Source organism: Marisediminicola sp. LYQ134, assembly GCF_046599635.1.
GTDB lineage: Bacteria > Actinomycetota > Actinomycetes > Actinomycetales > Microbacteriaceae > Marisediminicola.
Genome location: NZ_JBKIWP010000001.1, coordinates 1,530,461 through 1,645,803, shown reverse-complemented (window position 1 = coordinate 1,645,803; position 115,343 = coordinate 1,530,461). Strand labels below are relative to the sequence as shown.

Below are 115,343 nucleotides of genomic sequence, written 5' to 3'. Positions count from 1 at the left end.
CCGCAACTGCTGGGAGCTCGTCTACGCCGCCCTCGCCGAGATCAAGCGCCGTCACGGCGACGGGGTTCGCATCGTCGCTGCGGGCGCTCGGTACCTCCCCGACAGCGCCGACTTCATCGACCTCGGCCTCATCGACTATCGCGAGACCGGGCGGCTCTATCGCGACGCCGACATCGGTATCACGATGCAGATCTCGCGCCACCCCTCGTATCTCCCGCTCGAGCTCATGGCGAGCGGGGTCGCGATGGTCGTGCCCGACAGCCACTGGTTCACGTGGCTCTTCGACGACGGCGTCAACGCCGAGATGTCGATGCGCTCCTTCGACGACGTCGTCGCGAAACTCGACCGTCTCGTGACCGACCCCGAGTTGCGCGCGCGCATCGCGAGCGGTGGGCTCGAGACCATCGCCGAGAAGCACTCCGACTGGGATGCCGCCCTCGACCACATCTACGACTACCTGTGCGACCCGGAGAGAGACCGATGACCGTTTCGACCACACCCGCCCACTCGACTCCGAGGAGCCGCGCGTGCTGAACCGACTCAAGAACGTCGCGAAGGACCTCCTCGCGATCGCGTGGATCCGCCGCATCTACGAGAACGTCAACAGGGCGTTCCTCGAGACCTTCGGATCGAGCCGCATCCTCTCGCACCTGTTCTTCTTCGTGAGCTTCATCACGTTCAACCGCGAGCAAGCGGCGACGCTCCGCGGGCGCCGCAACTACTACCGCAACAAGAAGGCGCACCGCCGCTCGCACGTCGAGTTGCGCCGTAACATCCACCGCTTGGAGAAGGGCCTCATCATGCGGCCGCGGCGCGAGGTCTTCGCGCGCGACTACATCGGCGAGACGCTCGAGTTCTACCGGTTCGCCGCGCAGCAGGTCGCCGCATCGCCTTCGTCTATGGACCGGGGCGAGATGGACTGGGCGCACAACGTGCTCGAGGAGTTCTTCTCGGCGACGGGCACGACCGACCCGACCATCTCGGCCGCCCGTGCGGCGTTCGAGGCCGTCGGCTACCGTCCGAGCGAGACCGGGTTGGTGCCGTACCACAAGAAGCAGATCTCGTCGGTGACGTTCGAACAGCTCGAGGAACTCGCGATGCAGCGCCGCTCGGTGCGCTGGTTCGACGACCGGCCGGTGCCGCGCGAGTCGATCGACCGCGCGCTCGAAGTGGCGCGTCAGGCCCCGACCGCGTGCAACAGGCTCCCCTACGAGTTCCGGGTCTTCGACGACGAGAAGATGGTCCGCACCGTCTCGTCGATCCCCTTCGGAGCGGCGGGATACGCCCACAACATCCCCGCGATCGTCGTCGTCGTCGGCAAGCTCGACAGCTACTTCAGCCCGCGCGACCGCCACGCGATCTACGTCGACTCGTCTCTCGCGGCGATGTCGTTCATGTTCGGCCTCGAGACCCTCGGCCTGAGCTCGAGCGTCATCAACTGGCCCGATTTCGAGCCTCTCGAGGTCAAGATGCAGCGCACGCTCGGCCTCGAGGTCTCGGAGCGGGTCGTCATGCTCATCGCCGTCGGCTATGCGCACCCGGAAGGAATGGTCCCCTACTCGCAGAAGAAGGAGCTCGACTCCATCCGCCGCTTCAACGCGCTCGGCTGATCGTGCGGGTTCCGCAGTGGCTGCGCTCGAAGAAACTCTGGCGTCGGGTCGCGACCGTCGTGATCGTCGGGGTCGTGGGCGTGCTGTTCACGCTCGCCCTCGTCGAGAACTGGGCGCAGGTGCGGGAACAGGACCTCTCGTTCAGCTGGCTCTGGATCGCGGCGATCGTGCTGTTCGCGGCCGCGGTTCCCCTCTCGGGAGTGCTGTGGGCGGCGATCGTCAACAGGTTGAGCGAGCCGGGGCTCCACGTCTCCGTGCGCGACGGTGTCATGGTGCACTCCGCCTCGTGGTTGCTCAAATACATCCCCGGGCAAGTGGGCTCGCTCGTCAACAAGGTCATGTGGGGCGCGAAGCAGGGGTTCAGCCGCGCCCTCATCGTCATCACGTTCATCTACGAGAACGTCTTCCTCCAGGTCGCGTCGATCGTGCCGAGCGCGATCATCCTCCTCGTCGTCGCGGGGCCTGACGCCTTCGCCCTCGACGGCCTCACGATCGTGCTCGCGATCGCGGCGGCCGGTCTCCTCGTCGTCGTGCTCACACCGCCCCTGTTCCGTCGCGTGCTCGACGTCGTGAGCCGTCGCGCGATCAAGCGTGACCTCCCGCCCGCCTACTTCCTGCCCGTCACAGCGTCGGCGGGCTTCATCCTCGCCTTCACGCTCCCGCGCGTCGTCAACGCGTTCGGCTTCGTCGCCGTCGTCGCGTCGTTCCGGCCCATCGAGCCGTCGGACTGGGCGCTGCTCTCCGCGGCCTACGTGCTCGCCGGGGCGATCGGCATCCTCGCCGTCTTCGTGCCGAGCGGCCTCGGTGTGCGCGAGGGCGTGCTCGCGGTGTGTCTCGTCGCCGGCGGCTTCACGATCGCCGAATCCATCGTCGCGGCCATCCTCGCGCGCCTCCTGAGCACGGCGGCCGACGCGGTCGTGGCTATGCTCTATGGGTCCCTCCGTGCCCTCTCCAAGAAAGACTCCTGACTGTGCGCTCTCCCCACATCTCGATCATCGGCTCCGCATTCTCGGGCAACAAGGGGGCTTCGGCGATGCTCGAGAGCGCGATCACGACGCTCCGCGCGAGGATCCCCGGGGTCACCTTCACCCTGTTCAGCATGTATCCGTCGGAGGATGCCGCGCTCAACGACCACGCCGACGTCGAGATCATCGACGCGCGACCGCGCCAGCTCGGGGTCAACATCAACACCCTCGCTCTCGCCTACCGGGTGCTCCGGCCCGCGAGGTCCATCCTCAGGAGCCGCTCGCGCGCCGTCGCGGCCCTCGCGAAGTCCGACGTGCTGCTCGATCAGGGCGGCATCACCTTCGCCGACGGGCGTGAGAAGTTCCTGCTCTACAACGTCGCCTCGATACTCCCCGCGCTCAACATCGGCACGGCCGTGTTCAAGTGCGCTCAGGCCGTCGGGCCGTTCATGTCGCCCGTCAACAGGATCGCCGCCAAGACGTTCCTGCCCAAGGTCGCGACGATCGTCACGCGCGGGCGCATCACGCACGACTTCGCTCGCGGGCTCGGTCTCACCAACATCCACGCGGGGGCCGACTACGCTTTCTCGCTCGAGCTCGACGGCACCGAGCACGATGTCGCCTCGAGTGTGCTCGACACCGCGTTCTTCGACGAGGGGCGCGTCGTTGGCATCAGCCCGAGTGTCGTCGTTCAGAAGAAGGTCGATGCCGCCGGCGCCGCGGGCGACTACAGCGCGCATGTCGTCGCTCTCATCAACCATCTGACCGCGCGGGGCCTCAAAGTCTTCCTCGTGCCGCACAGCGTGCGCACGGGCACCGACGCGACGCACAATAACGACCTGCCGCTGTGCCGCGACCTCTTCGCCCGCATCGACCACCGCGATCGCGTTCTCTTCGCCGACACCGAGCTGCCGTCGCAGGTTCTGCGCTATCTCATCGGCCGCTGCGACTTCTTCATCGCGAGTCGGTTCCACGCGATGGTCTCGTCTCTCGCGATGAAGGTCCCGACCCTCGTGATCGGGTGGAGCCACAAGTACCGCGAGGTGCTCGAGATGTTCGACCTCGAGGAGTGGGCCATGGGGTTCGCGACAGCATCCGCCGACGCCATGATCGCGCGGTTCCGTGAGCTCGAGGCGGCGGAGGACAGCGTCAGGGCGAAGCTCGAAGAGCACTTGCCCGCCGTCAAGGCGCTCTCGGTGCAGCAGGCCGACCTCATCGCGGAGCTCGTGCTCTCGAAGCGCTAGTCCTCGAGCGCGCGCGGAGCCTCGGCGAGGGTCGCCCTGCGGGCGACGAGCACGGCGAGGAGGGCGAGGGTTCCCGCGACCGCGCCGACGATGCCGACGACGGGAGCCCACTCGGGAGCCCCGTTGCGGCCCGCGAGCACCATCGAGGTCGCCACGATGTCGCCGATTCCGGGCACGGTGTCTGCCCGGTAGGCGACGAAGGCCCACAGGTTCCATCCCCACAGCACCGTCATGGCCGCGGGGATGAGCACGATGCGCGCGCGCGGGAGGGCGGCGATACCGAGACCGAGGATGATCGCGATCGAGATCGTCGACGGGAGGAAGTACCTCCAGTTGTAGGCCCCGTAGCCGCTCGCGTGGCTGAGCTGCAGCACGTAGGAGCCCGCGAGGTGACCGAGGATGAGGGTCGTGAGCAGAGCCATCTCGATTCGGCCCGCGGGCGTCAGAGGATTCTGCTTGCGACGGACGATCCAGCGGATCACGACCGCGATCGTGATGGCGACGAGCACGGCGAAGAGGGCGACGGACGCCGATTCGGCGAGCGCGCGGTAGTCCGTGGTCCCGCGGTGCAGCAGCGCGCGCGGCACGATCGTGTAGAAGTCCGGGTCGACGAGGTTGTCGACGAGGCTCCGCTCCTGCCGCGTGCCCACGGGGGCTTTCGGGGTCGAGCGGTACCAGGCTCCGCTGAGCTCGGCGTTGCGCACGTAGAACCACCCGAAGACCGCGATCGGCACGGCGAGGAGCACTCCCGTCGCGACGAGCGGCCGCAGGTACCAGCGTCGACCGCCCGCCCTACGGTGCAGGATGCCCGCGACGACGACCGCGACGACCGCGACTCCCCACGAGAGCACGAACGTCGCTTTCGTTCCGAAGCCGAGCGTCGAGACGATGACGAGCGGAACGAACAGTCTCGCGGAGATGCCGCCCTGGATGAGCCGGCAGCTGATCGTCACGGCGAGCAGGGAGAGGAGCGTCACGAGGAGGTCGTTGTAGACCTCGGCGGAGAACCGCAGGTAGTAGAAGGTGAAGCCGCCGATCGCCGGGAGGGTGATGGCGAGGGCGACGCGTCGGGTGTAGCCGAGAGTCCATCCCGCCCAGGCGAGAACGGCGAGGCCGGCGAGACCGATCGCGGTGTTGACGAGCCGCAACACGAGAACGCCGTGGCGCCAGTCCGGGCCCGCGAGCGTGTCGCCCACGAGCGCGGCTCCGATCGCGTACCACAGCGGGGGGTGAGCCGACGAGAATTGCCGCGCGGCGATCTTCGCCTCGAACGACGGTTCGCCGTGCGTGGTCCACTCGTGGCCGACGGGCTGCGGAAGCTGTCCCTGTGAGACCTGGTAGACGTAGTCGAGGTGATCGAACGCGTCGGCGGTCCCGACCCACGGAAGGGTCAGGATGCCGACGATCGTGACCGAGAGGAAGGTCACCGCGATCGCGATCCACGCGAGCGCGACGGTGACGGCGCCGGGGTCGAGCCGCCTGAGGGACGTCGTGAGTGTTGTCATCGAGGCGCTGGGGCCCTTTCGGGCGTGGAGCCGCCGTCGGTGGTGGCGGGGATGGCCGCCGCTGTCGCTGGTGTCGGAGCTTTCAGGGCGCGCCACATCGCGACGAGGGTGACGGTGCACGTCGCGGCGACGAGAGTGCCGACGATCGCGAGACCGACGATGCCGAAGGTCGACGTCGCCGCCCAGTTGCCGAGCGAGCTCACGGGGGAGATGTTGTTCTCCCTGTTGTAGAAGCCGTCGAAGGCGAGGATGACGCCGTAGGCACTCACGGCGATCGCCGCGCACGTCGCGGCGAAGCCGAACCTCACCCGTGCGCGCTCGTCGCGGATCCCGCGCAGCGCACCGATGGCCGCGAGCAGGATGAGGGCGACGACGGCGGAGAAGAGGTAGCGACCCTGGATCGCGTAGGTCACCTGGGTGCGCTCGTAGACGCTCCACGTCGTGTAGCCGAGGAACAGCAGCGTCGCGATCGGGAACGACGCGAGGACCCAGGCGTCGCGCCGGAGCGGCCCGCGCCGGAAGGCGTAGATCGCGATCACCAGGAGGCTCACGACCGTGAGGAGGTCGGTGACGATCGACGACATCGGAATCTCGAGTCGACCGAAGTATCCCCAGAAGCTCGCGGAGAGACCGTTCCAGAACTGAGTGAGGTAGAAGTGGATGTCTGGCCCACTCCCCTCGGCCCACGGCACGCGGGGACGCGCCTCGGCGAGCCCACTCGGTTGCACTTCGCCGTAGAGCAGGATGTTGCGAATCCACCACCAGCCCCCGAGAGCTCCCGCGATGCCGAGGGGAACGAGTGCCGCGAGGATGCGGCGCCCCCACGGGATCGCGCGGCCCCGACCGAAGAGCATGACGACGGCGACGAACGGTACGGCGGGCAGACCCGTCCCCTTCGTGAAGATGAGGAGCCCGAGCACAACGCCCATCGCGACGAGGGTGCGCCATCGGGAGTCGCCCGTCATGACCTTCGAGGCGAGCCACGTGAGGGCCGCCGCGCCGAGGATGACCATCGAGTCGTTCGTGACCGACGACCCGATCTGGGCGACCTGCGGGATCAGGAGGATCGACACGGCGCCGACGAGGGCCGCGCGGGGCGACCCGGTCACGCGTCGCACGGCGCTCCAGATGAGCAGTGGGAGGGGGACGAGGAACAGCACGTTGAGCATGCGGAGCGTGAGCAACCCGATGTCCCACCGCTCGTCTTCGAAATCGGTGGCGGCGAGAACCGCGCCCGCGATGACGTAGTAGGTCGGCGGGTGCTGACTCATCTGGTCGATGCGGTCGCTGTCTCCGGGCGCTTCGGCCGTGAGCTCGTCGAACGTCTCACGCTCGTCGGCGCGGGTTCCCGGACCGAACTTGTCCATGAGGTGGACCGAGGCGAGGTACTCACCGTCGCCCGGGGCTGGCCACTCCGGATCTGTCGCCATGCGCACGGCACTGCTGTAGTGAGCACCCTCGTCGGGGGCGCGGAACGCCGGGGTCAGGAACGCCCACAGGGTCAGGATCGCGAAGAACGCCGCCGTGATGGCCACGAGGGCGTGACGTTCGCGGCGAGACGACCGCGGTCGCACCGGACGGGCGTCAGCTGCCATATCGCTGCATCTTGAGGTAGTCGAGCGTGTCTTCGCTCAACGTCCTGTTGATTCTCGTGAGGTCGGCGACGACGCCGATGACGAGGGAGAGCAGAGCGCCGATGAGCAGGAGCACACCGAGGAGCAGCGACTGCAAGTGGTCACCCGCGACCTCGAGCGTCGTGAGCACGAGGTACCTGATGAAGGGGATGAGGCCGAGGGCCGCGAGCAGGGCGCTGATCCACGCGAAGAGCGCGTAGGGGCGATACATGAGGTAGGCGCGCACGATCGCCGACCCCGACTGGAACATGTGCTCCCAGATGTTGCTGAACAAGCGCGACTCGCGCGTCTTCGCGTTGATCTCGATCGGCACGCTCGCGATCGCGAGTCGCTTGTAGCCCGCCTGGATGATCGTCTCCATGCAGTAGCTGAACCGCGTGACGATGTTGAGTCGGATGAGCGAGTACTTCGAGTAGGCGCGGAATCCGCTCGCCGCGTCGGGGAGGCTGAGCCCCGCGGCGCGACTGACGACCCAACTGCCGAACTGCTGCATCCGCTTCTTGAACGGGGAGAAGTGGGCGACCGTCGCGGTCTGGCGATCGCCGATGACGATCTCCGCCTCACCCCGGAGGATGGGCTGCACGAGGTCGGCGATGCGTGCCTGGGGGTACTGGTTGTCGCCGTCGGTGTTGACGACGATGTCGGCGCCGTGCAGGAGGGCGTAGTCGACGCCGTCGCTGAACGAGCGGGCGAGACCCATGTTGCGGGTGTGATGCACGAAGTGGGTGACCCCATAGGATTTCGCGACCTCGACGGTGCGGTCGCTCGATCCGTCATCGATGACGAGGATGTGGATCTCGTCGATGCCGTCGATCTGCCGGGGGATCGATTCGAGCACGAGCGGAAGAGTCGTTTCTTCGTTGAGGCACGGAATCTGGATAAAAAGCTTCACAAAAATTCCTCGAGCGATGTCGCAGTCGGGCGGCGTCGGAGCCGCGCTCCATATCCACGATGTGCAGACAGTCTAATCCCCGGTGGTACACCCGTCGGCCAGCCGCCGCGTCGTGCCGACCGGGTCTCCCGCACCGGCACCAGTAGGATCGTCCGAGTCAACGGAGTGGAAGTGGGTCCCCATGCCTGAGCTGCGCCCAGGCGTCGTGTCTGTCGTCCTCGTCAACTATCGGGGTGCCGACGACACCATCGAGGCGATCCGCACTCTCGGTGAACTCGAGTGGCCGAGCGAGCTGCTCGAGATCGTCGTCGTCGAGAATGCGTCGGGCGATGACAGCGCCGAGCGCATCCGTGCCGCCGCCCCGCACGTGACGCTCATCGTGTCGAAGACCAATACGGGGTTCGCCGGCGGGTGCAACCTCGGTGTCGCGTCGAGCTCGGGCGAGTTCATCGCGCTGCTCAACAACGATGCGAAGCCGGATGCCGCGTGGGTCAGCGCCGCGGTCGCGAAGTTCGGCGAATCGCCCCGCATCGGTGCCGTCGCGAGTCGCGTGCTCGACTGGGACGGCGAACTCGTGGACTACATCGGGTCGGCGATGACCTGGTACGGCATGGGGTTCAAGCCCTGGACCGCCCAGGCGATCCCGAAGAGGGTCGACGACCCTACCGACGTGCTGTTCGGCACCGGGTCGGCGATGTTCGTGCGCCGGTCGGTGTTCGACGAGCTCGGCGGTTTCGACGAGCGCTACTTCATGTTCTTCGAAGACGTCGACCTCGGGTGGCGACTCAACCTGCGCGGGTGGCGATACGCCTACGCGCCCGCTTCGCTCGCCTACCACAAGCACCACGCGTCGATGTCGTCGTTCGGTGCACACAAGGAGACCTACCTGCTCGAGCGCAACGCGCTCTTCACGCTCTACAAGAATCTCGGCGACGAGTCGCTCACCGAGATACTGCCCGCCGCCATGGCCCTGTCGGTGCGCCGCGGCATCTCGCAGGGGGCCGTCGACTCCGAGCAGTTCGAGTTGCGCTCGCCGGGCGCGAACGAGCCCGAGACGACGATCGCGTCGACCACGCTCGCGCCCCTCTTCGCGATCGACCGGTTCGTCGAGGAGCTGCCGTCGCTCCGCACGGACCGCGAGCGGATCCAAGCGACGAGGGTCGTTCCCGAGAACCGCATCTGGCGCCTCTTCGGGCACGCCGACGCGCCCGTCTATCAGGAGGAGAGCTATCTCCGGGGGTATGAGAATCTCGTGACGACCTTCAACGTGACCGAGCCCCCCGCGACGCGCAACGTGCTCATCATCACGGGCGACCCTCTCGGCGACAAGATGGCGGGCCCCGCCATCCGCGCGTGGAACATGGCCGTCGCTCTCGCCGACGACAACGCCGTGACGGTCGTGACGCTCTCGGGAGCGGAGCCGCTCGACGCGCCGTTCGACATCGCCCACGTGCGAGCGGGCGACGATCGCGCGTTCGCGCCCTACGAGAAGTGGGCGGACGTCATCATCTTCCAGGGGCACGCGATGGCGGTCTTCTCGGCCCTGCGGTCGACGTCGAAGATCGTCGTCGTCGACATCTACGACCCCATGCACCTCGAGCAGCTCGAGCAGGGCCGCGAACTCCCGGCGGCCACGTGGGCGAAGCAAGTGGACGACGCGACCGACGTTCTCAACGAGCAGCTCGCGCGCGGCGACTTCTTCTTGTGCGCCTCCGAGCGTCAGCGGCACTTCTACCTCGGTCAGCTCGCGGCCCTCGGCCGCATCAACCCGGCGAACTACGCCGACGACCCCGACCTCGACGGGCTCATCGCCGTCGCCCCCTTCGGCATGACGAGCACCCCGCCCCGTCACGAGAAGACGGTGCTCAAGGGAGTGAAGCCCGGCATCGGTGCCGACGACAAGGTGCTCCTGTGGGGTGGAGGGCTCTACAACTGGTTCGACCCGAAGACCCTCATCCGCGCGGTCGCGAAGGTCAGCGAGACCCACGGCGACGTGCGGTTGTTCTTCCAGGGAACCAAGCACCCGCACCCCGGCGTGCCCGAGATGGCGATCGTCGCCGAATCGCGTCGCCTCGCCGCCGAACTCGGAGCCCTCGACACCTCGGTGTTCTTCAACGACTCGTGGGTCGACTACACCGACCGCCAGAACTACCTCACCGAGGCCGACGCGGGGGTGAGCACGCACTTCTCGCACGTCGAGACGACGTTCTCGTTCCGCACGCGCATCCTCGACTACCTCTGGGCCGAACTGCCCATGGTCGTGACCGAGGGTGACAGCTTCGCCGAGCTCGTCGCGACCGAGAAGCTCGGCATCGTCGTGCCCTCGGGGGATGTCGACGCTCTCGCGGCGGCGCTCGACCGCATCCTCTTCGACGAGAAGTTCATCGCGACGAGCCGACGGAACATCCGCAGGGTGCGCACGCGGTTCTTCTGGGAGGAGACCCTGCGCCCCCTCACCGACTTCATGGCCCAGCCGGCGCACGCGGGTGACCGACAGGGTGTCGTCGGGGCGTCGGGCAGGGCGACCGATTCGGCGGCGATGCGGCGCAGGCAGCGGCCGCACGGCATCCGTCACGACGTGCAGCTCGCCGCGCACTACTTGAAGCACGGTGGCATCTCGACGGTCGCCCGCAAGGTCGGCAGCCGACTGAAGCGCTTGCGCGGGCGCTGAGCGGGCACTCGACAGCCGCGCTGCGCCGCCCTACCGGCGCCGGGCGACGCGGTCTACGCCTCGGGGAGTCGCGATCTCCAGCTCAGCTCGTGCGCCGAGCGCACGCAGCAGATCACGAGCAGGAGCCAGCCGAACTCGACGAGGATCGAGCTCTCGGCCGCCGAGGTGAGGATGAGTGCGACGAGCACGAGGGGGACCCACGCGAACACGACGCTCCGCTTGTTCGACGCGAGCAGCCACGATCGCACGAGCGTGAGCCCGAGGAGCGCGATGAACGCGAAGAGCCCGACGATGCCGGTCTGCAGGAGGACGTCGAGGTAGGCGTTGAGTGCCGACGAGTGCGCGGGCCCGAAGGGGTCGATGCCGATGTACGGGGGCAGGTCGCGCCGCCAGAGGCCGAGCCATCCGAAGCCCTCGACGGTTCTCGTGGCCGCGCGCTCGACGACGTCGAGCCAGAGGCTGTAGCGGAACTCGAACTCGCTGCCCGCGTCGAGCACGGCGATGAGTCGCGAGCGGAACACGAAGGCCGCGGTGAGCACGAAGACCGTCGTGCCGAGGAGCGCGAACTGCGCGACCCGTCGAGGGTCGGGATCGAGCCGGCGCAACCACACGAGCACGGCCGAGGTCACGGCGACGGCGGCGAGCACCCCGAGACTCACGGGCGACCCGGTGAACCACACCGAGAGGGCCGCGAGCACGATCGACCCCACCGCGAGCCCACGATCGGCGGACCGCGTGACGAGCTCGATCGAGAAGGTGATGAGCGCGATGACCGCGACGAGGCCGAGCTGGTTGCGCGTTCCGAGCAGGCCCTGGATGGGGCCGCCGTCGGCGAGGGACCCGTCGATCCTCAGGAACGGGGCCGAGGTGTCGAGGAGGATGCCGACGAGCACTTCGAGGGCGAGCGACGCGACGAGAACGGTGCGCAGCACATCACCGACCGCGCGGACGATCTGGATGAGATCGCGCCGCAGCGCCACGAAGACCCCGAGTGAGGCGAACGCGACCTGGTACGCGATCGAGCCGAGTGTCGCCCACTGGTAATCGCTCCAGAGGATCGTCGCTCCGCACCATCCGATGAAGAGGATGAGCGAGATCGGCAGCAACCCGCGCCACTCGATCTCCTCGCGCGACACAGCGAGGGAGGCGCCCGCGAGCACGACGAGGCACACGAGGGCGCCGATGAGCCCCTCCCACCCCATCGTCGCCTTGACCGTCGACGACAGGAAGGCGGTGCCGAGGATCGCGACGGTGAGCGCTTGGGTGAACCGTGCCGACGCGAGCACCGACACCCCGACCTCGATGAGGGTGCGGTGCGGCGGTGGGGTCACGATCGCACCTCGGCGTCGACCACTGAGGGGAGGGAGCGCGCCCTCGACGGGTGGCTCGCCTTCGTCGACGCGGCGAGGACGACGAGCAGGAGCCAGCCGCCCTCGATGAGCAACCGACTCTCGGCGAGCGACTGCACGAGGAGAGCCGTCATGAGCAGGGGGGCGGCGAGTGAGACGGACGAGAATCGTCCGCGCTCGGAGGCCGAGGTCACCACGCGATCGGTCGCGAGCAACCACGCGCGCAGTGTCGTCGAGAGAACGAGGGCGCCGAAGACCACGAGCCCGACGATCCCGAGTTGTAGCCACACGTCGAGCCACGCGTTGTGGGCGTGCAGCTGCACGACCCCGTTGCGGGTCACGAGGTCGGCGAACGGCTCGCGCCACGGCGCCCAGAAGCTGATCCATCCCCACCCGAGGGCGGGGCGCTGCTCGGCGAGTCCGATGACGGCCTCCCAGATCCCCGCCCGCCCGGTGAGGTCGGAGCTCTTGCCGAGGGTGCTCAGGATGCCCTCCCTCGCGACGAGGGCGATCGCGACGAGACCGACGCCCGCCACCGCGAGCGACCCGTAGACGATCGCGCGCGGCCGACCCGAGGGGGTGCGTCGCACGATCAGGATCATGGCGAGCACGACGGCGACGGCGACGAGGCCGAGGAGAACGGTCGCGGATCGGGTGATCGCGACCGTTGCGCCCGCGAGGGCGAGCCACGCGATCGCGCGTGATCGGCGGATCATGCCCGCCGCGAGTTGCACGCCGAGAACGATGATCGCGAGGAAAGCGACCATCGCGAGGAGGCTCGACGATCCGACGATGCCCTGCACGGGTTCGCCGTCGAGAAGCACGTTGCGCGACCAGAACAGCAGGAGGGGCGGGTCGACGCGATCGGCGCCCACGACCCACACGGGCAGCACGGGGGCACGCACGACGAAGGCCACGACGAGTTCGAAGACGAGCGACAGAGCGAGGATCGCCGTGAGCGCTCGACCGAGAGCCCGGAGGATCGCCGCGCGATCGACCGTGAGCGCGACAGCGAGCCCGATCGTCGTCGTGAGGAGCTGCAACAGGAGCCCGGCGGCGGACTCGAGCGGATAGCGCGACCACACGATCGACGCGGCGCACAGCGCGAGGAACGCGACGAGAGGCACGGGCACATCGCTCGCGCGGAGCACCAGGCGGTGCCTCACGAGCACGACGATCGCGAGCACGAGCGACGCGATCACGACGACGCCGTAGCCCCACCACGTGATCGAATTGCGCCACGCGTCGGCGGCGAAGCCCGTGAAGAACACGAAGGCCGCGAACCCCGTGAGAAACCCGCGGCTATCGAGCGTCGTCATGGGGCAAGGCTACCGCCCGCACCCCGGTGATCCCGCGGCGGGAGGGCGGCAGCGCGGGTGGGCGGCGCCGATCAGACGAACGCGGCCTTGCCCGTGATCGCGCGACCCACGATGAGCGTGTTCATCTCGCGCGTGCCCTCGTAGGAGTAGATCGCCTCGGCATCGGCGAAGTAGCGGATGACGTCGTAGTCGAGCACGATGCCGTTGCCACCCATGAGCTCGCGGCACCATGCCACGGTCTCCCGCATGCGCGCCGTCGTGTAGAACTTGGCGAGCGAGGCGTGCTCGTCTCGCTGGGTGCCCTCGTCGAGCATCGCCGACACGCGAGTGACCATGCCGATCGACGCGGTGATGTTGCCGAGACTCTTCGCGAGCAGGTCTTGCACGAGCTGGTGGCTGCCGATCGGCTTGCCGAACTGCACGCGCTCGTCGGCGTACTTCACGGCGGCGTCGTAGGCGCCGACCGAGTTTCCGACGGCGGCCCACGCGACCTCGGCGCGCGTGAGGCGCAGCACTGCCGCGGTCTCGCGGAACGACTTCGACTTCTGCAGGCGGTTGGCTTCGGGAACGACGACGTTCTCGAGGGTGATGTCGGCGTTCTGCACGATGCGCAGGGCCTGCTTGTTCTCGATGCGCGTCGCCGAGTACCCGGGCGTCGACGTCGGGACGATGAAGCCCTTCACCTGGCCGTCGGCGGTGTCCTTCGCCCAGATGATCGTCACGTCGCTGATCGAGCCGTTGCCGATCCACCGCTTGGCGCCGTTGAGCACCCACGAGTCCCCCTCGAGGGTCGCCGTCGTGCGCAGCCCCTGCGCCGCATCGGAGCCCGAGAGCGGTTCGGTGAGCCCGAATGCACCGAGCAGCTCTCCCGACGCGAACTTCGGGAGCCACTCGGCGCGCTGCTCGGGCGACCCCGCCACGGCGATGGACCCCATCACGAGACCGTTCTGCATTCCCACGAGGGTCGCGAGGCTCGCATCCACTCGCGCGAGTTCGAGAGCGACCCAGCCGCGGAAGACCGCGGAGTTGTCGAAGCGCTTGGTCTCCTCCCACGGTTGCCCGAAGAGTCCGAGGTCGGCGAGCCCTTGCACGATGTGGCGGGGGAAGAACTCCGCGTTCGACCACAGGTCGTTGACGAGGGGGCGGACCTCGGCTTCGAGGAACGCGCGCAACTCGATGATGAGGGCCTTCTCCTCGTCGCTGAGGGCGTTCTCGTATCCGTAGAAGTCGCTGCTGAGGGGCTCGAAGGTCATGACCTGCTCCATTGCTCGGTTTCGCTGCTGGTTTCGGCGGCACGGTGTCACGTCGTGCGGCTCTCGGAGCCTAGATCGGGGAGGGGCGAGGGGCGAACGGGTTGGTAGTTTGGTCTAACGCGGCGCCAGCCCGAGTCGGGCACCTTTGTAGGTCGCGCCCACTCGTCGGCCGATCCCGAGGCAGTCGCCTCACGAGCGAAAGCACCGGATGTTCGTCAGCATCACCAACACCCCCAGGCCGTACGCGTGGGGTTCCCGCTCGGCGATCGCCGAGCTCGTCGGTCGCGAGAGGTCGGTCGAGCCCGAAGCCGAGCTGTGGTTCGGGGCCCACTCGGGTTCGCCGAGCGTCATCGTCGACCCCGCAGCCGTGGGCGGAGCGCGGACCCTCGACGAGTGGATCTCGGCCGACCCCGTCGCGGCTCTCGGGTCGCCCGACGCCGAGCGACTCCCGTTTCTGCTCAAGCTCCTCGCCGCCGAGGCTCCACTCTCGCTGCAAGCGCATCCGACCCCGGGGCAAGCGCGAGAGGGCTTCGCGCGGGAGAATCGCGCCGGGGTGCCCCTCGACGCGCCGAACCGCAACTACAGCGACGAGTTCGCGAAGCCCGAGATCCTCGTCGCGCTGAGCGAGACATTCGAGGCGGTGTGCGGCTTCCGTGAGCTCGCGGAGTCACGGGCGGTCATCCGCGACCTCGCCGAGCGGGCGGAGGCGTCGTCTTCCCTCGAGCTCTGGGCGTCGAGGCTCGAGGGTCACGGGATCCCCGACGGCGCCGACCCCCTCGAGCACGCGGTCGCGTGGCTGAGCGCTGGCGGATCCGAGGTCGATGAGATCGTGCGCGTGCTCACGGGCGCGTCGGCGGCGGTGTCGGCGGAGGAATCCGCTCCGCCCGCGACGCTGCTCGCCGCGCGCACCGTGACCCTCCTCGCGGAGCACCACCCCGGTGACCCGGGGATCGCCGTCGCCCTCTTGCTCAACAGGGTGACCCTTCGGCGGGGTGAGGCGCTCTACCTGCCCGCGGGCAACATCCACGCCTATCTCCACGGCCTCGGCGTCGAGATCATGACGGCGTCGGACAACGTCTTGCGCGGGGGGCTCACGGTCAAGCACGTCGACGTCGGCGAGCTCACCTCGGTGCTCGACTTCTCGGCGACGCCGCCGCCCGTGATCGAGCCCGAGCGGCCGTCCGAGGGGATCGAGATCTTCCGGCCCGATGTGAGGGACTTCGTTCTCGCGCGAGTCGACGCCGCGTCGCGCGACGGGTCGGACCCCGTGCTCGTGGGCCTCACGGGCCCCGCGATCGCGCTCTGCACGGGAGGAGAGGTCGTGATCCGCGACGAGACGACGGGCGAGAACGCGACCCTGTCTCCCGGCCAGGCGAGCTACCTCACGCCCGAGGTCACCGCCGTGGCGGTCTCGGGGGGCGAACTGTTCGTCGCGATGCCCGGCTGAGCGGCGGGAGTCATCGGGGGCGCCTCCGGAACGAGAAGAACTTGTGCCCGAGGTAGCTCATGATCGTCGTGATCACGACGATCGTCGCTTGAGCGAGCCACGACGGCCACCCCGCGAGCTCGATGAACACGGGCAGGAGTGCCGCGTTGACGGCGAACATCACGACGTAGACGCTCTCGAAGCGCACGAAGTCGAGGATGACGTTCGACCGCCCCGTGAGGCCGAAGGTCACGCGCCGATGCAGCACGAAGGCGAGCACGGTCGCGAGAGCGTAGGAGAGCGCGAGGCTCACGAAGTACCTCCCGTCGAGGAGCGCTTCGAAGGCGAGGAAGAGCGCGTAGGCGACGACCGTGTTGACACCCCCGATGACAACGAACCGTGTGCGCTCGTCGGCGAGGAGGGTCCGGAGCCGAGGGTGCATCCCGCAAGCGTGCCACGGGGTGGTCCGCCGACGGTCATAGGCTTGCGGAATGACTTGGCTTGTGACCGGCGGTGCCGGCTATATCGGTTCTCACGTGGTGCGCGCTCTCGTCGACAACGGCCTCGCGGCCGTCGTCTACGACGACCTCTCGAGTGGTCGTGAGGAGTTCGTCCCCGCGAGCGTGCCCTTCGTGCGCGGGAGCATCCTCGACGGTGACGCTCTCGTGCGCAGTTTCGACGCGCACGGTGTCACGGGGGTCATCCACGTGGCCGGCTTCAAGTACGCGGGGGTGTCGGTGTCGCGCCCGCTCCACACCTACGCGCAGAACGTCACGGGCACGGCGACCCTCCTCGCGGCGATGGAGGATCGCGGGGTCGATCGCGCCGTGTTCTCGTCGAGCGCCGCGGTCTACGGAACGCCCGACACCGATCTCGTGACCGAGGACACCCCGAAGAACCCGCAGTCGCCCTACGGCGAATCGAAACTCATCGGCGAGTGGCTCCTGCGCGATCAGGAGGTCGCCGCCGGGTTGCGTCACACGTCACTGCGGTACTTCAACGTCGTCGGCTCCGGCAGTGACGGCGTCTTCGACGTGAGCCCGCACAATCTCTTTCCGATCGTCTTCGAGGCCCTGCTCGACGGCAGGACGCCGCGTATCAACGGAGCGGACTACGACACGCCCGACGGCACGAACGTGCGTGACTACATCCACGTCGTCGACCTCGCCCACTCGCACGTGCGCGCCGCCGAGCGCCTCGACGCGGGAGAGGGCCTCGAGGCGGCCTACAACCTCGGGAGCGGCGCGGGGGTCTCGGTCGGCGAGATCATGACGACGATCGCCGAGGTCACGGGCATCCCGTTCTCTCCCGAGGTGGGACCCCGCCGCCCCGGCGATCCCGCGCGCATCGTCGCGGCGGGGGACCTCGCCGCGCGCGACCTCGATTGGCGCATGCGGCACTCGCTCCACGACATGGTGTCGAGCGCCTGGAGCGCGAGACGGGGCACTGCCGCGTCGTGACGGTTGCGCATCGGCATCAAACCGTCGGCGCGTCGCCAACTCTCGATAGCCGGTTGAGGCTTTACGATTCGCGACTTGACGCGAGCTAACTACACGGGTGTAATTATCCCTAACGCGACAGGCGGACGCCGGAACGCCGCGCGGAGGGGAGATCGTGATATGGCTATGGCCAACGATGACAGGTCGAGCAGGCAACTGGACTCGGGGGAGTCGGGTTCCGTGAGGCGCGGGGTTCCCGACGACTGGTTCGTCGACCCGGTTCAGCTCGGAGTCCCCGGGGTCCGCAAGCCCCAGCTCGACGATGACAACCCGCTCGCGTGGCAGACCGACTCGCTGTGCGCGCAGACGGACCCCGAGGCCTTCTTTCCCGAGAAGGGCGGTTCGACTCGCGACGCGAAGAAGATCTGCCTCTCGTGCGAAGTGCGGTCGGATTGCCTCGAGTACGCCCTCCAGAACGACGAGAGATTCGGTATCTGGGGCGGACTCTCCGAGCGCGAGCGACGCAAACTGCGCAAGCGCGACAGCGCGTGACCTGAGTCGTCGAGCTCGGGGCTTTGCCCGCCCGCGTGTGTCACCCGTCTGATCTGCGCCACGCGGCTTTAGGCTCGGTCAGATGCGTCAGCGAGTAACCGCGATCGTCGTCGCCCACTCGGGCGCCGACCTCCTCGAGCGAACCCTCGAGGCCGTCGGACGCCAATCGAGGCTCCCCGACAACCTCGTCGGAGTGGATGTCGCGTCCGTCGACAGGTCGAGCGAGGTCTTCGCGCGCTCCTCGGCAGCGCACCTCGTCGCCGCGCCGTCCGGTTCGTCGTTCGGTGCGGCCGTATCGCACGCCCTCGACGTCGCCGTGCCCCCGGGGGAGCCGGGGGAGTGGCTCTGGCTCCTCGCGCACGACAACGTGCCCGAACCGGACGCGCTGGCCGCGCTCCTCGGCGCGGTCGAGATCGCACCCTCGGTCGCGATCGCCGGACCCAAGCTCATGCGCATCGACGACCCTGCCGTGATCGCGGAGTTCGGCGAATCGATGACGAAGCTCGGGGCGTCGGTCGGACTCGTCGCGAGCGAGCTCGATCAAGCACAGCACGACGTGCAGAACGACGTCCTGGGTGTCTCCGCCTCGGGAATGCTCGTTCGCCGGTCGCTCTGGGCCGAGCTCGGCGGGTTCGACCCCGCCCTCGGCTCGACCGACGCGTCGCTCGACTTCTCCGTCCGCGCGAGACTCGCGGGACACCGTGTCATCGGCGTTCCCGCGGCCAAGGTCGCGAGTGCCGGTGGTCCCTATCTGTTCGACGCACCGCGCGTGAGCTCCGCCAAGCGCACGACGATCGCCCGCGCAGCCCAACTGCACCGGCGGCTCACCTACGCCCCCCTCGCGGCGGTCCTGCTGCACTGGCTGTCGCTCCTGCCCCTCGCTATCGCCCGATCGATCGTGCACCTCCTCGCGAAACGGCCGGGGCTCGTCGGCGCTGAATTCGGTGCGGCCCTCACGGCGGCCGTCGGTATCGGCAGGGTCGCCGCCGCGCGCCGAACGCTGCGTCGCACGAAGACCCTCGGATGGTCGTCGATCGAGCCGCTGCGCATCACGGCGCGGGCTGCGCGGGAACAGCGCGCCCGCAAATCCGGCACTGCGCCGCGCGGTGCCGTGCCCGTCGCCCTCGTCGAACCGCTCGGGTTCATCTCGGGCGGGGGACTCTGGGCGGTCGTCATCACCGGTCTCCTGGGGCTCATCGCCTTCGGCACTCTCCTCGGCTCGACGACGGTCGTCGGTGGGTCACTCGTGCCGCTCGCGGACTCCGTGTCGCAACTGTGGAGCAACGTCGGGTGGGGTGCGAGGTCGATCGGCACCGGATTCGACGGTGCAGCCGACCCGTTCGCCGCCCTCCTCGCGGTGCTCGGGAGCATCACCTTCTGGCAACCGTCGCTCGCGATAGTGCTGCTCTACCTCGTCGCCCTCCCTCTCGCGTCACTGAGCGCGTGGTTCTGCGCGAGACGCTTGAGCGAGAGGCCGTGGCTCCCCGCCCTCGCCGCCATCCTGTGGGCGGTCGCCCCGCCGTTCCTCGGCTCCCTCCACACGGGCCACCTCGGCGCGGCGATCGTGCACATCGTGCTGCCGGTGTTCGTCGTGCTCCTGCTCGGCGCCTCGAGTTCGTGGGCGGCATCCGCGGGGGCGGCCCTCGTCTTCGCCGTGATCGCCGCCTCGGCTCCGTCGACCGTTCCGGTTCTCGTTCTCGCGTGGGTCGCGCTCATGGTGTTCCGCCCGTCGAACGCGCACCGTGTTCTCGCCATCCCGCTTCCGGCCGCGGTGCTCTTCGCGCCGCTCGTCGTCGACCAGATCACGCGGGGCACCCCGCTCGGTCTGCTCGCCGACCCTGGCGTGCCGTCGGGTGGCGGCACCCTGTCGGGACTCCAGCTCGCGCTCGGCTCGCTCACGGGAGGCTCCGACGGCTGGACGGAGTTGCTCGGCGAGCTCTCGCTCCCGTCGACGGCGGGACCGATCGTGGCGTCCGCACTCTTGCTCCCCCTCGCGGTGCTCGCGGTGCTCGCCCTCTTCGTGCGCGGGTCGCGCCGAGCGATCCCCGCGCTCGCCGTCGCCCTCGTCGGCTATGCGACCGCCGTGCTCGCGTCGCGGATCTCCGTGACCTCGATCGCCGACGCCCCCGTCGCCCTGTGGTCCGGTGCCGGCGCGAGTCTCTACTGGCTCGGTCTGCTCGGGTCGGCGATCGTCGCTCTCGACGCCATCGGGCGGGCGGCGACGAGCGCCGCTCTTCTCGTCGGGGTCGCCTCGGTTCTCGTCGCCGTGCCCCTCATCTCCGCCGTCTTCCTCGGGTCGACGACGATCGCGCCGTCGACCGATCGGATGCTCCCGGCCTTCGTCGACGCCGAGGCCCAGTCGCGCCCCGACGTGGGCACCCTCGTTCTCGACCCTGTCGCGGGCGACGAGATCTCGGCGACGCTCGAGCGCGGTCGGGGCACGCACCTCGACGACCAGTCGACCCTGTGGTGGACGACGACGGATGCGGGCGCCGAGGAGGTCGCCGTCGCGACTCTCGCGGGCAACCTCGTGTCGCGCAGCGGGTTCGATTCCGCGGCCGAACTCGACCGCCTCTCGATCGCGTTCGTACTGCTCGCCACTTCTGAGGGCGAGGAGACCGACGCGGTCACCACGCGCGCGAAGGAGGCGCTCGACGGCAACGCGCTGTTCGTCCCTGTCGGCGACACCGCCGCGGGATCACTGTGGCGCTATTCGGGTGACGAGACGGCCTCGGGCGAGCAAGCGGACGCGCAGCTCGATCGGGGCAGCCGCAACACCGAGTCGGTCTACGGAATCCTCGTGCTCGTCGTTCAGGGCCTCGTCGTCGGCCTCACCGTGCTGCTCGCTATCCCGACCGGATTGGGTCGGCGCGAGGTCGCCGATCGCGGCCGGGTGAGCGATCGACCCGCGACGACGTTCGAGAGGACCGACGATGACTGACCGCACGGGACGCGACGACGGCGCCGGCCCAACGGAGCCACCCGCTACCGGCCCCGACCCGGTCGAGCAGGGCGCCGCCGAGCCGGGCGCCGCCGAGCCGACCGCCGAGCCCACCGCCGCCGAGCCCACGGGGCTCGAGCCGGAGGAGGAGTCGTCTCTCGAGACCCCGCTCCCCGAACCGACGGGGGAGCAGAACCCGCGCGCTCGCCGCTTCCGCCGTGTCACCCGCAAGGGCGCGATCGTCGTGACCGCTCGCGGCCTCACGGGCGCCATCGCGGTCGCGGTCGCGGTCGTGGCCATCGGCGCCGCGACGGTCGTGACCGATCGCGCCTACACCGTCGATCCTCCCGTCTCGCTCGTCGAGCCCCTCGCGACCGCGCAGCAGCGGGTGTGCCCCGGTCCGCTCCTGCAATTCGGCGACGAGTCGGGAGGCGCGACGGTCGTCTCGTCGGTCGGCGAGGTCGACGAGGTCGTGCGGGCGACGGAGCCGGGCGCCGAGTCCGCGCCGCTCGACGACACCGACGACTCTCGCGACGTCGCTCCCACTCTCGTGACCCTCCCGCCGTCGAGCGCGTCTGGTCCGTCGAGCGACGATGTCGCTCTCGCGGGCGCCCAGTCCGCCGACGTGTCGGCGGGCGACCTCGTCGGTCTCACCGCGGCCGAGTGCTCCGAGGCCGCAGGCGACTCCTGGCTCGTCGGTGGGGCGACGGATGTCGGGCGCAACACCCTCGTGACCCTGAGCAACCCCTCGGCCGTCGCCGCGGTCGTCTCGCTCCGCATCTACGGCGACGAAGGCGAGATCATCGCGCCGGGCACCGAGGGCATCACGGTGGCGCCGAGCACGCAGCGCGTGTTCTCGCTCGCCGGGTTCGCCCCCGATCTCGTCTCGCCCGTCGTGCACGTGTCGAGCCAGGGCGGCCTCGTCGTCGCCAACCTCCAGCAGTCCACGGTGCGCACCCTCGCTCCCGGCGGGGTCGACATCGTCGGCACCACGGCCACGCCGTCGCGGTCGGCGGTCATCCCCGGATTCCGCGTCGTCGACGGCGAGGACGTCGTCGCGGCCCAGACCGAGACGGGGTTCGTCGACCTCGAGAGCATCGTGCGGATCTTCGCGCCCGGGAGTACCGACACGACCGCGACGGTCACCATCACTCCCGAGACCGACCTGTCGTCCTCGGGCTCCGGCGATGGCGACGACGGCGACGGCGTCGGGTCCGACGCGACCGCGGACGCCGCGTCGTTCGAGGTCGAGGTCACCGCGGGCGAGGTCACCGACATCCCTGTCGCGGGGCTCGAAGACGGTCGCTACACCGTGAGGGTCGACTCCGAGGAGCCCGTCGTCGCGGCCGCTCGCGTGAGTGTCGTGGCCGACGAGGTCGCGAGCGATTTCATGTGGCTCACGGCGCCGAGCCCGCTGCGGGAGACCGCGATCGCGACCGTCGCGCCGGGGCCCGCGGCCCGCATCCACCTCGCCAACGCGAGCGGCGAGCAACGCGACGTCGTCGTGACGATCCGTCGCGACGACGACGACGAGGTGACCGAACGACAGACCGCCGTGACACTCGACGCGTCGGGGAGCGTCTCGCTCGCCGTCAGGGCGGGTGACGAGGTCGACCTCGAGGGCGTCGAGGGTGTCACCGCCGCCGTGACCTACTCGGGCGAGGCGCAAGCGGCGTCGTACCGCATCAGCTCCCCCGGCGCCGGGTCGAGCGACATCGCCGTGTATCGCGGTCGCCCTGTCGCGCGCTGACCGCCGCGCGCCCGATCCCGTCGTGAGCTCGTCAGAGCGATCGATAGCGCTCGGGCGCAAGATCCCAGGGGTCTTTGCCGAGGTACTCCGCGACGGCGCGGAAGACGCAGCTCTCGACGAGGAGCTGCCGTTGCACGTCGTCCGAACGCTGCAGCTTCGAGAAGCGCTCGATGGGCACGCGGAAGAGCGTGATCCTCTTCTCGGAGGGAGCCACACGCCAGCGTTCCACACCGGCGGTGTCGGTCGGGTTGTCGGTCTCGACGCCGAGCCGCGACGGGAGGTCGGCGACCTCGACGCGCACGTCGTGCAGGTCGTCGGCCCAGAGATCCCGCAGGTAGTCGGCCGTCGATGCAACGGTCGACTCGAAGAGGTCGGCGCGCGTGCGCAATCGCGGAAGCGGCGGCACTGTGACCGACGAGCGGATGCCGCGACCGTGACGGTCGCGAGATACCCCTCGAGACACTCCGCGTCCGGTCGCGCGTCGCGCGGGCCCTGTCATCAGCTCAGTCTAGGCTGACGGCAAATGGATGGACGGCTCTGCAGCAAGGTCGCCTGCGTCAGTGACGCGGTGTCGACACTCACCTACGACTACGGCGACTCGATGGCGGTGCTCGGCCCCCTCAGCTACGCCCCCGAGCCGCACAGCTACGACCTGTGCCCCAAGCACTCCGAGCGCCTGTCTGTTCCGCAGGGGTGGCAGGTCGTGAGGCACGTCGTCATGCGTGACCTAGGATTTTCGGCATGACTGACGAGGGCACGGGCCCGATCGACCTCTCCCCGTTCATCAAGGCCTACGACGTGCGAGGCCTCGTGGGGTCGCAACTGACCGACGACGTCGTGCGGGCCCTCGGGGCGGCGTTCGCCGACGAGGTCGGCACCCCCGGGTCGTCGGTCGTCGTCGGCCACGACATGAGGGACTCGTCTCCCGGTTTCGTCGAGGCCTTCTCCCGCGGTGTCGTCGCTCGCGGTGTCGACGTCGTGTCGATCGGGCTGTGTTCGACCGACGAGACGTACTTCGCGTCTGGTCGACTCGACCTCCCGGCCGCGATGTTCACGGCGAGCCACAACCCGGCGACCTACAACGGCATCAAGTTCAGTCGTGCGGGCGCCCAGGGAATCAGTTTCGACACGGGGCTCGAGTCGATCCGGGATCGCGCGACGCGCTACCTCGAGAACGGGATCGACGCGGTGGAGACGCCCGGCGTCGTGGGCGAGCGCGACGTGCTCGCCGACTACGCGGGATACCTGCGCGAGCTCGTCGACCTGCGCGGCATCCGCCCTCTCAAGGTCGTCGTCGACGCGGGCAACGGCATGGGCGGGCTCACCGTGCCCGCCGTGCTCGGGGGCTCCGCCGGGCTCCCCGAGCTGCCTCTCGACATCGTGCCGCTGTACTTCGAGCTCGACGGCACGTTTCCGAACCACGAGGCCAACCCTCTCGACCCCGCGAACATCGTCGACCTGCAGCGCGCCGTCGTCGAACACGGCGCGGACCTCGGGCTCGCGTTCGACGGTGACGCCGATCGCTGCTTCGTCGTCGACGAGCGTGGAGAGGCCGTCACACCGTCGGCGATCGCCGCGATCGTCGCCCTCCGGTCGATCGCGCGGGCGAAGTCGCTCGGCGACGACGAGGTCGTCGTGCTGCACAACCTCATCACCTCGAGGTTCGTGCCCGAGACGATCGAGTCCGCGGGAGCGGTCGCCGTGCGCACCAGGGTCGGGCACTCGCTCATCAAAGACGAGATGGCGTCGACGGGAGCCGTGTTCGGCGGCGAGCACTCGGCGCACTACTACTTCAAAGAGTTCTGGGGCGCAGACAACGGGATGCTCGCGGCCATGCACACGCTCGCCGAGCTCGGGTCGAACGACGAAACGATGTCCGCCCTCTCGGCGAGGTTCACGCCCTATTCGGCGAGCGGCGAGATCAACTCGACGGTCACCGACGTCTCGGCGGCATACGCCCGCATCGTCGACGCCTTCGCCTCGACGGCGGAGTTCGACGAGCTCGACGGGCTCACGGTCACGGGAACGCGGCTCGCCGACGGTCCGTTCTGGTGGTTCAACGTGCGGCCGTCGAACACCGAGCCGCTCCTGCGCCTCAACGTCGAGGCGGAGACCTCGACCGAGATGACGCGCGTGCGCGACGCGGTGCTCGAGCTCATCCGGCGCTGACACCCCCGCGTCGGCGCGCAAACGCACAGCCCGTGAGCCCGCCGACCTGAGACAATGGCGCCATGACGCTCGCCACCACCACTCTCCCCTTCAGGGTCGCCGACCTCTCTCTCGCCACCGCGGGGCGCCACCAGTTGCGTCTCGCCGAGAACGAGATGCCCGGGCTCATGGCCCTCCGCGAGGAGTTCGGCGACAGCAAGCCCCTCGCCGGCGCGCGCATCGCCGGCAGCCTGCACATGACGGTGCAGACGGCCGTGCTCATCGAGACCCTCGTGGCGCTCGGTGCCCAGGTGCGATGGGCCAGCTGCAACATCTTCTCGACCCAGGACGAGGCTGCCGCGGCCGTCGCCGTCGGTCCGACGGGAACCCCGGAGGCTCCCGCGGGTGTGCCGGTGTTCGCGTGGAAGGGCGAGTCGCTCGAGGAGTACTGGTGGTGCACCTCGCAGATCTTCGACTGGAGTGCCGAGGCCGAGGCCGCCGGCGCCTCGTGGACCGGCCCCAACATGATCCTCGACGACGGTGGCGACGCGACGATCCTCGTGCACAAGGGTCGCGAGTTCGAGGCGACCGGGGCGGTGCCGGATGCCGCGCCCGGCGATTCGGCCGAGTACCGCGTCATCCTCGACACCCTCCGGACCTCGCTCGCGTCGAGCTCCGACCGCTGGACCCGCATCGGAGACGACATCCTCGGGGTCACCGAGGAGACCACGACGGGCGTGCACCGCCTCTACGAGCTCTCGAGGAACGACGATCTGCTGTTCGCGGCGATCAACGTCAACGACTCGGTCACGAAGTCGAAGTTCGACAACAAGTACGGCATCCGCCACTCGCTCCCCGACGGTCTGAACCGCGCGACCGACGTGCTCATCGGCGGCAAGGTCGTCTTCGTCGCGGGCTACGGCGACGTCGGCAAGGGGGCGGCGGAGGCCATGCGCGGCCAGGGTGCCCGCGTCATCGTCTCGGAGGTCGACCCGATCTGCGCGCTCCAGGCGGTCATGGACGGCTTCCAGGTCACGACGATCGAGAGCGTGCTCGACCAGATCGACATCGTCGTCACCGGAACGGGCAACGAGAACGTCATCACGGTCGAGCACCTCCTCGGCCTCAAGCACCTCGCGATCGTCGCGAACGTCGGTCACTTCGACAACGAGATCGACATGGCGTCACTCGAAGCCCTCGAGGGCGCCGAGCGCGTCGAGATCAAGCCCCAGGTGCACGAGTGGCGCCTTCCGAACGGTCGCGCGATCCTCGTGCTCTCCGAGGGCCGCCTCATGAACCTCGGCAACGCCACGGGCCACCCCTCGTTCGTCATGAGCACGTCGTTCACGAACCAGGTCCTCGCGCAGATCGAGCTCTACGCCCACGGCGAGAACTACGAGAAGAAGGTCTACGTGCTGCCGAAGCACCTCGACGAGAAGGTCGCGCGCTTGCACCTCGACGCCCTCGGGGTCACGCTCACGACCCTGACCCCTCGCCAGGCCGCCTACATCGGCGTCGACCAGGCCGGGCCGTACAAGGTCGACCACTACCGCTACTGAGGTGCCGCGGGCGGGCTCTCGCGCGCAGTCTCGAGTTCGACCACGAGGTCGTGTTCGTGAGCCGGTGTGAGTCCCGCGCCGCCGGGGAAGGGCGAGTCGCTCTCGTGTGCGAGCGCGGCGTCGCGGAGGGTGTCTTCGAGCGGGCGCACGGTCAGTCCCGCTGCGCGCGCGGCGGCGGAGGACCTCGCGTTCATGCCGTACCACGAGCGATCCGACACCCACAGGGGCAGCGATCGCGGACCGGCCCACTCGGAGACACCTCGGTCGAGGAGCCAGCGTTCCGCCGCGACGACGGTGGGAGCGGTGCTTCTCGTCACCGCTCTCGCCGCTGCTCTCGCCGCGTCGAGGTGAGCGGGAAACGGCACGGGGGTGCCCCCGGCGTTAAACACTCCCGCGGTGCCCGCCTCGGCGGCGCGCACGAGCCAGTCGGCGAGATCACGGACGTCGATGAGGGCGGTCGGGAGCTCGGGGGCGTCGGGAACGAGCACGGGACCGCCGGAGATCGAGTCTCCCGCCGTCTCCCGGGCGAAGCGTCGGGGCCAGTAGTCCGTGCGTCCTGTCGGGTCTCCCGGACCACCGATGAGCCCTGCTCGGGCGATGAGCGAGCGGCCCGACCCGAACGCCGCGAGCACCGCGTTCTCGCACGCGACCTTCGCCGGCCCGTAGTGGTCGGGGTCGGTGAAGCTGTCGGCGACGAGCGCCGGGAGGAGTTCGGCGGTCTCGTCCGCACCCTCGTCGCTCTGCGAGGCGTAGACGTTGCCCGTCGAGACGAAGACGTAGCGTCCGGACCGCGATCGGAGCTCGCGCACGGCGCGGCGCACGTGCCCCGGTTGCCTCGCGACATCGACGACGACATCCCAGCGCGCTCCCGCGGGGAGCGGGAGCTCGCGCGGGTCGTCGCGGTCCGCGACGACGAGCTCCGCGCCGTCGGGCACGGCTGAGCCGCGCGCGAGGCACGTGACGTCGTGCCCCCGCTCGAGCGCCGTCGCGGCGATCCGGTGACCGAGCCAGGCTGTACCGCCGAGGACGAGGAATCTCATGTCCGAATGGTGTCACGCCGGACGGGGCGGGGAGCCCGCGGGTGCCGGTCGCCTCGCCGCGGCCGAGAGGTCAGTCGCGATCGGGGAACCGGTGCGGCATCCCCGTGAGCACCGGATCGAGCTGATCGAGCCTTGCCCGCTCGAGCGCGAGAGCCGCGCTGTCACGATCGCGTCGGATGGCTGTGACGGCGAGGAGGAACGCTTCGGGGTGGATGTCGGGAACCGAGCTGACGAACGGAGTCGCCTCGACCGCGAGTTCGTCGGCGACCCTCATGCGAGCCGTCGCGGTCATGCCGGGGGCGCCCACGAGGAATTGCGCGATCCGCCTCGACAGCCGATCGGGGAGCCGCCGCACATCCGCCGTCTCGGCCCACGCCTCGAGCTCCGTCGGCACCGAGAACTCCGGCTCGACCGCGGAGCTCACGCGCTCGTGCTGGCTGTACGTGCCCGCGAGGATGTCGCCGATGCGCTTCGTGCGGGAGTTGAGAAGCCCGACGACGGCCGCGAGTCCACCGAGGGTCGTGATGATCTCGAGTGAACCCGTGAGAGCGCGGATGAACGCGTGCCGAAAGCCGATCGCTCCGCCGTCGTCGCGCACGATGCGGGCGCCGACAGCGAGTTTGCCGAGCGATTTGCCCCGCGTGAGCGTCTCGATCGCGGTCGGCACGACGATCGTGACGAAGACGAACAGCGCGACCGAGATGGCCGCGACGGCCGCATCGTCGAGTGACCCGGAGACGAGCGGGCTCGTGAGGAGCAGCACCCCGCCGATGCCGAGAACGACCACGAGGAGGAAATCGATCATCGCTCCGGCGGCACGCAACACGAAACTCGCGGGCCGCAGATCGAGGGCGACCGCCTCGCCCGTCACGAGTTCGTCGTCGGTCTCGTAGTCCGGTTCGAACTCGGGGAGCTGAGCCATGCCTAGTATTTAAGCAGATGGATCTTCACGCATACTCCGCCGCCCACCGCGATGAATGGGACAGGCTTGCCCAGCTCGGCAATCAACGCCGCCACACGGGGGCCGAAGCCGACGAGCTCATCGAGCGCTATCAGTCGGCGACGGCGCAGCTGTCGACGATGAAGACGACGACGGGCTCGTCGACGCACGCCGACCGGCTGTCGCTGCGTCTGAGCCGCGCGCGCTTGCGCTTCACGGGGGTCGGCGTCAACGTCGTCGACCAGATGCGGATGTTCTTCTTCCTGCAGTTGCCCGCCGCGCTCTATCGGATCCGATGGACGACCCTCGCCGTCGCCTTCGCGACGGGGCTCATCGGGTTCCTCACGGCGCTGTGGTTCATCGACAACCCCGCGCTCCTCACGGGTCTCGGCTCGGAGGCGACGAGGCGGGCCTACGCCGAGGAGGAGTTCGTGGGTTACTACTCGAACAACCCCGAGGCGTCGTTCGCCGGCCAGGTCTGGACGAACAACGCGCGGATCGCCGCGCAGTGCATCGCGTTCGGCATCACCGGGCTGTTCGTGCCCTACGTGATCATGCAGAACGCGATGGGCCTCGGGCAGTCCGCGGCGATCATGAATGAGTTCGGGCGTCTCGGCGACTTCTTCCTCTACATCTCCCCTCACGGCCAGCTCGAGCTCTACGCGGTCTTCGTCGCCGCGGCGGCCGGCCTCCTCATCTTCTGGTCGTGGGTCGCCCCCGGCGCTCGCACGCGAGGCGAGGCTCTCGCTCAAGACGGGCGAGCCCTCTTCACCGTCGCGATCGGCCTCATCATCGCCCTGCTCGTCTCCGGTGTCATCGAGGGCTGGGTCACCCGCCAGGAGAGTTGGCCGTGGCCCGTCAAGATCGGCATCGGCACGATCGCCCTCGCGGCGTTCCTCGCCTACCAGTGGGGCCTCGGCGGTCGTGCGTCACGGGCCGGTCAGACGGGTGACCTCGAGGAGTTCGAGGCCGGAGCCCGTCGCATCGTCGCGGGCTGACCGGATCGCGCGACCCGGTGGCTAGAGGCGGCCGGCGCGCTTGAGGGCGATGTAGCGGTCGGCGACCGCGGGGGGAAGGTCCGCGGGGGGAGCGGTCACGACATCCGCTCCGAGCCTCACGACGGCTTCGGTCACGCGCGCGGTGTCGAGGAGCGAGCGCTCGGCGGCGGCGGCACGATAGATCGACGACCGATCGCTGCGATCGGCCACAGCCTCGACGATGGCGGGGTCGCTCACCGACGACACCACGACGAGGTGCTTGCGCGTCAACTGGGGAAGCACCGAGAGCAGCCCGCGCGAGGCGCCCGGTGCGTCGATCGACGTCATGAGAACCACGAGTGCCCGTTGCGACGTGACAGAGTTCACGAGAGCGGGCACCGCGGACCAGTCCATCTCGATGAGCTCGGGATTCACGGGAGCCATCGTCGTGACCATGCGGTTGAGGAGCTCGGGACCGTTGACCCCCTGCACGCGACCGCGGATGCGCCGGTCGTAGATGACGGTGTCGACGCGATCACCCGCGGTGCTCGCGAGGGCCGCGAGGAGCAGGGCCGATTCGAAGGCCGTGTCGATGCGCGGCTCGTCGGCGATGCGCGCGGCCGAGGTGCGCGCGCTGTCGATGACGACGACCACGCGCCGGTCGCGCTCGGGGCGCCACGTGCGCACCATGAGGTCGTCGCGTCGCGCGGTCGCGCGCCAGTCGATCGACCGCACATCGTCTCCGCGCACGTATTCGCGCAGGCTGTCGAACTCGGTTCCCTGGCCGCGCACCTGCACGCTCGTGGCGCCGTCGAGTTCACGGAGGCGCGCGATGCGCGACGGGAGGTGCTTGCGCGAGTTGAACGGGGGGAGCACCCGCAGAACGCTCGATTCGGCGATTGTGGCTTGTCTCGCGGCGAGGCGCAGCGGCCCGAACGACCGGATGGTCACGTGCACGGCGCGACGCTCACCTCGACGGAACGGGGTGAGGATGGTCGTGACGATGCGCCTCTCGCCCGCCGGGATCGAGACGGCCGACCTCGTGCTCGCCGCTCCCGCCGACGGTTGCCAACCGTCGCGCACGATGCCGCGGATGCGCCGCACGCCGCGATTCGTGATCGTGAGAGTGCTCGTGACGCTCTCACCGAGTCGCACGCGCGACGGCACGTCGCGCGTGAGGGTCACCGCCCGGGGAGAACCCGCGAGCAGGATGTCAACGGCCCCGAGCACGATCGCGAGAGCGAGCCACACGGCCGCGGCGGCGGGTTCGCCCGAGAGCACGATCGGCACGATGCCGACCGCGACGAGGGCGACGAACCAGCCGGAGATGGCCACTAGATCGGCACCTGCACGTGCTGCATGATCGAGCGCAGGATCGTGTCCGACGTGACGCCCTCGAGTTCCGCCTCGGGGCGGAGCTGGATGCGGTGGCGCAGCACCGGGAGCGCCATCGCCTGCACGTGGTCGGGGGTCACGCCGTCGGACCCCGTGAGCCACGCCCACGCCTTCGACGCGGCGAGCAGTGCGGTCGACCCGCGCGGCGAGACCCCGAGTCTCACCGACGGGCTGCTCCGGGTGGCGCGCGCGAGGTCGACGGCGTACCCGATGACGTCGGCGTTGGTGTTCACGCGAGCCACGAGGGCTTGAGCTTCGGCGAGCTCGGCCGCCGTCAACACGGGAGTGACCCCCGCCGCGGTGAGGTCGCGCGGCGAGAACCCCGCGGCGTGGCGACGCAGAACCTCGACCTCGACGTCGCGATCGGGCAGATCGAGCACGAGCTTGAGCAGAAAGCGGTCGAGTTGCGCTTCGGGCAGGGTGTACGTGCCCTCGTACTCGACGGGGTTCTGCGTCGCCGCGACCATGAACGGCACGGGCAGCAAGCGGCTCTCGCCGTCGACCGAGACCTGGCGCTCCTCCATCGCCTCGAGAAGCGCGGACTGCGTCTTGGGGGGAGTGCGGTTGATCTCGTCCGCGAGCATGATGTTGGTGAAGACCGGACCGGCCCGGAACTCGAACTCGCCGACCTTCGCGTCGTAGACGAGCGATCCGGTGACATCGCCGGGCATGAGGTCGGGGGTGAACTGCACGCGCTTGGTGTCGAGGCTCAGTGCGTGGCTCAGCGAGCGCACGAGGAGGGTCTTCGCGACCCCCGGCACACCCTCGAGCAGCACGTGGCCGCCCGCGAGAAGGGCGATGAGCAGGCCCGTGACCGCGCCATCCTGGCCGACGACGGCCTTGCCGACCTCGGTTCGCACGTTGGCGAAAGCTGTTCTCAACTCGGTTGTCATGAGCGTGGTGTCTCCGGATCGATCGGTGGTCTCTGGTGGGGAAGGCGTGGGGTGGAAGGTGTGGGGTGGGTGGTCGTCACGGGGCCACCGCGCGGCGCACGGAGGCTTCGAGGGCGAGGAGGTCGTCGCTCGAGCGCACGAGGTCGACGTCGGTCTCGGGGGTCGAGTCGACGAGGGTCTCCCTCACGCTCCGCGGATCGGTGCCGAGCACGGAGGCGACCGCGAGGATCACCTCGTCGAGCGTCGCGGAGCTCGCGAGTCCGCACGCTCGCGCGAGGCGAGCGACACTGCCGATGCGCAGCGCGTCGAGGGCCCGGGAGCGTGCCGCCGCCTTCTGGTAGAGGCGCGCTCGACCCTCCATGGTCTCGCTCGACCGCGGTGTGACGGGGAGGTTCTCGACGATGAGCGGACCGAACCGGCGACCCCTCCAGACGGCGGCGACGACGACGAGAGCCACCGCGAGGGTGATCGCGGGCGTCACCCACGGCGGAGTGAAGTCCGCCGGGTTGACGATCTCCGACGAATCGGATGCCGACGGCAGGTACCAGACGAGGGTGTCCGTCTCGCCGAGCACCGTGAGCGCGAATGCGGCGTTGCCGAGCGACCGGATCTGCCCGTTGGTGAGGGCGTCGGTCGCCCCGAGGATGTCGAGGGTCGAACCGTCGCGATCGATGCTCACGAACGAGTAGGCGGGGTCGCTCCCCTCGCTCTCGCTCCGCAGGCACACGTCGGCCGTCGCGGCGGCATCGTCGTCGACGCGGTAGGACACCCCGCCGGGCGACACCGTCGCGTCTGCCGCGATCGCGGGGCGCGAGCATCCGGTCTCGAGGGCGTCGTCGTCGGGGGCTCCCGCGGCACTCACGCCGGGGGCGAGCTCGCGCAGCATCGTGAAACCCGGCTCGATGAGCACCGTGCGCTCGGAGAGCGCCGTGACCTCGGCGAGCTGGTCGGCGTCGAGGATGCCGTCGGGGTCGAAGAGGGCGATCGAGACCGACTCGGCCGACGCGCCCGAGAGAGCCTGCCGCGTCTCGTCGAGGCTCGAGGTCTCGACGACATCGACACCCTGCTGACGGAGCACCTCCGCGACGGCCATCGTGCCCTCGGGAGCGGGGTTCGCGGGGGAGAGTCTCCGGGCATCGTCCGACGCGCCCACGAGCAGAAGTGACCCGACCGCGAGCAACACGACACCGAGGAACGCCACGATCCAGAAGAGCGACCTGCGCCCCGATTGCCTCAGGGTCGGGGTGAGGACCGTCGCGCGGGAGTCCGACGCGGGCGCGAGGGCCGGAGCGGGCGCTGGCGCGGTCACGCGGGCACCGGTGCGTCGAAGAGGGGGCGAGCCGACCTCACGCGAGCCTCGAGGGCGACCACGCGCGACCACTGCTCCTCGCTTCCCGTGCGATCGAGGTAGCGCACCTCGTCGAAGTCGGATGCCGCGGCGGCGAGCCCCGCGGCGGAGTCGGGGAAGTGCGCTCCCGCGGCCGCGGCGAACGCGCTCGCCGTCATCCCGGGCGTCGGCGTCACGACGGCGCGTTCGGCGAGCCCGCGCGCGATGGCGCGGAACATCTCCTCGATCGCGAGATCCCAGCGGGCGTCGCGCGCCGCCGCTTCGGCCGCGCGGCGGATGGCCGCGGCGTCACGTTCGTCGTCATCGCCGAAGAGAGCCCCCGTGACCGCGCTCTTGCGGTTGATGCGCGGGGCTCCGTAGATCACGTAGAGGCCCACGAGACCGGCGATCACGACGACCGCGACGACGATCCAGGCGAGCGAGGGCGGGCCGCCCTCGATGCCGTCGAGGAGACCGAGGATCCAGTCCCACACGGCGGAGGCGAGCCTGTCGAAGAGGTTGGGTTGCGCCTCGGTGTAGACCGTCTTCGCGAGTTCGCGCTCGAGGAGATCGCGGGCCTCGTCGACGTCCGGCTCGATGGGGGCGAGCCTCATGCCGTCTCGCGCACCGTCTCGAACGGGTTGCGGGCTCCGGCGTCGCCCACTTGCCTCGCCTCGACGTAGCGGATGAGGTCGAGGTCGAGCCCCTCCTTGCGGATGCGCTGATCGAGGTACAGCAGGGCGGTCGTCGCCGACTGGATCACGAGAATGACCGCCGAGATGACGACCGTCGCGATGAGGCTCACGACGACGGTCACGACGAGCACGACGATGACGACGGTCTCGTCACCCGTGGGCGCGAGGATGGCGGGGAGGAACGAGGCCGCGATCTGCAGCGGGGCGCTCACGATGCTCGACGCGACGTTGAGGATGATCGCGACGAGGAGGAGGGTTCCGAACGTGCGCCAGAAAGCGTTGTTCGTGAGCCGCCACGAGCGCGAGATCGCCGCGCGGATGGACACGCGCTCGAGCACGATCGCGCTCGGCACGAAAGCGAGTTTCGTCGTGAGCCACGCGGTGAGCACGATCCCCCCGAGAACGAGCAGCACCGCGAGACCGATGCCGATCGCGATGCCCGCGTCGCCCGCGACGAAAGCCGCGACGACGACGGCGATCGCCGCGACGAGGGCGACGAGCACGATGACGGTCACGACGAGGGTGTACCCGACGACGGCGCCGATGCGCCCCTTCGCGAGGCGCCACAACTGGGGGAAGCAGAGCTTCTCACCGAGAGACTGCCTCGCGACCTCGAGCACGACGATCGCTTGCATGATGGCCGTCGCGACGAGCAGCAGGATCATGGGCACGAGGGTCGACAGCACGATGAGAGCGACCGCTCCCGCCGCGATGTCGTCGGCGTCGGAGGCGCTCGCCGCCGAGTCGATGCGGGAGAACGCGAAGAACGTCACGAGCCCCGTGACGAGAAAGGTCAGGAGGTAGGCGACGCCGACGAGGAGCAGGCTCACACCGAAGGTCGGCCGCGGGTTGCGGCGGAGCAAACGGTACGGCGCTCCGAGGATCGTGCCGAACTCGAGAGGCCGCAGCGGAATGAGCCCGGGCTTCGGCGGCGGCGTCCATCCGGCGTTCGCGCCGGGCCCCGCACCCGGAGGTGTCGCGGGGGTCGTCGCCGGGCTGTACGACGGCTCGCTCCCGCTCGGGCGCACGGGTCCCGCGGCCTCCGGCGACTGCCACGCGTGGTTGTCGGTCACTCGATCCCCCTCGAACCGCGCCCCAGGTCGTGGGCGCCACCCGACGATGCTTTCACACTCGACTACTGTTGTGCCAAAGCTCCACCCACGTCCGCGCGACGGGCGTGCGAATCCGAAGACGGAGACGATGACAGCACGCATCCTTGTGGTCGACGACGACACAGCGCTCGCCGAGATGATCGGCATCGTGCTGCGCACCGAGGGCTTCGACCCGGTCTTCTGCGCCGACGGTTCGGGGGCGTTCGACGCGTTCGTGGCATCCAAGCCCGACCTCGTCCTCCTCGACCTCATGCTCCCGGGCAAAGACGGCATCGAGGTGTGCGCCGAGATCCGCGCCGAGTCCGGGGTGCCGGTCATCATGCTCACGGCGAAGTCCGACACGGCGGATGTCGTGCGCGGCCTCGAGAGCGGAGCGGACGACTACGTCGTCAAACCGTTCAACCCCAAAGAGCTCGTCGCGCGCATCCGCACGCGGCTTCGACCGACCGCGTCCGATTCGACCGACGTGCTCACCGTCGGAGACATCGAGCTCGACGTCGCGGGCCACGAGGTGCGTCGCGGCGACAGCAGGATCAACCTCACCCCGCTCGAGTTCGAGCTCCTGCTCGCCCTCGCCTCCAAACCGCAACAGGTGTTCACGAGGGAGATGCTCCTCGAGCAGGTGTGGGGCTACCACTACAAGGCCGACACGAGGCTCGTCAACGTGCACGTGCAGCGTCTGCGCGCCAAAGTGGAGGTCGACCCCGACAACCCGCAGATCGTGATGACCGTGCGGGGCGTCGGCTACCGCGCGGGCTCCCACTGACGGGCTCCGCGTGACGTGGCGTTCGGCGCTCGCGCGACTGCTGCGGTTCTGGCGCACGTCGCTGCAGTTCCGCACGGTCGCGATCACCGTCATCCTCTCGAGCGCCGCGGTGACGATCATCGGGGCCTACATGTCCGTGAGCATCGGCGGCAACCTCTTCGCGTCGCGACAGGAACAGGTCAACTCCGAGGCGGTGCGCGCCAACCTCATCGCGCAGCAGATCTTCGACGCGACCGATGACGCCAACCCCGTCGAGCTCGCGACCCTCGGGGTGCAAGTGCAGACGGCCGTCGCGAGCTCGACGACGAGCCCGGGAGGCACGGGCATCGCGATCCTGCGCTCCGACCAACCGCCCACGCCGCAGATCCTGCAGCCGACGAGCAGCCGGGACTTTCCGGACGAGGTCGTGACGCCGCAGATGCGCGTCGCCGTCTCGGAGACGTCGGAGCGCGTGTTCCTGCAGTCGGTCGACCTGCCGAACGACGCACCGGGGCTCGTCGCGGGGTCGAGGTTGACCGTGCCCTCCGCGGGGCTCTACGAGCTCTACCTCGTCTACGACCTGAGCGACGCGGAGCGCACTCTGGGTTTCGTGCAGCAGACTCTCTTCGCCGGCGGTCTCGCGCTCGTCGCGCTCATCGGCGGGGTGACCTACATCGTCGTGCGGCTCGTGGTCGGCCCGGTGCGACTCGCCGCCGAAACGAGCGAGAGGCTCGCGGCGGGCGAGCTCGAGGTCCGGATACCGGAGAAGGGGGAGGATGTCATCGCGACCCTCGCTCGATCGTTCAACGGCATGGCCGACAGCCTGCAGCAGCAGATCACCAAACTCGCCGACCTCTCGCGAGTGCAACAGCGTTTCGTCTCCGACGTCTCGCACGAGTTGCGCACACCGCTCACGACCATCCGCCTCGCGGGCGATGTTCTCTACGACCAGCGCGAGAGCTTCCCGCCCGCGACCGAGCGCACGGCCGAACTGCTCCACACCCAGGTCGAGCGATTCGAGGTCCTCCTCGCCGACCTCCTCGAGATCAGTCGCTACGACGCGGGGGCCGTCGAACTCGACCTCGAGCCGACCAACCTCGTGCGTCTCGTCGACGACGCCGTCGACCAGATGGGTTCCCTCGCCCACGAGCGGGGGAGCGAGATGGTCGTCGTCGCGCCCGGAGGCTATTTCGAGGCCGAAGTGGATGCCCGGCGCATCCGCCGCATCCTGCGCAACCTCCTCGGCAACGCCGTCGAACACGGCGAGGGGCGACCGATCGTCGTCACGGTCGACAGCAATGCGACCGCGGTCGCCATCGCCGTGCGCGATCACGGCATCGGCATGAGCGAGAGTGACGTCGAGAAGGTCTTCGAGAGATTCTGGCGCGCCGACCCTTCTCGCCGGCGCACGATCGGCGGCACGGGTCTGGGGCTCGCGATCTCTCTCGAAGACGCCATCCAGCACGACGGCCACCTCGATGTCTGGTCGGAGGTCGGCACCGGCACGTGCTTCAGGCTCACCCTGCCGCGCGTGCGCGGCGTCGGAATCGCGAGGTCGCCACTCGAGCTGCCCCCGCAGGAGCTCGTCGACGCGCCGCCCGGTGAGGACGGCCCATCGTGACGCGCCACGCTCGCTCGCTCGCGGCCCGGTCGGTGCGGGCGGTGGCCGGGGCCGCCCTCGTCGCCGTCGCGCTCGCCGGGTGCGTCGGCATCCCGTCGTCGGGTTCGGTCATCGTCGGCGAAGACCTCGTCGAGCAAGACGCCGGATTCGAGTACTTTCCGCTCGGTCCCGTCGCGGGCGCCGAGCCCGCCGACATCGCGCGCGGATTCGTCGATGCCTTCACAGGATCGGCGAACGACTACGAGGTCGCGAGGCAGTTCTTGAGCGACGGGTTCGAGGCCGAGTGGAACCCGCGTCGCTCCGTCACGGTGCGCAACACCGAGGGGCGATTCACCGAGGTCGACGACGACACCGTCGAATACTCCCTCGCCTCCGTCGCAACCGTCGACTCGGCGGGGGCGTACCGCCGCAACTCCGAGCCCGCGGCGCTCGTGCTGCCGTTCGACTTCGTGCAGGAGAACGGGGAGTGGCGCATCAGCTCGGCCGACGACGGCATCGTGCTCTCCGACATCACCTTCCGCTCGCTCTTCGACACCCACACGCTCTACTTCCTCGACCCCGAGAACGACGAGCTCGTTCCCGACCTGCGGTGGTTCGCCACCGGCTCGGCGACTCAGCGCATCGTCACGACGCTCTTGAGCGGTCCGCCCCCGTGGTTGAGCGGGGCCGTGCGAACCGCGTTTCCCGAGGGCACCCAGCTCGACGGTCCGAGCATCGACGTGCAGGCCGGCGTCGCCGACCTCGGCCTCACGACCGAGGCGCTCTCGGCCGACGACGCCGAGCGGCAGCTCATGCAAGTGCAGTTGACCGAGAGCCTCGCGACCGTGCCGAACATCCGCCGCGTCAGCCTCACGGTCGGCGGGACACCGCTCATCTCGAGCGAGGTCTCCGACACCGTTCCCCAGCCCGAACCCTCCGTCGACTCGCGCGCGCTCGTCGAGCGCGAGGGGAGCGTCGGGTTCGTCTCGGGAGACGGGGTCGCCTCGATCGGGTCGCTCGGAGAGAAGATCGCCGACCTCGACGCCGTCGGCGCGACCGTCGCCCTCGAGCAGGGGGTCGCGGCCGTGCGCAGCTCGTCAGGCGTCTCGCTCGTGAGGGCGGGCGAGGGCGCGGCGACCCTCCTCGACACGCGGCAGTCCCTCGTGACCCCGTCTCTCGACGACGTCGGATTCGTCTGGGTCGCGTCGCAGACCGACGCCTCCGTAGTCTTGGCCTACAGCTTCGACGGGGCCGTCACGAGACTCGCGACCGGACTCCCCTCCGACGCGGATGTCGCTGCGATCGACATCTCCCGTGACGGCGCGCGCATCCTGATCTTCGTCGAGTCCGAGGAGGGGACGCGGCTCGTCGTCAAGGCGATCAGCCGCGACGCCAACGCCGACGGGGTGCCGCTCGCCCTGAGCGAGTCGGTGCTCGACTCCGTCGTCTCCGGGGCGGACGCCCTCGATGCGACGTGGGTCGACGAGCTCACCGTCGCGACGCTCTCGACGACGGGATCGGGCAGCGCCGTCGTGGCACACACCGTGGGTGGCGACCGCACCCCGCTCGGTGCAGCGCCCGGCGCCGTCGCCCTCGTGGGCGGGAACGGGGAATCCAACCTGCGGGCGATCGACGACTCGGGGATGATCCTCCTACGCAGCGGAAGCGGATGGACGGAGACGGGCGTCGAGGTGGGTTTCATCGCGACCCAGCGCTGACCCGGAGTGAGCCCCCTCCCCGGGGGTGACGCGGCACGGTCGCTCCACGGTGAGGTGCTGGCGACGTTCGAGAGCCGCCCCGGGCGCGAGGCTCGGCTCATGCCGCGCCGCCCGCCTGCCCCACACCCGCTCGCGCGCGAGGCGGTGCCGGGGCGCGCGCGAGAGGCGCTGCCGGCGCTCGTGCGCGAGGCGGTGCTCGACGCCGCGGCGGTCGTGCTGCCCGTGTCGTGCGCCGGGTGCGGCGCCGACGGGCGCAGCGTGTGCCGGGAGTGTCTCGCCGCCCTCGCCCCACAGCCTCTCGCTCCCCTGACTCTCGACGCCGCGAACCTCGCGGGGAGCACGGTGTCGGTGACCGCCTCCGCGCGCTACGAGCGGGTCATGCGCGCGGTCATCGTCGCGGTGAAGGAGAACGGCAGACGAGACGCGGCGACACCCGTCGCACTCGCGCTCGCGGCATCCGTGCACCGAGCCCTCGAGGGGGTGAGGGTGGATGCCGGGGCGCCCGCGATCGAGATCGCGATGGTGCCGTCGTCGGCATCCGCCTATCGCGCGCGCGGGTTCGATCCGGTCGCGCTCCTCGTGCGGCGGGGAGGGCTCCCGGGGCCCGCCCGAGTGCTCCGCCGCGCCCGCTCGACCGTCGCCCAGAAGTCGCTCGACAGCGCCGCGCGTGCCCGCAACGCGCACGGGTCGCTCGCCGCCCGATCGCGTCTCGACGGCCGCTTCTTCCTGCTCGTCGACGACGTCGTCACGACCGGTTCGACTCTCGCCGAGGCGACACGGGCGATCACGGCGGCGGGCGGTAACGTCGTGGCGGCCGCCGCCGCGGCGGCCACGCCGAGACGCTCGAGCAATACCCGGGCATCGGATGACATCACCGTTTCCGGAGACTAGGTTGGGCGAAAGAGGCGCGGAGCACCGCGTGGTTCACGAGGGTGCAGCACTACCGTGCCGAGCGAACTGGGAGGACGTCATGGAAATCTCCATCAACGGACTGGGCCTCGGAATCACCGATCGATTCCGCGACTACGCCACCGAAAAGGCCGAGAAGATCGCGCATCTCGCCGAGAAGGCCCAAGCCTTCGAAGTGAAAGTCTCCCGTCACAGCGGGAAGAACGGGTCGTCGGGGGATGACCGCGTCGAGCTGACGCTCATCGGCCCCGGGCCGCTCGTGCGGGCCGAGTCGAACGGATCCGACAAGTACGTCGCATTCGATCTGGCCTTCGACAAACTCGTGCAGAGACTCCGCAAGGCGAAGGACCGCTCGAAGGTCCATCGCGGTAAGCACCGACCGACCTCGCTGCGCGAGGCGAGCGCCGACGGTTTCAGCGTCGTCGACATCACCCCCGCCGATCCCGAGGTGCTCGATCGCGTGCGCACGGGCGGAATCGACATCGTGCCGTCGGCGACGGCCGACGAGACCGAAGACGACTGGAGCCCTGTCGTCATCCGCAAGAAGGTGTTCGCGTCGATGCCGATGACGGTCGACGACGCGCTCTACTACATGGAACTCGTCGGGCACGATTTCTACCTCTTCATCGACGCCGAGACCGACCGCCCGAGCGTCGTCTACCGACGCAAGGGCTGGGACTACGGCGTCATCGGTCTCGACGACGACGCCGCCGAGATCCAAGAGAGCGTGACGGCGTCGCGGAAGCGATCGAGCTGACCCGCTCGCAAGAGAGAACACGCTGAGGGGCGTCGATCCACGAGGATCGGCGCCCCTCAGCACGCTCCTAGTGGCGCATCGCTAGGATTGGTCAGCATCACGGATCGGTCACGGACCGGTTTCACGGCCCGGATCGATCTGGCGGCCTCACGAAAAGCATTGGGAGTTTCTGGTGGCAAATGTTCTCGAGCGCGTTCTCCGAGTCGGAGAAGGCCGCACCTTGCGCAGACTCAAGCGGTATGCGGAGGCGATCAACCACCTCGAAGACGACTTCACGGGTCTCACCGACGAGGAACTGAAGAACGAGACCGTCGAGCTGCGCGAGCGCTACTCGAACGGCGAATCCCTCGACGACCTCCTCCCGGAGGCGTTCGCGGCGGTGCGCGAAGCGTCCAAGCGCACGCTCGGGCTCCGGCACTTCGACGTTCAGCTCATGGGTGGCGCCGCCCTCCACCTCGGCAACATCGCCGAGATGAAGACCGGTGAGGGCAAGACCCTCGTCGCGACGACCGCGGCATACCTCAACGCCATCGCGTCGCGCGGCGTGCACGTCATCACGGTCAACGACTATCTCGCGAACTACCAGTCCGAGCTCATGGGGCGCGTGTTCCGCGCCCTCGGAATGACCACGGGCTGCATCGTCGCGGGGCAGACTCCCGCGGTGCGCCGCGAGCAGTACGCCGCCGACATCACCTACGGCACGAACAACGAGTTCGGCTTCGACTACTTGCGCGACAACATGGCGTGGCAAGCGCAGGACATGGTGCAGCGCGGTCACTTCTTCGCGGTCGTCGACGAGGTCGACTCGATCCTCATCGACGAGGCCCGGACCCCCCTCATCATCTCGGGGCCGTCGTCGGGCGAGGCCAACCGCTGGTTCACCGAGTTCGCGCGACTCGCGAAGAAGCTCGAGCCCGGCGTCGATTTCGAGGTCGACGAGAAGAAGCGCACCGTCGGCGTGCTCGAGCCCGGCATCGAGAAGGTCGAGGACTACCTCGGCATCGACAACCTCTACGAGTCGGCGAACACCCCGCTCATCTCCTTCCTCAACAACTCGATCAAAGCCGCGGCGCTGTTCAAGAAAGACAAGGACTACGTCGTCATGAACGGCGAAGTGCTCATCGTCGATGAGCACACGGGCCGCATCCTCATGGGGCGTCGCTACAACGAGGGCATCCACCAGGCGATCGAGGCCAAGGAGGGCGTCGCGGTCAAGGCCGAGAACCAGACCCTCGCGACCGTCACGCTGCAGAACTACTTCCGGCTCTACAAGAAGCTCTCGGGCATGACCGGTACGGCCGAAACCGAGGCCGCCGAATTCATGAGCACCTACAAGCTCGGCGTCGTCTCGATCCCCACCAACCGCAGCATGGTGCGCATCGACCAGTCCGACCTCGTCTACAAGAACGAGACGGCCAAGTTCGAGCAGGTCGTCGAAGACATCGCGGGGCGCCACGAGAACGGCCAGCCGGTCCTCGTCGGCACGACGAGCGTCGAGAAGAGCGAATACCTCTCGAAGATGCTCGCGAAACGGGGCATCAAGCACGAGGTGCTCAACGCCAAGAACCACGCGCGCGAGGCCGCGATCGTCGCCCAGGCCGGGCGGCTCGCCTCGGTCACCGTCGCGACGAACATGGCGGGTCGTGGAACCGACGTCATGCTCGGAGGTAACGCCGAGTTCCTCGCCGTCGCCGAGATGAACGCCAAGGGCTTGAGCCCCGTCGACACCCCCGACGAGTACGAGGCGGAGTGGGACGACGTCTTCTCCCGCGTGAAGGCGGAGGTCGAGGAGGAAGCGGCGAAGGTCCGGGAAGCCGGCGGCCTCTACGTTCTCGGCACCGAGCGTCACGAGTCCCGCCGTATCGACAATCAGCTGCGGGGGCGGTCTGGTCGACAGGGTGACCCCGGCGAGAGCCGGTTCTACCTCTCGCTCACCGACGACCTCATGCGCCTCTTCAACTCCGCCGCCGCGGAGTCGCTCATGGGTCGCGGAAACGTGCCCGACGATCTCGCGATCGAGTCGAAGGTCGTGAGCCGCGCCATCCGCAGCGCGCAGAGCCAGGTCGAGTCGCGCAACGCCGAGATCCGCAAGAACGTGCTCAAGTACGACGACGTCCTCAACCGGCAGCGCGAGGCGATCTACGGCGACCGCCGCCACATCCTCGAGGGCGACGATCTGCAAGACCGCACCCAGAAGTTCCTCGAGGAGGTCATCTCCGAGGTCGTCGACGAGCACGCCGCCGCAGGCAGCGCGGATGACTGGGATCTCGACGCCCTGTGGACCGAGCTGCGCACGCTCTACCCCGTGTCGATCACCGTCGACGAGGTGCTCACCGAAGCCGGATCGCGCGGTCGGCTGACGCGCGACTTCCTCGCCGACGAGATCCTCGCCGACGCGAAGCTCGCCTACGACAAGCGCACCGAGGCCCTCGGCGAGCCCGCGATGCGCGAACTCGAGCGTCGTGTCGTGCTCTCGGTCATCGACCGCCGCTGGCGCGACCACCTCTACGAGATGGACTACCTGAAAGACGGCATCGGCTTGCGCGCGATGGCTCAGCGTGACCCGCTCGTCGAGTATCAGCGCGAGGGTTTCACGCTCTATCAGAGCATGATGGGCCAGATCCGCGAGGAGACCGTCGGGTTCCTCTTCAACCTCGAGGTCGAGGTCTCGCCTGCCGGTGCCACCGCGGCGATGCCGACGGTCGCGGCGAAGGGACTCGGAGCGTCTGGCGCTCCCGTCGACAAGCTCACCTACTCGGCGCCCAACCCCGACGGCGAGGTCGAGGTGCGCAACCAGCGCGGGCAGATCGAGCAGGCCGCGACGGCACGGGCGCAGCGCGAGAGCGACGAGAAGTCGGGTGTCCCGCAGGCTCCCGCGTCGCAGCCGACTCAGGGCGGCCCCACGCGGTCACCAGGCGGACGAGGAGCCGGGGGAGCCTCGGCTCCCGCGTCGCGCGGAGCGTTCGGCGAGCAATCGTCGGGGGCCGCTGCCGCACCGGCGAACCGGGCTCAGCGACGCTCGCAGACCAAGGGCAAGTAGAGGCAGCAGAACGGCAGCCGACGGGTCTGTCTAGAGCACGTTGATCGCGGTCGCGCGCCATCGGTCGTCGAGACCTTCGAGCCTGATGGCGACGGCGCGGGTTCGCGCCCGACCGCGCACGATGACGACGGCTTCGACCGCGCCGTCCCGCGGCTCGCACATCGTCGTCGACCCGATCGCGAAGGTCGGGCGCACGACGGGCTGGTGTTTCGCGTGCCGGGCGCGGGCGGAGATCACGACGCGCTTGAGCAAGTGCCGATAGACGTCGTCGGTGACCCAGCGGGAGATCTGCTCGAGATCGCGGGCGCCCGCGAGGATCTCGATGACGCACCGCGTGAGATTCTCGAGGAGCGGCTCGGGGCTCGGGAGCGAGGAGGTGCTCGCGGGTTGGTGCCCGAAAAACTCCTCGGCCTCGATGCGGGACCGCGGTCTCGGGCGATCCGCTGGGGCGGGGGAGGGGCTCGCGGTGGCGAGCGCCCTCTCGGGCGCGGCGGCCCGGGCGGAACCGGCGGGCTGGACTGGCATCGCGTTGCTCATGGCATCTCCGAACCGAGGTCGTTGGTCGTCACGGCATGCCCCCCGAACAGGGGATGCGGCGCCGTGAGAAATCATCGTGACAGCTCGGTCTACCCGAGTCCACGCCCCACAACGGGGCTGTGGATAACCAGCATGGCGCCGGATGCCCGCCACTAGCTTTCGACGATGCGCTGGGACGACTTGTTCGACGACCTCGAGGGTCAACTCGAACACGAGCTCTTCGCCGAAGAACTCGACGTCCGTGCCGAGGAGGAGCGGCTGCGCATCGGGCGACTGTCGCTCCGCGACCGCGTGGCCGGCATCCGCAGCGCGGCGGGGAAGCACGGTTCGCGCATCGTCCGCCTGCTGCTGTGCGACGGCACCGCGATCGACGTCGCCCCCGCGACGATCGGAAGAGACTGGCTGTCGGCGGATGTCGCGGGCGACACGTCGAGGCGCGACCAGTGCATCGTGCCGTTCTCGTCGATCGCGGGCGTCGTGTTGTCTCGCGAGCGCGTCGTCGAGAGCATCTCCGCCCCCTCCACCGGGAGGGAGGGACCGCCCGATTCGCTCTCCGCGAGGCTCACCCTGAGTTTCGTCCTGCGCGATCTGTGTCGACGCCGATCGACCGTGGAGGTCCGGTTGCGCTCGGGGAGCGCGGTGGGCACGATCGACAGGGTCGGCCGCGACCATCTCGACCTCGCGATCCACGAGCGGGGCGTGCCCCGGCGCGAGTCGCTCGTGAGCGAGTACCGCATCGTGCCGTTCGATCAGGTCGTGCTCGTGCGCGTCTGACCGCCGCGGGGTCGGTCGGGGTCGAACGAGTACTCGGGCAGTGACGAGTATTCGGCTTGGTTCCAGAGTCCGATGCGGCGGGATTCCTCGTACTTGCCCTCGATGTATGCCTCGAGCACGGTGCGTTCGATGCGCCAGTGGCCGGCTCCGCCGACCTTGATCGCCGGCAGTTCGCCCGATCGGACGAGCGAGTAAGCCTGACTCGCGGAGATGTTGAGGATCTCGGCGGTGTCGGCGAGCGTGAGAAAACGGCCGAGGCCGTCTGCGCTCGCCAACTCGTCCATGCGTCGATTATCGAGGCCGCAGCGATACCCCGGCGGCCCTGTGGATAACTCGCTCTCGTCGGCGCCCGGGAGTTTTGGATAGGGCGACGGCGACGGCATCGCGAGGGATGGCCGCGAAAGGGTGGGGACGAGATGGCGAAACCGCGCACAGCGCTCGAGAGACCTCCGCGCTCCGCCTGGTTCGACCCGAGATTCGCGGTCGGCATCGGGCTCATCGTCGTCTCGGTCGCCGCGGTCACGACACTCGTGTCGTCGCTCGACCGCACGGTCGATGTCTGGGTGGCGAGCGCCGCTCTGAGCCCCGGCGACGTTCTCGAGAGCGACGACGTGACGGTGCGCTCCGTCTCCCTCGGTGACGCCCACGGTCTGTATCTGGCGGCCGACGAGAGGCCGATCGCCGATCTCGTCGTCACGAGGGTCGTGTCGAGGGGCGAACTCATTCCCGCGGCCGCGGTCGGCTCTCGCGAGGGGACGACGCGAGCGGCTGTCGTCGTGGGGGTGCCCGGGCGGCTCCCCGCGGGCGTCGGGCCGGGAGCGAGCGTCGACATCTGGAGCGCGCGCGAGAACGAACCCGGTGTCTTCGGCGCGCCCGCCGTGCTCGTCGGCGATGCGACGGTCGTGAGGATCATCGAGAGCGAGGGCATCATCGCGGGTGACGACGACCTCGCCGTCGAAGTGCTCGTGCCTCGGGAGAGCGTCGCGCGCGTGCTCGAGTCCCTCGCCAACGACGACGCCGTGTCGCTCGTGCCCACGAGCCTCCCGATCGGAGGCTGAGGTGGTCGCCGTCGCCCTGGCGCTCCCGCCCGGACTCGACGAGGCGGTCGCCCGGGACCTCGAGCGTCACGGGCACACCGTCGTCGCGCGGTGCGACGACGTCGCAGAGCTCACCGACGCGATCGGGAGTCGGATCGCCATCGCGACTGCCGGGCCCGTGTCGCGGATCGACGCGGCCATCGTGACGGCCGATCGACGGATGCTCACCGTCGACCTGCTCGCGGCGTGCGACGCGGCGGGAGTGCGGGTGGTCGCGATCGTCGCAACCGACGCGCACCGGAGGCACGCGGCATCCGTCGGACTGCTCGAGACCGTCGACGCCGATGCGCCGTTCTCGGTCGTCGAGCGGATGCTCACGGGGCTGCCCTCGGTGCCGCCGCGGGAATCGCGCCCCGCGCGCGGTCGCGTCGTGGCGGTGTGGGGGCCTGCAGGGTCGCCCGGGCGCACGGCTCTCGCGATCTCGATCGCCGCGGAGCTCGCGGCCGCGGGCTCGACGGTCGCTCTCGCCGACGTCGACACCCACAGCGCGTCGATCGCGCCGTCTCTCGGCCTGCTCGACGAGTCCCCGGGGTTCGCCGCCGCGTGCAGACTCGCGGGGGCCGGGAGTCTGACGGTGCCCGAGCTCGAGCGGATCGGCCAGCGATACCTCACCGGACACGGGAGTTTCTGGGTGCTCACGGGGCTCGGACGACCGAGTCGGTGGCCCGAGCTCTCCGGCGACCGCGTGACGGCGACCCTCGAGGCGTGTCGCGACTGGGTCGACGTGACCGTCGTCGACACCGCCTCGAGCCTCGAAGACGACGAGGAGATCAGCAGCGACCTCTTCGCCCCACGGCGCAACGCCGCGACGGTCTCGGCTCTGCGTTCGGCCGACCGCATCGTCGCCGTGGGGGCGGCCGACCCCGTCGGGCTCTCGCGTTTTCTGCGCTCGCACGCCGACCTGCTCGAGGTCGTCGACACCGCGCACATCGATGTCGTCGTGAACCGCGTGCGCATGAGCGCGGTCGGGCTCAACCCTGCGGCGCACGTCGAGCAGACCCTCCGACGGTTCGGGGGCATCGTGCCCACCGCTCTCGTGCCCGACGACCGCCACGCCTTCGACACCGCCGTGCTCGAGGGGCGCACCGTGCGAGACACCGCGCCGAAGTCATCCGCGCGCGTGGCGATCCAGCGCTTCGTCGAGGCCACCCTCGTGCCGGAGGGGCGACCCACGACGAGACGGGCTCGGCGGGCACAGCGGGCACGGCGCTGACATCGGATGTCGGATGTCGGATGTCGGGTGTCGACTCCGCGGAGCCGTCGTGCGGCGTGCTCACGCCCCGGGCCCCGCTCCTGCCAACATCCTGCGTCTCTCGAAGCGACGCACGAAAAGTGGTTCGCTTGAACCATGACCTCGACGCCGAATCCGACGCCGAACCCGACGCCGCCCGGCACCGTGGAGTTGCCGATGTTCCCGCTCGGGTCGGTGCTGTTTCCGCACATGCCCATCCAGTTGCGTCTCTTCGAGCCCCGCTACCTGCAGATGCTCGCGCACCTCATCGAGACGGAGGAGCCGCGATTCGGGGTGGTCCTCATCGAGCGGGGTCACGAGGTCGGCGGCCAGGCTCTCACCGGGGCGAACGCCGAGAAACGCTTCGAGGTCGGCACCGTCGCGGAGATCACGCAGCTCGAGTCGGGCGAGGGCTTCGTGGGGCTCGCCGCGACGGGCACGAACCGCATCGTCGTCGACGAGTGGTTGCCCGACGACCCCTACCCGCGCGCTCTCGTTCACGAATTGCCCGAGCTCGCCTGGAGCGACAATCTCGAGCGAGAGAAGGCCGAGGCGGACCAGGCGGTGCGTCGCGCCCTCGCGATCGCGAGCGAATTCGTCGAGCAACCGTGGGCGGCGAGTGTCGAGATCTCGAGCGATCCCGTCGAAGGCTCGTGGCAACTGGCGGGGGTCGCCCCCGTGTCGGAGCTCGACCAGTTGCGATTCCTCGGCAGCTCGTCGCTTCGCGACCTGCTCGTCGCGGTGGCGACCGAAGCCGTCGCCGCGTCGGAGACCCTCGTCGCGTCGTGGTCGGACGAGGAGTGAGCCGCACCCCCCGGCGGTTACGCTAGACGCGTGTCGACCCTCAGTGATCTCGTTCTCGCCCAGGGCCGCTCGAGCGAGGCCGACGTCGAATGGCTCCACCTTCTCGTCGGCGACTGGCAGCTCCTCGCCGACCTCGCGTTCGCCGACATCGTGCTGTGGGTCCCGACGACGACCGACTCCTTCGTCGCCGTCGCGCACGCGCGCCCCTCGAGCTCGGCGACCCTCTTCTACCGCGACTTCGTCGGGCAGAACATCAAGCCCGAGTGGCGCAAGCAAGTGACGGATGCGTTCGTCTCCGGCCACATCATCGACTCCGCAGCGCCGGACTGGTACGAGGAGACCCCCACTCGCGTGCGGGCCGTCCCGGTCTTGCGACGCCTCGCCGCGACGGGAGCCCAGACGACGGATGCTCCCGTCGCCATCATCACGCGACACACCAACCTGAGCGAGGCGCGCACCCCGAGCCGGCAGGAGCTCACCTTCAACGAGTGCGCCAACGACCTCTTCGCGATGATCGCGGGGGGAGACTTTCCGGATCTCGGGGCGCCGACGGGACCGCGCCGAGGTGCGCCACGGGCATCCGACGGTTTGCTGAGGCTCGACACCGACGGGATGGTGAACTTCGCGAGCCCCAACGGTCTCTCGGCGTTCAACCGCATGGGGTTCGCGGGCGAACTCGAGGGGGAGTCGCTCGCCGAGGTCACGACGATGCTCTTGAGCGGCCAGAGCGTCGTGGACGAGTCGCTTCCCCTCGTCGTGACGGGGCGCGCGCCGTGGCGAACCGACATCGAGGCTCGCGGGGTCACGGTGTCGCTCCGAGCCATCCCGATCCGCGACCGCGGTGAGCGAGTCGGCGCCATCGTGCTGTGCCGCGACGTCACGGAGCTGCGTCACCAGGAGCGCGAGCTCATCACGAAGGACGCGACCATCCGGGAGATCCACCACCGGGTGAAGAACAACCTGCAGACGGTCGCCTCGCTGTTGCGCATCCAAGCGCGACGATCGCACTCCGAGGAGGCGCGGGAGTCGCTCAACCAGGCGATGAGGCGCGTCGCGGCGATCGCCGTCGTGCACGACACACTGAGCGAGGGCCTGAGCCAGAACGTCGACTTCGACGCGGTCTTCGATCGGGTGCTCCTGCTCATCGCCGAGGTCGCCTCGACCCACAACACCAAGGTGCACCCGAAGTCGACGGGGAGTTTCGGGGTCCTCCCGAGCGAGTACGCGACGCCGCTCGCCCTCGCGCTCACCGAACTCGTGACGAACGCCGTCGAGCACGGCCTCGCGGGCCGCGAAGGCGACGTCGAGATCGACGCGACGCGATCCGAGGAGCGATTGAGCGTCAAGGTGCGCGACACCGGCGCGGGGATGCCCGAGGGCAAGGTCGGGTCGGGGCTCGGCACGCAGATCGTGCGCACGCTCATCCAGGGCGAACTGAGCGGCACGATCGACTGGCACACCATGGTCGGCAGCGGCACCGAGGTGACGATCGACATCCCGCTCGCGTGGATCACGACCGAACGCTGACCGACCCGCGGGCCCGGAGCACCCGACCCGTCGGAGGGGCGTTCCTCAACACACGCCCGAACGGAAAGACCCCGGTCGCACCGAGTGGTGCGACCGGGGTCGGGGTTCGACCGCCGGGATCGAGCGGGGGGCTAAACCGGCGGTGCGAGGGTCAGGATGCGCGGCGGGCGCGGGCGGCGCGACGCTTGAGGGCGCGACGCTCGTCTTCGCTCAGTCCGCCCCAGACGCCCGAATCCTGGCTCGTCTCGAGGGCGTACTGGAGGCACTGCTCGGAGACACTGCATCGGCCACAGACCGACTTGGCTTTCTCGATCTGGTCGACAGCGGGTCCCGTGTTTCCGACGGGGAAGAAGAGTTCGGGGTCGGCCGTGAGGCAGGCTGCGTTGTCGCGCCAATCCATGGGTGTACTCCTTAGTTGCATACGGAACGTGAGGTCGAGTCGACCGGTGATCTCGCGAGAAATCGCGCGCTCGCCGATTGGGTTGTCGACGATGAGGCTGCGCTCACGGCCCTGTAAGCATCAAAAACAGCCTCACATAGACTCTCATATCGACTTAACCAAATCAATAGTTTTGTATTGGATTCCGCTGTGAGCCACCCCGACACCGGCGCGCCTGAGGGCGCTCGATCACCCCGCCGACCCGTAGCCCTCCTCGTGCTCGCGGGCATCCTGTTCCTGCAGGGTGCGGCGCTCGCCGTGCTCACCGCGGTGCTCGTCGTCGAGCTCGTCATCGCCGTTCCGGTGTCGTACGGGAGCGCGGTCGTGCTGACCCTCCTGACCGGCGCGGCCGCCGCGTGGCTCGGGGCGATCGCCGTCAACCTGCTCCGCGGTCGGGCGTGGACGCGAGGTGCGGCCATCACGACGCAAGTGCTCCAGGTCGCGATCTCGATCGGGAGCTTTCAGGGTCTCTTCGCGCAACCGGCGGTCGGATGGGCCATCCTCGTTCCCGCCGTCATCGCCCTCGTGCTGCTGTTCACGCGCTCGGTCGTCGCGGCGACGGCGCGGCGAGACGAGATCTGAGCCGACCGTCGACCCGAGAGGACGACGGGCCGGGCCCGGTCTCCCCGGACGCGGTCGGCCCGTCCTCAGTCGACGCTGAGCTTCTTGCGCAGCGACGCGACGTGGCCCGTCGCCTTCACGTTGTAGAGCGCGAGCTGGATGACGCCGCTCTCGTCGATCACGAAGGTCGAGCGCAGCACGCCCGTGACGGTCTTCCCGTAGAGCGACTTCTCGCCGTACGCCCCGTAGCCGTGGTGCACCGCGAGGTCGTCGTCGCTCAGGAGCGGGAACGTGAGGCTCTGCTCCTCCACGAACTTCTGGAGCGCGTCGATCGGGTCCTTCGAGATGCCGAGGATGCGATACCCGGCACCCGCGAGCGAACCCATGCTGTCGCGGAAGTCGCACGCTTGAGTAGTGCACCCCGGCGTGGACGCGGCGGGGTAGAAGTAGATGATCACTTTCGAACCCGCGAGGTCGGCGAGCGAGACGCTCGCGCCCTCCGAGTCACTGAGGGTGAAGTCGGGAGCGGTGTCTCCGGCCGCCAGTCGCGTGGTCGTGTCACTCATGTCGTCTCCGAATCGTCGGTGCGCGGCACGTTGAAGAGCCGCCGCCGTCTCATGCTAACCTTGATCCTCGGCTCGGGTCTTCGCCCCGAAACCGCGCATCCCTAGCTCAATTGGCAGAGCAACTGACTCTTAATCAGTGGGTTCTGGGTTCAAGTCCCAGGGGGTGCACTCCAGACTCACCGCGCCAGCGCCGTCGGCACATCCGCCCGACTCACCTGGAGCACCATGCCCGAACTCATGCCCGCCGTCGTCGCGGCCGCGGGGGTCGTGATCGCGATCATCGTCGCCATCGTGATCACCGCCGTCATCGCCGCCGTCCTCCGCGTCGTGGGGCGCCACCGCTCGTGGCCCGCCGACCTCATCGCGCGAGCGCGCAAACCGTTCCGCATCACGCTCGTGCTCTCGCTCGTGTGGATCGCTCTCGAGGTCACCCTCCCCGGCGGCGACTGGCGCCCGGCCGTGACCCTCGCGTTCCGCATCGCGTTCATCGCGGCGTTCGCGTGGCTCGTGGCATCCATCGCGATCTTCTTCGAAGACCTCGGGCTCGGGCGCTACCGCGTCGACGTGCCGGACAACAGGGTCGCGAGGCGACTGCGCACCCAGGTGCTCATCATCCGCAGGCTCACGGTCGTGATCATCGTCGTGCTCGCGCTCGGCGCGATCCTGCTGAGCTTTCCCGGGGTCGAGGCGCTCGGTGCGAGCATCCTCGCATCGGCCGGTCTCATCTCGATCGTCGCGGGGCTCGCGGCACAATCGAGTCTCGCCAACCTCTTCGCGGGTATGCAGCTCGCGTTCAGTGACGCCATCCGCATGGACGACGTCGTCGTCGTCGAAGGCGAGTGGGGGCGCATCGAGGAGATCACGCTCACCTACGTGGTCGTGCACCTGTGGGACGACCGTCGCCTCGTGCTGCCCTCGACGTGGTTCACGACGACACCGTTCCAGAACTGGACCCGCCGCAGCTCCGAGCTGCTCGGCTCCGTCGAGCTCGACCTCGACTGGGACGTGCCGCTCGACGACATGCGCGCGGAACTCGACCGGCTGCTCGCGGACTCCGAACTGTGGGATGGCCGCGCTTCGGTGCTGCAGGTGACGGATGCCGTCGGCGGCTACGTGCGCGTGCGCGTGCTCGTGACGGCGGTCGACGCCCCGACGCTCTTCGACTTGCGCTGCGACGTGCGCGAGGGCCTCGTGACGTGGTTGCGGAGCATCGGCTCGGTGGGTGTGCCCCGGGGTCGCGTCGCTCTCGTCTCCGATACGGCCGAGTCGGATGCGCGCGGCGACCGTGCCGCGCAACCGGACGCGGGTCAGCGCCGCCCGCGCGAGAGCGTCGGCCTCTTCACGGGCGATGAGCGAGCGATCGAACGCGCGGGTCAGCTCACCGGCACGATTCCGATCCAGACCGCGCGCGACGACGAGTCGGCCGACGGCCCGTGGGACGCCGACCGCTAGAGCTACTGAGCCGGGCCGCGCGGGTCAGTCGGCGTCGGGCGTCGGCGCCGACGGGTCGACCGTCGGAGTGGTCTTCGCTCGCGTGCGCGGGGTCTTCGGCGCGGTCGCCGGTGCCTTAGCGGGTGCCTTCGCCGGTGCCTTCGCCGGGGTCTTGTTCGGCGCCGCGGGTGCGGGGGCCGGCGTCGTGGCAGGGGCGGACTCGGGCGATGGTGCAGGCGCAGGCGCAGGCGCAGGCGCGGGCTCGGGTGATGGTGCGGGCTCGGGCGCAGGAGTGGGCTCGGGCGACGGCGCTTCGGGCGCGCCCGCCGGCGTCGATCCCGCCTTCGGTGCTCGCGGAGCGTTGCGGTCGACGTAGAGCTGGGCCGCGCGCGTGCCCACGAGCAGGAAGCGCACGAACAGGAACAGCAGTCCGACGACGACGACGAACGCCACGAAGGCGATCGCGAGGTTGAGGATGGAGAACAGCACTCCGCCGAAACCGAAGTCGTTCCACGCGGGTGAGTAGCCCACCGCTAGTCGTCCAGCTCGCCGCGACGGTCTTCGTCGATGACGGTCCCGATCGCGATCGCGAGAGACACGCCCCAGCCGACCCACATGAGAAGGAGTCGCCAGTCGCGCGGTCCCTCCTTCGTCGCCTGCAGGGTGCTCCACCCGCTGAAAAGGGCGGCGATGACGCTGCTGCTGAAGATGTATTTGCGCACGGGTCCTCCAAGACGGTGTGGGTCAACGGTACCCCGGCGCCCGCGGACCTGCGAAGACACTGGGAGGCTGACCGAGCGGTCAGTAACTGTCCGATCGGTCAGTTAGGGTCGTTCGCGTGTCCAGCGCAACCGACCTCCGTGAGATAGCTCTCGCCGAATTCGCGACCGCCGGATACGCCGGGACCTCCATCCATCGCATCGCCGAGCTCGCGGGGCTGTCCAAGTCCGCCGTGCTCTACCACTACAGCTCGAAAGAGGCTCTCCTCGAAGCCGCGATCTCCCCCGCGATCACGACCATGGAGGCCCACATCGCGCGCTTCTCGAGCAGACCGTTCGGCCCGGAGACGCGGCAGGAGTTCCTCGAGGGCTTCGTCGACTTCCTTCTCGAACACCGTCGCGAAGTGAACCTCTTCATCAACCAGGGTCCCTCTCTCGTCGACGTGCCCGTCGTCGACAGGGCGACGGAGGTCATCCGTCGTCTCGCCGACTTCTTCGAATCGGCGTCACCGGCTCTCGAAGACCGCATGCGTTTCGCGGTCGCCCTCGGGGGCGCCGCCTACATGCTGTGCGCCGAGCAGTATCTCGAACGCGAAGCCCAGCCGATCGACGAGACCAGGGTCGCTCTCGTCACGATCATCACCGAACTCCTCGCGCCCGTGGGTGCGAACTCCACCACCTGACCCTCGGGAGACCCGCACAATGGCCACACTGCTCTACCGACTCGGTCGGTTCTCGTTCCGGCACGCGTGGACCGTCATCGCGGTGTGGCTCGTGCTCTTCGTCGCCGTGCTCGGCGGAGGCTTCGCCCTCGGGGGCCAGACCAACGAGTCGTTCGAGATCCCCGGCACCGAGTCTCAGGAGGCGCTCGATCGGCTCGAGGCGGTGTTCCCGCAGGTCGCGGGTGCGAGCGCGCAGGGGATCGTCGTCGCCCCCGACGGCGAATCGGTGACCGACGACGACGTCGTCGACACCATCGGCGAGCTCGTCGACGAGATCTCCGCCATCGACGGCATCGAATCGGCACTGAGCCCGTTCGACGAGTTCGCCGACGGCGCGATCTCCGACGACGATCAGTCCGCGCTCATCCAGATCCAGTTCGACGGCGTCGCGACGGACGTGACCGAGGAGACCCTCGACGAGCTCGTCGCGAGCGCCGAGATCGGGCGCGACGCGGGACTCGACGTCGAGTTCGGCGGCCAGGTCTTCCAGGAGAACGAGTTCGGCATCACCGTGACCGAGGTCTTCGGCGTGATCTTCGCTGGGATCGTGCTCTTCATCACCTTCGGATCGCTGCGCGCGGCGGGAATGCCGCTCGCGAGCGCGCTCGTGGGAGTCGGCATCGTCATCGGCGGCATCACGGGCATCTCGGCGTTCGCAACGGTGTCGAGCACGGCGCCCCTGCTCGCCCTCATGATCGGCCTCGCTGTCGGGATCGACTACTCCCTCTTCATCCTGTCGAGACATCGAAACCAGCTCGCCGTCGGAGAGGACCCCGAGGAGTCGACGGGGATCGCGGTCGGAACCGCGGGCAGCGCCGTCGTGTTCGCGGGGGTCACCGTCATCATCGCCCTCCTCGGGCTGCTCGTCGTCGGGATCCCCTTCTTGAGCGTCATGGGCGTCGGTGCCGCGTTCGCGGTACTCATCGCGATCTTCGTCGCCGTGACCCTCCTGCCCGCGTTCCTCGGGCTCGCCGGGTCGAAGCTCACCCCGAAGCCTGGCTCGCGCGCCTATCGTCGCGCGATCGCCCACGACGACGAGAACGCCAAGCCCACGATGGGTGCGCGCTGGGTCGGCATCGTCATGAAGGCGCCGATCCTCGCGGCACTCGGTGTCGTCGCGATCCTCGGCACCCTCGCGGTGCCCGCACTGAGTCTCGAGCTCAGCCTCCCCGACAACGGGTCGGAAGCCCCCGACACGACGCAGCGTCAGGCCTACGACCTCATCAGCGACGAGTTCGGCCCCGGATACAACGGCCCCCTCGTCGTCGCGATCGACATCACCCAGACCGTCGACATCCTCGACGACCTCGAGGCCATCGGCGACGAGATCGGCGAGCTCGACGACGTCGCCGCTGTGAGCCAGGGCATCCCCTCGCCCGGGCTCGACACCGCGATCATCCAGGTAACTCCGGAGAGCGGCCCGAGCACCGAGGAGACGAAAGCGCTCGTGCAGTCGATCCGCGACCTCGCGCCCTCGATCGAATCCGAGTACGACACGCCCATCAACGTCACGGGGGCCACCGCCGTCGGCATCGACATCTCGAATCGGCTGTCCGAAGCGCTCCTCCCCTTCGGGATCGTCGTCGTCGGTCTCTCGATCGTGTTGCTCATGATCGTGTTCCGCTCGGTGCTCGTCCCCGTCAAGGCCGCCCTCGGGTTCCTGCTCTCGGTCGTCGCCTCGTTCGGCGTCGTCGTCGCGATCTTCCAGTGGGGGTGGTTGAGCGACCTGCTCAACGTCGCGACGCCGGGCCCGATCCTGAGCTTCATGCCGATCCTCCTCATGGCCGTTCTCTTCGGGCTCGCGATGGACTACGAGGTGTTCCTCGTCTCGGGGATGCGCGAGGAGTTCGTCAAGACGAAGAACGCGAGACTCTCGGTGAGGAGAGGGTTCTCGAGTGGCGCGCGAGTCGTGACCGCGGCCGCGCTCATCATGTTCTTCGTGTTCTTCGCCTTCGTGCCGGAGGGGTCGGGAACGATCAAGCCCATCGCCCTCGGGCTCGCCGTCGGCATCGCCTTCGACGCGTTCCTCGTGAGGATGACGCTCGTGCCCGCGATCATGACCCTGCTCGGGCGGCACGCCTGGTGGCTCCCCGCGTGGCTCGATCGCATTCTCCCCAACCTCGACATCGAGGGTGAGCGACTCGGGCACCACCGCGACGCGGTCGACTGGGTCGCGACGCGCGAGCCCGGCGCGATCGTGACGGAGGACGTCGTGGTGGGAACAGGCCACTCCCGCACCGACCCCGTCACCGTGACGATCCCCGACGGCAGCCTCGTGCTCGTCACGGGTGACGCCGCGAAGCGCCGCGTGTTGCTCGCGGGGCTCGCCGGCAGGGTCGAGCTCGAGTCGGGGCGCGCGAGCGTCGCCGGGCGCGTGCTCCCGACCGAGTCGGGCGACGTCGCGCGCCTCGTCGCCCTCACCGATCTCGACGGCCGCACCGCCGACGACGGCGGCGCGACGCTCGGGAGCATGCTCGCCGAGCGACTCCGGTTCACGCGCACCGCGGCGGCCGGGCGGTCGCGCGGCGGGGGAGTCGACGACTGGATCTCGCGAGCCGCCGACGCGACCTCGCGCGGCGAGACGCGGGTGCGAGCGACCGACACCGTCTCGGCTCTCGAGCCCGCAGACCGGGCCTTCGCCCTCGCTCTCCTCGCGATCGCCGAGGGGGCTCCCATCGTCATGCTCGACGAGGGCGAACTGGGCCTCGACCCCGAAGCGCACGCCGCGCTCCTCTTGCGCGTCTCCCGACTCGCGCCAGCCTCGACGACCCTGCTCGTGGGCACGTCGACCCCGCTCCCGCCCTCGGGCGCCGACCTCGCGGCAGACCGCGTCGTCGTGACCCTCGATCTCTCCCGACGCTCGCTCGAGCCGTCATCCGCTTCGAAAGGCGTCCTCTCATGAGCCGCAGCTCCCGCACCCCTCGCCGTAGCCGGGGGATCGCCGCCCTCGCGGCGGTCGCCCTCGTGCCTCTCGCCGTCGCGGGCCTCGTCGTCGGTGCGCTGAGCGAAGCCGATTCGGGCCTCGACAGCATCCCCGCGGCGATCGTCAACTCCGACGAACTCATCAATCAGACCGCGGACGACGGCACCGAGACCCCCGTGTTCGCCGGGCGCCAGCTCGTCACCGAGCTCACGGCCGACGATGTCGAGGGGTTCGAGTGGACCATCACGAACGAGGATGACGCCGAGGAGATGCTCGACTCCGGTGAGGTCTACGCGATCCTCACGGTGCCCGAGGACTTCTCCGAATCGATCCTGTCGCTCCAGGGGGACGACCCCCAGCAGGCCACGATCGACATCCGGACCGACGACCGCCACAGCTACCTCGCCGGGGCCGTGGCCGAGACCGTCGGATCGAGCCTGACCTCGGCGTTCGGAAGCGAGATCACCGCGCAGTACCTGAGCGGCCTCTACAGCGGGTTCGGCGAACTCGGGGCGGCGCTCTCGGATGCCGCGGACGGCGCGACCGAACTCGAGTCGGGTTCGGGCGACCTCACCGACGGTCTCGACGAACTCGCGACCGGTGCGGGGACCGCGGCGTCGGGTGCCGACACGCTCTCCTCGGGAGTGAGCGAATACACCGACGGGGTCGGCGCGCTCAGCAGTGGGCTCGGCCAGTTGCAGACCGGCGCCGGGGGGCTCTCGACGATCTCCTCGTCGCTCGGAACCTACACGAGCGGCGTCAGTCAACTCTCGGCGGGCATCGCCGGGGCGACTGCGGCGCTGGGCGACGGGGACCCGAGCAACGACGCCGTCGCTCAAGCGACCCTCGCGGCGCTGAGCGCCCAGTTGCAGGATGCCGCGGCCGGCGGTGCGCAACTGTCGGCCGAGACCACGGGCGCGCTCCAGGGCGTGCAGTCGGGCATCGCGCAGAGCGCGACCGGCGCTCAGCAGCTCGCGGCAGGGTCGGCGGCGCTCGACTCGGGAGCGTCATCGCTCGCGTCGGGACTCACCGACCTCGAGACGGGAGCCGCGGCGTCGGCCGACGGGTCGCGTCAGCTCACCGACGGGCTCGGGGAGCTCGCCGACGGGCTCGCGACCGGCGCCGAGCAAGTGCCGGCGTCCGCGGACGACACGACGGACGCGATCGACGTCGCCTCCGACCCCGTCGGGCTCGAGGTCGACCGCGACAACGAGGTGACCGACATCGGCCAGCTCGTGTCGACGTTCTTCGTGCCGCTCGGACTCTGGCTCGGAGCCCTCGCGATCTTCCTCGTCGCGCGCCTGCCTTCGGCCTCCTCGCTCGGGTCGACCGCGCGGGGAACGCGCATCGTGGGGGTCACACTCGGTCGCGCGTCGATCGTCGCCGCCGTGCAAGCCCTCCTGCTCGTGCTTCTCCTGCACACGACGCTCGACGTCGCGTGGAGCCTCGTCGGGTGGACGACGGCGCTCGCGATCGTCATGGCGGTGAGCTTCACGGCGCTGCACTACCTGTTGACGCTCGCGTTCGGGCGGGTCGGCCTCGTCGTGTCGCTGCTTCTGCTCGCGATCCAGGCGACGGCGACGGGCGGTGTCTACCCTGTCGAGGTGCTCGCCGGTCCGTTCGAGGCGATCAGCCCCGCGCTACCCCTGACCTACGGTGTCGCGGGAATGCAAGCCGTGCTCACGGGAGCCGACCCCGGGGCGATCGTCGGAAGCATCCTCGCGTTGCTCGCCTTCGGAGTGCTGAGCGCTCTGCTGTCGGTCGCGGTGCTGTCGAGGGTGCGCCGCACGACGGCCATCGCGAGGCTCGCGCCGGCGAGCTAGCTGCGCGGGAGAGACCGTTCGGTCGACGCCGGCACCTCGCGTGCCGGCGTTCGCCGTGCCGGTCGAGCGGATGCCGACCCCGCGGACGCCGGCGGAGCGGATGACGACCGAGCGGATGCCGACCCCGCGGAGAGCGCTCGCCGAGCGAAGTCGAGCGTGACGCCGAGCATCTCGAGTCGGCGAGCCTCGCTGCGCGCGGCGCGCGTGTTGATCTCGGCGACGACCGAGCCGCTCCAGCCGAGCCCCGCGAGCCTCTCGAGCACCGCCGCGACAGGCTGGTCGCCGTCTCCCGGCCGCAAGTGCTCGTCGACGTGTCTTCCCGAGGTGATGCCGTCGCACAAGTGCACGTGGCGGAGTCTCGGGCCCATGTTCCGCGCGATGTCGAGGGAGTCCAGTCCTGCGGAGGCGGCGTGCGAGAAGTCGAGGGTCATCGCGTCGACGTCCATGAGCGTCGGGTCCCAGCCGGGCGCGAACGCGTCGACGGTGATCCCCCGCGTCGTGATCGGAAACATGTTCTCGACGGCGATCGAGACGCCCGATCTCTCGGCCGTCGCCCGCACGATCTCGGCGAACCGCGACGCGAACGATCTCTGCCACCGGAACGGCGGATGCGCGACGACGACGGGCGCACCGAGCTGCGCCGCGAGATCCGCCGACCTCTCGAGCTTGCCGACGGGGTCGCGACCCCAGACGAGCTGACTCAGAAGCAGAACGGGGGCGTGGACGGAGAGCACTCGCATTCCATACCGGTCGGACAGGGTCCGGAGCGTGTCGACGGACCTCGTCGACGGATCGCTCGTGATCATGACCTCGACGCCGTCGTAACCCGCAGTTGCTGCGAGCCTGAAGGCGCCCTCGGTCGACAGTGGATAGACGCTGCTCGTGCTCATCCCGACGGTGATCATCACGACAATCGTAGAGGCGCAGGTCAAACATCGGGTGGCCGGGTGAAGGCCAATCGGGGCCGCGTAACACGCGCGGCACCCGGCCCGCTAGAGGGGCCGCCACCCCCGCGGTCGAGTCGGGGCACCTGCTACCGTCGAGTGTGCTTATTTCGCGATGCTGCGTGGCATACCGATGAGAGAGCACGCCGACACATGACTTCACCAGCCGACACCACCGCCCACCCCGCCCCGGGTCAGGAGACGGCGGTCTACGACTTCGTTGTCGTCTCGAATCGCCTCCCGGTCGACCGTGTCGTCGGTCGAGACGGCTCGGCGACGTGGCGCCAGTCGCCCGGCGGACTCGTGACCGCGCTCGAGCCCGTGATGCGAGCGCGCGACGGCGCGTGGGTGGGGTGGTCGGGTCAACCCGATCTCGACTTCGAGCCGTTCGACAACGACGGCATCCGCGTCGTCCCGATGCGCTTGAGCGCCGTGGAGGTCGAGCAGTACTACGAGGGATTCTCGAACGACACCCTCTGGCCGCTCTACCACGACGTCATCGCACCCCCCTCGTATCACCGCGAGTGGTGGGAGGCCTACGTCGAGGTCAACCAGCGATTCGCGGATGCGACCGCCGCGATCAGTGGCCCCGACGCGACGGTGTGGGTGCAGGACTACCAGCTCCAGCTCGTGCCCAAGATGCTCCGCGCACTGCGGCCCGACCTCACGATCGGCTTCTTCAACCACATTCCCTTTCCGCCATACGGCATCTACTCGCAATTGCCGTGGCGCACGCAGATCATCGAGGGGCTTCTCGGAGCCGATGTCATCGGATTCCAACGGCTCGCCGACGCCAACAACTTCTCGCGCGCCGTGCGCAGGCTCAAGGGCTACACGACGAAGAACCCGCGCATCGAGGTTCCGCTCGTCGACGAGTCCGAGGGGGTGCGAACGCACGGACCGACGCGCACCGGCCAAAAGTCGCGCACGGTCGTCGCGAAGCAGTTTCCGATCTCGATCGACGCCGCGGCATACGAGGCACTCGCTCGAACCCCCGCGATCCAGGCTCGTGCGCAGCAGATCCGCGAGGACCTCGGCAACCCGAAGACGATCATGCTCGGCGTCGACAGGCTCGACTACACGAAGGGCATCGGTCACCGACTCAAGGCCTTCGGCGAACTGCTCGCCGACGAGCAGCTCTCCGTGGAGGACGCGACTCTCGTGCAGGTCGCGAGCCCGAGTCGCGAGCGGGTGCAGACCTATATGCACTTGCGCGACGAGATCGAACTCACGGTCGGTCGCATCAACGGCGACTACGCGACGATCAGTCACACGGCCATCAGCTACCACCACCACGGCTACCCTCGCGAGGAGATGGTCGCCCTCTACCTGGCAGCGGACATCATGCTCGTGACCGCGCTTCGCGACGGTATGAACCTCGTCGCCAAGGAGTACGTCGCGTCGCGCTTCGACAACGACGGAGTGCTCATCCTGAGCGAGTTCGCGGGAGCCGCCGACGAGCTCAAGCGCGCGACGCTCATCAACCCCCACGACATCGAGGGACTCAAGGACGCCATCCTCGAGGCCATCGAGCTGCCCGCGCGCGAGCGCGCGACGCGCATGAAGTCGCTGCGCAAGCGCGTTCTCGACAACGACGTCGAGAAGTGGTCGGCCGAGTTCCTCCGTGTGCTCGCAGAGAGTCGCGGCTCGGCGCCGCGGGAGTCGTGAGCCCCGTGGTCGACGTCGACGTGCCCCCGGATTTCTCCCGGTTGCCCGAGACGCTCGTCGGTGCCATGCGTGAGCTCGCTCGCACGAGGCGGCTGCTCGTCGCGCTCGACTTCGACGGAACCCTCGCCCCCGAGGTCGACGACCCCGAGCAGGCGAGGGCGACTCCGGAGGCGCGCGACGCCGTGCTCCGCCTTCTCGACATGCCGAACACGCGCGTCGCCCTCGTCTCCGGACGCTCCGTCGCGAGCCTCGAGCATGTCGCCGACCTGCCCGACAACGCGCTCCTCATCGGGTCGCACGGCATCGAGTTGCGACTCGATACCCCCGACACCCGGATCGATCTCAACGCCGACGAGCTCGAGCAGCGCGACGTGCTGCGCGACGTGCTCGGGGAGGTCGCCGACTCCCTCGACCAGGTGTGGCTCGAACCGAAGCCCGCGGGTTTCGCCCTGCACACTCGCCTCGCGACGGCGCACGATAGCCGGATAGCGCACCTCGTCGCCCTCAGCGAAGCGTCTGCCGAAGTCGATGATCTGACGGTCCGCTCCGGAAAGAACGTGCTCGAGTTCTCGGTGCGCTCGACGACCAAGGGCGAAGCGATCGAGCACTTGCGCGCGTACACCAAGGCGACGGCGGTCTTCTTCGCGGGAGACGATGTGACCGACGAAGACGGCTTCGCCGCTCTCGAGCCCGACGATCTCGGGCTCAAGAGCGGGGAGGGCGCGACGCTCGCCCAGCATCGGGTGCCCGGACCCCGCGAGGTCGCGCGCGCTCTCGGGCTGCTCGCGGATCTGCGCGAGGGCGACGTCCACGAGCAGTAGCCGACGGCCTCGGCATGCCCGCCGGGTAATATGAGGGTGCGGCTGTCGAGGAACCGACCGGTACTCCCCAGCGACGACGTCTCGCCGCCCTGACGATTCGGGAGGTTGCATGATCACGCTCCTCTCGGTGTTCGGTCTCGTCGCGATCATCGTCCTCCCGCTCACGCGCGTGCTCGGCCGGCGCGTGTTCCTCGTGGCGGCGGCCGTGCCGCTCGCCGCCTTCATCCACACCGCGACGCTCGCGCCGCGCATCATCGCGGGTGACGTCGTCGTCGATCGCCTCGAGTGGATCCCGCAGCTCGACATGGCGATCTCGCTGCGCCTCGACACGCTCTCGTGGATCATGACGCTCGTCGTCACGGGCGTCGGAAGCCTCGTGCTCGTCTATTGCGCGCGGTATTTCCGCGCTGACGAAGAGGGCATCGGCCGCTTCGCCGGGGTGCTGCTCGCTTTCGCCGGATCGATGTACGGCCTCGTGCTCGCCGACGACGTCTTCCTGCTCTTCGTGTTCTGGGAGGCGACGAGCGTCTTCTCCTATCTGCTCATCGGGCACTACGCGAGTCGCAAGTCGAGCAGGGGCGCGGCGCTGCAAGCCCTCCTCGTGACGACGCTCGGCGGACTCGTGATGCTCGTGGGTCTCGTGATCCTCGCGGTGCAGAACGGCACCTCGAGCCTCGCCGAGATCATCGCGATGGCGCCGACGGACACCCTCTCGATCGTGTCGATCTTCCTCGTGCTCGTCGGGGCGCTCTCGAAGTCGGCGATCATCCCGTTCCACTTCTGGTTGCCCGCCGCTATGGCCGCCCCGACCCCCGTGAGCGCCTATCTCCACGCCGCCGCCATGGTCAAAGCCGGCATCTACCTCATCGCCCGATTCGCTCCGGGTTTCGCCGAGATCCCGGGCTGGCGCGAAACGCTCGTGATCCTCGGCGTCGCGACGATGCTCGTCGGGGGCTGGACCTCGCTCAAGCAATACGATCTCAAACTCGTGCTCGCCCACGGAACCGTGAGCCAGCTCGGATTCCTCACGGTCATCGTCGGCTACGGAACCCGCGACGCCGCGCTCGCGGGCGTCGCGATGCTCCTCGCCCACGCCCTCTTCAAGTCGACCCTGTTCCTCGTGATCGGAATCGTCGACCACCGGGCTGGCACGCGCGACCTGCGCAAGCTCTCGGGCCTCGGCCGCGAAGCACCCATCCTCGCGACGATCGCCGCACTCGCCCTCGCGTCGATGGCGGGACTCCCGCCCACCTTCGGGTTCGTCGCCAAAGAGGCCGTTTTCACGGCGCTCTTCGAGGATGCGGTCGGGGGAAGTGTCATCGGCGCCGTCGCGATCATCGGCGTCGCGATCGGCACCGTGCTCACGGTCGCCTACAGCGCGCGGTTCTTCTGGGGGGCGTTCATGCGCAAGCCCGGTTGCGAGCGCGTGCGCCCCGTCGACGAGCACATCGACTTCCTCTTCGCTCCGGGGCTCCTCGCGGCGAGCGGCGTCGTGCTCGGGGGCTTCGCGCCTCTCGTCGACGACTCCATAACCGGGTATTCGAGCGTGTTCGCCTCCGAGGGGGAGCCCTACTACCTCGCTCTGTGGCACGGGTTCGAGCCCGCGCTCGGAATCTCGGCACTCACCCTCATCCTCGGTCTCGTCATGTTCGCGATGCGCACGCGCGTCTCCGAGTTCCAGGCGAAGGCGGGAACCGGCATCTCGGCCGCCGACATCTACTGGGCGTCGATGCGGTTCATCGACCGCACGGCGGCGCGCACGACGAGCGTGACGCAGCGAGGATCGCTGCCGTTCTACCTCGGCATCATCCTGCTCGTCTTCGTCGTCGCGGTCGGCGCCTCTCTCGCGTTCTCGGACTCGTGGACCGTCACACTCCGGCCGTGGGACTACCCGGCCCAGCTCGCGATCGGCGTCGTCATGGTCGTCGCGTCGCTTGCGGCGACTCGCGCGGGCAAGAGGTTCCAAGCCGTCGTCCTCGTGGGGGTCACGGGGTTCGGGATGTCGGCGCTCTTCGCGCTCCAGGGCGCACCCGACCTCGCTCTGACCCAAGCCCTCGTCGAGGTCGTGACCCTCGTCGCCTTCGTGCTCGTGCTCCGACGCCTCCCCCCTCGGCTCGGCAAGCGCAACGGGAGCACCCACCGCGGACTGCGGGCGTTCATCGGAATCTCGTTCGGCGTGCTCATGGGGCTCGTGGCGCTCGTCGCGGCGGGCAGTCGGGTCGCCTCACCCATCTCGCTCGAGTGGCCCGACCTCGCTTTCATCGAGGGGCACGGCCGCAACGTCGTCAATGTCGCCCTCGTCGACATCCGCGCCTGGGACACCATGGGGGAGCTCTCGGTCGTCATCGCGGCGGCGACGGGAGTCGCGAGCCTCATCTTCATCAGCGGCAGGCTCGACACCCTGCCTCGTGTCGGTCGCCGCGAGGCGCGCAAGACGATCGGGGAGCGTCGACAGAAGGCGCGCGACTCGGCGAACACGGATGTGCGCAACTCCTGGTTGCTCGCGGGCCGCACGCTCGCGCCCCGCAACCGCTCGATCCTGCTCGAGGTCGTCGTGAGGCTGACCTTCCACGCCGTGATCATCGTCTCGGTCTACCTGCTCTTCGCGGGGCACAACCTGCCGGGCGGCGGGTTCGCCGGGGGGATCGTCGCGGGGCTCGCCCTCGTCGCGCGCTACCTCGCGGGCGGCCGCTTCGAGCTCGGCGCCGCCGCGCCCATCGACGCGGGAAAGCTCCTCGGCACGGGCCTCGCCCTCGCCGTGGGCACCGCTCTCGTGCCGCTCTTCTTCGGGGCGCCGCCGCTGACCTCCGCATACATCGAGGGAACCGTCTGGCTCTTCGGCGACGTCGAGTTCGTCTCGACGACGATCTTCGACGTCGGGGTCTACCTCGTGGTCATCGGCCTCGTGCTCGACGTGCTGCGGAGCCTCGGTGCCGAGGTCGATCGGCAGCAGGAAGACGAGAGCGCCGCTTCCGACAGCGCGGCGGATGAGACCGAGAGGGTCGACGCATGAGCCTCTCCCTGACCCTCGTCATCGTCATGGCGATCATGTACGCGTGCGCCGTCTACCTCATCCTCGAGCGCAGCCTCACGCGCGTGCTGCTCGGGTTCCTCCTCGCGGGCAACGCGACCAACCTGCTCATCCTGATCATGGCGGGCGAGGCGGGCATGGCGCCGATCGTCGGGGGCGGCGTCGAACCCGGCGAGATGAGCGACCCGCTTCCGCAAGCTCTCATCCTCACCGCGATCGTCATCACGTTCGCGGTCTCGGCTTTCCTCATGGCCCTCATCTACCGGTCGTGGCGACTCGCGCGCGAAGACGAGCTGCTCGACGACGCCGACGATGTCGCGATGCGCTCGGGCGAGCCGAGCGTCGTCGACGACCGCATCGACATCGAGGGCGACGACACCGAGTTCGGCGTGCGAGCGCGGGCAGCGATCTCGACAGCGCGCGACCTCGAGGAGCGCGACGAACTCGCGGCGCGCATCGCCGCGAGCACAGATCGCGCGTCGGATGACGCGGCAGCCGCCGACGCGTCGACCGCGACCGATCACGACGAGGACCGCACATCATGATCGAGTCACTCGTCCCCCTCGTCGTCATCCTCCCGCTGTTCGGGGCGGCGGCGGCTCTCGCCGTCGGTCGTCATCCCCGCACACAGCGCGCGATCACGACGATCGTGCTCGCGGCGGTGCTCGCGATCAGCATCGTCATGCTCGTCGTCGTCGACCAGGGCTCGCCCCTCGTCGTCGAGGTGGGCGGATGGGAGGCCCCGTTCGGCATCGTGCTCGTGGTCGATCGCCTCGCCGCCCTTATGCTCTCGGTTTCGGCAGCGGTGCTGCTCGCGGTTCTCATCTTCTCGATCGGGCAGGGCCTCGCCGATCCCGATGACGACACCCCGGTCTCGATCTACTACCCGACCTACCTCATCCTCGCGACCGGCATCTTCATGGCGTTCATCGCGGGCGACCTCTTCAACCTCTACGTCGGGTTCGAGATCCTCCTCGTGTCGAGCTACGTGCTCATCACCCTCGGGGGCACCGAGCGCCGCATCCGCGCCGGCGTGACCTACATCGTCGTGAGCCTCGTCTCGTCGATCCTGTTCCTCTCCGCGATCGCGATGATCTACGGGGCGGTCGGCACGGTCAACATCGCGCAGATCTCGCTGCGCATCGCCGAGATCCCCGTCGACACGCAGATCATCCTGCACGTCATGCTGCTCGTGGCCTTCGGCATCAAGGCGGCGGTGTTCCCGCTGTCGTTTTGGCTCCCGGACTCCTACCCGACGGCGCCGGCTCCCGTCACCGCGGTCTTCGCCGGGCTGCTCACGAAGGTCGGTGTCTACGCGATCATCCGTGCCGAGACCGTGATCTTCCCCGGGCCCGAGCTCAACCCCGCCCTCATGATCATCGCCCTCCTGACGATGGTCGTCGGCGTGCTCGGGGCCGTCGCGCAAGCCGACATCAAACGACTGCTCTCGTTCACGCTCGTGAGTCACATCGGCTACATGATCCTCGGAGTCGCCCTCGGCACGTCGGAGGGGACCTCGGCGGCGATCTTCTACATCGTGCATCACATCGTCGTGCAGACGACGCTCTTCCTCGCGACGGGCCTCATCGAGCGCCGCGGTGGCACGACGTCGATCAACAAGCTCGGGGGGCTCCTCGCGTCGTCGCCCATCATCGCCGTGCTCTTCTTCATCCCGGCACTCAACCTCGGGGGCATCCCCCCGTTCTCGGGGTTCATCGGCAAGCTCGCCCTCTTCGAGGCGAGCGCCGAGCAAGGCACGCCTCTCGCCTACATCCTCATCGGCGCCGGCGCCCTCGTCTCGCTCCTCACCCTCTACGCTCTCGTGCGCGTGTGGAACATGGCGTTCTGGCGTCCGGCCGACGAGGTCGAGGGCTACGAGTCGACGCTGCTCAACAACGTGAGCGAGGCGCCGGGCGACACGTCGGTCAAGGCGAGGCTCGCGATCCCGCGAGTCATGGTCGCGGCGACCGCGGGCATGGTCGCCCTGAGTGTCGCCCTCACCGTCTTCGCCGGCCCGCTCTTCGGCGTGAGCAGTCGGGCGGGGGAGAATCTCGAGGGACCGTCGTTCTACGTCGACCTCGTCTTCCCGGGCGCCGTCGAAGAACCGGCATCGATCGACGAGACGGGAGGAATCGATGACTGACGGCCAGACCCGCGTCGAGCGTCGGGCGAGCCTGCGCGAGCAGCTTCCACTCCTCGTCGTGCTCGTCGCGCTGTGGATGCTCCTGTGGGGCTCGGTCTCGTGGCTCAACCTCGTCACGGGCATCGTGCTCGCTCTCGTCGTGACACGCGTGTTCTACCTGCCACCCGTCGAGCTCTCGGGTCGCTTCAACGTGCTGTGGTTCGTCTGGTATCTCGCGCGCTTCCTCGTCGAGCTCGTGGGCGCGTCGTTCCAGATCGCCCTCAAGGCCTTCGATCTCAAGGGGGTGCGGGGCAACGCCGTCATCGGCGTCAACCTCCGCACCCGATCCGATTTCATCCTGACGCTCACGGCGATCAATCTCTCGCTCATCCCGGGGTCGCTCGTCGTCGAAACCGATCGCGAGCGCTCGGTGCTCTACCTCCACGTGTTCAACACGAAGAGCGCCGCCGACGCGGACGCGATGCACGGTCGCGCTCTCGAGATCGAGGAGCGGCTCGTGCGCATCTTCGGGTCGAAGGTCGACGTCGAGAGGATCTGCTCGTGACGATCACGACCATCATCAACATCATCACGGGGGTCTTCTTCACGGGGGCGGCGCTCGCGATCATCTTTCGCATCGTTCGCGGTCCGTCGATCCTCGATCGGATGATCGCCTCCGATGTGCTCCTCACGACCCTCATGCTCGTGGTCGGTGCCGAGATGGTCTACAACGGGCACACCCGCACGATCCCCCTCATGGTCGTTCTCGCGGCCACGGCCATCTTCGCGACGGTCGCTGTGGCGAGGTACGTCTCGAAGCAGGACCTCGCGACGACAGGCTCACCGGATGCCGCCCAGGCTCCCTCCGCGAGACCGACGGAGGCCGAACGATGATGCTCGACGACTGGCTCGACCTCGCGGCCGCGATCTGCCTCATGCTCGGGGCGTTCCTCTCCCTCGCGGCGGGGGTCGGTCTCGTGCGTTTCCCCGACGCCCTCTCGAGACTCCACGCGGCGACCAAGCCGCAAGTGCTCGGGTTGCTGTTTATCGTCGTCGCGATCGCCCTCGAGGCCCGCAGTTGGTCCGTGCTCCTGACGCTCGTGCCCGTCGTCGTCTTCCAAGTGCTCACGGCGCCGATCTCGGCGCACATGGTCGGTCGCGCCGGTTATCGCACGGGCAACTTCCGCGGCGACCTGGTCGTGGTCGATGAACTGCACGACGCGGTCGAGCGCGCATCCAGGACCGACGACATCCGCTCCCCCCAAGACGGCGCCTGAACGGCGGGCATGCTGAACGACGGGCATGCGGGGCGACGGGGAGGGATACTCTCGTAACATGCCGGAAATCGACTTCAAACCCCGCTCCCGCGTCGTCACCGACGGGATCGAAGCCACGACCTCGCGCGGCATGCTGCGCGCCGTCGGAATGGGTGACGCCGACTGGGACAAGCCGCAGATCGGCATCGCGAGCTCGTGGAACGAGATCACCCCGTGCAACCTCTCGCTCGACCGCCTCGCGCAAGCGTCGAAGGAGGGGGTGCACTCGGGTGGGGGATACCCCCTGCAGTTCGGCACGATCTCCGTCTCCGACGGCATCTCGATGGGGCACGAGGGCATGCACTTCTCCCTCGTGAGCCGCGAGGTCATCGCCGACAGTGTCGAGGTCGTCATGCAGGCCGAGCGCCTCGACGGGTCGGTGCTGCTCGCGGGCTGCGACAAATCGCTCCCCGGCATGCTCATGGCGGCCGCGCGACTCGACCTCGCCTCGGTGTTCCTCTACGCGGGCTCGATCGCGCCCGGCTGGGTCAAGCTCAGCGACGGCACCGAGAAAGACATCACGATCATCGACTCGTTCGAGGCCGTCGGTGCCGTCAAGGCCGGCCGCATGAGCGAAGAGGACGCCAAGCGCATCGAGTGCGCCTTCGCCCCGGGAGAGGGGGCGTGCGGCGGAATGTACACGGCCAACACCATGGCGAGCGTCGCCGAGGCCCTCGGCATGAGCCTCCCCGGGTCGACATCGCCCGCCTCGGCCGACCGCCGCCGCGACTACTTCGCCCACCGCTCGGGCGAAGCCGTCGTGAACATGCTGCGTCTCGGCATCACGACGCGCGACATCCTCACGAAAGATGCCTTCGAGAACGCGATCGCCGTGGCCATGGCGCTCGGAGGCTCGACGAACGTCGTGCTGCACCTCCTCGCGATCGCGCACGAGGCCGAGGTCGAGCTCACACTCGACGACTTCAACCGCATCGGCAGCCGCGTGCCGCACATCGGCGACCTCAAGCCCTTCGGGCAGTACGTCATGAACGACGTCGACCGTCACGGGGGCATCCCCGTGCTCATGCGCGCGCTCCTCGAGGCGGGACTCCTGCACGGCGACGCTCTCACCGTGACGGGCAAGACGGTGGCCGAGAACCTCGCGGAGCTCGACCCCGAGCCGCTCGACGGAAAGGTGCTCCGCACCCTCGACAACCCCATCCACGCCTCGGGCGGGCTCACGATCCTGCACGGTTCGCTCGCACCCGAGGGTGCGGTCGTGAAGACGGCCGGGTTCGACGCCGAGATCTTCGAGGGGCCGGCCAAGGTCTTCGAACGCGAACGAGCGGCGATGGATGCGCTCACCGAGGGCCTCATCGAGAAAGGCGACATCGTCGTCATCCGATACGAGGGGCCCAAGGGAGGGCCGGGCATGCGCGAGATGCTCGCGATCACGGCCGCCATCAAGGGCGCGGGGCTCGGAAAAGATGTATTACTCTTGACGGACGGACGATTCTCAGGCGGCACAACCGGCCTGTGCATCGGCCACATAGCTCCCGAAGCGGTCGACTCCGGTCCGATCGCCTTCGTGCGCGATGGTGATCTGATACGGGTCGATATCGCAGCTCGCTCGCTCGACCTACTTGTCGATCCCGCAGAGCTCGCAGCTCGCCGAGACGGCTGGGCTCCACTGCCACCCCGCTACACGCGAGGGGTGCTTGCCAAGTACTCCAAGCTCGTGCGCTCCGCCGCTGTCGGCGCCGTCACGGGCTGAGGGCCGAGCAGCCCCGGTCACCCCGTTCGCCCACGCACTCGCTCCCGCGACTAAGGATCCGATCTTCATGTCCACCGAATCCAAGCCGACGCCTGTCGCGCGTCCCGCCGAACCCGGTCGCGCCGCGACGACGCAACCGGAGATCCTCACCGGGTCGGGCGCCATCCTGCGCACCCTCGAGAAGCTCGGGATCACCGAGGTCTTCGGGCTCCCGGGCGGCGCGATCATGCCGTTCTACGACGAACTCATGTCGTCCGACGCCATCCGCCACATCCTCGTGCGACACGAGCAGGGTGCCGGCCACGCCGCCGAGGGGTACGCCTCGTCGAGCGGTCGCGTGGGGGTCGCCATCGCGACATCCGGTCCGGGCGCGACGAACCTCGTCACCGCCATCGCCGACGCCCACATGGACTCCGTTCCCCTCCTCGCGATCACGGGCCAGGTCTTCAGCACGTCGATGGGCACCGACGCGTTCCAGGAGGTCGACATCGTGGGGATCACGATGCCGATCACGAAGCACTCGTTCCTCGTCACGAAGCCCGAAGACGTGCCGGCGACCCTCGCCGCGGCGTATCACATCGCCACGACCGGGCGCCCGGGCCCCGTGCTCGTCGACGTGACCAAGGACTGCCAGCAGGCGAGTGCCCCGTTCGTGTGGCCGCCCAAGGTGGACCTGCCCGGATACCGCCCCGTGACGAAAGCGCACGGAAAGCAGATTCAGGCCGCGGCGCAACTGATCCTCGAGGCGAAGCGCCCCGTGCTCTACGTCGGAGGCGGCGTCGTGCGCGCGGAGGCGTCTGCCGAACTGCTCGCACTAGCCGAGCTCACGGGTGCCCCGGTCGTCACGACCCTCATGGCGCGCGGCGCCTTCCCCGACTCGCACCCCCAGCAGCTCGGGATGCCCGGCATGCACGGAACCGTGCCCGCCGTTCTCGGACTGCAGGAGGCAGACCTCCTCGTGGCACTCGGGTCGCGCTTCGACGACCGGGTCACGGGCAAGCCGAGCGAGTTCGCGCCCGACGCCAAAGTCGTGCACGTCGACATCGACCCCGCCGAGATCTCCAAGATCCGCGTCGCCGACGTGCCGATCGTGGGTGACGCGAAAGACGTCATCGCCGACCTCACCGCGGCGTACACGACCATCTCCTCGGGCACGAGCAATGACATCTCCGCGTGGTGGGAACGGCTCGAGAGTCTGCGCGAGCAGTTTCCGCTCGGCTACGACGAGCCCGAAGACGGCTTGCTCTCGCCGCAGTACGTCATCGAGCGCATCGGCCAGATCACGGGCCCCGAGGGTGTCTACGCCTCGGGCGTCGGCCAGCACCAGATGTGGGCGGCGCAGTTCATCAAGTACGAGCGCCCCAACGCGTGGCTCAACTCGGGCGGCGCGGGCACCATGGGCTACGGCGTGCCCGCCGCGATGGGCGCCAAGGTCGCCCAGCCCGACCGCACGGTGTGGGCGATCGACGGCGACGGATGCTTCCAGATGACCAATCAGGAGCTCGCGACGTGCACGATCAACCAGATCCCCATCAAGGTCGCGGTCATCAACAACTCGTCCCTCGGCATGGTGCGCCAGTGGCAGACGCTCTTCTACGAGGGCCGCCACTCGTTCACCGACCTCAACACGGGCCACGACACCGTCATGGTTCCCGACTTCGTGAAGCTCGCCGAGGCATACGGTGCCCTCGGCATCCGCGTGACGAAGAAAGAGGATGTCGACGCCGCCATCCGTCTCGCCAACGAGACCAACGACCGCCCCGTGGTCATCGACTTCATCGTGAGCCGAGACGCCATGGTGTGGCCGATGGTTCCGCAGGGAGTTGGAAACTCGTCGGTGCAATACGCGAGACAACACGCCCCCGAGTGGGAAGAGGAGTAGAGCCATGAGTCACGTCCTGTCCCTCCTCGTCGAAGACAAACCGGGTCTGCTCACGCGCGTCGCGGGGCTCTTCGCCCGCCGCGGGTTCAACATCGAGTCGCTCGCGGTCGGCAAGAGCGAGATCCCCGGGCTCTCGCGCATTACCGTCGTCGTCGACGTCGAAGAGCTGCCGCTCGAGCAAGTGACGAAGCAGCTCAACAAGCTCGTCAACGTGATCAAGATCGTCGAACTCGAGCCGGCGCAGACCGTCGAGCGCGAGCACATGCTCATCAAGGTGCGCGTCGACAACACGACGAGAAGCCAGATCCTCGAGGCCGCCAACCTGTTCCGCGCGCGCATCGTGGATGTCTCGACCGACGCCCTCGTGATCGAGGTCACGGGTGACACCCCCAAGGTGCACGCGCTCCTCAGGGTGCTCGAGCCCTACGGCATCAAGGAGATCGCCCAATCGGGTCTCCTCGCCATCGGTCGAGGCTCGAAGAGCATCACCGAGCGCGTCTTCAAGAGCTGACCGCACCGAATCGCCCTGCCGCACCGGCCGGGACGCCGACCCCCACCATCAAGGAGAACACTGTGACTGAAATCGTCTACGACAACGACGCCGATCTGTCGATCATCCAGAGCAAGAAGGTCGCCGTCATCGGCTACGGCTCGCAAGGACACGCTCACGCGCAGAACCTGCGCGACTCGGGCGTCGAGGTCGTCGTCGGTCTCAAAGAGGGATCGAAGTCGATCGCGAAGGCCGAGGAGGCCGGGTTCCGCGTGCTCACCTCGGCCGAGGCCGCCGCGTGGGCCGACGTCATCGTGATCCTCGCCCCCGACCAGCACCAGCGTCACCTCTACGCCGACGACATCGCGGGCAACCTCTCCGAGGGCAAGGCTCTCGTCTTCGGCCACGGGTTCAACATCCGCTACGGCTACATCACGGCGCCCTCGGGGGTCGACGTGCTCCTCGTCGCTCCCAAGGGGCCGGGCCACACGGTGCGCCGCGAGTACGAGGCCGGTCGCGGTGTGCCCGTGATCGTCGCCGTCGAGCAGGACGCCTCGGGCGCCGCGTGGGATCTCGCGTGGTCGTATTCGAAGGCCATCGGCGGACTGCGCGCCGGGGGGATCAAGACGACTTTCACCGAAGAGACCGAGACCGACCTCTTCGGCGAGCAGGCCGTTCTCTGCGGTGGCACCTCGCAGCTCGTGCAGTACGGTTTCGAGACCCTCATCGAGGCCGGCTACCAGCCCGAGATCGCCTACTTCGAGGTTCTCCACGAGCTCAAGCTCATCGTCGACCTCATGTGGGAGGGCGGCATCGCGAAGCAGCGCTGGAGCGTCTCCGACACGGCCGAGTACGGCGACTACGTCTCGGGCCCCCGCGTGATCGACCCCTCGGTGAAGGAGAACATGCAGGCGGTGCTCAAGGACATCCAGTCCGGTGCCTTCGCTGAGCGCTTCATCACCGATCAGGATGCCGGAGCCCCCGAGTTCCTCGCGCTGCGTGAAAAGGGCCAGGCCCACCCGATCGAGGCGACGGGACAGAAGCTCCGCGCCCTCTTCGCGTGGAAGCAGCAGGACGCCGACTACACCGACGGCAGCGCCGCCCGCTAAGCGTCAGCACCCCGCACCCCGCACGCCGCACCACGAACAAGGGGCAGTCGCGACCGGATCGGTCGCGACTGCCCCTCGTTCGTTTCTTCGTCCTCGTTTCGCCGGGGAGGGCGGCGCGGGGAGAGCGGCGCTAAGAGGTCCGCGTGACCGAGCCGACGCGCGTCGTCGTCAGGCGGCGGTCGTCTGCGGTGGTCGCGTACTCGTCACCGACGAGCTCGATCGACCCCGTGGTCTCCTTGTCGTCGCACGACGACCCGACCCACAGCTCGACCGTTCCCGCCTCGACGATGCGCGTGCCCGCGCTCCCCGTGTAGGCGAGCCTCGTCGGCGGAACGTCGAACTCCACGACCGTCTCCTGCCCGGCGTCCAGGTCGACCCTCGCATAGCCGAGCAGTTGCGCGACCGGTCGCGTGACCTGGGCCTGCACGTCGCGAGCGTAGAGCTGCACGACATCCGTTCCCGCTCGCTCGCCCGTGTTGGTCACGCGCACCGAGACCCGGAACGAGCTCTCGGTCGGGCCCGTCGCGTCCACCGCGAGGTCGCGGTGCTCGAACGACGTGTACGAGAGCCCGAAACCGAACGGACGCACGGGAGCGCTGCTCGCGCTCGTGATCTCGTTCGGACCCCCGAGAACCGGGTGGAGGTAGGAGTACGGCTGCGCTCCCGCCGACCGGGGGAGCGAGACGGGCAAGCGACCACTCGGGTTGACCGCCCCCGAGAGAATGGCGGCGAGAGCCGATGCGCCCTCCTCCCCGGGGAAGAACGCCTGCACGACCGCACCGGGAACCGTCGCGGCGTCGAGGGCCCAAGCGAGCGAATACGGCCGCCCGGTGAGCAGGACGACGACGACCGGGGTGCCCGTGGCCACGAGCGCCTCGACGAGCTCCCTCTGAACGCCGGGGAGGTCGAGGCTCTCGACGTCGTTGCCCTCGCCGACCGTGCCGCGGCCGAAGAGCCCCGCGCGATCGCCGACGACGACGACCGCGACATCCGCGTCGTCTGCAGCGGCGACCGCGGCGGCGATGCCGGAGCGATCGATGCCCTCGACGGTGCACCCGGTGTCGTGGGTGATCTCCGCGTCGGGGAACTCGGCGCGGACGGCCTCGAGCACCGTCGGGATCTCGAACCCGATCTCGACCCCGGGGTGGTGCGCGAGCACGTGGTTCGCGAACGAGTAGCACCCCATGAGGGCCTCGGCCGAGTCGGCGTTGGGTCCGACCACGGCGATCCGGCGGGGTGAGACGAGAGGGAGCACCGCGTGGTTCGAGAGCAGCACCACCGACTCCTCGGCGAGGCGGCGCGCGAGACGACGGTGCGTCGCGCTGTCGAGATCGATCGACGTCGGGGGAGTGTCGAACGTCTCGTCGAGCAGACCGAGACGCTCCTTCTGCGCGAGCACGCGCTCCACCGCGCGATCGACGATCGCGACATCCATGCCCCCGGACTCGAGGAGGTCGAGGAGAGCCTCCCCGAACGCGTCCGTCGTCGGGAGCTCGACGTCGAGCCCCGCCGTGAGAGCCAAGCGCGCGGCATCCGCCGGACCCGCGGCCACACCGTGCATCGTCTCGAGGAACTTCACGGCGAAGTAGTCCGAGACGACGACCCCGTCGAACCCCCACTCGTCGCGCAGGATTCCCGTGAGGTACTGCGCCGTCGCGGCGACGGGCATCCCGTCGATCTCGGCGTAGGAGTTCATGACACTGCGGGCGCCGCCGTCGCGCACGGCCATCTCGAACGGCGGGAGCAGCACGTCGGCGATCTCGCGGGGGCCGGCAGACACGGGAGCGTGATTGCGACCGGACCGGGACGCCGAATACCCGACGAAGTGCTTGAGGGTCGCGTCGATGCCGGCATCCTGCAGTCCCCGCACGTAGGCGGTGCCGATCGTTCCGACCACGTAGGGGTCTTCGGCGATGCACTCGTCGACGCGACCCCAGCGAGCGTCACGGATGACGTCGAGCACGGGGGAGAGGCCCTGATGGATGCCGAGGCTGCGCATCGAGTCACCGATGCTGCGGGCCATCTCCTCCACGGTGTCGGGGTCGAACGACGCACCCCACGCGAGCGGGGTCGGGAAGGTCGCCGCCTTCCACGCGGCGAGACCCGTGAGGCACTCCTCGTGCACGATCGCGGGGATGCCGAGCCTCGTCTCGGCGCGCAGCCTGCGCTGCTCCGCCCAGAGCCACCCCGCACGCTCGATCGGATCGACCGGACGGGTTCCGTAGACGCGACTCAGGTGCCCGATCCCGTCTCGCGAGATCTCCTCGTACTTCGTCGAGGAGGCCATCTCCCCGGCCATGGGCGCGACGACCTCATCGCCCTGATCGACCCAGAAGCTTCCGAGCTGGCCCAACTTCTCGCGCAGCGTCATCGACTCGATGAGTGCGCGGACGCGCGACGAAACAGCGGTATTCACGGTAGACATTGTCTCTCAGCCCTTCACAGCGCCGGTCAGACCGCCGACGATGCGACGCTCGAACAGGCTGAAGAACACGAGAGCCGGGATCATCGACAGGGCCGTGAACGCGAGAACCCGAGCCGTATCGACCGAGTACTGCGACGAGAACACCTGGGTTCCGAGCGGCAGCGTGAACAACCCCGGGTCGTTGAGGATGAACAGCGGGAGCATGTAGCTGTTCCAGCTCGCGATGAACGCGAGGATGCCGACCGTGATCACCCCGGGCACCGACAGCGGGATCACCATGCGCCAGAAGAAGCCCAGTCGCGAACATCCGTCGATGGATGCCGCCTCCTGGAGTTCGTTCGGGATCGCCGCGAGGAACGGCACGAGGATGATGACCGTGATCGGCAGCGCGAACGCGACCTGAGGCACGATGACACCCGCGAGGGTGTTCGTGAGCCCGAGGTCACGCACGAGGATGTAGAGCGGGGTGATCGCAACCGTCATCGGGAACATCAGTCCCGCGGCGAAGATCGCGTAGATGAGCCCGCGACCCCGGAACGAGTAGCGCGCGAGACCGAACGCGGCCATGAGGCCGAGCGCGACGACGATGACCGTCGTCGAGATCGCGGCGATCGACGAGTTGCCCACCTGCTGCCAGAACACGGGGTTCGAGAGGACCTCGACGTAGTTCTGCCACTGCCACGCCACGGGGAAGCCCGAGGGGTCGACGGTGATCTCCGAGTTCGACCGGAAGCCGCCGAGGATGATGAACACGACGGGCGTGAGCATGAGCCCGATGAGCACGAGAGCGATGAAGTAGATCACGAGGGACTTCGAGCGCTTCGGTGCGACCGACGAGGTCGTCGGCTGCTTGCGCACCACCGGGGACGGGCCGCGCGGAGCGGTTGTGAGTGCGGTGGCCATCAGGCTTTACCTCCGGTGACAGCGCCCGCGGTGTCGCGGCGCAACAGGATGCGCTGGTAGAGCAGCGCGATCGCGAGCGACAGCAGGAACATGACGACGGCGACGGCGCTGCCGTATCCGTAGCTTCCGGCATTTCGCCCGTTCGCGACCATGTAGGTCGCCATGGTGGATGTTCCCGCGGTCCCGGCGACGTATTGACCCCAGATGATCCAGACGAGGTCGAACAGTTGGAGGGACCCGATTATCGAGAGGAACGCCCAGATGCGGATGGTCGGTCCGAGCAGGGGCAGAACGATGTAGCGCTGCACCTGCCAGTAGGACGCACCGTCGATCGACGCCGCTTCGGACAGCTCCTCGGGAACACCCTGCAGTCCCGCGAGGAAGAGGATGACGGCGAAGCCGATGTACTTCCACGTGATGATGACGAGGAGCGTCCAGATGGCGATCGCGGGGTTCGACAACCAGTCCTGCGCGAGGTCACCGAGTCCGACCTTGACGAGCAGACCGTTGAGGGCGCCGTTCGTCTGGAGCATGAGGCTCCAACCGATTCCGACGACGACCTCGGCGATGACGTAGGGCACGAAGATCAGCACGCGGATGACCGACTGACCGCGCATCTTGCGGTTGAGGAGCAGTGCGAGGCCGAGAGCGAGGGGGCCCTGCATGATGAGGGATGCCACGGCGATCAAGACGTTGTTGCCGAGCGCATCGTGGAACGACGAGTCGGTGAGGATCGTGACGTAGTTGCTCAGGCCGACGAACTCCGTGGCCGGTCCGAACCCGGACCAGCTGAAGAAGCCGTAGTAGGCCGCGATCGCGACGGGGAAGATGACGAACGCGACGAAGACGACGAGCGCGGGCCCGATGAGGAGTGCGAGTTCGAGGCGGGGGATCCAGCTGGCGGAACGCCGGCGGGTTTCCCCCGTGGGGAGGCGGGCGGGCGAACCCGACGGGGGCAGCTTGGCTGAGCTGCCCCCGTCGTTGTTCGTCGCCCCTGGCGCGCCCGCGTCGACGCGGGTCGTGTCTTGGGCCGATGTCATGGTTCTGTCGGACTAACCGCGGGCCGCAGCGTCACTCACGGCATCGACGATCGACTGAGCGTCTCCGTTGCCCGCGAACATGTCGACGACCGCCACGTTGAGTGCGTTTCCGACGTTGAGGCCGTAGAGGGTGTCGAGCCAGACGATCACGTACGGGGCCTCGTTGTAGGCCTCGAGCACGCTCTGGAGCGAGGGGTCGTCAACGACGCCCTGGGCTTCCTGCGACGCGGGAAGTGTCACGAACGCCTCGGCGTATGCCTCCTGGTTGGCCTGCTCGACCGTGAAGTTCAGGAAGTCGACGCACTCCTCGGGCGCGTTGACCCAGCACGAGTACCCGTCGACTCCACCCATCATCGCGCCGGGTTCTCCGTCGCCGCCGTCAACTGCGGGGAACGGCATCCAGCCCAGGTCGGGGAGGGGCTGCTCGTCAGGGGTGAGCCCGGCGATCACACCGGGGTTCCAGGCGCCCATGAGCTCCATGCCGGCCTGCTTGTTGGCGATGAGTCCCGCCGACGATCCTGCGCCCTGCTGTGCGGCGGTCGTTAGGTAGCCCTCGTTGAACGGTTCGGTCTCGAGGAAGTCTTCGAGGTTCTCTCCGGCCTCGAGCCAGCACGGGTCGTCGAAGCTACGGGTTTCGGCCGCGCTGTTCATCGCGTCTTGCGAGCACGCGCGCAGCGCGAAGTTGTAGTACCAGTGCGCGGCGGGCCACGCGTCGTTGGCGCCGACGGCGATCGGTGCGACGCCGGAGTCCTTGAGGGCGTCGGTCGCGTCCTCGAGGTCGTCGAAGGTCTCGAGCGGAGTGGTGACGCCCGCCTCGTCGAGCACGTCGCCCGAGTAGAAGAGACCCGACGGGAGAACGGCGACGGGCATGCCGTAGATCGCGTCATCGATCGCGAAGGCGTTGAGCACGGCGTCACCGAGGGCGGTGCGTGTCGCATCCGACACTCCGCTGGTCAGGTCCATGACCTGGCCGGCCTCGACGACGTCGGCGAGCTTGCCGCCGCCGCGCGCCATGAAGACGTCGGGGGCGTCGCCCGAGTTGAGGGCGGTCTGGAGGCGGCCGTCCATCTCCTCGTTCTGGATCGACTGGACGTCGATCGTCACGCCGGGGTTCGCTTCTTCGAACGCCGCGACGGTGTCTTCCCAGTACTCCACACCCGGGCCGGTCGTGGAGTTGTGCCAGAACGTCATCTCGACGCTCCCGTCGGCGTTGTCGGAGCCCGACCCGCCGCCACCACACGCGGTGAGGGTGAGGGCACCCGCCACCAGCAGGGCCGAGCCTGCGAGGAACTTCTTGGTTCTCATGTGCTGTCCGTTTCTCTTCATTGAGTCGTACCTGTCGCGGAACGGGGAGTGCGTGAGCACTGTGAGAGCGGCGGCTTCGCTGCTCCCGGAAAACCCCAGCGTCCAAGATCTCCTCCAGTGTGTTCATCGATGCGCTGGGGTGTCAAACGTTTTCGAAAACCTTTTCCATTCGTTATAGTCAGCTCATGGGACGCCGGACAACAATCAACGACGTCGCCGCGGCCGCCGGCGTCTCCGTCTCGACGGTGTCGAAAGCCGTGCACGGGCGATACGGGGTCTCGCCCGAGACGGTGCGCCGCGTCATCGACATCGTCGAGAAGCTCGGCTACCAGTCGAGCCTCGGCGCGAGCAGCATGCGGTCGCAGCGCACGGGTGTCATCGGTGTGCTCGTTCCCGGCTTCGAGCCCTTCAGCGCGGAGATCCTCAAGGGTGTCGGCTCGGCGGTTCGCGGAACCGGGTTCGACCTTCTCGCCTACTCCGGATCGGAGGACGGCTCGGGCGACGGATGGGAGCGCCGGTCCGTCAGTCGACTCAGCGGCACCCTCGTCGACGGACTCATCATGGTGACCCCGTCGGTCGTCTCGGTTTCGGGCGAGGTCCCCGTCGTGGCGATCGACCCGCACACGGGTCGCGCCGACCTGCCGACCGTCGAATCCGACAGCTACCACGGGGCGCAACTCGCGACGCGATACCTCATCGGGCTCGGGCACACGCGCATCGGGTTCGTCGCGGGCCGCCCGGATCTGCGTTCCTCCGGGCTTCGCGACGCGGGGTACCGCAGCGCCCTCATCGAGGCGGGACTGCAGTTCGATCCGTCCCTCGTCGGGATCGGTCGATACGAGGTCGACGCCACGAGGCAGCTCGCCTTCGAGATGCTCTCCCGCGCAGACCGGCCGACCGCGATCTTCGCCGCGAACGACCTCTCGGCGATCGCCGTCGCGGCCGTCGCATCCGAGCTCGGGATCTCGGTTCCCGACCAGCTCTCGATCATCGGGTTCGACGACATCGCCGAGGCATCGCGGCACTCGCCGCCGCTCAGCACGGTGCGTCAGCCGATGCAGTTGCTCGGTGAGATCGCGGCGTCGATGCTCTTCGCTCTGCTCAAGGGCGAGAAGCCCGAGGTGACGCACGTGCAGCTCCCCACGAGGCTCGTGCCCCGCGGAACGACGTCCCCGCCCCGCTGACCCTGCGGCCCGCGCCCGCGGCTCGCGCCCGCGCCACAGTACGCAGTTTCCGCGAGCGGATGCCGGAACCGGCACCCGCTCGCGGAAACTGCATACTTTCGGGGGATGGGTCAGCCCGTGAAGAGGGCCGTGACGCGCGTGAGGGTCACGATGACGCCGTAGAGCAGCGGAACCCCCACGAGCGCCCACGCGACCGTGATCTTCGCGGTCGTCGCGCCCGATCGTGCGGCAGGTGCGGTGTTCGTCGTCGACATGTCAGGCTCCCTTCGCGGCGGTCGTCGCATCCGCGCGCATGTCTGCCGGCTCGTGGTACTTGGCCGCGACGGGCTTCACGAGGAGGTTGGCGATGAATCCGATGATGAGCAGACCCACCATCGTGAGCAGCGCCGGCTGGTAGGCCTGCGCCGTGAGTTCGCCCGGGGTGCCCTGGGCGTCGAGGAACGCGTTGATGATGAGCGGACCCGCGATGCCCGCCGCCGACCACGCGGTGAGCAGCCGACCGTGGATGGCGCCGACCTGGAAGGTGCCGAAGAGGTCGCGCAAGTACGCCGGGATCGTCGCGAACCCCCCGCCGTAGAACGAGATGATCACGAACGCGAGCGCGACGTAGAGGAACGTCGTGCTGAACCCGAAGAGCGCGAGCAGGATGTAAAGAGCGGCACCCACACCGAGATAGACCATGTAGATGCGCTTGCGACCGATGATGTCGGATGTCGACGACCACACGAAACGCCCGGCCATGTTGCCGATCGACAGCAGTCCGACGAACCCGCCGGCGACGGCCGCGTTGACCGCCGACGCCCCGTCGGCGTCGCGGAAGAAGTCCTGGATCATGGGGGCCGCTTGCTCGAGGATGCCGATGCCCGCGGTGACGTTGCAGAACAGCACCACCCAGAGCAGCCAGAACTGGCGGGTCTTGATGGCGTTCTTCGCCGAGACGTTGTCGGTCGTCACGAGCGCCTTGGTCTTGACCGTGCTCGGGTCGAAGCCGGCGGGCTTCCAGCCGTCGGCGGGCACGCGGATCGTGAAGGCGCCGAACATCATGTAGACGAGGTAGATCGCGGCGAAGGTGAGGAAGAGCTTGCCGACGGCGTCGCCGCTCGCCACCCACCCCTCGGTGCCCGACTCGGGATCGTAGGCCGTGAGCAGGAGGGTCGAGAGGGGGCTCGCGATGAGCGCGCCACCGCCGAAGCCCATGATCGCCATTCCCGTGGCGAGCCCGGGGCGGTCGGGGAACCACTTGATGAGGGTCGACACGGGCGAGATGTACCCGATGCCGAGCCCGATGCCGCCGATGAAGCCGTAGCCGAGGTAGACGAGCCAGAGCTGGTTGGAGAAGATGCCGAGCGCGCCGATCACGAAGCCCGCCGACCAGAGGAGGGCCGCGGTGAACATCGCCTTGCGCGGTCCGTTCTTGTCGACCCACGTGCCGAGGATCGCGGCGGAGAGCCCGAGCATGACGATCGCGATCGAGAAGATGATGCCGATCTGGGTGAGGCTCGCCTCGAAGTGGTCGACGAGGGCGGTCTTGTAGACACTCGTCGCGTAGGCCTGCCCGATGCACAGGTGCACCGCGAGCGCCGCCGGGGGGATGAGCCAGCGATTGAATCCGGGGGGTGCAACTGATCGTTCACGGTCGAGAAAACTCATCGGGGTGTCCCTTACGGTCCGGGGTGGCGGCGAGGGCAGCGGCGCTGCTGTTCGGTCGAGCGGTCTCACCCTACGTCGAGGTCGGTCGGCGCGGTTAGGCTCGGGGAGTGGCGAGGCTTCGAGACGACGACGACGACGCCCTCAGTTGGGGCGACGAGATCGGCGACCCCAGCCACATCGATCACGAGGCGGATGCTGCGGTTCCCGGCCTCGAGGGTGGCCCGACCGATCCCGACACGACCTCCGATCGCGGCACCGGGTCCGGGCCGGAGTCCGCGTCCGCGACGGGGTCGGTGCTCCTCGTGGTCTACGGGGTGCTTGCGGGCGCGTACCTGCTCTTCACCGTGGGGTGGGTCATCGCCATCCAGAGTTCGGTGTTCGTCGCGAGCAACCTCTTCATCGACATCATGTTCCAGTTCGGCGAGTTCCTGTCGATCGCCTCGCCCGCACTGTGGTTCACCGCCACGCTCGTGCTCACGCGTCGTCGCCGGGCGATCGCGCGCGTCGGTTGGCTCGTCGCGGGGCTCGTGATCGTGGCGCCGTGGCCGTTCATCGTCTCGGGGGCGGGCATATGACGACCGGAGCGCCGGAGAACACGCCGCAGCCGCAGCCGAACACGCCGCAGCCCCCGCAGCCGCATCGCGAGCGCATGAGCCTCGTGCGCTGGGCGGTCGTGATCCTGTTCGGGCTGCTCTTCGCCTACGACCTCTTCGAGGCTCTCGCCAACCTCACGGGTGTGCTCGCCGTCGTCGACGCCGAGAACGCCGTGCGCGCATCCGTAGACCTCGACCTCATCTCGCCCCCGTGGGCACTGCTCGTCGTGACGATCGTGCTGCCCGTCGCGGGGTTCGCGATCGCCGCGCTCGTGGGCCGACGGCACTCGGCCACCACGGCCGCGCTCGTCTTCGCCGCGGGCCTCGCGGTCGTCGCGGCCCTCACCGCGAGCCTCACCGCCCTCGCCTAGAGGATCGCGGCGAGCACGACCACGAGGATGAGCACGAGCTGCCCCGCGAATCGCGGCCAGAAGGGGATCGCGAGCGAACCGAACCTCTCGGGGTGCTCGGCCGCGTAGGCGTTGGCGGGGAACACCGCGATGAGAAACAGCACGAGTCCGACGGCGGCAGCCCCGCGCAGCTCCGGGATGAGGATGCCGACGCCCCCGGCGATCTCGCACACCCCCGTGAGGTAGACGAGGGCGAGGGGGTTCGCGATCCCGTCGAATCTCAGCCGGGGCGGGATGAGCTTCGCCATCACTCGCGCGGGTCCGGGCCTGAAGTGGTTCACGCCCATCCCGACGAACACGAGGGCGACGACGACCCGCAGCACGACCCCGACGATGTCTGCTGGCGAGTCGGTCATGCGCCCAGTCTGCGCCCTTCCGGTTTGCGCTCGTCGGCCCAGTAGGCTCTCAACGGTACTTTCCGGGCTATCGAAGGACTCTCCGTGGCGAAGCCGATCGTGTTGATCGCAGAAGAACTCTCACCCGCTACCGTCGACGCCCTCGGGCCCGACTTCGACGTGCGATCGGTCGACGGCACCGATCGTGCGGCGCTGATCTCGGCGCTCGCCGACGCGGAGGCGATCCTCATCCGCTCGGCGACGCACATGGATGCCGAGGCGATCGCGGCCGCGTCGTCGCTGCGGGTCATCGCGCGCGCGGGTGTCGGGCTCGACAACGTCGACATCAAGGCGGCGACGACCGCGGGCATCATGGTCGTGAACGCGCCGACGTCGAACATCATCTCGGCCGCCGAACTCACGGTCGGACACATCCTGAGCCTCGCCCGGCACATCCCGCCAGCGCACGCGGCGCTCGCTCAGGGCCAGTGGAAGCGCTCGAAGTACACGGGCACCGAGCTCTATGAGAAGACGATCGGCATCATCGGCCTCGGCCGCATCGGGGCGCTCATCACGGCGCGCATGCAGGCGTTCGGCACGAGGGTCGTCGCGTACGACCCCTACGTGACCGCCCAGCGCGCCCAGCAGCTCGGCGTGACGCTGCTGTCACTCGACGAGCTGCTCGCGCAATCGGACTTCATCACCATCCACATGCCGAAGACCCCCGAGACCACGGGCATGATCTCCGACGCGCAACTCGCCCTCATGAAGTCGAGCGCCTACATCGTCAACGTCGCGCGCGGCGGTCTCATCGACGAAGACGCCCTGCACCGAGCCCTCAGCTCGGGTGAGATCGCGGGAGCCGGACTGGATGTCTTCGTGAGCGAGCCGCCCACCGGTTCACCGCTCCTCGCCCTCGACAACGTCATCGTCACCCCGCACCTCGGTGCCTCGACCGACGAGGCTCAAGAGAAGGCCGGCGTGTCGGTCGCCCGATCGGTGCGCCTCGCGCTCTCGGGAGAGCTCGTGCCCGACGCCGTCAACGTGGCAGGCGGGGTCATCGACCCGACGGTGCGCCCCGGCATCCCGCTCATGGAGAAGCTCGGTCAGGTGTTCTCGGGGCTCGCCAAGAGCCCCGTCACGAGCATCGACATCGAGGTGCGCGGCGAGATCGTCGAGTTCGACGTGAGCGTGCTCAAGCTCGCGGCGCTCAAGGGGATCTTCACGAACATCGTCTCGGAGTCGGTGTCGTACGTGAACGCTCCGCTCCTCGCCGAGCAGCGCGGGCTCGACGTGCGCCTCATCACGGATGCCGTGAGCGACGAGTACCGCAACATCCTCACGATCCGCGGGGCCCTGAGCGACGGCTCGCAAGTGTCGGTCTCGGGAACCCTCACGGGCACGAAGCAGATCGAGAAGATCGTGGAGATCAACGGCTACGACGTCGAAGTGCCGATGGCCGACCACTTCATCGTCATGGTCTACACCGACCGCCCCGGCATCGTCGCGATCTACGGTCGCGAGTTCGGCGAGGCGGGCATCAACATCGCGGGCATGCAGATCAGCCGGCGCGAGGCGGGCGGGCAGGCGCTCGCCGTGCTCACGGTCGACTCCCCGGCGCCCGAAGCCCTGCTCGAGTCGCTGCGTCTCGCGATCGACGCCGACGTCATGAGCGAGATCGACATCACGACCTGAGTCGCGCGAGACGACGAGAACGGGCCCGGCACAGTGTGCCGGGCCCGTTCTGTCGTGCGGGTCTGTCGAGAAGCGGTGTCCCTAGATGAGCGGGTCGCTGTCGCGACGCGTCTCGCGCTGCACACCACCGTCGACGTTGCGGGTGACCTCGACGCTCGAGCGCTTCTTGAGCATGAACGCGAGGGAGATGAGGAAGATGACGACTCCGGCACCCATGAGGATGTAGCCGACGAGGTCGAGGTTGACGAAGCTGGTTTCGACGTTGAGCGCGAAAGCCAGAATGGCTCCCACGACGAAGAGGAAGATTCCCGAACCGATACCCATGTGATTGCCTGCCCTTTCGTGAGGCCGCCCGATCGTGGTGAGCACGTCGATGTCGACTTCGATGTGCGACAACCCTAACCTCAGCAGACGTTCAGGTCGGGGAAATCGGGGCGATGGCGGCTCCGCTACTGTGAATCCATGCCTCGGAGAATCAGCCTCGCCGTCATCCCCGGAGACGGAATCGGGCCCGAAGTGGTCGCCGAAGCCCTCGCGGTGCTCGCGGCCGCGACGCCCGACGAGGTGTCGGTCGAGACGACCGAGTATCCGTTCGGCGCCCGCCACTATCTCGAGACGGGCGACATCCTCACGACGGGCGATCTCGAGGCTCTTGCCGCTCACGACGCCATCCTTCTCGGCGCCGTCGGGGGAGACCCCCGAGAACCGCGGCTCTCGGGCGGCATCATCGAGCGGGGTCTCCTCCTGAAGCTCAGGTTCGCGTTCGACCACTACGTCAACCTGCGGCCGACAGTGCTCTTCCCGTCGGTCGTCTCGCCGCTCGCCGACGCGGGCGACGTCGACTTCGTCGTCGTGCGCGAGGGCACCGAGGGTCCGTACGTCGGCAACGGCGGAGGCATCCGTGTCGGTACTCCGCACGAGATCGCCAACGAGGTGAGCGTCAACACCGCCTTCGGTGTCGAGCGCCTCGTGAGATTCGCCTTCCAGACCGCGCGCTCGCGTCGGGGCACGCTCACCCTCGTGCACAAGACCAACGTGCTCGTGCACGCGGGCGGTCTGTGGCAGCGCACCGTCGACGCCGTCTCGAGCGAGTTTCCGGATGTCGCGGTCGACTACCTCCATGTCGACGCCGCGACGATCTTCCTGGTGACCGATCCGTCGCGGTTCGACACGATCGTCACCGACAACCTCTTCGGCGACATCCTGACCGACCTCGCCGGCGCCATCAGCGGGGGGATCGGCCTCGCCGCGTCGGGCAACATCAACCCCGACGGCGCCTTTCCGAGCATGTTCGAACCGGTGCACGGCTCGGCCCCCGACATCGCCGGGAAGGGCATCGCCGATCCGACCGCCGCGATCCTGTCGGTTGCGATGCTCCTCGACCACCTCGAGCTGCCCGATGCCGCCGCGCAGGTGCGCGACGCCGTCACGAGCGACCTCGCCGCCCGCGGCCCCGGCGACCCCCGGCGCTCGACGAGCGAGATCGGCGCGGCGATCGTCGCAGCGCTCTCCGATCACCAGCTCACCCCGACCTCACCCGACACCTCGAGCGCGACCCACGGAGGCACCCCATGAGCGATGCGACGACTTTCCCCCTCACGTTCGAGCACGTCCCGTCGACGAGCGCGCGCGAGTCGGCGGAGCGCGAGGCGATCCTCGCCGACCCGGGCTTCGGCAAACACTTCACCGACCACATGGTGCAGATCGATTGGTCGGTCGACGCGGGGTGGCACGAGGCCCGCGTGACGCCGTACGGACCACTGCAACTCGACCCCGCGGCATCCGTTCTGCACTACGCCCAGGAGATCTTCGAGGGGCTCAAGGCCTACCGTCACGCGGATGACTCGATCTGGTCGTTCCGACCCGAGGCCAACGCCGCGCGACTGCGGCGATCGGCGACGAGGCTCGCCCTTCCCGAGCTCGCCGAGGCCGACTTCGTCGAGTCGCTCCGCCGCCTCGTGAGCATCGACTCGGCGTGGGTGCCGTCGGCGCCCGAGACGAGCCTCTACCTGCGCCCGTTCATGATCGCGACCGAGGCGTTCCTCGGGGTGCGCGCCGCCCAGAAGGTCGGCTACTACGTCATCGCGTCTCCCGCAGGCGCCTACTTCGCGACCGGGGTCACGCCCGTGTCGATCTGGATCTCCGATCACTACTCGCGAGCGGGTCGCGGCGGAATGGGCGCCGCGAAGACGGGCGGAAATTACGCGTCGTCGCTCCTGCCCCAGGCCGAGGCATACGAGCACGGGTGCGCCCAGGTGCTCTTCCTCGACTCGGAGGAGCAGACCTACATCGAGGAGCTCGGCGGCATGAACGTCGTGCTCGTCTACCGCGACGGCACCCTCGTGACACCGCAATCCGACAGCATCCTCGAGGGCATCACGCGCGACAGCGTGCTCGAGCTCGCCGAAGACCGCGGCCACCGTGTCGAGCGCCGCCGGGTGTCTCTCGCGGAGTGGCGCGACGGCGTCGCGAGCGGCGACATCACCGAGGTGTTCGCGTGCGGCACGGCCGCCGTCATCACGCCCATCGCTCAGCTCAAGGGCGACGGTGTCGAGATCGGGTCGGCGGATGCCGCGCCAGGTGAACTGACGATGTCGCTGCGCGACGAGCTCACCGACATCCAGTACGGCCGTCGCGACGACCCCCACGGGTGGATGACGCGACTCGCGTGAGCGCGGGTGCGGGCAGGGGCGTGGGCGAGCGCGCCCGCGCTGTGCCGTCGGGGGCCGCAGGGCCCAGGCGATAGTCTCGACACCGTGAAGATCGCGCGATTCAGCACCGGTGGAGACCCTCGTTACGGAATCGTCGACGATGACGCCCTCGTGGTGCTCGCCGGTGACCCGATGTTCAGCGGCTTCGACACCACGGGTGAGAGGGTGCCGCTGAGCGAGGCGAAACTGCTCGCGCCGGTGATCCCGCGCTCGAAGGTCATCTGCGTAGGGCTCAACTACGCCGATCATAAGAGCGACATGGGCGACATCGGCCCGACCAACCCGCTCATCTTTCTCAAACCCAACACCGCGGTCGTCGGCCCCGGCGACACCATCGTCATCCCTCCCGTCGAGGGTCGCATCGTGCACGAGGGTGAACTCGTCGTCGTGATCGGCTCGATCGCGAAGCAGGTGAAGGCCGAGGACTACGCGAGCGTCGTGTTCGGCTACACGATCGGCAACGACGTCTCGGCGCGCGACGTCATGTTCGCCGACGGTCAGTGGGCGAGGGCGAAGGGCTACGACACCTTCGCGCCCATCGGGCCGTGGATCGAGACCGACCTCGACGCCCAGAACGTCGCGATCACGACCTTCGTCGACGGCGAGCAGCGCCGCGCGGGGTCGACCGCCGACATGATCCACACGATCCCCGAGATCATCGAGTTCGCCTCCGACGTCTTCACCCTCCTGCCCGGTGACATCATCATGACCGGAACTCCCGCCGGGCTCGGCGGTTTCACCGACGGTCAGACCGTCGACATCACGATCGAGGGCATCGGCACGCTCTCGAACCCCGCACGCAACCGCTGATCGTGGCTGCGCGCGCTCGCGCTCTCGCCCCCGGTCTCGCCGTCGCCGGGGCGGGGGCTCTGCTCGCGGCCATCGTCGCGCTCGCCCTTCCCGTGGTGCCGCTCCTCACGGCCGCCGTCGTGCTCGGCATCGTCGTGGGGCAGCTCCCCGCCGCGAAGCCGCTGCTCGACGGGCCGCTCGCGCCGGGTATCCGCTTCGCCTCGAAGACCCTCATGAGGGTCGGAATCGTGCTGCTCGGATTCAGACTGAGCCTCGTCGACATCGCCGATCTCGGTGTCGTCGCGGTTCTCGCGATCGTCGCGCTCGTGGTCGCGACGTTCTTCGCGACGTGGGGGTTCGGGCGCGCGATGCGGCTACCCGGCGACGAGCCGCTCCTCATCGCCGCCGGATTCTCCATCTGCGGGGCATCGGCGATCGGCGCGATGGGGGCCGCGACGCGCAGTGACGCCCGACAGCAGGCGACCCCCGTGGCTCTCGTGACCCTGTGCGGCACCCTCGCGATCGCGGTGCTGCCGCTCGCCGGCTCTCTCGTGGGTCTCGACCCCGAGCAGTTCGGGCGCTGGGTCGGCGCGAGCGTGCACGACGTCGGCCAGGTCGTCGCGACAGCCCAGACCGCGGGGGCGGCCGCTCTCGCGATCGCCGTCGTCGTCAAACTCACGCGCGTGCTCATGCTCGCGCCGATGGTCGCGATCGCGACGACGGCGCTGCGTGTGCGCGATCGTCGGGCGGATGCCGCGGGCACGCCTCGCGAGGGCGTGACCGGCCGCGCACCGATCGTGCCCCTCTTCGTGGTCGGGTTTCTCGCGGCCGTGCTCGTCAACACCCTCGTGCCGCTGCCGACTCCGATGCTCGAGGTCGTAGACGGCGTGCAGGTGATCGTGCTCGCGGCCGCACTCGTGGCGCTCGGTTCGGCGGTGAGGATCGCGACCCTCGTGCGCACGGGCTGGCGAGCGCTCGTGGTCGGGCTCGCCTCGTGGGCGTTCATCGCGTCGGCCGCGCTCGCCCTCGTGACGCTCGGGTCGTGAGGCCCGGGACGGTCGGGTCGCTCGGGTCGCTCGGGTCGTGACCCGCGGGGCTCTCGAGGGTCGGCCCTCTAGAATCGGGGAGCCATGTCTGACACCTCCGCTCCCGCCCTTTTCACCACTGCGACCGGAAGCGACGTGCGCGTGCGTTTCTGCCCGTCGCCGACGGGAACGCCTCACGTGGGGCTCATCCGCACCGCCCTCTTCAACTGGGCGTACGCGCGGCACACCGGGGGCAAGCTCATCTTCCGCATCGAAGACACCGATGCCGCGCGCGACAGCGAGGAGAGCTACGCGCAGATTATCGAGGGCCTCCGCTGGCTCGGTCTCGATTGGGACGAGGGCGTCGACGTCGGTGGCCCTCACGGCCCCTACCGCCAGTCGCAGCGCTCCGACATCTACTCGCAGATCATCGAGAAGCTGCGTGCGAGCGGGCACCTCTACGAGAGCTTCGCGACGGGCGAGGAGATCGAGGCGCGCAACGTCGCCGCCGGTCGCGACCCCAAGCAGGGCTACGACAACTTCGAGCGCGAGCTCACCGCCGAGCAGCGCGAGGCCTACCGCGCCGAGGGCCGCGCTCCGGCGCTCAGGCTCCGGGTGCCCGACACCGAATTGAGCTTCGACGACCTCGTGCGCGGCGAGATCACCTTTCCCGCCGGGAGCTTCACCGACTTCGTCGTCGTGAGGCCCAGCGGTGCACCGCTCTACACGTTCGTGAACCCCGTCGACGACGCGCTCATGGGGGTCACCCACGTGTTGCGCGGCGAAGACCTGCTCTCGTCGACCCCGCGTCAGATCGCGCTCTATCACGCGCTCATCGAGATCGGCGTGGCCACGGCGATCCCGCGCTTCGGGCACCTCCCCACCGTCACGGGCGAGGGCAACAAGAAGCTCAGCAAGCGCAACCCCGAGTCGAACCTCTTCCACCACCGCGACCGCGGTTTCGTGCCCGAGGGCCTCATCAACTACCTCGCGCTGCTCGGCTGGTCGCTCACCCACGATCGCGACGTCTTCACGATCGACGAGATGATCGCCGCGTTCGACGTCGCCGATGTGAACCCGAACCCCGCGCGCTTCGACCTCGCGAAAGCCGAGTCGATCAACGGCGACCACATCCGGATGCTCCCGGTCGACGAGTTCGCGCGCCGCCTCACGCCCTACCTCGCCGGCATCGCGGAGTCGCCGCGCGACGACGCGACGATTCTCGCCGCGGCGCCTCTCGTGCAGGAGCGCATGCAGCTTCTCAGCGAAGCGCCGGGGCTGCTCGCCTTTCTCTTCACCGCAGACGACGACATCGTGTGGGAAGCCGACGCGATGCCCAAGGGTGACGTCAGGCCGACCCTCGACGCCGCGCTCACCGCACTGAGCGGTCTCGACGAGTGGACGACCGAGAGCACCGAGGCGGCATTGCGCACGGCCCTCATCGACGAGCTCGGGCTCAAGCCCCGCCTCGCGTTCGGCCCCGTGCGCACCGCGATCTCGGGGCGCCGCATCAGCCCGCCCCTTTTCGAGTCCCTCGAACTGCTCGGCCGCGAGTCGTCGCTGCGCCGGATCGAGAGGTTCGCGGCGTCGCTATGAGCGAGGTGAGCACCGCCGGGGTCGACGCCCCGATCAGCGACGTCGCGATCATCGGGGCCGGTCCCGCGGGTCTGAGTGCCGCACTCAACCTCGTGCGCGCGCGTCGACGCCTCGTCGTGATCGACAGCAACCGTCCGCGCAACGCCGCGACGTTCCACTCGCACGGCTTCATCACGCGCGACGGCGTCTCGCCCCTCGAGCTGCGGCGCCTCGGTCGCGAGGAGCTCGAGGCCTACCCGAACTACGAGTTCCACCAGTCGATGGTCGTCTCGATCGATCGGGCGGATGACGCCTTCGAGGTCTCGACGAAGGGCCCGGGCTTCACGAAGGCGGTCTACCGCGCGCGCTCCGTCGTCATCACGACCGGGCTCACCGAGATCATGCCCGCGCTCCCGACCCTGCGCGCGTTCTACGGCACGAGCATCCACAGCTGCATCGAGTGCGACGGCTGGGAGGAGCGCGACAAACCGATCGCCGTCATCGGCGAGACCGACGACCTCGCCTCGAGGGCCCTCCTCGTCTCCCAGTGGAGCGACGACGTCATCGTGTTTACGAACGGCGTCGGCGAGATCACGGCGGCGGATGGGGCGGGTCTCCTGAAGCGGGGCATCCGCGTCGACCGGCGCCCCCTCGCCGACGTCGAGGGCGACCAGACCGGACTCACGGGCGTGCGCCTCGCCGACGGTGAGGTCGTGCCGCGCACGGCGGCGTTCGTGCGGCCGCGGTATGCCCCGAAACTCGAGTACGCGGCATCCCTCGGGCTCGAGGTCGATGACCTGGGCCTCCTCGTCGTCGACGCGCGGGGGCGCACGACCGTGCCCGGCGTCTACGCCGCGGGCGATTCGACACCGCCGGGACCCCAGCAGCTCATCGTCGCCGCGGGTGCGGGAGCACGCGTCGCGTCGGCTCTCAACGAAGACCTCCTCGGCGCGCTCTGACCGATTTCGGCGTGCGACTGCGGCGGGTGCGAGCGACCAGCGAGCGGCGTTCGTGCGCCCGAGTATGACTCGGCTCCGCTCGTAGGCTAAAGTGGACTGTCGTCCCGATTCCGGTCGGAAACGGTGGGGTATGGTGTAATTGGCAACACGGAAGATTCTGATTCTTTTGTTCTTGGTTCGAGTCCAGGTACCCCAGCACTGAAACACACGAGGCTCCGCCGCTCCGCTCTGGGAGCCTGCAATCATCGCCTCCGCCTCCGCCCCCGACGTCGTGTCGGAGCGTGACTCTGCCGCTCACGCTCGCCTGGTCGGCCGTGCTCATCGCAGTCTTCGGATCACTCACGATGTGGAGGTATCGCGACGCCCGGTGAGGCCCGCCCGCCGATTCCCGGCGGTTGTCGAGCGGGTTCGCAGGAGAGCGAGTTGCGTGTTTAGGTAAGCCTAAGCTAACGTCTCGATACGTGAGCAGCGAACGCGTCCCCACCGGCATCCGCGGCCGTGCGCTCACTCTCGATTACGAGAAGACCGACGTCGTGCACGACGCGAGCATCAGCTTCGAGGCGGGAACGGTCACGGCCCTCGTCGGGCCCAACGGGAGCGGCAAGTCGACCCTCCTGCGTGCTGTCGCGCGACTGCACGCCCCGCGACTCGGCGGCGTGCAGCTCGACGACGACACCGACGCCCTCCTCCTCGCGCGCGGCGACTTCGCGCGCCGCGTCACCCTCCTCGCTCAGACACGGCCTCCGGCCACGGGCATCACCGTGCGCGACGTCGTCGAGTTCGGCAGGCACCCGCACCGTGGCCGTTGGCGCGGGGGAGACCCCGGTGGCGCGGCGGCGATCGAGCACGCGATGACCGTCACGGGCGTCCACGAGTTCGCGGGCCGTGCGATCGACCGGCTCTCGGGCGGTCAGATGCAGAGGGTCTGGCTCGCGAGCTGCCTCGCGCAAGAGACCGGAGTGCTCCTGCTCGACGAGCCCACGACGTTCCTCGACCTCCGCTACCAGGTCGAGATCCTCGACCTCGTGCGCGAACTCTCCGACGACCACGGCGTCACGATCGGCGTCGTGCTCCACGACCTCGACCAGGCCGCGTCCGTCGCCGACACCGTCGTGCTGCTCGCCGACGGCGCGATCGTCGCGACGGGGGCCGCCGCCGACGTCTTCACCCCCGAGCGCCTCAGCGACGTCTACGGCATCCGCATCGACGTCGACCACGATCCCCTCACCGGCGGCTTGCGCACTCGCGCGATCGGCCGCCACCACTCACGACACGAAAGAACACCCACACCGCGATGATCACCTCACCCTTGAAGTCAGCAGCACGCCGCAGAACCCTCACCGCGCTCGTCGCGGCGGCATCCGTCACTCTCGCCCTCGCCGCCTGCGGCACCACCGAGTCGACCACCGACGAGGATGCCGCGGTGAGCGGCGGCCCCATCACGATCACCGACGCCCGCGGTGTCGATGTCGAACTCGACGGACCCGCGACGCGCGTCGTCGGCACCGAGTGGAACGTCGTCGAGCACCTCGTGTCGCTCGGTGTCATGCCCGTCGGGGCTGCGGACGTCGAGGGCTACTCCGCGTGGGTCACCTCCGAGCCGCTCGACGGCGACGTCGAAGACATCGGCACGCGCGGCGAGCCGAGCATCGACACGATCGCGAGCCTCGACCCCGACCTCGTCGTCGCCACGAGCGACCTCCCCGAAGCCGCGATCGCGCAGCTCGAGGAGATCGTCCCCGTGATCGTCATCACCTCGGCAGACGCGAGCGCGCAGATCGAGCGGATGTATGACAACACGCGCATGATCGCCGAAGCGACGGGCACGAGCGACGTCGCCGACGAGGTGCTCGCGGGCTTCGAGACGGCGGTCGCCGACGGTGCCGCCGCCATCGAGGACGCCGGTCTCGAGGGGGCGCCCGTCGCGTTCTCCGACGCGTACGTCGCGGGCGGTGCTGTCTCGATCCGGCCGTACGTCGAGGGTTCTCTCATCGCGTCGGTCAACGAGGAGCTCGGCCTCACGATGCCGTGGGACCTCGAGGGCGACCCGGCATACGGTCTCGCCGCAACCGACGTCGAAGGCCTCACGGCGCTGCCCGACGACGTGAACTTCGTCTACATCACCAACGGGTCCGAAGAAGACGACGCCTACGCGTCGACCCTCGCGGGCAACGCCGTGTGGGAGTCCCTCCCGTTCGTCGAAGCGGGCGACGTCACGAGGCTCCCCGACGGCATCTGGATGTTCGGCGGCGCCTCGTCGATGGAGGTCTACATCGACTCCCTCGTCGACGCCCTCAGCTGACCCGCCGAGCCGCCGACCCGCACCCCGCCGACCCCGTGAATCAGACCGCGCTCGCCCCGAGATCCGCCGTGCCCGAGGGGCGCACGGACCCGGGGCGACGCGTCGGTTGGGGAGTGCCTGCGCTCGCGGCCGGCCTCATCGCGGCGATCGCCGTCATCGCCGCGGTGCACCTGACCCAGGGCACCGCGGCGGTCGGCGCGGCAGACCTCCTCGCGCTTCTCGGCGGGCGCGCTGCCGACGGCTCGGATGACGCGGCCGCGGTCCTCGTGGCGTCGCGGGCACCGCGACTCGTCGCCGGACTACTCGTCGGGTTCGCCCTCGGGGCTGCGGGGGCGGCGATGCAATCGGTCTCCCGCAACATCCTCGCCTCGCCGGACACCCTCGCGGTCAACGCGGGAGCCCACCTCGCGATCGTCGCGGTCGCGGCGTTCGGCATCAGCCTCCCCGTGATCCCCACGGGTCTCGTCGCCTTCGCCGGTGGCCTTCTCGCGGCGGCCCTCGTTCTCGGGCTCTCCTCGGGTGGCAGCGGTCCCGTGCGGCTCGTGCTCGCCGGGTCGGCGATCGCCCTCGGGCTCTCGGCCGTCACGAGCATGCTGCTCCTTCTCTTCGCGCAAGACACCGTCGGCCTGTTCTCGTGGGGGAGCGGCAGCCTCGCGCAGATCGGCATCGCCGCCGCCCGGAGCATGGCCCCCGTCATCGTCGTCGCCGTCATCGTGCTCCTCCTGCTCGGCCGCCGACTCGACATCCTCGGTCTCGGCGACGACGCCGCGCGTGTCGTCGGAGTCAACCCGCGGATGACGCGCATCCTCACGGTCGTGGTCGCGGTGCTGCTCGCGGCCGCGGCGGTCACGATCGCGGGCCCGATCGGTTTCGTCGGGCTGTGTGCGCCCGCGATCATGCGGCTCCTCGCTCCCCGCATCCGCGGGCTGCACCGCCACCGCGCACTCATTCCGCTCGCGGGGCTCGCGGGGGTCGCGATCGTGCTCGGGGCCGACGTGCTCCTGCGCGTGTTCGTCGGGAGCGACCGCAGTGTCGCCGTGCCCACGGGCGTCGTGACGACGATGCTCGGAGCGGTGTTCCTCACCGCGCTCGCGTGGCGAATGCGCGACACCGGGGCGACCTCGACCGCGGCGGGGCTCACGCGCGTGCGATCGGTGCGGCGCTACCTCGTGACCCTCGTCGTCGCCGTCGTGCTCCTCGTGGCCCTCGTGGTCGCCTCGAGCCTGCTCGGTGACGCCAAGCTGCTGCTCGGCGACGTCGCCAACTGGATCACGGGGCAGGCGGGCACGGGGGTGACATTCATCCTCGACACCCGGATGCCTCGCGTGCTCGCCGCGGTGCTCGCGGGCGCCGCGCTCGCGCTCGCGGGAGCGCTCGTGCAAGCGGTGTCGCGCAACGCCCTCGCCGAACCGGGCATCCTCGGCGTCGTCGGGGGAGCGGGGCTCGCCGCGATCGCCGTCATCACGATCGTGCCGCTCGCGAGCGCGTGGCTCGTCACGGGAGCGGCCCTCGTCGGTGCCGTCGTCGCCGCGTCGATCGTGTTCGGGCTCGCCGCGCGCGGGGGTCTCGCGCAGAACCGCCTCGTGCTCATCGGAATCGCGGTCTCGGCCGCGAGCCTCGCGATGATCACGCTCCTCGTCGTGCTCACCGACCCCTTCAACAGCACGAAAGCCCTCACGTGGCTCGCGGGGTCGACCTACGGACGCTCGTTCGCCGCGATCGCCCCCGTCGCGATCGCGATCGTCGTCGCGATCCCCCTGCTCGTCGCGAGCCGCCGCGACCTCGACCTGCTCGCGCTCGACGACGAGACACCGCGACTCGCGGGCATCGACGTCTCCCGAGCGCGCTTCGCTCTCCTGTGCGTCGCGGTCGTGCTCACGGCCACCGCGGTCGCGTCGGTGGGGGTCATCTCGTTCGTGGGACTCGTGGCCCCGCACGCCGCGCGCGCTCTCGTCGGCGGGCGACACTCGCGCATCCTCCCCGTCGCCGCCATCCTCGGCGGGCTCCTCGTGTGCGTCGCGGATGTCGTCGGCCGCACGGTCATCGCCCCCGACCAGTTGCCCGCCGGTCTCGTGACCGCGCTCGTCGGGGCGCCGTACTTCGCGTGGGTGCTGTGGCGCTCGCGAGCGGGAGCATCGAGGCTCGTCTGATCGCGTCGGCGAAACCGCCTACCCTGAGGTAATGCCTGCGCCACGCTCCGCTCCGTGGTGGCGCCGCACCCGCCGAGACTCCGTTCCTCGCGCCGACCGCCCGCGCCTCTCGCGCGACGTCTACGTGCTCGGCGTCATCGCGTTCTTCGTCATGGTCGGCTTCGGAGTCGTCATCCCCGTGCTCCCCGTCTACGCCCGCAGTTTCGGTGTCGGCTACGTCGAGGTCGGGGCGGTCGTCTCGGCGTTCGCCCTCATGAGGCTCTTCGCGAGCCCCGTGGTCGGCCGGATGATCGACGCGCTCGGAGAGCGCAGTGTGCTCTCGATCGGCATCGGAATCGTCGCGGTGTCGAGCGGACTCGTCGGCATCGCCCAGGACTACCCGCAGTTGCTCATCCTCCGCGGGGTCGGCGGCATCGGTTCGGCGATGTTCAGCGTCGCCGCGATGACGCTGCTGCTCGGTTCGACGGCCCCGACGATGCGGGCTCGCGCGGTCGGCTTCTATCAGGGCGGGTTCCTCATCGGCGGGATGGCGGGGCCCGCGATCGGCGGGCTCCTCGCCACCATCTCGCTCCAGGCACCGTTCTTCTTCTACGCCGCGACCCTCGCGGTCGCGGGGGCCGTCGGTGCGGTGCTGCTGAGGTCGGGAGCGAAGCCGACGGCGGATGACGCGGCGGCCGTTCGCGTGCCGCTGCGCGTCGTGGCACGCGACCGCCGTTTCCAGACCGCGTGCGCCGCGAATTTCGCGCAGGGCTGGACCTCCTTCGGTGTGCGCGGAGCCCTCGTTCCGCTCTTCATCGTCGAAGTCCTGCGCAACCCGACCGCCGCGACGGGCGTCGCCTTCGCGATCGCCGCGGTCGCGCAGACGGTCGCCCTCGCCCCTGCCGCTCGCTTCGTCGACACGGTCGGTCGAAAGCCCGCCGTCATCGGGGGTTTCGCTCTCGCCGCCGCAGCCGTCGCGGCCGTTCCGTTCTCGAACGACATCGTCATGCTCACGGTGCTCCTGAGCGTCTACGGGGTCGCCGCCGCGTTCATGGGCACGGCGCCGGCCGCTCTCGTCGGAGACGCCGTCGCGGGTCGCGGGGGCAGGCCCGCCGCGGTGTTCTCGATGTTCTCGGATGTCGGTGCGATCGTCGGTCCGATCGCCGCGGGCCTCCTCGCCGATTCGGTCTCCTACGGCGCCGCGTTCTCCGTCGGTGCGGTGTTCCTCCTCGCGGTCGCGCTTCTCGCGATCACGATTCCGCGCCCCGCCGATCGATCGAGCGAACACTAGCGCCGACATCGCCCGAGCGCATCTCGTTTCGGTAACGGTTGGGCCGCGCAGAGGGGCGCTAATGGCCGGGCGCCATCCTCGATCCGTCGATACGACCACTGGCATCGGGGGAGCTGCGCGACCGCGGATTCCCTGTTCCGCCGAGGATGCAAGGGGTGGTTCGGCCATCACGCTCTCGGTATGGTCAGTGGCTGGTCGCCCCGTCGGGCGGCTCGACTGACGCTGATACATAACCGATGTGACGAGGTGCGCTATGTGGGAATTCCTGAGTGAGCGCTTCGACCAGATAGCGTTCGCGTCGCTGCAGCACTTCAGCCTCGTGGTGCAGTGTGTGATCCTCGCCACGGTCATCGCCGTGGCGATCGCCGCCCTGGTGTACCGCAGCCCCCGGTTGAGTGCGCTCACCAACGGCATCTCGGCGATCGGGCTCACGATCCCCGCGTTCGCCCTCATCGGGTTGCTCGTCACCCCGCTCGGGTTCGGCGTCGCTCCCGCGGTCGCCGTGTGCACGTTCTTCGCCGTGTTGCCGATCCTGCGCAACGCGATCGTCGGGTTCACCGGCGTCGACCCCGCGATCGTCGAATCCGCGCGCGGCATCGGGATGGGGCGTGTCCGCGCGTTCTTCCAGATCGAGCTGCCCCTCGCGTGGCCCGTCATCCTCGGGGGCATCCGTGTCTCGGCGCAGCTCGTCATGGGCATCGCCGCCGTCGCCGCGTTCGTTCTCGGTCCGGGCCTCGGCGGGCTCATCTTCTCCGGCCTCTCCCGACTCGGCGGAGCCAACTCCCTCGAGTCCGTGCTCACCGCCGTCATCGGCGTCGTGCTGCTCGCTCTCGTGCTCGACCTCATCCTCGTCGGCATCGGCCGACTGACCACTTCGCGAGGTATCCGTGTCTGAAACACCCACCGTCACCGCCGACCGCTCCGACTCCGCAGGCGAACCCGCGGGCGTGAGCGGAAAGTCGATCCTGCTCGACAAGGTCACCAAGAGGTACCCCGGGCAATCGGGGGCCGCAGTCGACGGCCTGACGCTCGAGATCCCCGCGGGCAAGATCGTCATGCTCGTCGGGCCGTCCGGTTGCGGCAAGACCACGACGCTCAAGATGATCAACCGCCTCATCGAGCCGACCGACGGTCGCATCGTCCTCGGCGACGAAGACGTCACGAGCATCGACGGCGACGAGTTGCGCCGCCGGATCGGATACGTCATCCAGGCCGGCGGACTCTTTCCGCACATGACCGTCGCCGCGAACATCGCCATCGTGCCGAAGATGCTCGGGTGGAAGCCCGACCGTATCGCGGCTCGCGTCGACGAGCTGCTCAATCTCGTGTCTCTCGACCCCGCCGCCTACCGCGACCGGTACCCGAAAGAACTCTCGGGTGGTCAGCAACAGCGTGTCGGTGTCGCGCGCGCCCTCGCCGCCGACCCTCCCGTGTTGCTGATGGACGAGCCTTTCGGCGCGGTCGACCCGATCACGCGACAGCGACTGCAAGACGAGCTCATTCGGATTCAGGAGGAGCTGCAGAAGACGATCATCATCGTCACCCACGACTTCGACGAGGCGGTGAAGCTCGGCGACTGGATCGTCGTCTTCACCGACGGGGCGCAGATCGTGCAGTACGACACCCCCGAGCGCATCCTCGCCGAGCCGGCGAACGAGTTCGTCGAGAACTTCATCGGCTCCGGTGCCGGACTCAAGCAACTCACTCTCCAGCGTGTCGAAGGGGTCGAACTCGCCGACGCGATCACCGCGAAACCCGGCGACGACCCGCGGGCGGTGCTCGGGGCGATCGAACAGGCCGGACACAATCACGTCGTCGTTCTCGACGAGCGTGACCGCCCGATCCAGTGGCTGAGCCGTCGGCAGCTCAATCGACTCGACTCCATCGACTCGACCCCCGACCCGCGCCTTCCCGTCGTCGGGCGTCGCGCGACCCTCAACGACGCCCTCGACGAGATGCTCGTCTCGAGTGCGGGGGCCGCGCTCGTCACGGGCAAACGCGATGCGTTCATCGGTGTCATCAACGTCGAGACGGTCATGACCGCGATCACGGCCGCGAGAGAAGCGGCCTCGACGGCGGCATCAGCGCCTGTCGGCACCAACACCGGACCCATCGGCGGTGTCGCGAGCCGCGGCACCGACGAGCACGCTCCCCGCACCCCCGCTGGGGGGCCAACCGCAGTGTCGGGTGGCGACACCCGTGAGTGAGGTCACGGCGGTCGAGACCAAGGCGGATGCCGCGCCGCCCACGGTCTCGTGGCGCAGCCTCATCGCCCAGCCGATCGGCATCCTCGTCGTGCTCGGCGGCTTCCTGGCCTGGCTTTCTTTCGCGCCGCTCACCGCGACGGAGCGCACGACACTCGACCCCGGCGCCCTCTGGAGTGCGACGGTCGAGCATCTCGCGCTGACGTTCACGGCGGCGGTCATCGTGCTCGCGATCGCCATTCCGCTCGGCATCCTGCTCACGAGGTCGGCGCTCCGCAAGTTCGTTCCTCCCGTGCTCGTCGTCGCCAACTTCGGTCAGGCCGCTCCCGCTCTGGGGCTCCTCGTGCTTCTCGCGATCTTCATCGCCTCCGGTTTCTGGGCGTCGATCACGGCTCTCGTGCTCTACGCCGCTCTCCCGGTTCTGCGCAACACGATGATCGGAATCAGCGGCGTCGATGCTCGGCTCGTCGAAGCCGGGCGCGGAATGGGCATGAGTTCCACGTCGGTGCTGTTCCGCATCGAGCTGCCCCTCGCCGTGCCCGTGATGCTCGCGGGCATCCGCACCGCGCTCGTCCTACTCGTCGGAACCGCGGCGCTCGCCGCGTTCGTCAACGGCGGTGGGCTCGGGCTTCTCATCACGACGGGCGTCAACCTGTACCTCACGAGTGTGCTCGTGTCTGGCGCCCTCCTCATCGCACTCCTCGCGCTCGCGATCGACTGGGTCGGCCGCGTCGTCGAGTTCGTCGCTCGCCCGAAGGGCCTGTGATGTCGCGTCGCAACCCCAGAAAGTCTCGAATGTCGTCTTTCCGTCGTCCCCTCCTCGCCACGATCGTCGCCGGCACCGCTCTGACCGCTCTCGCGGGCTGCGGACTGCAGCCCGCGACGGCATACGTTCCGCCCGTCGGCCCCGGTTCGATCGAGGAACTCGATCTGCCCGACGACGCGAGCATCACGATCACGTCGAAGAACTTCACCGAGCAACTGATCCTCGGCAAGATCGCGGTCATCGCGGCGTCGGCGGCGGGTTTCGAGGTCGAGGACCTCACGAACGTGCCCGGCAGCGTGCCGGTGCGGGAACTCATGCTCTCCGGCGACGCCGACATGACGTGGGAGTACACCGGAACCGCCTGGCTCACCTTCCTGGCAGAGGAGGAGGGGATCCCCGACCAGCAGGAGCAGTACGAAGCGGTGCGCGATGCGGACGCCGAGAACGGGCTCACCTGGTTGCCCACGGCTCCGCTCAACAACACGTACGCGATGGCGGTGCGAACCGAAGCGGTCGAAGAACTCGACGGCGTCGCGACGCTCTCGGATGTCGCGGCTCTGCCCGTGGAGGACCGCACCTTCTGTGTCGAGCCCGAGTTCAACTCTCGTGCCGACGGAATGAGCCCGATGCTCGAGGCCTACGATCTCGAGCGCGGTTCCGACGACGGCGTGCCCGAGTCGAACATCGGGATCTTCGACACGGGCGCTGTCTACACGGCGACCGATCGCGGCACCTGCAACTTCGGCGAGGTCTTCACGACCGACGGCCGCATCGATCAGCTCGACCTCACGGTTCTCGAAGACGACCGCGGTTTCTTCCCGGCGTACAACGTCGCCGCCGTTCTCGCGACCGAGACTCTCGAGGAGTACCCCGAGCTCGAGCAGGTCTTCGGTCAGATCTCCCCCGAGATCACGGACGAGACCCTCCGCGAACTCAACCTCAGAGTCGACTCGGCGGGCGAGGAGCCGGCGGATGTCGCACTCGACTTCATGCTCGACCGCGGGTTCGTCACCGAACCCTGAGCGCTAGAGGTCGAGTGAGCTTCCGGGCTCGAGGGCGAAGAACTCTCCGCCCCCCTTCTCTGTCGCGGCCTTGATGCGGTCGTTCGATATGCCCTTGCCCGCGACCGAGAGAACCATCTCGTGCACCGCGAAGCTGCGCCGCGGGGCGATCGCCTCGACGTAGTCGATGACCTCGCCGATCTTGAGCCAGGGTGCACCCGCCGGAACCGCGAGGGTCGGGATGTCGACACCCTCGGGGATGAAGAAGGAGTCTCCCGCGTAGTAGAGCTCGCCGTCGACGAGGACGCCGACGTTGTCGACGAGCGGGATGGAACGGTGGATCTCCGCGTGGGTTCCGCCGAAGAACCGCAGCGAAAACGGCCCGGCCTCGATCTCGTCACCCGCGGCGACCACGGTCACGTCGACGTCGTCACCTGCGGCGGCGGCGACTCCGGCGGGGCCGTAGATCGTCGCTCCGCTGTTGACGTCGAGGATGCGACGCAACTGCTCGGGAGTCCAGTGGTCGGGGTGCTCGTGGGTGATGACGATGGCCGTCACGCCGCGAGCATCCGACAGGGGAGTCGTGAACATGCCGGGGTCGACGATGAGCGACTGACCCGACTTCTCGAGAACGAGGCAGGAGTGTTCGTGCTTGGTGACCTTCATGCGTCGAGCCTACGCTCGCCGAGTCGCGTGCGACGGCAGCGCGGTCACTCGCTCGGTTTGGTCGGCCGCTTGCGCGTGTGGCATACTCGTGGAGTTGTCCACTTTCGGCCCCATCGTATAGTGGCCTAGTACGCCGCCCTCTCACGGCGGTAACACGGGTTCGAATCCCGTTGGGGTCACCACAAACCCGGATATCGCACCGTACTGAACGAAGTACCGTGTCGATCTCCGGGTTTTTTGGCGTCCGGAGCCGCGAATCGCGCGAGGGCAAGCCCCCGGTCTCACCGAGGTCGTCGTGACACGATGGTGTCTCGACCAGCAGTGAGGACACGATCATGAGCGACACCACCGACTCGACCCCCGCGAGCCACGACGACGAGGGCACCCCGAAGCCCGGCGGCGTGGGCGACGACAAGACCATCCCCGACTCCGACGACGGACTCGCGGTGAGCGTCACCGAAGAAGACACCCACTTCAACGCCGAAGAAGACCCCGAGGCCTGACCCGAGGCATCCCTCGGCTGCCGCCGCTCACCGCCCCGACGCGTCGACCGGACGATTGTTGATAACTTTGCCTCAATCCATCCGGTCGACGTGATCGGGGCCGTTCGAGTTGATCGGGCCAGGGGCGGCGTGAGCGGGGGTGACGTGAGCGAGAACGAGACGGTCCGTTTCGCCGCGGGCGCCGCGACGGCCGCATTCGAGTTCGGCGGTTCGAGCGATCGCGGCTCGGTGAGGCGCATCAACGAAGACAGCTTCCTCGCGCGCCCGCCCGTGTTCGTCGTCGCCGACGGCATGGGCGGCCACTCGCACGGCGACCGCGCGAGCCAGACCGCGATCGCCGTGTTCTCCCGCCGCTTCGGCGACGCCGCCCCCGCGCGGCCCGACGACGTGCTCGCGGCCATCCGCGAGGCCAACGACGACGTGCTCGCGCTCGCCGGATCGGGCGAGTCGCTTTCGGGAACGACCCTCGCGGGCGTCGCCTTCGTCGCGGTGAGCCCCGCGGGCGGCTACCACTGGATGGCCTTCAACGTCGGGGACTCCCGCGTCTACCGCTGGGACGGCCGCAGCCTCACCCAGTTGAGCGTCGACCACTCGGTCGTGCAAGAGCTCGTCGACGCGGGGGTGCTCTCGCGCGGCGAAGCCGAGCGGCACCCCGACCGCAACGTCGTGACGCGCGCCCTCGGAGCGGACTCCGACGTCGACCCCGACATCTGGCTCCTGCCCGCCGACGGGCGGCAGACGTTCCTCATCTGCTCCGACGGCCTCACGAAAGAGCTGAGCGACGACGAGATCGCGCGCATCATCGTCTTCCACGCGACGCTGAGCCTCGGAGACGAGCTCGCGATGTCGCTGAGCGAGCGGCTCGTGAGGGCCGCGGTCGCGGCGGGCGGATCCGACAACGTCACGGCCGTCGTCGTCGAAGCGGATGTCGCGAACATCCGTGCCGACCCGACCGCCGACGACGGCGCCGACGACGACACGATCGACCGACGGGGCGTCTCTCGACACCTCGAGGACACGAGCCCGAGGAGATGAGCGCGTGAGCGTGCACTATGCCGCAGCCGAAGCCGAAGGGTGGTTCGGGGTGATCCGTGACGGCCTCGCGGTCGTCTTCGACGTCGAGCCCGGGCCGGCCGTCGTCGACGCCGCCTGGTCGGCGATCACTGGGGAGAGCGCCCTGCCCGCACTCCTCGACCTCCTCACCCGGGACGGCCTCTCGGCGACCCCGCCCTTCGCGGTCGTCGACTGGACCGCGTCGACGCGCGAGATCCGGGCGATCGTGCGGGGAGGCGTCACCCTCGACGTCACCGATGACGAGGGCGCCCACGACACCCTCTCGGGTGCCGGAGCGGCGACCTGGATCGAGCGGCACTTCTCGTCTGTGCGGTCCGCGACCCTCACGGTGGATGCCGCGACCGTCGCGTCGTCGTCTCCGCTGCTGCCCGTCACCGCGGGCGCCGTCGTCGCGGCGTCGCTCTCGATCGAGCTCGCGGTGTCGGAGCAGGGCGCGCCCGCGGTGGCGCCGGTGCCCGAGCCGGCGCCAGCCGAGCCGCTGCCAGTCGAGCCGCTGCCAGAGGAATCGGTGCCCGACGAGTCGACCCTGGCCGCGACACCGTCGTCCGACGGGGACGGCGACGATGATGACGATGTCTCGGGCGACACGGTCGTGCGGCCGCGACGCAACGCCGCCGCTGCTCCCGCTCCGACGAGCGCCGACCTCGCGAGCGCCGCTCTCGCGAGCGCGGATCTGCCGAACGCAGACCCGCCCGCCGCCCCCGAGGCTGAGCCCGCCACGGTTCCGCTCGCGGGCGACCACGACGGCGAGACGATCATGACGAGCGACATCGCGGCCCTCCGGGGTCGCCGTCGCGAGGCGGCGGCCACGGGATCGCCCGCGGTCCTCGCTCAGCCCCGGGTCTCGGTGCGCCTGCCCGACGGCTCACGCGAGTCGCTCACGCAACCCGTTCTCGTGGGGCGTGCGCCGAGCGTCTCGAAGGTCTCGGGCGGGTCGCTTCCGCGTCTCGTGTCGCTCGGCACGGGCGATCAGGACATCTCGCGCAACCACGCCCAGGTCGCTCTCGAGGGCGACACCATCGTCGTGACCGACCTCCACTCGCGCAACGGCACCTTCGTGGTGCTTCCGGGCAAGTCGCCGCAGAAACTGCGTGCGGGGGAGCCCACCCCTGTCATCGTGGGCACGATCATCGACCTGGGCGGCGGCATCTCGCTCACGGTGGACGAGGACTGATGCGCCGCCCCGCATCCCAGCCTCCCGCGCTGCCCGGATACACCTTCGTGAGCGTGCTCGGCTCGGGCGGTTTCTCCGACGTCTACCTCTACGAGCAGCAGCTCCCCAAGCGTCGTGTCGCCGTCAAAGTGCTCCTCGCCGACGAGATCTCCGGGGCGGACCGCGCGGCGTTCGTGGGCGAGGCCAACCTCATGGCCCAGCTCTCGACGCATCCGTACATCGTGTCGATCTACCACGCCGACGTCGCGAGCGACGACCGGCCCTACTTCGTCATGGAGTACTGCTCCGGCCCGAGTCTCGCCGAGCGCTACAAACAGCAGACCTTCGCCGTCGCCGACGCGCTGCGCACGGGCGTGCGTCTCTCGAGCGCCATCGCGACGGCGCACTCGGCGGGCATCCTCCACCGTGACATCAAGCCGGCCAACGTGCTCACGAACGACTACGGGTGGCCGGCCCTCACCGACTTCGGCATATCCTCGGCCGTCGAGGACGACTCTCTGCAGGCCCACACGGGCACGCTCAGCGAACTCATCGACGAGAGCGGCGCGACGGGAACGGGCTCGATCGGCATGTCGGTGCCCTGGTCGCCCCCCGAGATGTTCGAAGACGACCCCAAGCCGGATGTGCGCTCCGACGTGTTCTCGCTCGCCGCCACGATCTACACGATCATCGCCGGGCAGACCCCGTTCGAGGTGCGCGGTCGCTCGAACGGCACCCTCGATCTGATCGGACGCATCGAGCGCGGCGCCGTCACCCCGATCTCGCGCACCGACGTTCCCCGCTCGCTCGTCGCCGTGCTGCAGAAGGGTATGGCGACCGATCGAGCGCAGCGATTCGAGTCGGCGATCGATTTCGCGCGGGCCCTCCAGCGCGTCGAGCTCGAGCTCGGATACTCCCCGACGCCGATCGACGTTCCGAACCTCGACGTCGTCGCCGATGAGCGCGTCGAGGGGGGAGACGACCCCGACGCCACTCGAGCCCGATCCGTCGCGACCATCGAGGCGCAACCGAAGGCTCCGCTGACCCCGGGGGATTCGCCGGCTCCCGTGATCCCCCCTCCGAGTGCGGATGCCGCAGAGACCGTGGCGCGCCGGTCGACGAGTATCGAGGCGCAACCGAGCACGCCCGCTCCCGACGAGACGGTCGTGCGGCCGCGCACCCGCGAGACGACGGGGCGCGCCTCGACCCAGTCCGCCTCGACCAATGCCGCGTCGACGCAGGGTGCCTTGACGTATGACACCTCAACCGACGCTGCGGCTACCGGCGCTGCCGCGACATCCGGTTCCGTCGCCGACGAGACCGTCGTTCGGCCCGCGCGCACCGAGCGGACCGCTGCCGACCCGCCCGCGGCCGCGGTCGGGGCTGCGGGGGAGGCGTCCGCAGCGGAGGCACCCGCGGGGTCAGGCGATGCTGTCGCCTCCCGACCGCGGAGTCTGACGGCGTGGATCGCGGGTGCCGCTGCCGCGGCGATCGCGATCGCGGTCGTCGTGAGCCTCGTCGTCTTCGGCCCGCCCGCGGGCCCCGACACCGCGACGAGTCCGAGCGCGCCCGCGGGCGGACCCGCCGTGCTCGACACCATCCCCGCTCCCGAGCTCGAGGGTGCAGAAGACGAGGGCGACAGTCTCGTCTTCACCGTCTCCAACCCCGACGCCGAGGAGGGCGACACCATCCGGTGGGCCCGCTTGCCGCAGGTCTCGACCGACCCGCCGCGCACGACCGACGACGGGGTCATTACGATCGACCCCTGGGCGGGCGAGCGCGTGTGCATCGAGGCGAGCATCATCCGCGACGGTCGATCGTCGGCCAACCCCCTCGAGGCGTGCTACCCCGAGTAGTCTCCGGGGGCGGCCGGGGCCTCCACGCTCGGCCCGACCGGTACCTCGACGATCAGGAAGTGATTCTCGTGACAACCACACCCCTCGCGACGGTCAAGCCGTTGAAGGTCGAGTTCTGCGGAGAGTGGCACGACGTCGTTCATCCGGCCGACTTCCACGTCGGCCGGGAGTCCGACCTCGTGATCGACGACAACCCCTACTTGCACCGGCGGTTCCTGCGCATCTACGAGGACTTCGGCATGTGGTGGCTCGGAAACGTCGGCAACCTGCTCTCGGCGACGGTCACCGACGCCACGGGGCAAGTGCAAGCCTGGCTCGCTCCCGGGGCGAGGCTCCCGATCGTCTTCGAGAAAATGATCGTGCTCTTCAGTGCGGGGTCGACGACCTACGAGTTCACCATCCACTCGGCCGAGGACTACTACAACACCTCGACCGCGATGGCCGGCTCGGGCGGGTCGACGACGATCGAACCCGTGCCACTCACGAGCTCGCAGCGCTTGCTCATCGTCTCGCTCGCCGAACACGTGCTGCGCCAGTCGTCTCCCGGGCGCGGGGAGATCCCGACCTCCGCCGAGGCGGCGGCGCGGTTGCACTGGTCGATGACGACCTTCAACCGCAAGCTCGACAACGTGTGCGAGAAGCTCGACAAGATCGGTGTCGCGGGGCTGCGCGGAGCCAAGGGCAAACTCGCGACCAACCGTCGACTGCGCCTCGTGGAATACGCCGTCGCCACGCGGCTCGTCGGGCCCGACGACCTCTACTTGCTCGATCGCAACGACCTCGACAACCGGGATCTCGACGCGAACGGGTGAAACCGGCGGGCGCCGCCCCTCTCGGGGGCCACGCTCCGCGCCGCCGTTCTGTTAGCTTGGTCACCGACCGGCCCGCGGGGGTGTGCATCGCGGCCGGCGAATTCATTCTGGGGCTTCTGGGGGTACGCGCTTGAGCGCGCTGACGACGTGGATCACGAAGCGGAAGAAGGCTGTCGCCTCGACGCTCGTCGTCGCTCTCGTCGCCGGGGTGCCGCTCACGATCGCCGCCCTGCACCCGGGATTCCCGGTGACCGACGTCGACCTCACGGCGCGCGACGTCTGGGTCACCAACGGTGAGCAGCTGCAGGGTGGGCGACTCAACCGTCAGATCGAAGAACTCAACGCCTCGGTCGTGGCATCGAGCTCGGAGTTCGACGTCCTGCAAAACGGAGACACCCTCTTCATGGTCGATCCCGTCGGGGGTCGCGTCGAGTCGGTGAGCCCCTCGACGACCGAGGTCACCTCGTCCATCGACGTTCCCGTGGGTTCGGAGGTCGACTACGGCGGCGACGTGCTCGCGATCGTCTCGCCCGAGGGCGACCTGTGGATGACCGGCTCGGTCGGCGACCTCGTCTTCAACTACGCGCAGACCGACCCCCTCGTGCGCCTCGGAGACGGTGGCCATGCGGTCGTCACGAAGGCGGGAGCGGTCATCGCCGTCTCGCCCGAGGAGGGCGCGGCCTACCGCATCGAGTCGCTCGGGGCCGAGATCGTCGAGACGGAGTTTCCCGAGATCGGCGCGTTCGAGCTCACCGCCGTCGGAGACGAAGCGGTCGCGCTCGACACGACGACGAGCACGGTCGTCAAAGAAGACGGAACGGTGTTCGAGCTCGAGCACGACGGCTTGCGCATCCAGCAGGCCGGCCCCGCGAACGAGGCCGTCTACGTCGCGTCCGGCGACGCCCTGCTCGAGGTCGATCTCGGGTCGGGCGAGACCGTCGAGCACGCGGCATCCATCGAGACGCCCCTCACCTCGCCCGAGGATGCCTCGGCCCCCGTGTTCCTCGACGGGTGCGCGCACGGCGCGTGGGCGGGGGCGCAGCGCTACCTCCTCGCGTGCGAGGGTGCCGAGGGTCAAGCGCAGGAGATCACGGAGCCCACGGCGGGGAACACCCTCGAATTCCGTGTCAACCGCTCTGTCATCGCGCTCAACAACCTCACCAACGGCAACACGTGGCTCGTCGACGACAACATGCGTCTCGTCGACAACTGGGAAGACGTCACGCCCCCCGAGGAGGCCGACGGCGTCGAGGGTGACGAGAAGTCGGCGACCCAGTCGCTCTCCGACACCCTCGCCGAGCGCACCGAGAACAACCGGCCGCCCACGGCCACCGACGACGAGTTCGGCGTGCGCCCCGAGAAGACCACGATCCTCCCCGTTCTCGACAACGACACCGACCCCGACGGCGACATCCTCGTCATCTCGCGCTTCGACGACATCGCGTCGTCGACAGGCAAGCTCGACCCGATCGACGGAGGCCGGGCGCTCCAGTTCACGCCGTCGGAAGACTTCGTCGGCAATTTCGCCTTCAGCTACACCGTGGACGACGGGCGCGGGGGCACCGACAGTGCTCGCGTGACCGTCAACGTGCGACCGCCCGAGATCAACGAGCTACCCGAATCGCAGCGGCTCTCGGCGACGACGGCCGAGGCGAACCAGCAGATCACCTACAACGTGCTGAACGACTGGCTCGACCCCGACGGCGACGACCTCTACCTCGTCGGCGCGAGCCCGCGGTCGGGCGACCTCGTGCAGTTCACTCCCGACGGCTACGTGACCTTCTCGCACCGCACGTCGGAGATCGGCGTCAAAGAGGTCACCGTGCAGGTGAGCGACGGCATCGGGGATCCCGTCGAGGGAGTCCTCACCGTCGACGTCCAAGCGACGGGATCGCTCAGCCCCATCGGCACTCCCGACTTCGCCGAGACCTTCACGGGTGAGCCCGTCGTGGTCGAGCCCCTCGACAACGACCTCTCGCCCTCGGGCGCTCAGCTCTCGCTCTCGAGCATCGCCGAGCCCGGCCGGGGAGCCACCGCGTCGCTCAACGCCGATCAGGGCACGGTGACGTTCAGCGCTCCGACCGCGGGCATCTACTACGTGACCTACATGGTGAGCGCGGGCGGGATGTCGAGCGAGAGCATCATCCGCGTCGACGTGACAGACAAGATCGACGACGAACGACCGCCGATCGCCGTGAAAGACACCGCCTATCTGCGCGGGGATGCGCCGACGATCGTGTCCGTGCTGTCGAACGACACGAGTCCGTCGGGTCGCGTGCTCGCCGTGCAATCCCTCGACGTCGACGACGACCTCCTCGCGCGCGGGCTCGTCGTCGAGTTGCTCGAGAGCACCCTCATCCGCGTGACCTCGCCCCAAGCGCTCACCGAGCAGGTGTCGTTCAGTTACACGATCTCCGACGGCGCCAACACGGCGACGGCGGGGGTCACGGTCGTGCCCGTGCCTCCCCTCACGAAGCATCAGCCCCCGATCGCGAATGACGACACCGCGACGGTGCGCGAGGGCGACATCGTCACGGTCGACGTGCTCGAGAACGACTACCACCCCGACGACGTCACAATGTCGGTCGAGGAGGAACTCGTGAGCGAGCCCGCCGAGGGGCTCGCATTCGTCAACGCGAACACCGTGCGTTTCCAGGCTCCGGACGAGCCCGGGCAGTACAGCGTCGACTACTCGGTCGTCGACCCCTACGGGGAGACCTCCGCCGCGAACGTGCTCTTCACCGTCACGCCGGTCGACGAAGACGCGAACCAGGAACCCGTTCCCGAGCCCCTCACCGCGCGGGTGCTCTCGGGCGGGTCGATCCGCGTGGAGATCCCGCTCGACGGCATCGACCCCGACGGCGACTCCGCGCAACTGCTCGGCTTCCCGGTCAACCCCACGCTCGGCACGATCGTCGACGACGGCATCGACTACTTCGTCTACGAGGCTGTCGGCGGGCTCGCGGGCACCGACGAGTTCAGCTACGAGGTCTACGACGCGTTCGGGGCCACGGGCATCGCGACGGTCAAGATCGCCGTCATCCCCGAGCCGACCGAGAGTCTTCCGCCGAACGCCGTTCCCGACAGCGTCGCGGTGCGTCCCGGCAGGGTCGCCCAGGTGGATGTCACCGCCAACGACTCCGACCCGCAGGGGGCGGCGATCAAGGTCGAAGACGAGCTCATCGACGTGCCCGACGACATCCCGGTCGAGGTCGAGCGCAGCCAGACGGTCATCATCGAGGCGCCGGACGAGGAGATGTCGTTCTCGTTCCGGTACGAACTGACCAACAACCTCGGCGGTTCGTCGGTGAGCTACGTGCAAGTACAAGTGACTCCGGATGCCCCGATCCTCCCGCCGAGCGCCGACGACATCATCATCGACACCGCGGACATCGCGGGCGAGCAGTCGATCTCGGTCGACATCTACGACAACGTGTTCAACCCCGGGGGGCGCAACTCCGACCTCGCCGTGTCGCTCGAGGGGCCCAACGCGTCGTCGGCCGAAGTGCTCGACGGGGGCAGGGTCGAGGTGACGCCCGGGGAGACGCGTCAGGCGATCGCCTATCGCGTGACCGACGACGTCGAAGACCTCGACGCGATGGCGTTCATCATCGTGCCCGCGGCGACGGGCGAGGAGTTCGACGATCCGCCGATCATCGACCCGTCGCTCCCGGTGCAGTACATCGACCAGAACGAGACGAAGGAGTGGGATCTCTCGGAGATCGTCTTCGTGCCGTCGGGTCGCGACGTGATCATCACCGACCCCGCGAGCGTGAGCGCGGTGCAGAGCAACGGCGACTCGAACTACGTCGACGAGGACACCATCCGCTTCACCCCGCCGCTCGACTACCGGGGCCCCGCTGCGATCAACTTCACGGTCACCGACGGGTCGAACCCCAACGACCCCAATGGCAACGTCTCGTCGCTGCGGCTCAACATCATCGTCGGCGACCCCGAGTCGCGCGACGTCGAGCCGACCTTCACGTCGCCCTCGGTCGAGGTCGAGGCGGGCGAGTCGGCGACGATCGACCTGCGCGAGTCGACGGGGCACCCGAACCCGCAGATCCTGCAGGAGATCACCTACTCCGACATCACGGGCGCGAGCGAGGGTCTGCAGGTCGAGCAGGCCGGTTCGACGCTCACCCTCTCGGCGCCGATCGACGCCGTCAAGGGAACGGCGTCGACCCTCGGCGTGACCCTGCGCTGGGGCGACTTCGAGGTCCCCGGCACCGTCAACGTCACGGTCGTGTCGTCGTCGAGGCCCCTCGCCGTCGCCGTGAGCGACTCGGCGGAGGCCGCGCGCGGCGATGGCGCAACGGTCGTGCCCGTTCTCGCCAACGACTCCAACCCGTTCCAATCGACGGGGCAGTCGCTGCGCGTGATCGACGCGAACGTCGACAACAGCGGTGAGCCGGCATCGGTGACGTTCACCGAAGACAGCGTGCGCATCGCCCCGAACCCCAACCTCAAGTCGGGGGAGATCGTCGTCATCTATCGCATCGCTGACGCGACGAACGATCCCGATCGCGAGGTCAACGGCACTGTGAGCCTCGTCGTGAGCGACGTTCCCGACGCCGTCGCCAAACCGGTGCGCCAGCCGAACAACGAGATCGGTGCCGACGGCACGGCGACGTGGGTGTTCCAGGCTCCCGCGACCAACGGAAAACCGATCACGTCGTACGACATCACCGTGACTCCGGCCATCAGCAACCCGCCCACGTGCACGGCGGGGGCACGCTGCACGCTCACCGGGCTCACGAACGGCACGGCGTATCGCATCAGCGCCGCCGCCGAGAACATGCGCGGTCGCGGCGGTTTCTCGCCCCAGAGCGACCCGATCACGCCCTTCGGCACCCCGGGAACACCCGAGCCGACCAAGACGACGCAATCGAAGTGGTCGCCCGCGAACATCACCTGGAGCTGGCCGGCGGTCGACGCCCGCGGTGGATCGACGACGTACTTCTGGGAGCTCAACTCGGGGCAGAAGGGTCAGGGCACGTCGACGTCGGCGACCGTGTCGGGCCTCGGTCCCGGCACATACACGCTCTCGGTCTACGCGCGGAACTCGGGCGGCAGGGACGGCCAGACGGGCACCTCCGCTCCCGCCGAGGTGCGGCAGCAGCCCACCCCCAACGCCGTGCGGAACCTCTCGGCGAGGGCGTCGAGGCCGACTGCGAACGCCGACCTGACGTTCTCGTGGAACCCGCCCAACAACGCGACCGCGGATGCCGCGGGCGACGGCCTGCGCTACCGCTGGTCGGTCAACACGGGTGGAAGCGGCACCGGAACCGCGACGACCGTGAACCTCAACGGCAAGGGTCAGGGCAACCACACCATCACCGTCGTGCCGTTCAACGACAGCGGCGACGGCCCGGCGCAGACCGCCTCGGTGCGAGTCGACGCCCCGCCGCCACCGGCCCGCAACCCCAGTGTCGAACCGCGCCGCGGTGACGGAAGGGTCGGCCAGCAGCAGTGTGGCAGCTGGAGCTGCGCCTACCCGGCGATGTCGTGGAACGATGTCGAGCCCGGAAGCTACAACCTCTGCTACACCCTCTCGGGCAACGATGCGATCAGCGGCTGCCAGCGCGTGAACATCGCGAGTTCGGGCAGCCACCAGTTCACGGGTCAGGGATTCCGCGGCTGGCCGAACAACACCCTCGCGGTGCGGATCGAGGGCGTCGCCAACGCCTCGAAGTCGTGGGGCAACTCGTCGTGTCTCAACACCGGGAGCGGATGTCGCAATGGCCCGTGACCGTCGCCCCGCCCCCTCGTCCTCCCGTTCTGCCCACACCCAGGAGAAACCGTGCCCGTAACCCAAGAGCAAGCCGACTGGTTCGCCGACGCTTTCCGCAAGCTCATCGGCAATGTGAACAAGGCGATCGTGGGCAAAGACGAGGTCATCAAGCTCGTGCTCACGGCGCTCGTCTCCGACGGTCACGTGCTCCTCGAGGACTTCCCCGGCACAGGCAAGACCGTGCTCGCGAAGGCGCTCGCCAACACCCTCGACGGCACGACGTCGCGCATCCAGTTCACGCCCGACCTGTTGCCCTCCGACGTCACGGGCGTGCAGATCTTCGACCAGTCGAAGGGCAAGTTCACCTTCCACCCCGGCCCGATCTTCGCGTCGATCGTGCTCGCCGACGAGATCAACCGCGCGAGCCCCAAGACCCAGAGCGCGCTCCTCGAGGTCATGGAGGAGGGCATCGTCACGATCGACGGCGAGAGCAACCCGGTCGGCGCCCCCTTCATGGTCATCGCGACCCAGAACCCCGTCGAGCAGGCCGGAACCTACAAGCTGCCCGAAGCCCAGCTCGACCGGTTTCTCATCAAGACCTCGCTCGGCTACCCCGACACCAAGACGACGGTCGCCTTGCTCATGTCGTCGTCGTCGCGAGCGCGCGCCTCACTCGTGTCGCCAATCATCAAGCCCGATTCGATCGTCGCGATGACGGCTCTCGCGACGGAGGTCTTCGTCGACGAGTCGGTGATGACCTACCTGAGCGAGATCGTGGATGCCACGCGCGTCAACAAAGACATCCTGCTCGGGGTGAGCATGCGAGGTGCCCTCGCCCTCGCGAGGGCCGCGAAAACGTGGGCCATCGCCGCCGGGCGCACGTATGTCACACCCGACGACGTGCGCGACCTCGCCGTTCCCGTCTTCGCCCACCGCATGATCATCGACCCCGAGTCGGAGTTCGCGGGTGTCAAGGCCGAGGACCTCGTGAGCCGCATCCTCGTCGACATCGAACCGCCCGTCTACCGCGCCGCGTGACCGCTCCGCACGAGGTCGCTGTCGAGCGAGCACAGCGAGCCGGTCTCTCGATCGTCGCGCCGCTGCGCGCACTCGCCGCGGCGACCGGGCCGCGGCTCGCGGCTCTCGCGCGCGTCGTGGGGCGCGCGGTCGGCCCCGTGCTCGGCGTCGTCACCCCCGCGGGCTGGACGGTGCTCGCGTTCGCCGTCGTCGCCGTGACACTGAGCCTCGTCTTCGCGTGGCAGGAGTTCACCTACCTCGGTTCGGTGCTGCTCGCCGCCTTCGTGCTCGCGACCGTGTTCCTCATCGGTCGCTCGTCGTACGGCGTCGAGATCGAACTCAACCCCCGACGCGTCGTGGTCGGAGACCGCGCCCTCGGGCGCATGGTCGTGACCAACACGGGTGCGCGACCGCTCTCTCCCGTGCGCATGGAACTTCCGGTCGGCAAGGGCCTCGCGGAGTTCCAGCTGCCCGCGATGGCGCCGGGTGAGGAACACGAGGAGCTCTTCGCCGTGCCCACGACCAAGCGGGCCGTGATCGTCGCGGGTCCCGCCGAGTCGGTGCGGGGAGACCAGCTCGG

At 69.0% G+C, this 115,343-nt stretch carries 99 protein-coding genes and 3 tRNA genes (2 of these 102 running past the window's edge); 71 read left to right on the top strand and 31 right to left on the bottom strand.

From position 1 onward, the window contains the following. The 4 genes in view from ACLHIH_RS07885 to ACLHIH_RS07870 are tightly spaced (at most 43 nt apart) and all read left to right on the top strand, a layout consistent with a single transcriptional unit that may run on beyond the window. Window positions 1-484, top strand: the 3' end of a protein-coding gene (locus ACLHIH_RS07885) for a glycosyltransferase (RefSeq protein WP_411316165.1). 2,414 nt of this gene lie to the left of the window's left edge; only the last 484 of its 2,898 coding nucleotides appear in the window; the start codon falls outside the window, past its left edge; the stop codon is at window positions 482-484. A 43-nt stretch (window positions 485-527) separates the two neighbouring features. Further along, window positions 528-1,610: a nitroreductase family protein gene (locus ACLHIH_RS07880; protein WP_411316163.1), complete on the top strand. Its 1,083-nt coding sequence runs from the start codon at window positions 528-530 to the stop codon at window positions 1,608-1,610. A gap of 2 nt (window positions 1,611-1,612) precedes the next feature. Further along, entirely contained in the window at window positions 1,613-2,578 is a 966-nt protein-coding gene (locus ACLHIH_RS07875; protein ID WP_411316162.1) for a lysylphosphatidylglycerol synthase domain-containing protein, read from the top strand. A gap of 2 nt (window positions 2,579-2,580) precedes the next feature. Next, window positions 2,581-3,819, top strand: coding sequence for a polysaccharide pyruvyl transferase family protein (locus ACLHIH_RS07870; RefSeq protein ID WP_411316161.1), 1,239 nt, complete (start codon window positions 2,581-2,583; stop codon window positions 3,817-3,819). Here ACLHIH_RS07870 and ACLHIH_RS07865 read toward each other — a convergent pair. The 3 genes from ACLHIH_RS07865 to ACLHIH_RS07855 are packed head-to-tail and all read right to left on the bottom strand — an operon-like array spanning window position 3,816 to window position 7,850. Beyond that, window positions 3,816-5,324 carry a hypothetical protein gene (locus tag ACLHIH_RS07865; RefSeq protein ID WP_411316160.1) on the bottom strand — a complete coding sequence of 503 codons (1,509 nt, stop codon included), beginning with the start codon at window positions 5,322-5,324 and terminating at the stop codon, window positions 3,816-3,818. The two genes, ACLHIH_RS07870 and ACLHIH_RS07865, sit on opposite strands and share 4 nt — an antisense overlap. Continuing rightward, entirely contained in the window at window positions 5,321-6,919 is a 1,599-nt protein-coding gene (locus ACLHIH_RS07860; protein ID WP_411316159.1) for a DUF2142 domain-containing protein, read from the bottom strand. Before ACLHIH_RS07860 ends, ACLHIH_RS07865 begins: the two co-directional genes overlap by 4 nt. After that, window positions 6,909-7,850, bottom strand: coding sequence for a glycosyltransferase family 2 protein (locus tag ACLHIH_RS07855; protein ID WP_411316158.1), 942 nt, complete (start codon window positions 7,848-7,850; stop codon window positions 6,909-6,911). Before ACLHIH_RS07855 ends, ACLHIH_RS07860 begins: the two co-directional genes overlap by 11 nt. Before the next feature lie 181 nt (window positions 7,851-8,031). Here ACLHIH_RS07855 and ACLHIH_RS07850 point away from each other — a divergent pair, with 181 nt between their 5' ends. Then, the gene (locus ACLHIH_RS07850) at window positions 8,032-10,521 is read left to right on the top strand and encodes a glycosyltransferase (RefSeq protein ID WP_411316157.1); all 2,490 of its coding nucleotides are present in this window, start codon (window positions 8,032-8,034) and stop codon (window positions 10,519-10,521) included. A 53-nt stretch (window positions 10,522-10,574) separates the two neighbouring features. On the opposite strand, the gene ACLHIH_RS07845 is transcribed toward ACLHIH_RS07850, so the two are convergent. The 3 genes from ACLHIH_RS07845 to ACLHIH_RS07835 form a co-directional block, all read right to left on the bottom strand. After that, window positions 10,575-11,852, bottom strand: coding sequence for an O-antigen ligase family protein (locus ACLHIH_RS07845; protein WP_411316156.1), 1,278 nt, complete (start codon window positions 11,850-11,852; stop codon window positions 10,575-10,577). Next, the gene (locus ACLHIH_RS07840; RefSeq protein WP_411316155.1) at window positions 11,849-13,189 is read right to left on the bottom strand and encodes an O-antigen ligase family protein; all 1,341 of its coding nucleotides are present in this window, start codon (window positions 13,187-13,189) and stop codon (window positions 11,849-11,851) included. The genes ACLHIH_RS07845 and ACLHIH_RS07840 overlap by 4 nt, the downstream gene beginning before the upstream one ends. Window positions 13,190-13,260: 71 nt before the next feature. Next, window positions 13,261-14,442: an acyl-CoA dehydrogenase family protein gene (locus ACLHIH_RS07835; RefSeq protein ID WP_411316154.1), complete on the bottom strand. Its 1,182-nt coding sequence runs from the start codon at window positions 14,440-14,442 to the stop codon at window positions 13,261-13,263. Between the two features lie 208 nt (window positions 14,443-14,650). Between ACLHIH_RS07835 and manA the strand changes: the two genes are divergently transcribed. Further along, on the top strand, window positions 14,651-15,889 hold the full coding sequence (gene manA / locus ACLHIH_RS07830; RefSeq protein WP_411316153.1) for a mannose-6-phosphate isomerase, class I: 1,239 nt from the start codon (window positions 14,651-14,653) through the stop codon (window positions 15,887-15,889). 10 nt (window positions 15,890-15,899) lie between these two features. Here manA and ACLHIH_RS07825 read toward each other — a convergent pair whose 3' ends face one another. Further along, window positions 15,900-16,310 (bottom strand): GtrA family protein, encoded by a 411-nt coding sequence (locus ACLHIH_RS07825; protein ID WP_411316152.1) that lies wholly within the window; start codon window positions 16,308-16,310, stop codon window positions 15,900-15,902. Between the two features lie 49 nt (window positions 16,311-16,359). Between ACLHIH_RS07825 and galE the strand changes: the two genes are divergently transcribed. From galE to ACLHIH_RS07805, 4 genes are all read left to right on the top strand, one after another. Beyond that, on the top strand, window positions 16,360-17,328 hold the full coding sequence (gene galE, locus ACLHIH_RS07820; protein ID WP_411316151.1) for a UDP-glucose 4-epimerase GalE: 969 nt from the start codon (window positions 16,360-16,362) through the stop codon (window positions 17,326-17,328). Between the two features lie 165 nt (window positions 17,329-17,493). Beyond that, window positions 17,494-17,859, top strand: coding sequence for a WhiB family transcriptional regulator (locus ACLHIH_RS07815; RefSeq protein ID WP_411316150.1), 366 nt, complete (start codon window positions 17,494-17,496; stop codon window positions 17,857-17,859). Window positions 17,860-17,941: 82 nt separating this feature from the next. Beyond that, window positions 17,942-20,800 (top strand): glycosyltransferase, encoded by a 2,859-nt coding sequence (locus tag ACLHIH_RS07810; protein ID WP_411316149.1) that lies wholly within the window; start codon window positions 17,942-17,944, stop codon window positions 20,798-20,800. Beyond that, window positions 20,793-22,550 carry a DUF5719 family protein gene (locus tag ACLHIH_RS07805; protein WP_411316148.1) on the top strand — a complete coding sequence of 586 codons (1,758 nt, stop codon included), beginning with the start codon at window positions 20,793-20,795 and terminating at the stop codon, window positions 22,548-22,550. Before ACLHIH_RS07810 ends, ACLHIH_RS07805 begins: the two co-directional genes overlap by 8 nt. Before the next feature lie 31 nt (window positions 22,551-22,581). Here the strand turns inward: ACLHIH_RS07805 and ACLHIH_RS07800 are convergent, their stop codons facing one another. Continuing rightward, window positions 22,582-23,049 (bottom strand): metallopeptidase family protein, encoded by a 468-nt coding sequence (locus tag ACLHIH_RS07800; RefSeq protein ID WP_411316147.1) that lies wholly within the window; start codon window positions 23,047-23,049, stop codon window positions 22,582-22,584. A gap of 24 nt (window positions 23,050-23,073) precedes the next feature. Here ACLHIH_RS07800 and ACLHIH_RS07795 point away from each other — a divergent pair, with 24 nt between their 5' ends. From ACLHIH_RS07795 to ahcY, 3 genes are all read left to right on the top strand, one after another. Continuing rightward, window positions 23,074-23,295 carry a DUF3499 family protein gene (locus ACLHIH_RS07795; RefSeq protein ID WP_411316146.1) on the top strand — a complete coding sequence of 74 codons (222 nt, stop codon included), beginning with the start codon at window positions 23,074-23,076 and terminating at the stop codon, window positions 23,293-23,295. Beyond that, a complete protein-coding gene (locus tag ACLHIH_RS07790; RefSeq protein WP_411316145.1) occupies window positions 23,292-24,719 on the top strand; it encodes a phosphomannomutase/phosphoglucomutase in 1,428 nt (475 codons plus the stop codon). The genes ACLHIH_RS07795 and ACLHIH_RS07790 overlap by 4 nt, the downstream gene beginning before the upstream one ends. A 62-nt stretch (window positions 24,720-24,781) precedes the next feature. Beyond that, complete coding sequence (ahcY, locus tag ACLHIH_RS07785) at window positions 24,782-26,257, top strand: adenosylhomocysteinase (RefSeq protein WP_411316144.1); 1,476 nt, start codon at window positions 24,782-24,784, stop codon at window positions 26,255-26,257. Here ahcY and ACLHIH_RS07780 read toward each other — a convergent pair. Both ACLHIH_RS07780 and ACLHIH_RS07775 read right to left on the bottom strand, forming a co-directional pair. Beyond that, window positions 26,251-27,297: an oxidoreductase gene (locus tag ACLHIH_RS07780; RefSeq protein ID WP_411316143.1), complete on the bottom strand. Its 1,047-nt coding sequence runs from the start codon at window positions 27,295-27,297 to the stop codon at window positions 26,251-26,253. The two genes, ahcY and ACLHIH_RS07780, sit on opposite strands and share 7 nt — an antisense overlap. A gap of 70 nt (window positions 27,298-27,367) precedes the next feature. Continuing rightward, window positions 27,368-28,219 carry an RDD family protein gene (locus tag ACLHIH_RS07775; RefSeq protein WP_411316142.1) on the bottom strand — a complete coding sequence of 284 codons (852 nt, stop codon included), beginning with the start codon at window positions 28,217-28,219 and terminating at the stop codon, window positions 27,368-27,370. Window positions 28,220-28,236: 17 nt separating this feature from the next. Between ACLHIH_RS07775 and ACLHIH_RS07770 the strand changes: the two genes are divergently transcribed. Then, window positions 28,237-29,235 (top strand): stage II sporulation protein M, encoded by a 999-nt coding sequence (locus ACLHIH_RS07770; RefSeq protein ID WP_411316141.1) that lies wholly within the window; start codon window positions 28,237-28,239, stop codon window positions 29,233-29,235. A 21-nt stretch (window positions 29,236-29,256) separates the two neighbouring features. On the opposite strand, the gene ACLHIH_RS07765 is transcribed toward ACLHIH_RS07770, so the two are convergent. The 5 genes from ACLHIH_RS07765 to ACLHIH_RS07745 all read right to left on the bottom strand — a co-directional run bounded on the left by ACLHIH_RS07765 (window position 29,257) and on the right by ACLHIH_RS07745 (window position 34,597). Further along, a complete protein-coding gene (locus tag ACLHIH_RS07765; RefSeq protein ID WP_411316140.1) occupies window positions 29,257-30,549 on the bottom strand; it encodes a DUF58 domain-containing protein in 1,293 nt (430 codons plus the stop codon). Beyond that, on the bottom strand, window positions 30,549-31,502 hold the full coding sequence (locus ACLHIH_RS07760) for an AAA family ATPase (protein WP_411316139.1): 954 nt from the start codon (window positions 31,500-31,502) through the stop codon (window positions 30,549-30,551). Before ACLHIH_RS07760 ends, ACLHIH_RS07765 begins: the two co-directional genes overlap by 1 nt. Before the next feature lie 76 nt (window positions 31,503-31,578). Beyond that, complete coding sequence (locus ACLHIH_RS07755; RefSeq protein WP_411316138.1) at window positions 31,579-32,811, bottom strand: DUF4350 domain-containing protein; 1,233 nt, start codon at window positions 32,809-32,811, stop codon at window positions 31,579-31,581. Further along, window positions 32,808-33,443 carry a DUF4129 domain-containing protein gene (locus ACLHIH_RS07750; RefSeq protein ID WP_411316137.1) on the bottom strand — a complete coding sequence of 212 codons (636 nt, stop codon included), beginning with the start codon at window positions 33,441-33,443 and terminating at the stop codon, window positions 32,808-32,810. Before ACLHIH_RS07750 ends, ACLHIH_RS07755 begins: the two co-directional genes overlap by 4 nt. Then, complete coding sequence (locus tag ACLHIH_RS07745; protein ID WP_411316136.1) at window positions 33,440-34,597, bottom strand: hypothetical protein; 1,158 nt, start codon at window positions 34,595-34,597, stop codon at window positions 33,440-33,442. The genes ACLHIH_RS07750 and ACLHIH_RS07745 overlap by 4 nt, the downstream gene beginning before the upstream one ends. A gap of 127 nt (window positions 34,598-34,724) precedes the next feature. On the opposite strand from ACLHIH_RS07745, the gene mtrA reads away from it, so the two are divergent. From mtrA to secA, 6 genes are all read left to right on the top strand, one after another. Beyond that, on the top strand, window positions 34,725-35,402 hold the full coding sequence (gene mtrA / locus ACLHIH_RS07740) for an MtrAB system response regulator MtrA (protein WP_411316135.1): 678 nt from the start codon (window positions 34,725-34,727) through the stop codon (window positions 35,400-35,402). 10 nt (window positions 35,403-35,412) lie between these two features. Continuing rightward, window positions 35,413-37,002 carry an MtrAB system histidine kinase MtrB gene (gene mtrB / locus ACLHIH_RS07735; RefSeq protein WP_411316134.1) on the top strand — a complete coding sequence of 530 codons (1,590 nt, stop codon included), beginning with the start codon at window positions 35,413-35,415 and terminating at the stop codon, window positions 37,000-37,002. Continuing rightward, entirely contained in the window at window positions 36,999-38,699 is a 1,701-nt protein-coding gene (locus tag ACLHIH_RS07730) for an LpqB family beta-propeller domain-containing protein (protein ID WP_411316133.1), read from the top strand. Before mtrB ends, ACLHIH_RS07730 begins: the two co-directional genes overlap by 4 nt. Before the next feature lie 99 nt (window positions 38,700-38,798). Next, window positions 38,799-39,590, top strand: a complete 792-nt coding sequence (locus tag ACLHIH_RS07725) for a ComF family protein (protein ID WP_411316132.1) — start codon at window positions 38,799-38,801, stop codon at window positions 39,588-39,590. A 79-nt stretch (window positions 39,591-39,669) separates the two neighbouring features. Then, on the top strand, window positions 39,670-40,365 hold the full coding sequence (gene hpf, locus ACLHIH_RS07720; protein ID WP_411316131.1) for a ribosome hibernation-promoting factor, HPF/YfiA family: 696 nt from the start codon (window positions 39,670-39,672) through the stop codon (window positions 40,363-40,365). A 172-nt stretch (window positions 40,366-40,537) separates the two neighbouring features. Continuing rightward, window positions 40,538-43,405 carry a preprotein translocase subunit SecA gene (gene secA / locus ACLHIH_RS07715; protein WP_411316130.1) on the top strand — a complete coding sequence of 956 codons (2,868 nt, stop codon included), beginning with the start codon at window positions 40,538-40,540 and terminating at the stop codon, window positions 43,403-43,405. 30 nt (window positions 43,406-43,435) lie between these two features. On the opposite strand, the gene ACLHIH_RS07710 is transcribed toward secA, so the two are convergent. Next, window positions 43,436-43,942: an Rv3235 family protein gene (locus ACLHIH_RS07710; RefSeq protein ID WP_411316129.1), complete on the bottom strand. Its 507-nt coding sequence runs from the start codon at window positions 43,940-43,942 to the stop codon at window positions 43,436-43,438. Between the two features lie 165 nt (window positions 43,943-44,107). On the opposite strand from ACLHIH_RS07710, the gene ACLHIH_RS07705 reads away from it, so the two are divergent. Further along, window positions 44,108-44,716 (top strand): hypothetical protein, encoded by a 609-nt coding sequence (locus tag ACLHIH_RS07705; protein WP_411316128.1) that lies wholly within the window; start codon window positions 44,108-44,110, stop codon window positions 44,714-44,716. Here the strand turns inward: ACLHIH_RS07705 and ACLHIH_RS07700 are convergent. Then, window positions 44,692-45,000: a helix-turn-helix domain-containing protein gene (locus ACLHIH_RS07700; RefSeq protein ID WP_411316127.1), complete on the bottom strand. Its 309-nt coding sequence runs from the start codon at window positions 44,998-45,000 to the stop codon at window positions 44,692-44,694. The two genes, ACLHIH_RS07705 and ACLHIH_RS07700, sit on opposite strands and share 25 nt — an antisense overlap. A 132-nt stretch (window positions 45,001-45,132) precedes the next feature. On the opposite strand from ACLHIH_RS07700, the gene ACLHIH_RS07695 reads away from it, so the two are divergent. The 4 genes from ACLHIH_RS07695 to ACLHIH_RS07680 all read left to right on the top strand — a co-directional run bounded on the left by ACLHIH_RS07695 (window position 45,133) and on the right by ACLHIH_RS07680 (window position 49,375). Then, complete coding sequence (locus ACLHIH_RS07695) at window positions 45,133-45,774, top strand: hypothetical protein (RefSeq protein ID WP_411316126.1); 642 nt, start codon at window positions 45,133-45,135, stop codon at window positions 45,772-45,774. A 1-nt stretch (window position 45,775) separates the two neighbouring features. After that, window positions 45,776-47,026: a CpaE family protein gene (locus tag ACLHIH_RS07690; protein ID WP_411316125.1), complete on the top strand. Its 1,251-nt coding sequence runs from the start codon at window positions 45,776-45,778 to the stop codon at window positions 47,024-47,026. Window positions 47,027-47,161: 135 nt separating this feature from the next. Then, window positions 47,162-47,848 carry an LON peptidase substrate-binding domain-containing protein gene (locus ACLHIH_RS07685; RefSeq protein WP_411316124.1) on the top strand — a complete coding sequence of 229 codons (687 nt, stop codon included), beginning with the start codon at window positions 47,162-47,164 and terminating at the stop codon, window positions 47,846-47,848. Between the two features lie 30 nt (window positions 47,849-47,878). Continuing rightward, complete coding sequence (locus ACLHIH_RS07680; RefSeq protein WP_411316123.1) at window positions 47,879-49,375, top strand: sensor histidine kinase; 1,497 nt, start codon at window positions 47,879-47,881, stop codon at window positions 49,373-49,375. A gap of 151 nt (window positions 49,376-49,526) precedes the next feature. On the opposite strand, the gene ACLHIH_RS07675 is transcribed toward ACLHIH_RS07680, so the two are convergent. Then, window positions 49,527-49,775: a WhiB family transcriptional regulator gene (locus tag ACLHIH_RS07675; RefSeq protein ID WP_411316122.1), complete on the bottom strand. Its 249-nt coding sequence runs from the start codon at window positions 49,773-49,775 to the stop codon at window positions 49,527-49,529. A gap of 177 nt (window positions 49,776-49,952) precedes the next feature. On the opposite strand from ACLHIH_RS07675, the gene ACLHIH_RS07670 reads away from it, so the two are divergent. Continuing rightward, the gene (locus ACLHIH_RS07670) at window positions 49,953-50,396 is read left to right on the top strand and encodes a hypothetical protein (RefSeq protein ID WP_411316121.1); all 444 of its coding nucleotides are present in this window, start codon (window positions 49,953-49,955) and stop codon (window positions 50,394-50,396) included. 65 nt (window positions 50,397-50,461) lie between these two features. Here ACLHIH_RS07670 and bcp read toward each other — a convergent pair whose 3' ends face one another. After that, window positions 50,462-50,941 (bottom strand): thioredoxin-dependent thiol peroxidase, encoded by a 480-nt coding sequence (bcp, locus tag ACLHIH_RS07665; protein WP_411316120.1) that lies wholly within the window; start codon window positions 50,939-50,941, stop codon window positions 50,462-50,464. Window positions 50,942-51,036: 95 nt separating this feature from the next. On the opposite strand from bcp, the gene ACLHIH_RS07660 reads away from it, so the two are divergent. Further along, a tRNA-Lys gene (locus ACLHIH_RS07660) sits at window positions 51,037-51,109 on the top strand. Between the two features lie 57 nt (window positions 51,110-51,166). Beyond that, window positions 51,167-52,393 carry a mechanosensitive ion channel family protein gene (locus ACLHIH_RS07655; RefSeq protein ID WP_411316119.1) on the top strand — a complete coding sequence of 409 codons (1,227 nt, stop codon included), beginning with the start codon at window positions 51,167-51,169 and terminating at the stop codon, window positions 52,391-52,393. Window positions 52,394-52,417: 24 nt separating this feature from the next. Here the strand turns inward: ACLHIH_RS07655 and ACLHIH_RS07650 are convergent, their stop codons facing one another. Together ACLHIH_RS07650 and ACLHIH_RS07645 are read right to left on the bottom strand one after the other, a co-directional pair. Continuing rightward, window positions 52,418-52,903, bottom strand: coding sequence for a hypothetical protein (locus tag ACLHIH_RS07650; protein WP_411316118.1), 486 nt, complete (start codon window positions 52,901-52,903; stop codon window positions 52,418-52,420). A 2-nt stretch (window positions 52,904-52,905) separates the two neighbouring features. Continuing rightward, window positions 52,906-53,094, bottom strand: a complete 189-nt coding sequence (locus ACLHIH_RS07645) for a hypothetical protein (protein ID WP_411316117.1) — start codon at window positions 53,092-53,094, stop codon at window positions 52,906-52,908. A 116-nt stretch (window positions 53,095-53,210) separates the two neighbouring features. Between ACLHIH_RS07645 and ACLHIH_RS07640 the strand changes: the two genes are divergently transcribed. The 3 genes from ACLHIH_RS07640 to ACLHIH_RS07630 are packed head-to-tail and all read left to right on the top strand — an operon-like array spanning window position 53,211 to window position 58,559. Continuing rightward, complete coding sequence (locus ACLHIH_RS07640; protein WP_411316116.1) at window positions 53,211-53,774, top strand: TetR/AcrR family transcriptional regulator; 564 nt, start codon at window positions 53,211-53,213, stop codon at window positions 53,772-53,774. Window positions 53,775-53,793: 19 nt separating this feature from the next. Beyond that, window positions 53,794-56,715 (top strand): MMPL family transporter, encoded by a 2,922-nt coding sequence (locus tag ACLHIH_RS07635; protein ID WP_411316115.1) that lies wholly within the window; start codon window positions 53,794-53,796, stop codon window positions 56,713-56,715. Further along, on the top strand, window positions 56,712-58,559 hold the full coding sequence (locus ACLHIH_RS07630) for a YhgE/Pip family protein (RefSeq protein ID WP_411316114.1): 1,848 nt from the start codon (window positions 56,712-56,714) through the stop codon (window positions 58,557-58,559). The genes ACLHIH_RS07635 and ACLHIH_RS07630 overlap by 4 nt, the downstream gene beginning before the upstream one ends. On the opposite strand, the gene ACLHIH_RS07625 is transcribed toward ACLHIH_RS07630, so the two are convergent. Then, complete coding sequence (locus ACLHIH_RS07625; protein WP_411316338.1) at window positions 58,556-59,464, bottom strand: sugar phosphate isomerase/epimerase family protein; 909 nt, start codon at window positions 59,462-59,464, stop codon at window positions 58,556-58,558. The genes ACLHIH_RS07630 and ACLHIH_RS07625 overlap by 4 nt on opposite strands. A 192-nt stretch (window positions 59,465-59,656) precedes the next feature. Between ACLHIH_RS07625 and ACLHIH_RS07620 the strand changes: the two genes are divergently transcribed. From ACLHIH_RS07620 to ilvC, 12 genes are all read left to right on the top strand, one after another. After that, a complete protein-coding gene (locus ACLHIH_RS07620; protein WP_411316113.1) occupies window positions 59,657-61,171 on the top strand; it encodes a trehalose-6-phosphate synthase in 1,515 nt (504 codons plus the stop codon). Continuing rightward, window positions 61,168-61,992 (top strand): trehalose-phosphatase, encoded by an 825-nt coding sequence (gene otsB, locus ACLHIH_RS07615; RefSeq protein ID WP_411316112.1) that lies wholly within the window; start codon window positions 61,168-61,170, stop codon window positions 61,990-61,992. Before ACLHIH_RS07620 ends, otsB begins: the two co-directional genes overlap by 4 nt. Window positions 61,993-62,101: 109 nt before the next feature. Next, complete coding sequence (locus tag ACLHIH_RS07610) at window positions 62,102-65,005, top strand: Na+/H+ antiporter subunit A (RefSeq protein ID WP_411316111.1); 2,904 nt, start codon at window positions 62,102-62,104, stop codon at window positions 65,003-65,005. Continuing rightward, window positions 65,002-65,568, top strand: coding sequence for a Na(+)/H(+) antiporter subunit C (locus ACLHIH_RS07605; RefSeq protein WP_411316110.1), 567 nt, complete (start codon window positions 65,002-65,004; stop codon window positions 65,566-65,568). The genes ACLHIH_RS07610 and ACLHIH_RS07605 overlap by 4 nt, the downstream gene beginning before the upstream one ends. After that, window positions 65,565-67,166 carry a Na+/H+ antiporter subunit D gene (locus tag ACLHIH_RS07600; RefSeq protein WP_411316109.1) on the top strand — a complete coding sequence of 534 codons (1,602 nt, stop codon included), beginning with the start codon at window positions 65,565-65,567 and terminating at the stop codon, window positions 67,164-67,166. Before ACLHIH_RS07605 ends, ACLHIH_RS07600 begins: the two co-directional genes overlap by 4 nt. After that, complete coding sequence (locus tag ACLHIH_RS07595; protein ID WP_411316108.1) at window positions 67,159-67,710, top strand: Na+/H+ antiporter subunit E; 552 nt, start codon at window positions 67,159-67,161, stop codon at window positions 67,708-67,710. The genes ACLHIH_RS07600 and ACLHIH_RS07595 overlap by 8 nt, the downstream gene beginning before the upstream one ends. Then, window positions 67,707-68,039 (top strand): monovalent cation/H+ antiporter complex subunit F, encoded by a 333-nt coding sequence (locus ACLHIH_RS07590; protein ID WP_411316107.1) that lies wholly within the window; start codon window positions 67,707-67,709, stop codon window positions 68,037-68,039. The genes ACLHIH_RS07595 and ACLHIH_RS07590 overlap by 4 nt, the downstream gene beginning before the upstream one ends. Beyond that, a complete protein-coding gene (gene mnhG, locus ACLHIH_RS07585) occupies window positions 68,036-68,422 on the top strand; it encodes a monovalent cation/H(+) antiporter subunit G (protein ID WP_411316106.1) in 387 nt (128 codons plus the stop codon). Before ACLHIH_RS07590 ends, mnhG begins: the two co-directional genes overlap by 4 nt. Window positions 68,423-68,480: 58 nt before the next feature. Then, complete coding sequence (gene ilvD, locus ACLHIH_RS07580; RefSeq protein ID WP_411316105.1) at window positions 68,481-70,175, top strand: dihydroxy-acid dehydratase; 1,695 nt, start codon at window positions 68,481-68,483, stop codon at window positions 70,173-70,175. 67 nt (window positions 70,176-70,242) lie between these two features. Beyond that, entirely contained in the window at window positions 70,243-72,057 is a 1,815-nt protein-coding gene (locus tag ACLHIH_RS07575) for an acetolactate synthase large subunit (protein WP_411316104.1), read from the top strand. 4 nt (window positions 72,058-72,061) lie between these two features. Beyond that, the gene (ilvN, locus tag ACLHIH_RS07570) at window positions 72,062-72,568 is read left to right on the top strand and encodes an acetolactate synthase small subunit (protein WP_411316103.1); all 507 of its coding nucleotides are present in this window, start codon (window positions 72,062-72,064) and stop codon (window positions 72,566-72,568) included. A gap of 62 nt (window positions 72,569-72,630) precedes the next feature. Beyond that, window positions 72,631-73,656, top strand: coding sequence for a ketol-acid reductoisomerase (gene ilvC / locus ACLHIH_RS07565; RefSeq protein WP_411316102.1), 1,026 nt, complete (start codon window positions 72,631-72,633; stop codon window positions 73,654-73,656). A 130-nt stretch (window positions 73,657-73,786) separates the two neighbouring features. Here the strand turns inward: ilvC and ACLHIH_RS07560 are convergent, their stop codons facing one another. Genes ACLHIH_RS07560 through ACLHIH_RS07545 form a run of 4 tightly spaced genes read right to left on the bottom strand, consistent with a single transcriptional unit; the run spans window position 73,787 to window position 79,329 of the window. Beyond that, on the bottom strand, window positions 73,787-76,081 hold the full coding sequence (locus ACLHIH_RS07560) for a glycoside hydrolase family 3 N-terminal domain-containing protein (protein WP_411316101.1): 2,295 nt from the start codon (window positions 76,079-76,081) through the stop codon (window positions 73,787-73,789). Window positions 76,082-76,087: 6 nt separating this feature from the next. Next, a complete protein-coding gene (locus ACLHIH_RS07555; protein WP_411316100.1) occupies window positions 76,088-76,984 on the bottom strand; it encodes a carbohydrate ABC transporter permease in 897 nt (298 codons plus the stop codon). Then, window positions 76,984-78,024, bottom strand: a complete 1,041-nt coding sequence (locus tag ACLHIH_RS07550) for a carbohydrate ABC transporter permease (RefSeq protein ID WP_411316099.1) — start codon at window positions 78,022-78,024, stop codon at window positions 76,984-76,986. The genes ACLHIH_RS07555 and ACLHIH_RS07550 overlap by 1 nt, the downstream gene beginning before the upstream one ends. Window positions 78,025-78,036: 12 nt before the next feature. After that, window positions 78,037-79,329, bottom strand: a complete 1,293-nt coding sequence (locus tag ACLHIH_RS07545) for an ABC transporter substrate-binding protein (protein ID WP_411316098.1) — start codon at window positions 79,327-79,329, stop codon at window positions 78,037-78,039. A gap of 185 nt (window positions 79,330-79,514) precedes the next feature. On the opposite strand from ACLHIH_RS07545, the gene ACLHIH_RS07540 reads away from it, so the two are divergent. Continuing rightward, complete coding sequence (locus ACLHIH_RS07540; RefSeq protein ID WP_411316097.1) at window positions 79,515-80,513, top strand: LacI family DNA-binding transcriptional regulator; 999 nt, start codon at window positions 79,515-79,517, stop codon at window positions 80,511-80,513. A 110-nt stretch (window positions 80,514-80,623) separates the two neighbouring features. Here ACLHIH_RS07540 and ACLHIH_RS07535 read toward each other — a convergent pair whose 3' ends face one another. Then, a complete protein-coding gene (locus ACLHIH_RS07535; protein ID WP_411316096.1) occupies window positions 80,624-80,767 on the bottom strand; it encodes a hypothetical protein in 144 nt (47 codons plus the stop codon). 1 nt (window position 80,768) lies between these two features. Further along, the gene (locus ACLHIH_RS07530) at window positions 80,769-82,163 is read right to left on the bottom strand and encodes an OFA family MFS transporter (protein ID WP_411316095.1); all 1,395 of its coding nucleotides are present in this window, start codon (window positions 82,161-82,163) and stop codon (window positions 80,769-80,771) included. 107 nt (window positions 82,164-82,270) lie between these two features. On the opposite strand from ACLHIH_RS07530, the gene ACLHIH_RS07525 reads away from it, so the two are divergent. Both ACLHIH_RS07525 and ACLHIH_RS07520 read left to right on the top strand, forming a co-directional pair. Further along, entirely contained in the window at window positions 82,271-82,738 is a 468-nt protein-coding gene (locus ACLHIH_RS07525; RefSeq protein ID WP_411316094.1) for a hypothetical protein, read from the top strand. Next, window positions 82,735-83,127 (top strand): hypothetical protein, encoded by a 393-nt coding sequence (locus ACLHIH_RS07520; protein WP_411316093.1) that lies wholly within the window; start codon window positions 82,735-82,737, stop codon window positions 83,125-83,127. Before ACLHIH_RS07525 ends, ACLHIH_RS07520 begins: the two co-directional genes overlap by 4 nt. On the opposite strand, the gene ACLHIH_RS07515 is transcribed toward ACLHIH_RS07520, so the two are convergent. Further along, window positions 83,124-83,522, bottom strand: coding sequence for a DoxX family protein (locus ACLHIH_RS07515; protein WP_411316091.1), 399 nt, complete (start codon window positions 83,520-83,522; stop codon window positions 83,124-83,126). The two genes, ACLHIH_RS07520 and ACLHIH_RS07515, sit on opposite strands and share 4 nt — an antisense overlap. A gap of 84 nt (window positions 83,523-83,606) precedes the next feature. On the opposite strand from ACLHIH_RS07515, the gene serA reads away from it, so the two are divergent. Beyond that, window positions 83,607-85,196, top strand: coding sequence for a phosphoglycerate dehydrogenase (serA, locus tag ACLHIH_RS07510; RefSeq protein ID WP_411316090.1), 1,590 nt, complete (start codon window positions 83,607-83,609; stop codon window positions 85,194-85,196). Window positions 85,197-85,277: 81 nt separating this feature from the next. On the opposite strand, the gene ACLHIH_RS07505 is transcribed toward serA, so the two are convergent. Beyond that, window positions 85,278-85,592, bottom strand: coding sequence for a DUF6458 family protein (locus ACLHIH_RS07505; RefSeq protein WP_411316089.1), 315 nt, complete (start codon window positions 85,590-85,592; stop codon window positions 85,278-85,280). Window positions 85,593-85,658: 66 nt separating this feature from the next. Between ACLHIH_RS07505 and ACLHIH_RS07500 the strand changes: the two genes are divergently transcribed. The 15 genes from ACLHIH_RS07500 to ACLHIH_RS07430 all read left to right on the top strand — a co-directional run bounded on the left by ACLHIH_RS07500 (window position 85,659) and on the right by ACLHIH_RS07430 (window position 101,969). Further along, a complete protein-coding gene (locus ACLHIH_RS07500; RefSeq protein WP_411316088.1) occupies window positions 85,659-86,771 on the top strand; it encodes a 3-isopropylmalate dehydrogenase in 1,113 nt (370 codons plus the stop codon). After that, entirely contained in the window at window positions 86,768-87,868 is a 1,101-nt protein-coding gene (locus tag ACLHIH_RS07495; protein WP_411316087.1) for a branched-chain amino acid aminotransferase, read from the top strand. Before ACLHIH_RS07500 ends, ACLHIH_RS07495 begins: the two co-directional genes overlap by 4 nt. Before the next feature lie 84 nt (window positions 87,869-87,952). Beyond that, on the top strand, window positions 87,953-88,717 hold the full coding sequence (locus ACLHIH_RS07490) for a fumarylacetoacetate hydrolase family protein (RefSeq protein ID WP_411316086.1): 765 nt from the start codon (window positions 87,953-87,955) through the stop codon (window positions 88,715-88,717). Window positions 88,718-88,719: 2 nt separating this feature from the next. Further along, window positions 88,720-89,742, top strand: coding sequence for a YeiH family protein (locus ACLHIH_RS07485; RefSeq protein ID WP_411316085.1), 1,023 nt, complete (start codon window positions 88,720-88,722; stop codon window positions 89,740-89,742). An 84-nt stretch (window positions 89,743-89,826) separates the two neighbouring features. Further along, window positions 89,827-91,317 carry a glutamate--tRNA ligase gene (gene gltX, locus ACLHIH_RS07480; RefSeq protein ID WP_411316084.1) on the top strand — a complete coding sequence of 497 codons (1,491 nt, stop codon included), beginning with the start codon at window positions 89,827-89,829 and terminating at the stop codon, window positions 91,315-91,317. Further along, window positions 91,314-92,255, top strand: a complete 942-nt coding sequence (locus ACLHIH_RS07475; RefSeq protein WP_411316083.1) for an NAD(P)/FAD-dependent oxidoreductase — start codon at window positions 91,314-91,316, stop codon at window positions 92,253-92,255. Before gltX ends, ACLHIH_RS07475 begins: the two co-directional genes overlap by 4 nt. A 124-nt stretch (window positions 92,256-92,379) precedes the next feature. Continuing rightward, window positions 92,380-92,451 (top strand) — tRNA-Gln (locus ACLHIH_RS07470). Window positions 92,452-92,716: 265 nt separating this feature from the next. Continuing rightward, window positions 92,717-93,553 carry an ABC transporter ATP-binding protein gene (locus ACLHIH_RS07465; RefSeq protein ID WP_411316082.1) on the top strand — a complete coding sequence of 279 codons (837 nt, stop codon included), beginning with the start codon at window positions 92,717-92,719 and terminating at the stop codon, window positions 93,551-93,553. 11 nt (window positions 93,554-93,564) lie between these two features. Then, a complete protein-coding gene (locus tag ACLHIH_RS07460) occupies window positions 93,565-94,557 on the top strand; it encodes an ABC transporter substrate-binding protein (protein ID WP_411316080.1) in 993 nt (330 codons plus the stop codon). A 35-nt stretch (window positions 94,558-94,592) separates the two neighbouring features. Next, window positions 94,593-96,707: an iron ABC transporter permease gene (locus ACLHIH_RS07455; RefSeq protein WP_411316079.1), complete on the top strand. Its 2,115-nt coding sequence runs from the start codon at window positions 94,593-94,595 to the stop codon at window positions 96,705-96,707. A gap of 31 nt (window positions 96,708-96,738) precedes the next feature. Further along, entirely contained in the window at window positions 96,739-97,977 is a 1,239-nt protein-coding gene (locus ACLHIH_RS07450; protein ID WP_411316077.1) for an MFS transporter, read from the top strand. A gap of 253 nt (window positions 97,978-98,230) precedes the next feature. Then, a complete protein-coding gene (locus tag ACLHIH_RS07445) occupies window positions 98,231-98,872 on the top strand; it encodes an ABC transporter permease (RefSeq protein ID WP_411316076.1) in 642 nt (213 codons plus the stop codon). Continuing rightward, window positions 98,865-100,184, top strand: coding sequence for an ABC transporter ATP-binding protein (locus ACLHIH_RS07440; RefSeq protein ID WP_411316075.1), 1,320 nt, complete (start codon window positions 98,865-98,867; stop codon window positions 100,182-100,184). The genes ACLHIH_RS07445 and ACLHIH_RS07440 overlap by 8 nt, the downstream gene beginning before the upstream one ends. After that, window positions 100,177-100,947 (top strand): ABC transporter permease, encoded by a 771-nt coding sequence (locus ACLHIH_RS07435; RefSeq protein ID WP_411316074.1) that lies wholly within the window; start codon window positions 100,177-100,179, stop codon window positions 100,945-100,947. The genes ACLHIH_RS07440 and ACLHIH_RS07435 overlap by 8 nt, the downstream gene beginning before the upstream one ends. A gap of 29 nt (window positions 100,948-100,976) precedes the next feature. Beyond that, entirely contained in the window at window positions 100,977-101,969 is a 993-nt protein-coding gene (locus tag ACLHIH_RS07430; protein ID WP_411316073.1) for a glycine betaine ABC transporter substrate-binding protein, read from the top strand. A gap of 3 nt (window positions 101,970-101,972) precedes the next feature. Here ACLHIH_RS07430 and ACLHIH_RS07425 read toward each other — a convergent pair whose 3' ends face one another. Next, a complete protein-coding gene (locus ACLHIH_RS07425; protein ID WP_411316072.1) occupies window positions 101,973-102,614 on the bottom strand; it encodes an MBL fold metallo-hydrolase in 642 nt (213 codons plus the stop codon). A gap of 106 nt (window positions 102,615-102,720) precedes the next feature. On the opposite strand from ACLHIH_RS07425, the gene ACLHIH_RS07420 reads away from it, so the two are divergent. The 9 genes from ACLHIH_RS07420 to ACLHIH_RS07380 form a co-directional block, all read left to right on the top strand. Beyond that, window positions 102,721-102,796, top strand: a tRNA-Glu gene (locus tag ACLHIH_RS07420). Between the two features lie 153 nt (window positions 102,797-102,949). Further along, on the top strand, window positions 102,950-103,117 hold the full coding sequence (locus tag ACLHIH_RS07415) for a hypothetical protein (RefSeq protein ID WP_411316070.1): 168 nt from the start codon (window positions 102,950-102,952) through the stop codon (window positions 103,115-103,117). A gap of 129 nt (window positions 103,118-103,246) precedes the next feature. After that, window positions 103,247-104,152 (top strand): PP2C family protein-serine/threonine phosphatase, encoded by a 906-nt coding sequence (locus ACLHIH_RS07410; protein ID WP_411316068.1) that lies wholly within the window; start codon window positions 103,247-103,249, stop codon window positions 104,150-104,152. A gap of 4 nt (window positions 104,153-104,156) precedes the next feature. After that, window positions 104,157-105,365, top strand: a complete 1,209-nt coding sequence (locus ACLHIH_RS07405; protein ID WP_411316066.1) for an FHA domain-containing protein — start codon at window positions 104,157-104,159, stop codon at window positions 105,363-105,365. Beyond that, window positions 105,365-107,200, top strand: a complete 1,836-nt coding sequence (locus ACLHIH_RS07400) for a protein kinase domain-containing protein (RefSeq protein WP_411316064.1) — start codon at window positions 105,365-105,367, stop codon at window positions 107,198-107,200. Before ACLHIH_RS07405 ends, ACLHIH_RS07400 begins: the two co-directional genes overlap by 1 nt. 68 nt (window positions 107,201-107,268) lie before the next feature. Continuing rightward, window positions 107,269-108,012, top strand: coding sequence for a hypothetical protein (locus ACLHIH_RS07395; protein WP_411316062.1), 744 nt, complete (start codon window positions 107,269-107,271; stop codon window positions 108,010-108,012). A 130-nt stretch (window positions 108,013-108,142) separates the two neighbouring features. Further along, window positions 108,143-113,764: an Ig-like domain-containing protein gene (locus ACLHIH_RS07390; RefSeq protein WP_411316061.1), complete on the top strand. Its 5,622-nt coding sequence runs from the start codon at window positions 108,143-108,145 to the stop codon at window positions 113,762-113,764. A 51-nt stretch (window positions 113,765-113,815) separates the two neighbouring features. Then, a complete protein-coding gene (locus tag ACLHIH_RS07385; RefSeq protein ID WP_411316060.1) occupies window positions 113,816-114,784 on the top strand; it encodes an AAA family ATPase in 969 nt (322 codons plus the stop codon). Next, on the top strand, window positions 114,781-115,343 hold the 5' end (the start) of the coding sequence (locus tag ACLHIH_RS07380) for a DUF58 domain-containing protein (RefSeq protein WP_411316059.1). The gene runs 727 nt beyond the window's last position; only the first 563 of its 1,290 coding nucleotides appear in the window; it begins with the start codon at window positions 114,781-114,783; its stop codon lies beyond the right edge, outside the window. Before ACLHIH_RS07385 ends, ACLHIH_RS07380 begins: the two co-directional genes overlap by 4 nt.

What these genes read in the sequence shown, in the direction of transcription:
- ACLHIH_RS07865 (WP_411316160.1), bottom strand. Translation starts at nt 5,324, where the DNA reads ATGACAACACTCACGACGTCCCTCAGGCGGCTCGACCCCGGCGCCGTC.
- ACLHIH_RS07860 (WP_411316159.1), bottom strand. Translation starts at nt 6,919, where the DNA reads ATGGCAGCTGACGCCCGTCCGGTGCGACCGCGGTCGTCTCGCCGCGAA.
- ACLHIH_RS07850 (WP_411316157.1), top strand. Translation starts at nt 8,032, where the DNA reads ATGCCTGAGCTGCGCCCAGGCGTCGTGTCTGTCGTCCTCGTCAACTAT.
- ACLHIH_RS07840 (WP_411316155.1), bottom strand. Translation starts at nt 13,189, where the DNA reads ATGACGACGCTCGATAGCCGCGGGTTTCTCACGGGGTTCGCGGCCTTC.
- ACLHIH_RS07835 (WP_411316154.1), bottom strand. Translation starts at nt 14,442, where the DNA reads ATGACCTTCGAGCCCCTCAGCAGCGACTTCTACGGATACGAGAACGCC.
- manA (WP_411316153.1), top strand. Translation starts at nt 14,651, where the DNA reads ATGTTCGTCAGCATCACCAACACCCCCAGGCCGTACGCGTGGGGTTCC.
- ACLHIH_RS07825 (WP_411316152.1), bottom strand. Translation starts at nt 16,310, where the DNA reads ATGCACCCTCGGCTCCGGACCCTCCTCGCCGACGAGCGCACACGGTTC.
- galE (WP_411316151.1), top strand. Translation starts at nt 16,360, where the DNA reads ATGACTTGGCTTGTGACCGGCGGTGCCGGCTATATCGGTTCTCACGTG.
- ACLHIH_RS07815 (WP_411316150.1), top strand. Translation starts at nt 17,494, where the DNA reads ATGGCCAACGATGACAGGTCGAGCAGGCAACTGGACTCGGGGGAGTCG.
- ACLHIH_RS07810 (WP_411316149.1), top strand. Translation starts at nt 17,942, where the DNA reads ATGCGTCAGCGAGTAACCGCGATCGTCGTCGCCCACTCGGGCGCCGAC.
- ACLHIH_RS07805 (WP_411316148.1), top strand. Translation starts at nt 20,793, where the DNA reads ATGACTGACCGCACGGGACGCGACGACGGCGCCGGCCCAACGGAGCCA.
- ACLHIH_RS07800 (WP_411316147.1), bottom strand. Translation starts at nt 23,049, where the DNA reads ATGACAGGGCCCGCGCGACGCGCGACCGGACGCGGAGTGTCTCGAGGG.
- ACLHIH_RS07795 (WP_411316146.1), top strand. Translation starts at nt 23,074, where the DNA reads ATGGATGGACGGCTCTGCAGCAAGGTCGCCTGCGTCAGTGACGCGGTG.
- ACLHIH_RS07790 (WP_411316145.1), top strand. Translation starts at nt 23,292, where the DNA reads ATGACTGACGAGGGCACGGGCCCGATCGACCTCTCCCCGTTCATCAAG.
- ahcY (WP_411316144.1), top strand. Translation starts at nt 24,782, where the DNA reads ATGACGCTCGCCACCACCACTCTCCCCTTCAGGGTCGCCGACCTCTCT.
- ACLHIH_RS07780 (WP_411316143.1), bottom strand. Translation starts at nt 27,297, where the DNA reads ATGAGATTCCTCGTCCTCGGCGGTACAGCCTGGCTCGGTCACCGGATC.
- ACLHIH_RS07775 (WP_411316142.1), bottom strand. Translation starts at nt 28,219, where the DNA reads ATGGCTCAGCTCCCCGAGTTCGAACCGGACTACGAGACCGACGACGAA.
- ACLHIH_RS07770 (WP_411316141.1), top strand. Translation starts at nt 28,237, where the DNA reads ATGGATCTTCACGCATACTCCGCCGCCCACCGCGATGAATGGGACAGG.
- ACLHIH_RS07760 (WP_411316139.1), bottom strand. Translation starts at nt 31,502, where the DNA reads ATGACAACCGAGTTGAGAACAGCTTTCGCCAACGTGCGAACCGAGGTC.
- ACLHIH_RS07750 (WP_411316137.1), bottom strand. Translation starts at nt 33,443, where the DNA reads ATGAGGCTCGCCCCCATCGAGCCGGACGTCGACGAGGCCCGCGATCTC.
- mtrA (WP_411316135.1), top strand. Translation starts at nt 34,725, where the DNA reads ATGACAGCACGCATCCTTGTGGTCGACGACGACACAGCGCTCGCCGAG.
- ACLHIH_RS07725 (WP_411316132.1), top strand. Translation starts at nt 38,799, where the DNA reads ATGCCGCGCCGCCCGCCTGCCCCACACCCGCTCGCGCGCGAGGCGGTG.
- hpf (WP_411316131.1), top strand. Translation starts at nt 39,670, where the DNA reads ATGGAAATCTCCATCAACGGACTGGGCCTCGGAATCACCGATCGATTC.
- ACLHIH_RS07710 (WP_411316129.1), bottom strand. Translation starts at nt 43,942, where the DNA reads ATGAGCAACGCGATGCCAGTCCAGCCCGCCGGTTCCGCCCGGGCCGCC.
- ACLHIH_RS07705 (WP_411316128.1), top strand. Translation starts at nt 44,108, where the DNA reads ATGCGCTGGGACGACTTGTTCGACGACCTCGAGGGTCAACTCGAACAC.
- ACLHIH_RS07700 (WP_411316127.1), bottom strand. Translation starts at nt 45,000, where the DNA reads ATGGACGAGTTGGCGAGCGCAGACGGCCTCGGCCGTTTTCTCACGCTC.
- ACLHIH_RS07695 (WP_411316126.1), top strand. Translation starts at nt 45,133, where the DNA reads ATGGCGAAACCGCGCACAGCGCTCGAGAGACCTCCGCGCTCCGCCTGG.
- ACLHIH_RS07685 (WP_411316124.1), top strand. Translation starts at nt 47,162, where the DNA reads ATGACCTCGACGCCGAATCCGACGCCGAACCCGACGCCGCCCGGCACC.
- ACLHIH_RS07675 (WP_411316122.1), bottom strand. Translation starts at nt 49,775, where the DNA reads ATGGATTGGCGCGACAACGCAGCCTGCCTCACGGCCGACCCCGAACTC.
- bcp (WP_411316120.1), bottom strand. Translation starts at nt 50,941, where the DNA reads ATGAGTGACACGACCACGCGACTGGCGGCCGGAGACACCGCTCCCGAC.
- ACLHIH_RS07655 (WP_411316119.1), top strand. Translation starts at nt 51,167, where the DNA reads ATGCCCGAACTCATGCCCGCCGTCGTCGCGGCCGCGGGGGTCGTGATC.
- ACLHIH_RS07635 (WP_411316115.1), top strand. Translation starts at nt 53,794, where the DNA reads ATGGCCACACTGCTCTACCGACTCGGTCGGTTCTCGTTCCGGCACGCG.
- ACLHIH_RS07630 (WP_411316114.1), top strand. Translation starts at nt 56,712, where the DNA reads ATGAGCCGCAGCTCCCGCACCCCTCGCCGTAGCCGGGGGATCGCCGCC.
- ACLHIH_RS07625 (WP_411316338.1), bottom strand. Translation starts at nt 59,464, where the DNA reads ATGATCACCGTCGGGATGAGCACGAGCAGCGTCTATCCACTGTCGACC.
- ACLHIH_RS07620 (WP_411316113.1), top strand. Translation starts at nt 59,657, where the DNA reads ATGACTTCACCAGCCGACACCACCGCCCACCCCGCCCCGGGTCAGGAG.
- ACLHIH_RS07610 (WP_411316111.1), top strand. Translation starts at nt 62,102, where the DNA reads ATGATCACGCTCCTCTCGGTGTTCGGTCTCGTCGCGATCATCGTCCTC.
- ACLHIH_RS07605 (WP_411316110.1), top strand. Translation starts at nt 65,002, where the DNA reads ATGAGCCTCTCCCTGACCCTCGTCATCGTCATGGCGATCATGTACGCG.
- ACLHIH_RS07600 (WP_411316109.1), top strand. Translation starts at nt 65,565, where the DNA reads ATGATCGAGTCACTCGTCCCCCTCGTCGTCATCCTCCCGCTGTTCGGG.
- ACLHIH_RS07595 (WP_411316108.1), top strand. Translation starts at nt 67,159, where the DNA reads ATGACTGACGGCCAGACCCGCGTCGAGCGTCGGGCGAGCCTGCGCGAG.
- mnhG (WP_411316106.1), top strand. Translation starts at nt 68,036, where the DNA reads ATGATGCTCGACGACTGGCTCGACCTCGCGGCCGCGATCTGCCTCATG.
- ilvD (WP_411316105.1), top strand. Translation starts at nt 68,481, where the DNA reads ATGCCGGAAATCGACTTCAAACCCCGCTCCCGCGTCGTCACCGACGGG.
- ACLHIH_RS07575 (WP_411316104.1), top strand. Translation starts at nt 70,243, where the DNA reads ATGTCCACCGAATCCAAGCCGACGCCTGTCGCGCGTCCCGCCGAACCC.
- ilvN (WP_411316103.1), top strand. Translation starts at nt 72,062, where the DNA reads ATGAGTCACGTCCTGTCCCTCCTCGTCGAAGACAAACCGGGTCTGCTC.
- ACLHIH_RS07560 (WP_411316101.1), bottom strand. Translation starts at nt 76,081, where the DNA reads ATGTCTACCGTGAATACCGCTGTTTCGTCGCGCGTCCGCGCACTCATC.
- ACLHIH_RS07555 (WP_411316100.1), bottom strand. Translation starts at nt 76,984, where the DNA reads ATGGCCACCGCACTCACAACCGCTCCGCGCGGCCCGTCCCCGGTGGTG.
- ACLHIH_RS07550 (WP_411316099.1), bottom strand. Translation starts at nt 78,024, where the DNA reads ATGACATCGGCCCAAGACACGACCCGCGTCGACGCGGGCGCGCCAGGG.
- ACLHIH_RS07545 (WP_411316098.1), bottom strand. Translation starts at nt 79,329, where the DNA reads ATGAGAACCAAGAAGTTCCTCGCAGGCTCGGCCCTGCTGGTGGCGGGT.
- ACLHIH_RS07540 (WP_411316097.1), top strand. Translation starts at nt 79,515, where the DNA reads ATGGGACGCCGGACAACAATCAACGACGTCGCCGCGGCCGCCGGCGTC.
- ACLHIH_RS07535 (WP_411316096.1), bottom strand. Translation starts at nt 80,767, where the DNA reads ATGTCGACGACGAACACCGCACCTGCCGCACGATCGGGCGCGACGACC.
- ACLHIH_RS07530 (WP_411316095.1), bottom strand. Translation starts at nt 82,163, where the DNA reads ATGAGTTTTCTCGACCGTGAACGATCAGTTGCACCCCCCGGATTCAAT.
- ACLHIH_RS07520 (WP_411316093.1), top strand. Translation starts at nt 82,735, where the DNA reads ATGACGACCGGAGCGCCGGAGAACACGCCGCAGCCGCAGCCGAACACG.
- ACLHIH_RS07515 (WP_411316091.1), bottom strand. Translation starts at nt 83,522, where the DNA reads ATGACCGACTCGCCAGCAGACATCGTCGGGGTCGTGCTGCGGGTCGTC.
- ACLHIH_RS07500 (WP_411316088.1), top strand. Translation starts at nt 85,659, where the DNA reads ATGCCTCGGAGAATCAGCCTCGCCGTCATCCCCGGAGACGGAATCGGG.
- ACLHIH_RS07495 (WP_411316087.1), top strand. Translation starts at nt 86,768, where the DNA reads ATGAGCGATGCGACGACTTTCCCCCTCACGTTCGAGCACGTCCCGTCG.
- gltX (WP_411316084.1), top strand. Translation starts at nt 89,827, where the DNA reads ATGTCTGACACCTCCGCTCCCGCCCTTTTCACCACTGCGACCGGAAGC.
- ACLHIH_RS07475 (WP_411316083.1), top strand. Translation starts at nt 91,314, where the DNA reads ATGAGCGAGGTGAGCACCGCCGGGGTCGACGCCCCGATCAGCGACGTC.
- ACLHIH_RS07450 (WP_411316077.1), top strand. Translation starts at nt 96,739, where the DNA reads ATGCCTGCGCCACGCTCCGCTCCGTGGTGGCGCCGCACCCGCCGAGAC.
- ACLHIH_RS07445 (WP_411316076.1), top strand. Translation starts at nt 98,231, where the DNA reads ATGTGGGAATTCCTGAGTGAGCGCTTCGACCAGATAGCGTTCGCGTCG.
- ACLHIH_RS07430 (WP_411316073.1), top strand. Translation starts at nt 100,977, where the DNA reads ATGTCGTCTTTCCGTCGTCCCCTCCTCGCCACGATCGTCGCCGGCACC.
- ACLHIH_RS07425 (WP_411316072.1), bottom strand. Translation starts at nt 102,614, where the DNA reads ATGAAGGTCACCAAGCACGAACACTCCTGCCTCGTTCTCGAGAAGTCG.
- ACLHIH_RS07415 (WP_411316070.1), top strand. Translation starts at nt 102,950, where the DNA reads ATGAGCGACACCACCGACTCGACCCCCGCGAGCCACGACGACGAGGGC.
- ACLHIH_RS07400 (WP_411316064.1), top strand. Translation starts at nt 105,365, where the DNA reads ATGCGCCGCCCCGCATCCCAGCCTCCCGCGCTGCCCGGATACACCTTC.